Source organism: Hymenobacter mucosus (assembly GCF_900188255.1).
In the GTDB taxonomy this organism is placed as follows: domain Bacteria; phylum Bacteroidota; class Bacteroidia; order Cytophagales; family Hymenobacteraceae; genus Hymenobacter; species Hymenobacter mucosus.
In genome coordinates this window covers 1-115,343 of sequence record NZ_FZNS01000002.1, presented here as the reverse complement: position 1 = coordinate 115,343, position 115,343 = coordinate 1, and the positions used below count along the sequence as shown (strand labels likewise).

Genomic DNA, 115,343 nt, shown 5'->3' with positions numbered 1-115,343 from the left:
GGGCATGCGGAAGCATACTGCGCTAGTAACGGTCGGCGGTTCCTTCTACAGTGCCGCCAGCTGCAAAGGCCAGAATGTCGCGGTTGAGGCGCTCTTTTTCCGTTACGAACAACCCGTGGGGTGCACCGCTGTATTCTACAAACTGAGCGTGCGATACATATTGCGTCATCCGCTCGCCGCTCACTTTGGCGGGTACGGTATCGTCGCTGCTACCATGAATAACTAGCGTAGGTACTTTGAGGGTTGCTAGGTCCTGGCGGAAGTCGGTAGCGGCGAAGGCGTACACGCACTGTTCCGTGGCGCGGGGCGAGGCCAATTGGCAGATAGACTGCATCCAATCTAGCGTGGCCTGGCTGACAGGGTGGCTGATTACGCCCACCCCGAAGAACTTCTTGCCAAATGACTGGAGGAAGTCAAACCGGTCTTTCCGGATGCCATCTACCATATCATCGAACACTGATTTATCGGCACCGTCGGGGTTGTCGTCGGTTTTGAGCAGGAAAGGCGTCACGGCTGATACGAAAGCTACCTTGCTTACGCGGGCTCCGTTGTAGCGGCTCATATAACGTGCTACCTCGCCGCCACCCATAGAAAAGCCTACCAGCGTTACATCTTGCAGGTCTAGCGTTTCCAGCACCGCGTTTAAGTCGTCAGCAAGCGTGTCGTAATCGTTGCCCTCCCAAGTTTTGGACGAATTACCGAAGCCACGCCGAGTGTATGCAATAACCCGATGGCCATGTTTAGGGAGTTCAGCAAGTTGGTACTCCCACATTTCATAGGTAGCGGGCCAGCCGTGGATAAGAACGATGGGGCTACCTTGGCCTTGGTCAATATAGTGCAGCTTTACGTCGTTGCCGTTAACATCGGTACCTGCTTTGATATAGCTCATGATGAGGTTGTATGAGGAGGTGAGTAGGGAAATCCAGTAGTGCTTAAAAGCAGTGATATTCTACGCGGACAGGTGTGCACAGATGAGCTAATGCCAATATGTTGTACGTTGCCCAGCAGCGGTGAAGAAACCTCTTACTTTTGGCCTGATGAGTTACCTCCGCTCCACCCTTACATCCCTGCAAGGCCCTCTGCTGGGCAGCTTAATCCTGCTACTAGCCGCCTGCAACTCCGGTACCGACAAGCCAGCCGCTACTACATCTACGGTTGCTCCCAAAAAGGCTACTTCGGAAGCCTCTACCTCGAATGCTGGCGCGTGGTATCGCCAGTACCGCACGCTGTTGCCCGGCACTACCGATAGCGTAACCCTACACCTACAGCGCTTTCCCAACAAACCCGGCGAATACACCGCCCGATTAGCAGGCTTTTATGCCGGCGCAGATGGGCAGCCCTGGGAAGTGATGGGCAATCAAAGTGCTAGTACTCCCGATAGCCTTTTACTGCATCATACAAGTCCAGGTAAGGTAGGGGAGGGCTCTGTGGGTCCTCGGTGGCTTCTGCGTCGTCAAGGCAACAACTTGGTAGGCACCTTAGGCAATCAACCGTTGGTGTTGCGGCTTGTGCAGCCACCGGCCAGTGTTTCCCTGGTTGCTCATTCGTTTGTTGATTCAGTTGCTGCGCGGCCAGCCCATCCCCAGGATTCCCTTTTTGGTCGTATCCGGCTGCTGGCTCTGCTCCCAACGAGCGGCCCCGCTACACCACAGCTCACGGCTGCGGTAGTACGCGGACTGCGCGGCGACACTACCGACGAGAAGCCAGCGCCAGCCCTGGCGGCCCTATGGGAGCAACAACGATCCTCCTTTTTCAAAGACTACCAGGAGGACGTTACCCCCTTGCTGGCAGCAGCAGAAGCTGACACTGCCAGCTACCGGCCTGCTGCTACCCTCAACTATGAAGCAGAAACGAGCACCTACGTTCTGTGGAATGCCGATAATCTGTTAAGTGTAGGATTCTTCAACTATAGCTACTCGGGTGGTGCTCACGGCAATTACGCCACGTCGGTGTGTAGCTACGACACCCGCACCGGCCGTGCCCTGCGCTTTGTTGATATCTTCCGGCCAGATTCAGAGCTTCAACTCGAAAAGGTGCTTGGGAAATACGCTCGCCCAGCTCTAGGTCTTACTGCTGCCGAGCCGTTGTCTCAAGCGTTGTTTACCAACTCCTTACCTGTCACCCACAATGTGTACCTGACCAGTGGGGGTGCTGTGTTTGTGTATGGGCCCTATGAAATAGCTTCCTACGCCCAAGGCGAAATCCGAATATTCGTGCCTTTTACTGCGCTAAGGCCTCTGCTTCAGCCAAGTGTACCAGTAGGGGGAGGAGAGGTGGTGCGCAAATGAAACCTTTGCTGAACGGATTAGCTTGGTAGGGACACAGGGAAGCGTGCAAAATCCCGCTCTTTCAAGCCAAGAAAATGGGCCACGGCGCAAGAAGCGGTACCTTTACCGCGGTTTTTCCTATCACCACCCTTTATGCTAGCACCCAAATTCGCGGCTTCGCGCTCCTTTCATCAGGAGTTAAAGCGCCGCACCAACGCCTACTTTCAGGAAGCCGGCAAGTCGACAACTGGCGGCAAGAGCTTGCTCTTTAAAGCTTGTCTGCTCACCGCGGCTTTCGTGGCTGTGTACCTCCACCTTGTGTTCTGGACTCCCTCAGCCTGGCTGGGAGTAGCAGAGTGCGCCTTACTAGGCTTCATTGGCGCAGCTATTGGCTTCAACGTCATGCACGATGGTGCCCACGGATCCTTTAGTAAATCTAAGTGGATCAATCAGTTTGCGGCTTTCACGCTGAATGTGATGGGCGGCAACTCCTTTATGTGGAACATGAAGCATAACCTCATCCACCACATGTACACCAACGTGGAAGGTGTGGATGATGACTTGGACGCTCAGCCTTGGCTGCGTCTCAGCCCCGACCAGCCTCGGCGCAAGCTGCACCGCTTCCAGCACCTGTACTTCTGGTTCTTCTATGCGTTGCTCTTCATCGCCTGGATTTTCTACATGGACTACCAGAAGTACTTCCGCGGAAAGATTGGGGAGATGCCCATCAAGAAAATGACAGCGTCTGATCAAGGTGTATTCTGGGGTTTCAAGGCGCTCCACCTTGGTTTGTTTGTGGCACTACCAATTTACATAGTAGGCTTTGTCAGCTGGTTGGTTGGGTTCCTCGTGTTTATGGCAGTAGCTGGCTTCACGCTGAGCATCGTGTTCCAGCTAGCGCACACAGTAGAGCATACTAGCTTTGTAGTGCCTCACGAAACCACTCGCAAGATTGAAGATGAATGGGCTATCCACCAGATCAAGACGACTGCCAACTTTGCTACCGATAGTAAACTCATCAGTTGGTTGGTAGGTGGCCTCAATTTTCAAGTGGAGCACCACTTGTTCCCTAACATTTCTCACGTACACTACCCAGCCCTGAATAAAATCATCCGTCAGATGTGTGAGGAGTTCGGCGTGGAATACAACGAATACCCCAAGATGCGCTATGCCGTAGCTTCGCACGTAGCCCACCTACGCGAGCTGGGCCGGGCATAATCATCCTTATTAGCTAAATTAGAAAAGAAAGCCTTACAGAGATGTAAGGCTTTCTTTTTGCCAAAAATCAGTATGACCAATAGCGAATAGATTGGTCATAAATTATGAGTAAGTCAAAAAGCAGGAAAGGCTTAGATAAGAGTCTAGCTTGCTTAAATAAGCATAAGGGTGGAGTAGTAGTTACGACAGTGATTCTGTTTTTCGCAGGGTAAGAATTTTGCAAAGAGGTATAGCGTAGCCACACAATCAAAAGTGGTCGTCAAGTAACAGGCTATGTCACAGATAGCAATAGCAGTAATGCCCATGTAGTCTGTAGCCTTACAGGCCTGAATTACCGAGTTACGGTTCCAAATCCTCCTCTAGGATTTTCTAGAGGGGATAGTTGTACCCTTAAGTTCCACCCTGCTTATCCTAACGAAATAGTTCTGTTGCGGAGGAAGTCGTGACAATACTAGCTAGCTGAATGATATAGAGACAAACAGGAGTATTTACTCTGCTCCAAACTCCGTATCTTTGCCGCCCCGCCAGGGTGGTGGGCCAGAGGTTTCGCTCTGTGTATCAAGTAAAAACGCGTTCCGGAGGCGGGCCCTGCGCCGGACGTGTACACGAGGGCCATTGCTAATATCATGGCAGAAGTAGTAGACAACTTCGACTGGGACAACGTTTCAGCAAATGCTTTCGGTGGTAACTACACCGCTGAGCAGCGCGCTGAAATGGAGCAGATGTACAGCGACACGCTGACCACTGTTCAGGAGGAAGAAGTAATCAAAGGCACCGTTGTGGGCATCACTGACCGCGACGTAATCCTGAACATCGGCTTCAAGTCTGATGGTTTGGTGCCCCTCTCCGAATTCCGCGACCTACCCGAGCTGAAAGTTGGCGACGAGGTGGAGGTATTCATTGAGGACCAGGAAGACCAGAATGGTCAGCTGATCCTGTCGCGTAAGAAGGCGAAGATCAAGCAGGCTTGGAAAGCTATTTACGACGCTCTGGAGAACGACACCGTTCTGGAAGGCGTGGTAAAGCGCCGTACCAAAGGTGGTTTGATCATGGATCTGGACGGCGTAGAAGCCTTCCTGCCCGGCTCGCAAATTGACGTGAAGCCCATCCGTGACTTCGACATTTATGTTGGCCGTCGTATGGAAGTGAAAGTGGTGAAAATCAACGCCGCTTTCGACAACGTGGTAGTTTCGCACAAAGTGCTCATCGAGAAAGACCTCGAGAAGCAGCGCGAAGCCATCCTCAACAACCTGGAGAAAGGCCAGATCCTCGAGGGCGTTATCAAGAACATGACCAACTTCGGTGTGTTCATCGACCTCGGTGGCGTAGACGGTCTGCTGCACATCACCGACATCTCGTGGGGCCGCATCGCTCACCCGAGCGAAGTACTGCAGCTCGATCAGAAGCTGAACATCGTAGTTCTGGACTTCGACGAAGCCAAGAAGCGTATCAGCCTCGGCCTGAAGCAGCTGACTCCCCACCCATGGGATTCGCTGCCTGCCGACATGGGCGTAGGCTCGAAAGTGAAAGGTCGCATCGTAAACGTTGCCGATTACGGCGCGTTCATGGAAATCATCCCTGGTGTAGAAGGCCTGATCCACGTTTCAGAAATGTCGTGGAGCCAGCACCTGCGTAACCCACAGGACTTCATCAAGCAAGGTGACGTAGTAGAGGCTCAGATCCTGACCCTCGACCGCGAAGACCGTAAGATGAGCCTGGGTATTAAGCAGCTGACCGAAGACCCATGGACTCGCGGCGACTTCGCTACGAAGTACGCTGTAGGTACCAACCACAACGGTCTGGTGCGCAACCTAACCAACTTCGGCCTGTTCGTAGAACTGGAAGAAGGTGTAGATGGCCTCGTGCACGTATCGGACCTGTCGTGGACCAAGAAGATCAAGCATCCTTCGGAAGTAGTGAAGGTGGGCGACCGTCTGGACGTAGTAGTTCTGGAACTCGACGTTGCTAACCGTCGTCTGGCCCTGGGCCACAAGCAGCTGGAAGAAAACCCCTGGGATACGTTCCAGACGGTGTTCACTCCTGGCTCGGTGCACAAGGCTACCATCACGGAGAAAAACGACCGTGGCGCAGTTCTCGAACTGCCATACGGCATCGAAGGCTTCGCATATCCGAAGTCGCTGGTGAAGGAAGACGGCAGCAACGCTGAAAACGGCGAAACGCTCGACTTCCGCGTAGTAGAATTCTCGAAGGACGACCGTCGTATTGTACTGTCGCACACGGCTGCTTACAACCAGCAGGCGGAAGACGACAGCCGTACGTCGAAGTTCGCTAAGAAGAAGCCTACGACTGGTGCCGCTGCTCCTCAGGGCGAAGGCAAGCTGAGCGACTTGAAAAAGCCGCAAACTGCTGAGAAGTCGACCCTCGGTGACCTGGACGCTCTGTCGGCTCTGCGCGACAAGATGATGGGTAACGAGCGTCAGGCTGGCGAGCAGAAGCTAGCTGGCAAGGCCGCTCCTGCTGACGAAACTGCCGCTGAAGGTGGTATCCTGGCTGCCGTAACCGGCGCTGCCTCGGCCGCTTTCGACAAAGTTTCGGAAGTAGCTGGCGACGTAGTAGACACCGTGAAGCACGCTCTGTCTAACGACGACGCTGACCAGAAAGACGAAGAGAAAGCCTAAGCTTCCTAGTTCTTCTAACGAAGAAGGTCCTGGTGTAAACCAGGGCCTTTTTTGTTGGCAGGAAGCAAAATAAGTAACCGCGGAAGTGCTATAGTAACTCGGTGACACATATTTTCTTGCACTCTGCCAAGCACTTACCGCGAATGCAACGGAAAAAGTGCGTGGTGTCTTGGCATAAGATAGATTTCGGTGTAAGTTTGCATCCTCAAAGCCCGGTGACGTGACCGAGTGGCTAGGTAGAGGTCTGCAAAACCTCCTACAGCGGTTCGAATCCGCTCGTCACCTCTTGTAAACCTCCATTGAAAGTGCGTCTTTCGGTGGAGGTTTTGTTTTGCTAGGAGCCCACTGCCATCGGTGAATAAGCAGCAAGGCTACCGGATATTTGTTTACCTTTGAGTGATGGTTAAGGCAATGCCCATTGCCTTGTGTTCCTGTTTTCTGAGTACGCAATGTGCCCCGGTCGACTAGCCCCGACTGGGGTTTTTGCGTTTAGGAGCACGGTTCTTCAGCTAGCACAACAGCTCCTGATTTAATTGCTTCCCTGTAGGAACCGGTAGCAGTTTGGCGAGTATAAAAGTGCGCTATGGGTTTCCAATAGCATAATCCCTAGATTTCGATTCCGCGTACAAGCACTCACGTTTCTACTCTTTCCTCCCTGCGTTTATGAAGATTATTGACCTCCGCACCATGCGCGGCCCCAGCTACTGGTCTGTTCGGCATCACAAGTTGATTGTCCTGAAAGTAGACTTGCAAGACTTGGCCGACACATGGTCGAACGCAATGCCAAGCTTGGCCGCGCAATTACCGGAGCTACTCCCTGAACTAGAACAAACCCCACCGGCTGAAAACAGCAAGACAATTCACAAGCACCCGCCGCTTACGCGAGAACAGTTGGCCGACGGCGAACCACTAGGCCATGTAATTCAGCACGTAGCCTTAGCCTTGCAGCGTACGGCAGGAATGCCCGTGTATTGGGGCAAGTCATACCCTGCACATCAGGATGGGGTAGAGTTTGTGGTGTTTAGTTACCAGGAAGAGCGGGCCGGTCGAGCCGCTGCGGAGGCTGCCGTGCAATTGGTAGACGACTTGTGTCACGGGCGTGAGATTCAGCTCAAGCCCATTATCGACGAACTGCACGAGATTCGGGAGGAAGAGTTTTTCGGCCCGAGTACGTGGAGCATTGTATCGGAGGCGGCTTCGCGCAACATCCCGTACATCCAGCTGAAGAATAGCAGCATCATTCAACTGGGCTACGGAGTAAATCAGAAGCGCATTTGGGCTACCACAACTAGTTACACCTCGCATGCAGGAGTAGAGGTAGCTGGCAATAAGAACCGCACCAAGGCAATGCTCAAGGACGCGGGAGTTCCCGTGCCATATGGTACCACTGTTTATTCGGAGGCGGGCCTACGGGATGCGGTAGAAGACTTGGGCTTCCCTATCGTGACGAAGCCATTGGATGGCAACCACGGTAAAGGCGCTACCATCCGCATCATGAACTGGGAGGATGCCGTCGAGGGCCTCAAGGCCGCGCAGGTATACTCGCGCGCCGTGATTGTGGAGCAGTACATCCAGGGCGATGATTACCGACTGCTGGTGGTCAACGGTAAGCTGATTGCCGCCGCAAAACGGACCCCTGCTGCCGTGAAAGGTGATGGGAAGCGTACCATTCAGGAGTTGATAGACGAAGTGAATACCGACCCGCGCCGTGGGGTAGGGCACGAGAAAGTACTGACCAGCATTAAAGCCGATCAGCACACGCTTGATATTCTTCGTAACCAAGAACTGACGTTAGAGTCGGTGCTACCGGAAGGCCAGACGTTATACCTGAAGAGCACGGCCAATATCAGCACGGGCGGTACTGCCACCGACGTGACAGACCTAGTGCATCCCTACAATTTGCTGCTAGCCGAGCGTGTATCCGGCATTGTGGGACTGGACATTTGTGGCATCGACGTGCTAACCTCGGACATTGCCATCCCTCTGAATGAAACCCGCGGTGCCGTAATCGAGGTAAACGCAGCGCCCGGTTTCCGCATGCACATCTCGCCTACCGATGGTTTGCCTCGCAATGTAGCCGCGCCGGTAGTAGACATGCTGTTTCCTCAGGGCAGCACTGCCCGCATTCCCATCTTCGCCGTCACCGGCACCAACGGTAAAACGACGACCACGCAGTTGTTGTCGCATATCGTGGCATCGAAAGGCTACAAGGTAGGGCATACTACCACGAGTGGCATCTACATCCAAGGGGTACAGCTCCAAAGTGGAGACTGCACCGGCGGCCAGAGTGCCGAATTTGTGCTCAAAGATCCTACGGTGAACTTCGCAGTCCTTGAAACGGCTCGGGGAGGTATGTTGCGCTCCGGCCTAGGATTTCACACCTGCGATGTGGCCGTAGTAACCAACGTGGCGGCCGACCACCTCGGCATGCGCGACATCTATACGGTAGAGGAAATGGCCGCTGTAAAGGGCGTGTTGCCACGTACAGTGCGCAAGAATGGCTGGGCAGTTCTCAATGCCGATGACGACCTCGTGTACGCCATGCGAGAAAAGCTGGAGTGCCGAGTTGCGCTATTCAGCATGGACGAGCACAGCCCCCGGATTCGGGAACATGCCGAACAGGGTGGGCTAGCTGCCGTCTACGAAGAAGGGTACATCACTATCTACAAAAACAGCTATAAGCTTCGGATTGATCGGGCGTCGGAGTTTCCTATTACGTTTGGCGGCCGGGCTACTTTCAATATCGAAAACTCCTTGGCCGCAGCTCTGGCTTGCTACTGCTACGGGTTTGACAAAGACGACATTAAGCAAGCACTCCGGACTTTTGTGCCATCGGCTACCAAAACTCCGGGCCGAATGAACGTCTATAAGTTTCCGACGTTCGAGGTAATCGTGGATTATGCGCACAATACCCACGGCATCGAGAAGTTTGCGGAGTTCCTTAATGCTACTGAAGCTACGCACAAAGTCGGCGTAGTCTCGGGCCTGGGCGACCGGCGCGATGAGGATACATTAGGCTTCTCGCGGGTAGCAGGTCGCATCTTCGACGAGGTGGTATTACGTCAAGACCGGGACCTGCGCGGTAAAACCGCGGAAGAGTTAAAGGAAATCATGACCCATGGGTTGCGGCTTGATGCTCCGGAACTACCCATCACCTACATCGAAAACGAGATGGACGCCATTGACCACGTTCTGACGACAGCTAAGCCTGGTTCAGTGGTAGTTCTCTTCACCGAGAATATCAAAGACACCCTTAAAAAGCTAGACGAGTACGAATCGAAACTTTAAGAACCACGTTCAGCACCGCATACAACAACGGCTTGCCATCTGGCAAGCCGTTGTTGTATGCGGTGCTGAAAAAGCTGGGCTAAGTGCCTTACGCTTACTATTTCAGAGTAAAGGTGGTTTTGCCAATCATCACTCCGCCCGAGTACAGTTCTACGGTGTGCAGGCCCGTCTTGTAAGCAGCTCCTTTAGCGTACAGGAACTGTACTGGCTGGCGGGTGTTGTCGTACACGATGTCTTGCTTAGCCGTATAGAAGGCCTCTGCACCGTCGATGGTGAACGTGCCGCCGCCCGTGCTCAGGTTGTAGAGAGCTGCGCCGTCGGGCTCGATCAGGCGCATCATAATTTGCTTGGTTTCCTTCGGGGCTACGTCGTTGCGAGCTAGGTTGAAGGTAACCTTGATTTTCTCGACGCGCTTGGCTTTGAATTCGTTGTCGTCGTCGTCTTTCTCTTTGTTGCGGCTGTTCACTACGCCTACTCGAATATTTTCGGCTTGCAAACGAGAAGCAATGTTGACTTTCTCAGTCAACTCTTGGTTGGAGCGAACTACTGTCGAAATGGTGTCCGTCAGCTTGTTTTGACGCTCTTTCAGGGTAGTAGTCTCCGTGTAAAGGGCTTCGTTGTCGGCTTTTAGCTGCGCAATTTCTTCGTCCTTTTTCTTGAGCTGGTTCTCGAAGTTGGAAGCGCGCTGCTTAAAGCGGCGTTGCTCAGCAATGCTGAAGCTACCGGCCTTAAAAGAGCGTAGTTTTAGCAAGTCGGCATTGATCTGGGCAATGCGCGCTTCCAGTGAGTCGTTGGCCAGGCCCATGCCCTGAACTTCTTGGCTCTGGCGCTCAAAATCGGCCTTCAGGGCCTCGTATTGCTTAATCTGCTCTTCGAGCTTAGTGTCCTTAGTGAGCACGTCAGCCTGGAGCTCTTCATTCTGCTTCGACTTCTGCTGATTCATGTAAAACAACAGGCCATTGATGCCCAGCAGGACCAGAATCAGCGCTACAATCAGCAGGACGCGGTTGTTGTTCTTTGGTTCGGGGCTGTGGTCTTGTTCCATGTAAGGCGGGGTTTTAGTGGGGCCCAGGCAGTCCGGGCAGAGGTAGTACCTTTAGGGCAAAAATAATGGAGTTCTGTACCCAGGCAAGTCCGAAGGTACAATCCTGCTGTCATATGCTCCCGGATTCTTCCCTGAACGCTGCCTACTGGGAACAGCGCTACGCCGCCAGCCAGACCGCCTGGGATACTGGTGCGATAACGCCCCCACTGCTAGATTATTTCGTGCAACTAGGGCCGCCCGATGCTCGTCGGATTCTTATTCCAGGAGCCGGACGAGCGTATGAAGCTGAGTATCTGCATACTCAAGGCTGGCCTCATGTAGTTGTGGTCGATGTGGCAGCTGCTCCCTTGGCCGACCTACACCGACGAGCGCCTAGCTTCCCCGAAGAGCACTTGCTACAGCAGGACTTTTTCGCGCTAGCTCCAGATACGCCCTATGACCTATTGGTCGAACAAACTTTCTTTTGTGCTCTCAAGCCGAAGTTGCGGCCCGCCTACGCCCGCCAAGCTGCCCAATTGCTCCGACCGGGCGGTACACTTATGGGCGTGCTGTTTGATACCACATTCAGTCAGCCTGGCCCACCTTTTGGCGGCTCCCGGGAGGAATACCATGAGTACTTTGCTCCCTACTTCGACTTCGTTCATTTTGAAACGGCTACTAACTCACTTCCTCCCCGTAGTGGGCGGGAGTTATTTATTTGCCTGCGTAAGAAGTGAGCGAAACTCTAGATTTGCATACGGCGCTAGCCCCAAATGCTAGATACTGCTGTTCATTTTGCCTCACAAAGCACACTTACCCCATGTGCTGCATCTTTTTATACCATGATTGAAGCCCTCGCTAACGTTCTGCCCCACTTTCGCAATACCAACTCAGGTCAGTTTTTCCTGATGGCCGGTCCGTGTGTTATCGAAGGGGAAGACATGGCTTTGCGCATTGCTGAACAAGTGCGCCAACTCACCGACAAACTTCAAATTCCTTACATCTTTAAGGGTTCCTACCGCAAAGCCAACCGTTCCCGCCTCGATTCTTACACCGGCATTGGCGACGAGAAAGCACTGCGTATCCTGCAGAAAGTAGGCCGCGAGGTTGGTGTGCCCACTGTCACCGACATTCACGAGTCGGAGGAAGCAGCCCTAGCCGCCGAGTACGTGGACGTGCTTCAAATTCCGGCGTTTCTGTGCCGACAAACGGATTTGCTTATTGCCGCTGCCAAAACCGGCAAAGTAGTAAACGTGAAGAAAGGCCAATTCCTATCCGGGGAGTCGATGCAGTTTGCGGTAGACAAAGTGCGTCAGTCTGGCAACGAAAACGTTATCCTCACCGACCGAGGTAATTCTTTTGGCTATTCCGATTTGGTAGTGGATTTCCGCAACCTGCCCGTGATGCGCGAGTTTGGGGTACCCGTAGTAATGGACGTAACGCATTCCTTGCAGCAGCCTAACCAGAGCAGCGGCGTTACGGGAGGCAAGCCTCAACTCATTGAGACGATTGCGAAAGCTGCCATTGCTGTTGGTGCCGATGGGTTATTCATTGAAACGCACCCTACACCAGCTACAGCTAAATCAGACGGAGCCAATATGTTAGCGCTGGATCGGTTGGAGGAGCTACTGATTAAACTTACCCGCGTTCGGGAAGCGGTGCGGTAAGTAAAAATTAGTACTTTGTCTTTGCCGGCAGCCTCCATTCAGGGACAAGGGTTTGCCAAAACATCCACTATATTTGTCTCGTTGAAACGAAAGTAGCAGGACACATGTGCGCCCTGCTACCGTTACCGCTAGGGAGTGAATAGCAGGTATAAACCGCCTATTCCGCCTAAAGCGGCCACTAACCTCACAATGAAGGTAGTGGTCACCTGAATGGAACATTCGAATCGAAGTCCATCCAGATTTGTACGACCCTGTCTCATAACACTGGATTTGAGGGTGGCCTAAACACCCTTCTTATCCTGAAGCCCGTGCTCGTAACACGGGCTTCGCTGTTTTTAGGCAGCCGTGTTGGCGGGGTGACAACCGTACGTGTGCCAAATATACTAGTATCAGAGTAGTTTGTTTGCTACTTATATTAGTATAATTGTTTACGGATCAGCTTCTGGCTAGGCAGAAAGCCGCCGCGTACGTTCTAGCAGCTTATCAACTGCATGATCAAAACGCAGGGTGAAATGCTGTTTTGGTTGACTAGAGCGGAAAAACACTAGGCCAATATAGAACAGGTCAATAGTCAATACTACGTCAGGATGCTGCTTGACTGCTGCCCAGGCTTTTTCCATTTCTGCCGACCAGTGGATGTCATCCAGCACAAATACGGTGTGCTCCGTCCGATGCTGGTTAAGCAACTCGAAGTAGCGCATGGTCGGCTCATAACGGTGGTTGCCATCGAAGAAAGCAAAATCTACCGGCATTGAGAGGATAGCTAGGGTAGGAGCCAACGTATCATCTAGGTTGCCTTCTACCAGTTCCACGTTCGGTAAGTTCAGGCGAGTAAAGGTTTCTCTGGCCACTTCTGCTGTCTGCGGGCAGCCCTCAAACGTAATGACATGAGCGCGGGAAGAAGCCTTGGCTAAGTATGCAGTTGTAATCCCCAGCGAAGTGCCCAGTTCCACGACCGTCTGCGGCTGCAAATGATTCACCAACCGGAATAGTAGCTGCCCGAGTTTGGGAGGCTTAGCCGCCGTACGTACAATATCTTGGAGCCGGCGCGTACGGCCTGCGCCTGTGCGAGAGCCCGCACCGAAGTCGCGCACCGTTATGGCAGTAGGGTCAATGAGTAGCTCGCCTCGGCGTGTCTCTACGGCATCGTACGCCGCAAAGTGGCCTGTATGATTGATGAGGTGAGTGTAGAGCCCGAATACATAGGGAGAGTGTAGCCCATGGGCATTGCCGGAGCGAAGTAGGAAACGGAAATAGCTGAGGACCTGAAAGAGCAAAAGGAGGGGAGTTATGAATGAACAATGGATGCTCGCCAGCTAAAGGAAAGAAAAACGGCGGGCCGTTCAACCCGCTAGTTGAACAGCCCGCCGGTGTACCATTCAGCCTTGCGGCTGCGCAAATTAGTTTAAGCGGTAGGGCACCACAAGCGTAAACTCGGGAATCTCAACTGCAAATTCGCTACCGTCCATTAGGCGTTCCATTTGGTAGGTACCGCGCATTTTGCCTAGCCCCGACTTCAGGTTGCAGCCGGAAACGTACTGATGCGATTCACCAGGCTCTAAAATAGGTTGCTGGCCTACTACACCTTCGCCTTCCACTTCCCGTACCATGCCGTTGGCATCGTAGATGTACCAGTGGCGGCGGAGCAGCTTTACAGTGAACTCGCTGTCGTTGCGAATATCAATTTTGTAGGCAAACACGTAGTGTTCCTGACCTGGGCTCGAATAATCGGGCAGGTAATTGGTGGTCACGCTGACGGTTACACCCTGTGTTGTGGTCGTATTCATGGCTCCTGAAATCCGGGGTGGGAGAAAGCTAACAGCCCTTATGCGGAATTTGGTTTATCTACGCAGCCGGAGCACCCAAGGTCTCCCCAAACCAAAAAATAATACTCTCCCTATGTCTGTAAAGATAGAAGAAAGCTGGCGCAAGGTACTTCAAGATGAGTTTGAAAAACCGTATTTCCAACACCTGATAGCATTTGTTAAGGGAGAATATGCTACCACAACGGTGTATCCTCCTGGCCCACAAATTTTTCATGCTTTCGATGCCTGTACCTTCGACAACGTGAAGGTTGTCATCTTGGGGCAAGACCCTTACCATGGTAAGGGGCAAGCCCATGGCTTGAGCTTTTCCGTAGCCGAGGGGGTACGTACGCCTCCTTCCTTGCAAAACATCTTTAAGGAACTGCAAAGCGACTTGCCCAGCACCCCGCCTGCTCCCAATGGCAACCTTGATCGGTGGGCTCAGCAGGGGGTACTCCTACTCAATGCCACCCTTACGGTGCGAGCTAGTGACCCGGGTAGTCACCAGAAAAAAGGGTGGGAGCAGTTTACGGATGCTGTGATTCAGAAAATTTCCCAGGAAAAAGAGCACGTTGTGTTTATCCTGTGGGGTGCCTACGCCCAGAAAAAGGGGGAAATCATTGACGCAACAAAACACCTGGTGCTTAAAGCGGCCCATCCGTCTCCCTACGCTGCCGATAGGGGCTTCTTCGGCTCCCGCCCGTTTAGCCAGACGAACACCTATCTGGAAAAGCATGGTGTGGCGCCTATCCAATGGTAGAGGCAATACTCTGGTACTGGCACACCAAACCAAAAGAGCTTGCCCACGGGCAAGCTCTTTTGGTTTATCTATTAAGCGGAACAGTAGAAAATATAGAGTTTCTTCTGCTCGGAACTGACTCCCCAGGAGGTTAATCTACTAGGTTGAACAGGCGGTTCCAACGAATCTTATTGAGGAACGAAGCATGCGGATCTACGGACAGCCAAATCAGTACGGCCTTACCTACGATGTGGTCTTCCGGTACGAAGCCCCAGTAGCGCGAGTCCTCGGAATTGTGCCGATTGTCGCCCATCATGAAATAGTAGTTTTGTTTGAAGGTATAGCTAGTTAAAGGCTTGCCATTCTGCGAGATGGTGCCATCTTCCGCAACAGTAATGCCTTCATTGTGCTCGTATAGCTGAATGATCTTCTGGTAGGTGCGTACATTCTTGGCGTCCAACTGCACCATCTGGCCCTTTTGTGGGATCTGCAACGGACCGTAATTGTCCCGGTTCCAGCCTGGAAAGGGTGGGTCAGCTACTGCGGCGGTGGTAGTAGGCAGGTCGGGGTTATTGGGGAATACAGCATCCGTCAGGCCTGGCTTCATGCGCAGGTCTACAATTTCCTGCACGTAGGGCTGCTGCTTGAAGAAGTTGTAGGCCGCGCGGGTCATGTGCACACTATAGCCGCCGCCGTAGTAAAATGGCTGACCATTCTCCTGATCATCGTAGTTGACGACGCCAAACTTCTTGAAAGCATCCAGCAGATCATCATTCGGCTGGGCTACCCGAATGAAGTAGCTGCTTTGCATCTCTGGATAGTTCTTGGCCGGCTTATCGTTAATGTACACCTGCCCTTCTACAATCTTCAGTACATCGCCGGGAATGGCAATGCAGCGCTTGATGTAGTTCATGCGCAAGTCGGCAGGATGCTGCTTCTCAGTAGGCACATTGAACACAACTACATCGTTGTTTTTCACCAACGAGAAGCCAGGTAGCCGGTAGCTCGGTAGCTGAATAAGTTCGGAGTAGCTCTTGATATTAGTGCCCCAAATGGTTTGGTGCGTAAGCGGTACCTGAAGCGGAGTTTGTGGGGTGCGAGGACCGTAGTGCAGCTTGCTCACAAACAAATAGTCGCCTACCAATAGAGAGTGCTCCATCGAAGGCGTTGGAATGGTATACGCTTCGAAAGTAGCCCAGCGAATAAGGGTTGCAGCCACTACAGCGAACAGAATGGCGTCGCCCCACTCGCGGAAGGCACTCTTGCGCTTTTTCGGCACAGGGGAGTTCGAGTCGGGAGCCGGGGCCGGCTTATTCTTTTCGAGGTATTTCTCCCAGGATTGTGATTGTACAGCCATAACAGTCAGGGCCAGAAAAACAGACAGCCGGCACACGCCGGCCTCTTTCAGCTTCAACGCCGGAATATCCGAAATAATGCGATGGAAAGCAGCGAAGTATTTAGTTCATGATTTCCGGAATGCCTACAGTGGATACTGTGCCTATAAGGCAAGTGTGCTTTCACTGCGGGCATCACAGAAGGGGCTGTGCTACAGTCCCAACAGGTCTTTCATACCGAATACCCCCTGGCGGCCGGGGAGCCATTCGGCAGCAAGCAATGCGCCCTGCACAAATCCGTCGCGGGTGTGTGCTTCGTGCTTTAGCTCAATATCATCGGCCGCTGAGGAGTAGGTGACGATGTGCGTGCCAACCACAGCACCCTCGCGCTCAGAAAGAATAGCTAGTTCTTCGGGTGCTTGCGTGGCCTCGTTGCGCCAAGTGGTTTTATTAGGGAAGTAACGTAAAATTCCTTCGGCAGTGGTGATGGCGGTGCCGCTGGGCTGGTCTACCTTCTGGGTATGATGAATCTCCCGTACTCGTACATCGTAGCCGCCGAACTGATGCATTTTGGCGGCGATATATTCATTGAAGTGGAAAAACAGGTTCACTCCTACGCTATAATTAGAGGCGTAAAATAGCGGAGTGCCTGTCTGCTGGCTTAATGCCTGCGCCTCAGCAAAGTGGTGGAGCCAACCCGTGGAGCCACATACTACTGGCAAACCCTGGCGTAAGCAGGCTTGCACGTTTTGATAGGCCGCATCAGGGTGCGTAAACTCAATTGCAGCGTCGACGGTAGCAGGAGTAAAATTGGAGATGCGTACATCGGGCCGGGAGGGGTCCACGATGCCGGCAATCTGGTGACCACGCGCCACGGCCTGGGCCTCGATGGCCCGGCCCATTTTGCCGTAGCCAATCAGCAGCAGCTTCATTCAGGTAAGAGTAGGAGGTGTTGAAGAAAGAGCAGGTAGGAACTCGGAGTCTGCTACTCCGATGGGTTGTTGTTGGCAAGAGACGTCCTGCCTGCTACAAGAGACTCAGTGTGCCAAGTTATTTCCAGTAAAGGCTGACGGCAAGGCCTGCTCCGGGAACAGCAGTACGTGAGGGTAGCGCCGCCGGATCGAGGCGCAAACTCAAATCCTCACTGATATCAAAGTCGCGCAAGTGAGCATCTACGAGAGCATCCAGAATAGTTATACCGTAGGCTAAAGCAGTGTAGGCAATAAACGTATCCCGGTAACGCCGGTAGAACACGATACCCCGTTCAATATTTTCTGACCGAATCTCCTGAGAGACATTTGCGCCAGAAAGTTTACTTAGTGGGGTGCCCTCCACGTAGGGGTCTTGCCCGGGCCCGTAAACCGTGCGGTATTCCTGTTTGCCCTTCACGTATTCTTTGTACCGGCTCTGGTAGTGAAATAGCCCGTAGCCTACCCCACCCAAAGCGCCGTACACGAGTGGCAGTTTCCAGTAGCGGTGGTTATAGATTTGCCCCGCCCCCGGAATAGCCAGGGCTAAGAACGCTGCCTTTTGCGGACGGGTAACCCGAAAGCCAAGCAGCTTTTCTGTGCGTCGTGAGGAGTCGGCTACGGCGGTCTGACGCACTTGCGTGGAGTCGGGGCCAGCCGTTACAACAGTTTGCGCCTGGGCTAACTGGGCCAGTGGTAGTACCGCCAGCAAGCACAGAAGAACTAGTACGCGTTGGACCCCAGACATAAACGGGCGGTTAAGCAGGTTGTAGAATGTGCAGAATACGCTGCATGTCCTCTACCGAGTCAAAAGCAATTTTGATTTCTCCCCGGCCTTGGGGGCCTGGCTTCACTAGCACACGCGAGCCAAACCGTTCGGTCAAGTGGCGCTCAGTACGGCGAAGTTCAGCGGCAGGTACTACGGGCGTAGCTGGCTGTGAAGATTTCTTTTCAGTTTCAGTAGGGGCGGCAGCGCCGTTGCGCACCAGTTGCTCTACCCGGCGCACAGAGAGGTCCTCATCCACAATGCGGCGGAACAATCCAAGCTGCTGCTCAATGTCATCAATGTTGACAAGGGCACGGGCATGACCCATGCTGATTACATTGTCGCGCAGGCCAATCTGAATATCGGGCGGCAACTTGAGCAGGCGGAGGTAGTTCGTTACCGTCGAGCGGTTTTTGCCAACCCGGTCGCCTAGCTCTTCCTGCTTCAAGTTGCATTCGCTCACGAGGCGCTGATAGCTCAGTGCTATTTCAATGGCATTGAGGTTCTCACGCTGAATGTTCTCGATGAGTGCCATTTCCAGCATTTGCTGGTCATCGGCCTTGCGGATGTAAGCAGGAATGGAGTCGAGACCGGCCAGCTTGGAGGCTTGCAAACGCCGCTCGCCCGAAATCAACTGATAGGTGTTCGTGCCCGTTTGGCGCAACGTCACGGGCTGAATAATACCCTGCACCTTAATACTTTCCGCCAAGTCCTGTAGGGCTTGTTGGTCGAAGTGGGTGCGCGGCTGGTAAGGGTTGGCTTCGATCTGATTGACCGAAATCAACCCAACGGAGTTTACTGGATGCGGCACCAAGCCCACCCGTTCGCTCTTTTTCTCGTAGCTGCCTTCAATCAGGGCATTGAGGCCCCGGCCTAGACCGCCAATTTTGCGCTTGGCCGCCGCGGGAGCCGCTGCCGGCGTAGGTTTCTCTTCGTTCTTCTCTGACATACCTGCAATCAGCCCTCGCCCAATGGCAGACGAAAGCGGGATTCAAAAATACACAAACGGCGGGGAAGGCCGGGAAATTTTGTGGGAAGTTCAGTTTTCGCTGAAATTCAACCTGTCCCAATAAAAAACGGCTGGCGAATTACTCCACCAGCCGTTTTTAAGTTCTTTGTACTAAGCACTAGGCTGCGTCTTCTGCAGCCTCTGGCTCGCCAGCAGCTTCCACATTCTTCTCCACGATTTCGCGGGCCAAGTTCAGGTAGCTAATGCTGCCTTTGCTTTCGGCATCGTGCAAAATGACTGGAATGCCAAAGCTCGGCGACTCCGACAGCTTTACGTTACGCGGAATGATGGTATCGAAAACTAGCTGCTGGAAGTGCAGCTTCACTTCCTCAACTACTTGGTTGGAAAGGCGCAAGCGCACATCGTACATAGTCAGTAGGATGCCTTCAATCTCTAGTTCCTCGTTTAGGCGGCTCTGGATGATTTTGATGGTGTTCAGCAGCTTGCCTAAGCCTTCCAAGGCAAAGTACTCGCACTGCACCGGCACAATAACCGAGTGAGCAGCCGTGAGAGCATTAACCGTTATCAGACCTAGGGAAGGCGAACAGTCGATGATGATAAAGTCGTACTGATCGGCGAGGGGGCGCAGGGCCTCCTTCATCTTCTCCTCCCGGTTGGGCAAGTTGATCATTTCCACTTCGGCCCCAACGAGGTCGATGTGGGAGGGAATGAGGTCGAGGTGAGGAAGGATGTTGGTATTCAAGATAATATCCTGAATGTTGATGCCATCCACCATGCACTCATAAATGCTGGTTTGAATATCCTTCGGGTCGAAGCCCACGCCGGAGGTAGCGTTGGCCTGGGGGTCGGCATCCACGAGCAGGGTCCGATACTCCAGCGCGGCCAGGGAGGCCGCTAGGTTAATCGAGGAAGTGGTTTTGCCGACTCCGCCCTTCTGGTTGGCTACCGCAATGATTTTACCCATTTTCGTTCGTTGTGAGTTTTCAGTTGCCTGTTGTCAGTTGGCACCAATCAGCTTGTGCTGTAGTACCTGACAACTGGTAGCTCATATAGTAATGGTTTCGCCGATTTTCAGCAGTACCAGCTCTTTGCCAGCCGCTGCCGCTTTGCTGCGTGCTTCTTCCTGGTCGATGGCAATGGGCGGGAAGGTATCGTAATGCATGCCAATGATGCGGCTGGCCCCCGCCCAGTCGGCCGCTACAAGCGCGTCGTCGATACCCATGGTGAAATGGTCGCCAATGGGTAGGATAGCCGCGTCCAGCGTGTAACGCTCCGCCAGAATTTTCATGTCGTAGGTCAGGGCCGTGTCGCCAGCGAAGTAGATAGTTTTATCTTCTGCTTCGATAACGAAACCAGCGGCCAGACCGCCATAGGAACCATCGGGTAAGGAGCTAGAGTGCGCAGCTGCTACCATTTTTATGGTACCAAAGGGCAGTTTAACGGTGCCACCCAGATTCATGGCGTATGTGGTCTTAAGACCCTTTTGGCCAAACCAGCCCAGGACTTCTACCATGCCTACGAGCTCAGCGCCGGTACGCTTGCCAATTTCCTCCACGTCGGCTACGTGGTCGCCGTGGCCGTGGCTCAGCAGGATATAGTCGGCCTGAATGGCGTCTACATCAATATCTTTGGCCAGCGGGTTCGGACGAATAAATGGGTCGAAAAGAAGGGTGATGCCGCCGGTTTCGAGCAGAAAGGAGGCGTGACCGTAGTAGGTGAGGTTCATAGGAAGAAAGCAGTAGGACTGCGCCGGTGCAACAAACGCCGGATGTGGGATACCTTTGCAAATATACACTGTTTCGCCGTTCCCATGTTTCCGTTTTCGCGCTGTGCTGCCGGTTTCGCTTTCCTGTTGCTGCCCCTGCTCACGGCCTGTTCCGATGCCGGCCCAACCACTGATGCCCGGCGCGTGTTTCGCTACAATCAACCCGAGGCGCTGACTTCCCTGGACCCTGCCTTTACCAATAAGCAAGCAAATATTTGGGCGGCCACGCAGTTGTACAACGGCCTAGTGGAACTTGACGACAGCCTGAAGCCTGGCCCAGCCATTGCCCGGCGCTACACTATTTCTACCGATGGCAAAACCTACACCTTCACGCTACGCCCCGACGTGTACTTTCACGACTCGGAAGTGTTTGCGGGAGGGAAGGGGCGGCGCGTGGTAGCCCAGGACTTCGTTTACAGCTTTCGGCGCCTGCTAGATGGAGCTACGGCTAGCCCTGGCGGGTGGATTTTTCGGGGTAAGGTGTTGGAAAACAGCCAGGGCGAGCCACACGATACGTGCTTTGTAGCGCCGAACGACAGCACCGTGCGGGTATACCTTAAAGAGCCGTTTATCCCATTCTTGGGTATTCTAACAATGCCCTATGCGTACGTAGTGCCGCGCGAAGCTGTGCAGAAGTATGGCAAGGATTTTCGGGAGCATCCCGTTGGAACAGGACCTTTTCTTTTCAAAGAATGGGATGAGGGCAATGCCATTGTGTACCATCGCAACCCTGCGTACTGGAAGAAAGATGCCCAAGGCCAGCGCTTACCTTACGTGGACGCAGTGCAGATCAGTTTTATCCAGGACCGCAAGACGGAATTCCTGACGTTTATGCAGGGGAAGCTAGACTTCCTAAGTGGTATTCGGGCCGGCTCCCGCGACCTGATTATGTACCCTGATGGTACCGTACGAGAGGATTTTCGGGGGAAGTTTCGCCTGCAGAAAGTGCCCTACTTGAATACAGAATACCTCGGCCTGCAGCAAGACCCCGCCCATCTGCGCGGCGACAATGCCGCGGCGGGCCGGGCGTTGCAGGATAAGCGAGTACGCCAGGCCCTGAACTATGCTCTCAACAAGCCAGATTTGCTGGCATACTTCCTCAACAATGTGGGCGTGCCGGGCTTGTCAGGGTTTGTGCCGGCTTCCTTACCGTCTTTCAGCCAGCAATTGGTGCCGGGCTACAGCTACCAGCCGGAGAAAGCCCGTCGGCTATTGAAAGAAGCGGGGTACAGTGCCGCTAAGCCTTTGCGTTTGCGCTTGGCTACTGTAGCTGAGCGCAAGGAGGTATGCGAGTATTTGCAGAAGAACTGGGCCGATGTGGGCGTGCAGGTAGAAATTGATGTAAACCAAGCAGCCGCCCACCAGGAGATGGTAGATAATGGCAGCAGTGCTTTCTTCACCAAAAGCTGGCTCGGCGACTACCCCGACGCGGAAAACTACTTAGCCCTGTTCTACAGCAAAAACTTTGCTCCGGCGGGGCCCAACAAAACGCATTTCCAAAGTGCCGCCTACGACCGGCTCTACGAGCAAGCTAAGCTGGAGCAGGACGTAGCCAAGCGTTACGATCTGTATCAGCAGATGGACCGCATTATTGTGGAAGAAAGTCCCGTTATACCGCTCTATTACGACGAGGTAGTGCGCCTTACGCAGAATAACGTGCAAGGCCTCACACCAAACCCTATGAACCAGCTGGTGCTAGAGCGGGTACGGAAGAACTAACTTACCTATAGTGTACCCACGCAAAAGGGCCATTTCAACTACTGAAATGGCCCTTTTGCGTGGGGACGTAGGTGTATTACTTATCGTTCAGCCGTAACACCCAAAGCCTTTTCTATTTCGGTGGTAAGGGTCGCAAACAAGTTTCGTAGCTCAACAGGAGCCCCGCTTTCTGCCCGCACGGCCTTGGTCGTTCCATCAGGATAACGGATGGAAAGCGCCGTGGTTGGTAGGTCAGTAACGCCGCTAGAGTACGTATTGTCAAGTTTCTGGAACCCTAGGAGGTCGGCCTGCCGAAGCAAGTTTTGCACCACGCTGGGCGCAATTTGCGCGGTGCGCTTACCCTCAACGGGAGCATGGCGGAAACCTTCGTATTCTACCCGGCCATCGGCGTACAGGCGAGCCGTATAGTGTGGGCACATACCGTAGCAGGGCGTGCGCTCAAACACCATAACGGGGGGTACTTGCTCGGCCGATGCGTTTTTTTCGGTCTTCGGCTGCTCCAGCGTAGCTTGTTCTGGCTTGGTAGAAGATACGTGGTGGCTAGTAGTGCAAGCGGGTAAAATACCTAGGCTCACGAGCACAACAACGGCTGACAATAGGCGGCTCATATACTGGAAGGAGGTAGAGGAAGGGTGTGTCTGGTGAAGCCAAAATTGGTGCCAATGCAAACCGCCCCGCCGCTTACAAAGCGACGGGGCGGTTTAGCGTTACAGTAGCTTGTGACCTACTGCTTCTACGAACGACGCGTTTTGCGCGGGCGCTTCGGGGAAACATCCGAGGCTCCCGTGCCACTGTCATCCGACGAGTCATCGTCCGTAGCCGCCGTAGGACGACCACCCTGGCGGGACTGATTCTCCTTTTCTTGGGCAGCCTTCATGGCATCCTGCAGGCGAGCCGCAAAGCCTGAGGGCTTCTTATCCTTGTTCTTGATTTTGTTAGCTTCCAGCTTAGCCCGCAGCTTGGTGTCGTCTACGAAGCGGCGCGTAATTGCTTGCTGGGCCAAGGTTACCAGGTTCGAAATCAAGTAGTACCAAGTGAGGCCGGCCGAGAAGCTGTTCAAAACGAAGAAGAACACCAGCGGCATCAGGTAGCTGTAGAACTTCATAGGACCCTGCATGGCGGCGGGGTTGTTCTGGTTGCTCTGGTAAGTCATGGCTAGCGTCGAGAGGGTCATCAGCAGGGTGAAAAGGCTGATGTGGTTACCCAGGAACGGCACCGAGAAGGGGAGCTTAATCAGGTCGTCGTACGTGCTCAGGTCGTGGGCCCACAGGAAAGGCTGCTGGCGCAACTCAATCGCATTGGGAAAGAACTGGAACATGGCGAACAGAATCGGAATTGTGAGCAGCGTAGGTACGCACCCACTCAGCGCCGATACGCCCATGGTGCTGTGCAGCTTCATGGTCTCCTGCTGCTGCTTCAACTGGTCGTCGGGATACTTCTCCTTGATGGCATCAATTTCCGGCTTCAGTACTCTCATCTTGGCCTGCGACTCGTACGTTTTGTAGGTCAGGGGCCACGTCACCAGCTTAATCAGCACTACCAGCAGGGCAATGATGATACCGTAGGAACTAATGTATTGCTCCAGGAAGTGGAACACGGGCAGCACCACAAAGCGGTTTACCCAGCGGAACAAGCCCCAGCCTAGGTACACGTTCCGGTCGAAATCGGGTGCTACAGCCTTCAGCGTGTTGAAGGAGTTAGGACCAAAGTAAAAGCGGAAGTTGGCTTTTCCTTGCTGCACATCAGCAGCCGGAATAGCTAGCGTAGAGCTCAGCGTTTTGATGTAGGTAGTATCCTCCAGGTCTACCGTGGCGTTCAGCTGGCCCGACTGAAACTGGTTTTCAGCTACAATACCAGCCACGAAGAAGTCGTGCTTGTGAGCTATCCACTTCAAGGGCTCCGCTACCTTAACTTCTTCGGGCTTCTCCGAGGCTTCACCCAGGGCAGTGTGGTCGCCCGAAACCAGGTAGCGGTTAATGAGAGTATGATTGCGGTTCTGCTTGCGGTCCTGCTCCGTCTGGCGCACGTTGTCCACGAAGGAGAGCGTGAGTGGTTCTTGGGTCACCGAAGCCGAGAGGTTGTTAAAGCGCAGGTTGTATGCTAGCTCGTAGCTGCCTGCCGCCAGCGTGTACAGCTGCTCAATTTGCCCGCCAGCTACATCTGCTACGTAACGTAGCGTAGTGGTACCTTGGGGCTCGGCCCGGAAGTAGAGGTCCGACAACTTTACCTGGCGGCCGTCGTTCGTGCGGAAACGAGTATCGAGTTGGGCACTCTGAGCCGTAAAAAGGTCGAGTGGCTTCCCGGAGAACGTTTTGTAGTTGTTCAGACGAACAGCCTCCACGCGGCCACCCTTTGAGGAAAACGTGACGGTGATGTTCTCGTTTTTAAGCTGCGTGGTTTGGGCCGTACCCACCGCCGCTGACCCAAACGAGCCCAGAGCCTGAGTTGCTGCTGCTGAATCGAGCGGGGCGGAAGCAGTAGCAGCCGTGGTGGCAGTTGTCTTGGGCTTTTCAGCGGCCGGTTCCGGTTTGGGCTTGGGCGCGAAGAAAAGGTAGATGATGAGCAAGGCCGATATCAAAAACAGGCCGATTGCTGAATTTCTGTCCATTCAGGTAAGGATGAGGGGCAAAAGAGTACTACTAGGTGTGACCCCGCCAATCAAAAACCTGGCGACGCTACCGCAAAGGTCGGACTTGTCAGGCGAATATTTTGCAGGCGCGGCGTTTTGTCAGGCCGAAAGCTGTAATTCGCGTCGCTCAGGACGCTGAAAGCAGGACGTATGCAGCGGTAAAGGCACTATAAAAATCGTCATGCTGGTCTAGTCGAGCTTTGCATCCCGCGTGAAGGATGATGACCCAATGCTTAGCACGGGCAAGCTGCAACCAGTCCAGCATGACGATGTGGCGGTGCTGCCAATGCAGCTACCGCGTTTTTTCAAGCTTCTACGTTTAGCCTTTCCGGTTCTGGATGGCAGCACGCACGAAGCGGACAAACAGCGGGTGTGGGTTTTGCACCGTGCTTTTCAGCTCTGGGTGAAACTGCCCGGCCACAAACCAAGGGTGGTTGGCAATTTCAACCACTTCTACCAAGCCCGTTTCGGGGTTGAGGCCTGAGGCAATCATGCCGGCTTGCTCGTACTGCTTCAGGTAGTCGTTGTTGAACTCGTAGCGGTGGCGGTGCCGCTCGCTGATGTGGTTACGGCCGTACGCCTTAGCTGCTCTGGAGCCCTTGCGCAGCTCACAATCGTAGGCGCCCAGGCGCATGGTGCCCCCCTTTTGGGTAATATTTTTTTGCTCCTCCATCATGGCAATGACGGGGTAAGGCGTTTGGGCGTGCATCTCCGTAGAGGAAGCTTCCTTAAGGCCCAGTACGTTGCGAGCAAACTCAACCACAGCCACCTGCATGCCCAGGCAAATTCCAAAGAAAGGAATGCCGTTTTCACGCACGTGTTTCACTGCTAATATTTTGCCTTCGAAGCCACGCTCCCCAAACCCCGGCGCTACCAGCACTCCATCCACGCCGTGGAGCAGTTGCGCTACGTTGTCCTCGTTGATGTGGTCTGACTGAACGCTGCGCACAGTTACCTTGCACTCATTCTGAGCGCCGGCGTGTACAAATGCCTCGTTGATAGACTTGTAGGCATCAGGCAGCTCCACGTACTTCCCTACCAAGGCAATAGTTACCTCCTCGGTTGGGTTCTTCAGGCGGCCCAGGAAATCTTTCCACGACTCCAGGTCGGGTAGGGGAGCACCCCCGCCCAGCTTTAGCTTTTTAATAACGCGCTCATCCAAATGCTCTTTCAGCATGAGCAGCGGCACCGAGTAGATGCTGTCCGCGTCCAAGCTCTCAATAACGGAGTTGATGTTGACGTTGCAGAACAGCGCGATTTTGCGGCGCATATCGGCCGGAATGGGATGCTCGGAGCGGCATACCAGAATATCGGGCTGGAGGCCAGCGCTGCGCAAGTCACGCACCGAGTGCTGGGTGGGCTTGGTTTTCAGCTCGCCCGCCGCCTTCAAGTAGGGCAGCAGAGTAAGGTGAATAACCAAGGAGCTGTTTTCGGGCAATTCCCAGCGCAACTGACGCACCGACTCTACAAAGGGAAGGCTTTCAATGTCGCCAATTGAGCCCCCAATCTCCGTTATAACCACGTCGAAATCACCAGTTTGACCAAGTAACAGCATGCGCCGCTTAATCTCGTCGGTGATGTGGGGCACTACCTGCACGGTCTTGCCGAGGTAGGCGCCTTCGCGCTCCTTCGTAATCACGTGGTCGTAGATGCGGCCGGTGGTAACGTTGTTGGCCTGCGACGTTGGCACGTTCAGGAAACGCTCGTAGTGACCTAGGTCGAGGTCGGTTTCGGCCCCATCGTCGGTTACATAACATTCGCCGTGCTCATACGGGTTGAGCGTGCCGGGGTCAATGTTGATGTAGGGGTCGAACTTCTGGATGGTGACGCGGAAGCCGCGGGCTTGCAGTAGCTTGGCCAGGGAGGCCGAGATAATACCTTTGCCCAGCGAGGAGGTCACCCCTCCGGTTACGAAAATGTACTTGGCCGTTGCAGCCGTGGAAGTGGGGGTTCGGTCTGGCATAACGGGAAACAAAGTTAGCGGGAATAATCCACCGCCGCCCAGGAAAGTTTGTGCTACGCGCGCGGACTTTCAAAAACCGTCTCTAAACCAGAAGCACCCGGCAACTTCCGAAAAAGCGGCCGGGTGCTCCCAAAAAATACAATGGACGAGGTAGCTTATGCTTCCTTCGGTTCGGGTCCACGAAATACGTCGGTGCCTTGCACGGGCGCCAGCTTCACGGGGCGCCCTTCCCGAGCCGATTGGTAAATGGCTTCCATGATGCGTTGGTCCTGGAGGCCTTCTTCACCAGGCGTGTGAGGGTCCTTATTAGCTAGTACGCACTCCGAGAAATGGTCCATTTCGGCGGCAAACTGGTTTTTCGAGCTCAAGGTAATGTGATTCTCCATTTTGGCTGGCCCCTCGGCGTGGGAGGTTTGCAGCTGCTGGCCCTTGTAGGCGTAGGCATTGTTGAGGTGAATCCAGCCCCGTTCCGCATTCACGCGGTAAAAGCGCGAGTCGTGGGTGTTGTAATGGGTGATGTTATCCACGATGATGCCGTCCGGGAAGCGCATTTGCCAACTCATTACTTCCTCTATTTCCTTGAATAATGGGTTGCCCGGCGTGCTGTAGGAGTAGCCAAATACTTCGGTAGGTTCGGTACCTAAAAGGAAGCGGGCGGTGTTGAGGCAGTATAGGCCAATATCGGGCAGGGCGCCCCCGCCCGCCAAGGCCTTTTTGTGGCGCCAGTGGTCGGGGTTAGCCGAACTCTGGCTGTTTTGCGCCTGAATGTATTTGACCTTGCCATACTTGTTGTCCCGAATCATCTGCCGTACTTCCCGGTTGTAAGGCTCGTACTGTATGCGGTAGGCAATCATGAGCTTCACATTGGCCTTCTTGCAGGCGTCAATCATTTGCTCGCACTCCTTGGCCGAGTTTGCCATTGGCTTCTCGCATAAGATGTGCTTGCCCGCCTTGGCTCCCCGAATGGTGTATTCGGCGTGCATAGAGTTAGGCAACACAATGTAAATCACTTTGACTTCGGGGTTGTCCTTAAGCTTGTCGTAGTCAGCGTAGCTGTAGCAGCTTTCGGGCTTGATGTCGTACTGCTGGGCTACTTTCTTAAGCTTTTCGGGCGAGCCGCTTACCAGCGCCACTGGCTTTGACTTTTTACACTGGCCAAACGCGGGCAGTAGCTCCTCCAGTGTAAGGTGGCCCAAGCCTACCAGCGCATAGCCTACCCGTTGGTCTGGGGGGAGGGGAGTAGGCGTTAGGGCCGACTTGGGGTCTACGTCTGATTTCCACGCTTCCAGCTCAATGGGTTTGTTTACGTCGGCGGGCACTTTAGCGGGCGGCGACACCGCTTCCGACGAGGGTACTTTCTGCCCGTCGGCGGCCGTGTAGGTAGTAGAGGCATCTACCTGCGAAGCAGGAGTACCCGTGGTAGGTACGGCCGCCGCGGCCGTAGCGCCCGGTTTATCTTGACAGCTAGCCAGTGCACCAGCAGCCACGCCTACGGCTAGTCCGCGGCCGGCCATAGATAGAAATTCTTTGCGCGAAACCTCTTGGCCAGCATGGCGCAACACGGTGTTTAGTAGTTCGTTGGTGATGGACATAGAAAACAGCAAACAGATGAAGAAGACACTAGAACATACTCTCTGAGGCGGCTCAGGTTGCCTGTTTCTGTCATTCATAGCAGGATGCGGACCACGTAGGTAGCGTTAGTGGGGTAGGGTATACCAGTAGGCAGGGTTGAAAAGCCCCGCGCTTTTGGCCAAGTTGCGGGAGTATTTACCTGTTGCTTTCCCTGCATGCCCGTGTTCCTTACTATGTGCCGCTCCTTAGTGGTGGGCATCTTGTGTGTATTCGCCCTTTCATTATCGGCGCAGGTACCGGCTTCGCGGGCTACCGTTCTGCCCCCATTGCCTAATCCGGCGTGGTTGGCCCAACTGATTCAAAGCTCTCCGGTTCTGCGGCAGCACACGGTAGGCGTCTGCCTGGCCGATGCGGCTACCGGGCAGCAAGTATTTGGGCTGAATGAAGACCGGTACTTCACGCCGGCCAGCACCATGAAGTTGTTTAGTCTGTACGCCGGGCTACACCTGCTCCCTGATTCTTTGCCTAGCCTGCACTACATCGTCCGCCCCGATACGCTGCTGTTCTGGGGCACCGGCGACCCTACCTTGCTGCACGGCGACGTACCCTCGGCGCGGGCCTTCAACTTTCTGCTGCACCGCCCCGAAAAGCTAGTATACGCCCCCGTTCCCTGCGTAAACGCCTACGGACCCGGCTGGACGTGGGACGACTACAACTACTATTTTCAGCCGGAGCGCGGGCCGTTTCCTATCTATGGACACACAGTGCGCTTCTACGCCAGGGCGGGTCAGCCAACGCCGCGTGTAGTGCCCCAGTTTTTTAAACCGCTAACCCAACCTGCTCCTGCGGGGCTGCCAAACCCTGAGCACGACCACGTGCACCGGCAAGAGCTGGGAAACCGGTTCTTGGTATTTCCCTTCACCAACAACTGGGTAGATGAAACGCCTTTTCGGACTAGTTCGGCGCTGTTGCTGCAATTGTTGCAGGATACCTTGCGGCGCCCTATTGTGCCGGCCGTTCTTCGCTTGCGTCCCCAGGACTCGGTGCGTGTGCTGCGGGGCTTAGCCGTCGATTCGCTGTACCGGCGCATGCTGCGCGTGAGCGACAATTTTCTAGCCGAACAGCTTCTGCTGATGTGCTCGTCCGCGCTCCGTCCCGATTCTCTGAATACGGCCCGTGTAATCCAGGTAATGCGTCGTCGCTACCTTCAGGACTTGCCCGACGCCCCGCGCTGGGTGGATGGTTCCGGCCTTTCTCGTCTTAACCTAGTTACGCCCCGCACCCTAGTAGCCCTGCTCTTCAAGCTGCACCAGGAAGTGCCCGAGCCACGCCTTTTCGACCTATTGGCGGCGGGTGGGCGGCAGGGTACGCTCCGGCGCACTACCTATCGTGACGCCCGCGGTCCGTGGCTGTGGGGTAAAACGGGCACCCTAACCAACAACCACAACCTGTGCGGCTACGTGCGTACCAAATCAGGAAGAATAGTGGCTTTTAGCTTCATGAATAACAACCATGTGGCTGAAACTAGCACCATCAGGAAGGAAATGGAGCGGATTCTTATCCAAGTACACGAACGGCTTTAGAAAGGCTTGAAACTATGAATAAGCCTAGCCTACCGGAATAGTTCACCTAGAATCTGGCTCCTTTGACCTAGTAAAGGGTTCATTTTGGCTTGATATGGACCATAGTGGGAAAATCGGATAATAGTTTTGTCAAAAAGAGAACGGAACAACAAAGCTGCTCTCCTGAAGAGCGCGGTACAATTCCCTTCTCACGCGCAAAACGCCTTTCCACATCCTATGTCCCTGTCTCTACTCCACTCTGCTCGCACTACGGCACTGCTCAGCACGGTTCTGCTTTTTCCATTGGCTAGTCTGGCGCAAGTGATATCGCCAACGATTGTAAGCTTTACGCCTACCTCTGGCTCAAGTGGCCAGGCTCCTCAAGGAATTGCTGCTACCACCGTAACTATCACGGGTACTGCTCTAAGCAATACGCTGTCGGTTTTATTGAATGGTCAGCAGATGCGTATTCTGGCAAGCCCCGCTAACACGGCAACCTCTGTAAGTGTGCAGGTACCACGCGAGGCCATTACAGGGTATTTGCGCGTAACCACGGCTAATGGTACGGCCCTGAGTGCTTCCAAGTTTACAGTTACTCGCCCTGCTGGCACCGGCTTTCTACGCTTAGTAACGAACTCCTTTAATGCTTTCGACGCCGGTACGTATTCCACGGCCGCCAGTACGGACCTTGACCATGATGGCCTGATTGACTTGTTGGTAGGTGAGACGACTGGCACCATTTACCGCTTGGAGCAAGCTTCTGCAAACTCATCTACTTTCACTAACCTGGGCCAACTAAAGCTGGCGAGCGGTACTACTTTGGTTAACGACGTGGCAGGCGCTACGCGCGAGTATGCCAAGCCCGTTGTAACTGATATGGATGGCGACGGTTTGTTGGATTTGCTAGTGGGTGGCGAGGATGGTACCATTACTCGGTACGAGCAGTCGGCCATGAACGCGCTTACCTTCACTACCATTGGTACGTTGCCGGGCATTACTGCGGGTAGCACCGTAAAGCCATCCATAGTAGATCTGGATGGGGATGGCCTGCTCGACATGCTGGTGGGTGGCGCTGATGGTACCGTTCGACGGTATGAGCAAACTACGGCAAATGGTGCTTTTTCTACCACCTCCACAAACTTAACCACCGCTGGTACTACTGCTACCACTATCGACGTTGGTGGGTACTCTAAGCCTGTCTTCACCGACCTTGACGGTGATGGGCTGATTGATATGATTGTGGGGAGCCAGGATGGGTACATCTACCAAGCCGAGCAAACGGCCGCAAATGCTGCCACGTTTAGTACCCCAGTGCAAATGACAGACGTCAATAAAACGGCAGTAGACGTAGGCGGCTTTGCCGCTCCAGCTCTGGTTGACGTAGATGGCGACGGCTATCTGGATTTGCTCGTGGGCAACGATATAGGCACCATTTATCAGTACGAGCAGGTAGTAAGCGTTGCAAGCCCACTACCCGTACAGCTTACGTCCTTCACCGCCCAGGCAGCTACCACCGGCACCTTGCTCCGCTGGACTACGGCCCAGGAGCTAAACAGCGCAAAATTTGTGGTGGAGCGCTCTGAAAATGGTACTTCCTTCGTGGCAGTGACGGAAGTGGCTGCCGCTGGTACTAGCACTATCACCCGCGCCTATCAGTACCAAGATGGTACGACCCTGGGAGCAGCTGTGCGCTACTATCGTCTGCGGCAGGTAGACTTCGATGGTACGACTACCTATTCCAGCGTGGTTGCTGTTGCTGCTACAGTCTCTGCCGTTACTGCTACGGCCCCAGCAGCCTATCCCAACCCCTTCACCAACGAGCTTACCGTAGCCCTGCCTGCTGGTTCCGGCGTGCAAGCCACGGGTATCGCCCTACTAGACCTGAGAGGACAAGTTGTATACCGCGCCACGCTGCAACTTTCTGCTGCTGCCAAAGTGCTGCCAGCTCTTCCCCAATTGCCAGCCGGCCTATACGTGCTGCAAATGACTACTGCCGCGGGCACCACCAGCCAGCGCGTAAGCTGCCAATAGCACTAGCTAGTCAGGCGGCAATCTACCTAATCTTTCCAGCTAGGCCCCAACACCACGGCCCCCAACAGCCCCGCGAAGGGAATGTTGGGGGCCGTGGTGTTGGGGCCGTACACTAAAAGCGACTACCTGACAATAAACCTACGTTGAGCCCTGGGAGCTGTCTTGCTGCATAGGGGTGAAATGCTGAGTAGCCCCCGGTGTGAAGGGCAGATAGAGCCGTTCCCACGTGTCTCCTTCGATGAGGTCCCAGTAGTGGCCCGGTCCCTGCGTGTCTTCTGCCAGCAGAATGATACCCGGCTCCAGAATAAATGTGTCGCCGTTGCTGACCGTGAAGCGCAATTTGCCTCGCAACGTGACTACGTACTGCGTACGTGGCGCAGGATGCAGCTTCTTCTGGTAGTCGAATATGGCATTCTGACCTTCGAAATAGCTAACGTGCAAAGGCGTTCCGGTAGGCAGCGTGCCCACTTCAAACGTACAGCTTCCATCTGCCGTGTTGAACAGGCGAATGGCGGGAATGGTGTGTTGCGCTTGATTTTCTACGGTCATGGCAGTAACTGCGTACTAGTACAGTACCCGGAACTTGATGGTGTGCTCCACTTTGCGCAGCTCCCCAATTACTTCCTGCTCGTACTGCTTGTCGATGTCAGTAATCACGTAGCCGATGTGCTCGTTGGTTTTCAGGTACTGACCCAGGATGTTGACGTGGTGCTGAGCCAGGACGTTGTTGATGCGGGCCAGCACACCGGGTACATTGTGGTGAATGTGAATGAGGCGGTGGGCCTGCTGCTCCGGCAGCTGAATGTTGGGAAAATTGACGCTCTGCTGCGTGTTGCCGGTGTTCACGTACTGCATGATGCGCTCGGGTACAAACTCGGCAATGTTGCGCTGGGCTTCGGCCGTGCTACCCCCCACGTGAGGCGTAAGCAGCACGTTGGGCAGGCCCTGCAGTTCGCTCTCGAAGCTTTCCTGGTTGGTTTTGGGTTCGTACGGAAACACGTCAACGGCCGCGCCGCCCAGGTGACCCGAGCGGAGTACGGCTGCTAGGGCAGCTACATCTACTACGTGGCCGCGGGCATTGTTCAGGAACAGCGCGCCGGGCTTCATCAAAGCAAACTCCTCGGCTCCAATGAGGTTAGCGTTTTCCTTGCGCCCATCCACGTGCAGAGTTACAATGTCGGCCTGCTGTAGTAGCTCCTGGAGGGTACGCACTTTTACGGCGTTGCCTAGCTGTAGCTTTTCCGCCACGTCGTAATACAGCACTTGCATGCCTACGGCTTCGGCCACCACTGATAGCTGCGAGCCAATATTACCGTAGCCGATAATACCCAACTTTTTCCCCCGGATTTCAAATGACCCCTTTGCCGACTTATCCCACTCGCCCTGGTGCATCTTGGGATTTTTGTCGGGAATGCGGCGGGCGAGCATGATAATCTCACCCAACGCCAGCTCAACTACTGAGCGCGTGTTAGAAAAAGGCGCGTTAAATACTGCCACACCTTTCTTCATGCAGCCTGCCAAGTCAATTTGGTTAGTACCGATACAGAAGGCCCCAATGCTGATTAGGCGGTTGGCGGCATCCAGCACGCGCTGAGTTACCTGCGTTTTAGAGCGGATACCCAAAATGCTTACCCCTTCAATCTGCTGCACCAGTTCGTCCTCGTCGAGGCCACCGGGTACGGTGTCTACCTGGTAGCCTTCCTGGCGGAAAAGTTCGGCGGCGCGTGGGTCGGGGTTTTCGAGCAACAGCACGCGAATGCGGTTTTTGGGGTAGGAGAGGGTCATCGGGAGCTTGTTCTGGTAAAGAAATTCGTCGAAAGAAGGAAGCACCTCGTCGGCGCGGGCTACTACGGCGTCGCGGCGCACGTTTTCGGTGAAAGCGTAGAAACGGTTGGCTAGGCCCGCCTCCCGAATCTGATAGTCGGTGTAGCCATCGCCTAGCACGTACACATCCCCGTTCAGGTCGAGGCGGCGCAGCTGTTCAATCTTGCCCCCGTCCCGACTCAATACATTTTCGGGGTCGAAGCCAGTGATGTGGCCGTCGGCGTCGTAGGTAAACGTGTTAGCCAGCACATGGTCGGAAGCAATACCGTATTCGGCCACCACGGGCTCAATGAACTCCCGGAAGCCGCTACTAACAATATACACGCGCCCCGGAAACTGCTCGAAGAAGGCTCGGTTGCGCACAATACTTTCCGATACTTTCCCCTTGAGGCGCTCTACCAGGATGGCCAGGTGGCGCTGGTGGGCAGGTAGCAGCTCCAGCCGCTGCTTCAAAGACTCCGAAAAGTTGAGCTCCCCACTCATGCCCCGGTCGGTTAGGGCCCGAATGGCGCCTACTACGTAGTCCCGATCGGGGTGGCCAGTGAGGGCAATATCAGCTAGTTCATCAAGGCCTTCTACTTGCGTAAAGGTGCTGTCGAAGTCGATGATAAGGTAGGGGAGAGACGGCGGAAGTTGGGGCATAGTGAGGGCAAGGTAGCGCGGAATGCCGGTTCATACGGCAAAAAATGAGCAGTGACTGGTTCTGAAGCTCCGCCGTGTTCGTAGGCAGACGGTTATAACCTGACGTACATCGGGTTGGCCCCTCCCAATACATGCCTACCCAGGCTGCACCAGGCAACCGTACTTGGATGGGCACCAGCAAAAGTCAGCATGCACGGAAAGAACATTGGTGCCTAAGCTAGCAGACTATATCACTACCCTGTAGGTCCGGAATTACTGCTCGTAAAACTCAATCGGCAGACCATCAGGGTCTTGGATGAACGTAAAGCGGCGGCCCGTAAACTCATCAACTCGGAGCGGTTCTGACGCTACCCCATGGGCATCTAAACCGCGCACGGTAGCCTCTATGTCGGATACGGCAAAGGCCAGATGCCGTAAGCCCGTTGCCTCGGGCCGAGAAAGACGGGCGGGCGTTTCGGGAAAGGAAAACAGCTCAATAATGTACTGCCCATCCAAGGCCAGATCCAGCTTCCACGATTCGCGTTCCTGGCGGTGAACTTCCCGGATGATGCTCAGGCCCAGCACATCGGTATAAAATCGTTTGGAAACCGCGTAGTTGGAGCAGATGATTGCAATGTGGTGAACGTGGAGGAGAGGCAGCATGCGAAACGAGTTGGAATGGGCAGCAATATCGGAGGAAATGATTTTCCAAGGCTACCAAGTATGACGCCGATTTTCACCTTTTAATAAGTTGTGCTACTTACTCTATCTGTAGTAGATTTTTGGTTTAAGTAATTGATAAATAAGTATTTGTTATTCATGAGGTGCGGTTGCTATAAGGTACTTAGGTAAGAGCACCAACCAACCTCAGCCGCACCTATTTTAGGTGAGCGTTAGTACATGCATTGAAAAAGCCAACACCAATTAACCAAGCATGAAAAGGCTACGGCGGGCAAGCATAGTGCAGCTAGAATCCATAACGACAGCAAACCACGACGGAGATGCTGTAGCCCTGGTGCTGCACACTACCCAAGGTGAAATTGTGGCGCGGCTGCATCCTGCTGCCCCCGGCGCCGCTGCGGTAGTATGGGTGGGAGGTGCTGGCGGCGGGCTCGACGGGCCAGCCTGGGGCATGTATCCGCGCTTGGCCGCACAGTTGGCGTTGCAAGGTGTGGCTTCGTTGCGCTTACACTACCGCAAGCCCAACTACTTGGAAGACTGCGTGGCCGACACCTTATTAGGAGTTGATTATCTGCTAGAGCAAGGCTACCGCCATGTGGCCCTGGTAGGGCACTCCTTTGGTGGGGCCGTAGTAATTACGGCCGGAGCACTAAGTTCTCAGGTAGCAGCAGTAGTGGCCATGAGCAGCCAGACCTACGGCACCGAACTCGTCGCTCACATAAGTCCGCGCCCGTTGCTACTAATGCACGGCACCGCCGATGAGATTTTGCCGGCCGCCTGCTCCAAGCACATTTATAGCATCGCCCACCAGCCCAAGGAAATCTTGCTGTACCCGGGCTGCCAGCACGGCCTCGATGAGTGCCGGGACCAGGTTGATGAAGACCTCCTGAAGTGGTTGCACCACCATTTGCACCAGCAGGCTAGGAGTGATTCTTAACCCAGATACTTAAGTCAGCACGGGGCATCTGTTACTCGGCCAAACAATTCGAGTTAGACGGCACGCCTAGTTTCGCACGCTGGTATCCAATCTTCTTTGGTACACACAGGACAAGAAGCAGTGTTTCCGCGCGCAATTTCCTGCACGTGGCCGCAGCAAGTGCACGCGTGCAGCCCCGTTTCTTCTATCCGCCGCCGAGCAGAGGCTAAGAGTTCAGGCCAGATTGGCAAGCCAGGCCGGATGGGTTCTTGCTCCTCATAGTAGTACACACTCATGTTGCCCGTAGCCTCAATATAGGCCCGCCGTACCTGACCCAGATGTTCTACCTGAAACTGGCGTAACTCCCCGAACAGCTCTTTGGGCGTTAGGTTCTGCTTGTTGAAGTTTTCTAGCTGAATTTTGCCGTCTTCCACTAGCAGTACGGGTTTGCCCTCCAGCCAGTCGCTGAAGCCGGGAAACTTCTCCGTCAGCTTGTTGAATAGCAAGTACAGCACCGATACCACAGCAAACACGATGGCCGCGTAGAGCAGCGGTGTATCGTGGTATAACATGGCATCTCCCGCGGCAGATCCAAGGCCCAGAATGATGCTCAGTTCAAAAATAGAGAGCTGCCGCACCCCCCGGCGCCCAGTGATGCGCAGGGCCCCCAGCATAAGAAGGTAGGTGACAATGCACCGCAGCACTACCTCTAGCAGAAATAAGGGAGGCGCATCGGCCGAAAATAAAATTCGATTCCAGTCAAAGGGTTCTATATCGGCAGCTAACAGCATAGGAACGGCGAAATTCTCGAAGCCCAACAGAGCCACGTAGGTAGCCTAACGCAACAGTAGGAGCTGCGGTTAGCTTGCTGTTGGTTTTGTGGTTCGTATGCACCGCTGAACTCTACTCGGTTCCTGGGGTAGAGAGGGGCCGCATCAGGTGCACCGTGGTGGGGGTGAAGCCCAATGACTCCCAGAAATGCAGCGCCGCCGGGTTGGCCGCTGCCACCTGCAACTCTAGATGATCGGCGCCTTGGCTGCTGAGCCAAGCTAAGGCAGCCTGAAATAATGCGCGCCCCAGCCCGTGGCGGCGGTAGGCTTGCCGTACCACCGTTTCGGCGATGTAGCCCCGGCGGAAAAAGTGCATGCCTGGGTTGCCCATTTGATAGGAAGCCACCAGCAACCCTAGTATTCTGTAGCGGCCTTGTGCCACAAATACGCGGGTGTTTTTTTCGGCTACCCGGTGCCGCAGCATGCGCTTAAGCTGAAACTCAGCCGCAGGATGGTAGCCAAAAACTGGGTGGTACGCCTGGTGCTCGTCCATCAGCTCGCGCCAGAGACCGTAGAGTTCGTCAATATCCTGGTGAGAAGCTACGCGGATAGTCATGCGAGAAACAGGGTAAAAGCCAGGCAAGCTACAACCTGAACCCGACAGTACAAGGTAGTATACTTTGCTCGTATCTGCCTTTAAACCAAAGCGTCGTTGGGTGGATGCGCGCCTGGGGCTAGGTGCAGCCCTGCATGGCCGTGTGCTACTGAACCAGCCTCTACCAACAAGAAAGGGCCCCGAAGTATCTACTGCCGGGGCCCTTTCTTGTTGATAATAGTGGTGCAACTGCTAGCCTATGCGCCTGCTCTGCCTAGTTCGCTCAGGTCTTCAGAGCTAAGGTGTAACTCGGTAGCCGTGAGGAGTTCGGTTACTTGCTCAGGGGTAGTGCCACTGGCAATAGGAGCCGTGAGGCCGGGTTGGGCCATAATCCAAGCCAGGGCAACCTGGGCAGGCGTGGCCTGCAAGCGGGCCGAAACCGCATCAAGCGCGCTAAGAATTTGCAGCCCTTTTTCGTTCAGATATTTCTGCCCAACGCCGCCCCCGCGGGCACTCTTCTTAAGGTCGTCCTGGGTGCGGTACTTGCCCGTGAGGAAGCCGGATGCCAGGCCGTAGTAGGGAATCACGCCCACGCCATGCTCTTGCACCAAGGGCTGAAGCTGCTGCTCAAAGTCGGCGCGGTCGTAAAGGTTGTAGAGAGGCTGCAATGATTCGTAGCGCGGTAGGCCCTGCTGGCTGGCATCCAAGGCTTGCCGCAGGCGGTCGGCCGAAAAGTTGGACGCTCCGATGGCCCGTACTTTGCCTTCCTCAATTAGCTTGGCGTATTCTTCCAGCGGCTCGGTAACTGGCAGGGTCTCGTCGTCTTGGTGCGATTGATACAGGTCAATGTAGTCGGTTTGTAAGCGGCGCAGGGAGGCCTCTACCGAGCGGCGGATGTAGTCTTTGGCTAGGCCTTGGCTGCCGTCGCCCATTTGCATGCCCACTTTGGTGAAGATGAGTACGTCCTCGCGGCGGCCGCGCTGCTGCAGCCATTTGCCAATTACAGTTTCCGACTCGCCGCCCTGGTGGCCCGGCACCCAGGCCGAGTACACGTTGGCGGTATCAATAGCGTTGCCGCCGCCGGCTACAAAAGCATCCAGAATCTTAAACGAAGCGGCCTCATCGGCAGTCCAGCCGAAAACGTTGCCACCGAGCACTAGTGGCGCAATGCGCAGGCCGGAGCGGCCCAGTTCACGATGTTGCATACAGGAATATCAAATGAAAAAGAAGTGCCGGCTCGCAAGCCGCTAGGGTATAAACCGACGCGGCAGGCCAGAGGTTACTGAGCAGGTGGAGCACTGTAGTTACTTTCCGGCTATATTCTCCCTGTCGGTTGTGCGCGTTGCTTTTATGCTTCTAGTTTTGGTGGCCTTATTGCTTGGTGCTGCGCCCGCGCGACCCACTAGCAGAAGTGGCTAGCCAAGCTGGGCTGTGGGCGCATGGTCGTGACGGCCTCCACGCTCGATACCTGCTAGCTGGATGGCAGTTCTCGCATCATGCAATTTGCACTGGGAGCCTTTCTGCGGCGCCTACATGCCGAAACGCTAGCAATGCAAAAACGCCATCAACGAGCCGTAAAGCGGGTGCTGTTGTTGCAAAAGACCCCGTAGTACAGCCTTCACGGTAAAACTGGCTGGCGCTTTCACTCCCCTGTTGATGCTGATAATGGCTGGTGTGTGGGCTGGCTAGATCGGGCCGATGGACGCACCGTGTATTTGGCCATCCATGCAGATCCTGCCACTGGCCGCAGCGCCGACGAGCGATTGGCGGCCGGCGCCGCGCCCGCACCGAGACTGTTCTAAAAGAGTTGAAGTGGCTGTAAGCAGGGCCTCAACGAGAAACTACACGGCGAGAAGGCCAGAAGCCAACTCCCTTTACGGGCCCGGTAAGCCGTAGCGCGTACTTGAGAAGCCTACGGCTGTTTTTCCAATACTCGCCAGCCGTGAGCCGGTATTTCTATAGCATCGTCGGTGCGAAACATCAAGGGCACATCCTGGAAGACATCGTGGTAGGTGCCAGCCGCGGCTTCGGGCAGTAGTACAGGTTGCGGCTCAGTACTGATATTGATGGCTACGAGCACAGCGGCCGTGCCATGTTGGCGCACAAACGCGTACACGCTGGGGGAAGAGGGCAGGCGGTAAAATCGGCTTTCCAGTACGCCATTGTGCAAGGCAGAATGGCGCTTCTTGAGATGAAGCAGGCGGGTGTAAAAGCCTTGCAGGGGATAGTTCTGCCAGTCTATCGTATCCTTATCAAAAAATGCCAACCGCTTGTTGAGGGCAGCTTCCTGCCCGCTGTACAGGAGCGGCATGCCAGGCAGCAGGCAGGTGAGCACGGCAAACGGGAGGGCATTGGGACCCAGCCGCTCATACTCCGTGCCGTCCCAGCTATTTACGTCGTGGTTGCTGGTAAAGTGCATCAAGTACACAGAGGGCGGATACTTGGCCCGTTCGGCGGCGAGGTAGACATCGATGTCGTGCAGGGGCTGCTTGCCCTCCGCAACGTGGTCGAGCAGGTAGTGTAAGCGCAAGCCAAACGTCATGTCGAAGGCGCGTTCCAGCAGCTTGGTGTCGCCGTTAAATTCCTCCCAGGTGAGGCCGCCGGAAGGGTACAGCTCGTCCCATTCTGCCAGCATAAATACGGGCTTCACCTGGTCTAATTCCCGGCGGGCAGCATCCCAAAAGTCGGTGGGCACTAGTCCTGCCACATCGCAACGGTAGCCGTCGATGTCGGCCTCCCGCACCCAGTACAGCAAGGCGTCGGTCATGTAGCGACGCAGTTCATCGTTATCGTAGTTCAGATCGATAACGTCCTGCCAATCGGGCACGGGCGGCACAAAGTTGCCGGCAGCATCCTGGGTGTACCACTCGGGGTGCTGGGCTACCAGCGGGTTGTCCCAGCTGGTGTGGTTGGCTACCCAGTCTAGTAGCACATAAAGACCCAGGCTGTGGGCCGTTTGGACTAGGTGGCGCAGGTCGTCGAGGGTGCCAAACTCGGGGTTCACACCAAAGTAGTCTTGCACGGCATATTGGCTGCCCAAGCTTCCCTTGCGGTTGAGCTTACCAATGGGATGAATCGGCATCAGCCACACAATGGTAATGCCCATAGCCGCTAGTCGGGGCAGGTGCGCCTCAAAGGCCCGAAACGTGCCTTCAGGCGTGAATTGGCGCACATTCACTTCATAAATGCTGGCGTGAGCAGCCCAGGTAGGGTGCTGTACTTGAAACAGGTGGGCCTCGGGGTGCAAAACGAAATCAGACACGGTGGTTGCGCGTTAGCTGGACTACAAACTCGACTGCCTACGCAGAAAGCGCTGGTTTGGCTACCTGCACAGGCCGTTAAAACCGCCGCACGATAGAGCTACTAGGCCATCATATGCCAAGCTACTCTCCTGTGGGAGTGGTTGTCTATTAGGTTAAGAAGTAGGGAAGCCAGTGGTTGAGCCTGCACAAGTGAGCTACCCGCTGCGGCTTAAAACCAACTGGTATCGGGGTCAGGCAGGCGCTCATACACGCGGTAGCTGTGGGCAGGCAGTAGCACTTTAGATCCTGAGCCTAGCTTGAGTATTTGTTCGCTAAATAGCTCCCGGTAGGTGCCCGGCCCTAGCTGGGCTAGGGTAATTTCGTGGGGCTGTTTGCCTAGGTTGATGGCGGTGAGTACCACGGCATCCTCCTTGCGGCGCACAAAGGCGTACACCTCGGGGCTGCTAGAGGCGGGCAGCCGCCCAAAGTGGCTGCATGGGTCCCCATTGCGCAGGGCGGGGTGGCGCTTTTTCAGTTGCAGCAGCTTCGTGTAGAAGTCCTGCAATGGGTAGTCCTGCCAGGGGATGGTATCCTTGTCGAAAAAACGTAGGCGCTTTTTCAGGCCTGCTTCCTGCCCGCTGTACACCATGGGCATACCGGGCAGCGTGGCGGCCAGTACCGCCAGCGGCAATGCGTTGCGTCCTAGGCGTTCGTACTCCGTGCCATCCCAGCTATTCACATCGTGCGATGTAGTGAAATTCATGAGGTACACCTGGGCTGGGTAGCGGCGGCTTTCCGCCGCGCGGTAGGTGTCGAGGAGGGCTACCGAGGCTTTACCTTGGCCCAGGCTATCTAGCAGCCCATGCAGGCGCAGGGCGTACGTCATGTCGAAAGCCTTTTCCAGCAGGTGCGTCTGCGGATCAAACTCCCGCCGGCTGATGAAGGTAGGAGGGAAGAGTTCGTCCCACTCGGCTAGCATGAACACGGGCTTTACGCGCTCCAGCTCTTGCCGATTCTTGTTCCAGAAGTCAGTAGGCACCAAGCCCGCCACGTCGCAACGAAACCCATCCAAGTCGGCTTCACGGAGCCAGAACGCCATGGTTTCGGTCATGTAGCGGCGTAGCTCCGGCCGGGAGTAGTCCAGGTCAATGACGTCCTGCCAGTCGGCTACGGGGGGCTTGAAGCCGCCCGCGGCTGTTTTCGTAAACCACTCGGGGTGTTCTTGCCGGAGCTTGCTGTCCCAACTAGTGTGGTTGGCCACCCAGTCTAGTATCACGTGCATACCGCGCTTGTGGGCTTCCTGCACTAAGTGGCGCAAGTCTTCCATCGTACCAAACTCGGGGTTGATGGCCCGGTAGTCCTGAATGGAGTACTGGCTGCCCAGGCTACCCTTGCGGTTGAGCTTACCAATGGGTTGCACGGGCATCAGCCACAAAATGCCCACGCCCATTTTCTGAAGCCGAGGCAAGTGCGCCTCAAAGGCCCGGAACGTACCCTCGGGTGTGTATTGCCGAATGTTTACCTCGTAGATACTAGCCGAATCGGCCCAGGCTGGGTGCTTAATAGTATAGGCTGCGGGTGGAGCGGGGGCACACTCAGCGTCGGAGGCTATGGGGTTTTGGTTGCAAGCCGTAGCAGCTAGTAGCAAGCCGCCCAGCAGAGAAAAGGAGAATCGGGACATGCTTCCAACTTACTGCTTTTTGCTTATTGTGTGGCAGCGCTAGGGTTGCCTTCAGGGTGCCTTAAGCCGAAGGAGTGGGGCGGCGCGAAGAGGAGCCGCGGTTAGGATCATAATGTACTCCCCCAAATAAGTACAGCATGAGCGTACGCGAGTAGCGCAAGCTCAGAGGCGTGAGTAGAATCGACATAACAGCAACCCACGTTACGTACACCCACGTATCGGGGTCGTGCAGCAGGTGGTAGACCAAGAAGCCAACAACCAGCATAATACCCGTCGAAAACGCAAAGGTGATATACATAGCACCCCAGTAGAAACCTGGCTCAGGTTCGTAGCGCTGACCGCATACGGGGCAGGCTTCCGGCATGTCCGCAAACTTGCTGATGTTGAAAGCGCTATGGGTAAATAAGGGCCCTTGGTGGCAGCGCGGACATTTTTGCGCTAGCAGAGCCAAGGCCGTGGAGTCTGTCTTTTGCATGGGGTGGAGGGCGGCGTTGGTATAGTGGTACTACGGGTAGCGCTACGGATTGGCTACCCCAGCAGGCCATACTTTTTGCAAGTGCGTGGGGCATTGACATACCACGCAGCTTCGTTTTGGCGGCCCGACGCAGGGAGTAAGTTCGTGCGTCAGGGCTGATCAAAATTGCGCAAGCGGTGTTTGCTAAGCTCGTAGCTGATAATTGCAGGGATGTAGAACGTGATGTCGGCCACGAACTTGGCTAGCAAGATGCCGCCCGCAAAGTTGCCCAGCCACCGGGGGATATAATACATGAGGGCCGGCCGAATAAGAAAACTGTCGGCCACTTCCGCTAAGCCAAACTCTACTGCCAGGGCCCGCACGTTGCGGCCGAAGGTGCGCACCGTGTATTGCCGCTGTTGGGCACGAAGCTGGCGCCGAGCTAAGGCTGCATCTTGTCCTAAAAGCAACCCGAAGTACGCCACGTTACCTGCCCATGTGCCCGCTAGCGCAGCTCGCAGGTCATTGCCCGTAGCGTGTAGCGTCAGCCAAGCGCCCGCCAGCGTTGCCACCACCGATAGCAGCTCAGCAGGCAGGTAGCGCCGCAGCCATTCACGCAGTCTTGGGTTCATATAATGCTAAGGCCAAGTGAATAAGAAGCGGGCCACAGGCCTCAAAGATACTACACCATGGTGCCCTGTTCGTGGGAGCAAGGCTTCCGGCTAAAAGCCCCGAAGTGCTCGGTAAGCTGCCCGATAATACGGCCGTACTAGGTATGCTGGCTACCTCTTCTAAACCAAAAAAGGAAGGGTGCAGCGTAGGATACAGAAAAATAATATGAGAAAATTCACGCTGACAGAGTAAAAAAAATCAACCTCGACTGTACCGCCTGCCAGTTTCCCAACTTGGAATACAGTGAATCTAATGTCGAGCTAAGAGTGTAAGATAGTAGAGCGTACATGCGTTATTTTTAATATATAATTATTCTCTCAATTTAGGAATGATTTCCATTATTGGGAATGAAATTAAATCCAGGTTAAAACACTAGATATAGGCGTTAAAATAGGTATAGCTACCGTTGGGCGCCTTAGAATTGAATTGCATTTTGTTAGGAAAGTGCTTGCTAGATTTGGGATGACATTGGGGCATAGCACGAGGTAAATGCCCATTCGTATCTATCTAAATCTGCATGAAAACACCGTTACGTTCCTGGGCTCCCTTGGTGGGGCTTTGGCTATGGGCAGGAATAAGCAGTAAGGCTCAGGCGCAATGCACCGCGGCTGCAACTACCACATTTACCTTTAACACGACGGCTGCCAGCGGCAACTGGAAAAATCGTGCTCCGCAGGCTGCTCCTGCTGGCTCCACTATTACTACTATTGGTACCAGTGGCTACGCCTCTAGTGACCCAGCCTCTCTATTTACAACGGGAGGGATCAACGGCACCACAATGCTGGCGTGGCAGAATGACTATCCTGATAACCAACCAGTAGGAAGCACGGCACCTTCGTCTACCGTCATCTTTAACTTTAATCGGCCCGTATCGGGCCTAACTATCCGATTACAGGACGTTGACAACGGTATTCCGGGATACACGGATGAGGTAACCTTTGCTGGTAGCAATAACGGGGCGACAGTGACACCTACGCTGAGTCGTCCTACAGGAAGTACAGTACTTATTACCGGAGTGATGGCCACCGGAACTACTTCCGTTGGCGATAACACTGCTGGTACTGTAACGGCAACATATCCGGGCAGCGTTACTAGCATTACGCTCACGTATCGCAATACTACTGGGGGAACTACTCCCAGTGTCCAACTAGTCGGTATCGATCAGATAACTTGGTGCCGGGCGGCTCCCGTGGCCAACAACGTAACCAATGCGACAGCCCTAGCAAGTACAGCGGGTCAAACGGATATCGACTCACCTGTAGTTGCCGCCGACGGGGGGACTATTGCTTCGTACACCATTACGCAACTGCCACCCGGCAATGAGGGAACCCTGTACTATGATGCTGGCCTCCTAGGTGGTGGTTACAGAGCCGTAACTGCTGGTCAAACGATTACGACGGCCCAAATGGCCAGCATTCGTTTTGATCCGGCTGATACATATTCCGGTGGCAACTCAGTATTCAGCTACACGGCTACCGATGATGCTGGCTTGGTATCAAATGGAGCCACTTTCACCATTCCTATTCAAGCGGTGGCCGGACCCGTCGGCTGCGGGTCTTCCTACCTGGATGGCACGGCGCGTAGCGGCCTGACCGCAGAATACTACAACGGGTACTTCGCCGACAACTTCGCCTATTTCGAAAACCGTACTCCCAATTTGCGTCGCGCTGATGCGCAGCTGGAGTTTACCACCAACGCTAGTTTTGGTAACCTGGTAACTCCCGCAGGAGCAGGCACGGGTTCCAATGCCAATCCGGACGCCTTCAGCGCCCGTTACCGGGGTAGCATTTACATTCCTACTACGGGCTCATACACGTTCTTCCTGAACTCCGACGATGCTTCCTACCTCTGGCTGGATGCCGCCGCGCTGGCAAGTACGCCTACTGCAGCGTCTGCCGTGGTGAATAATGGCGGAGGACATAGCCTGCTGGAAAAAAGCGGCAGCGTTACCCTCACGGCTGGTTTGCACAACATCATGATCTTCTACGGGGATAACACTGCGGATAACGCACTTACGCTCTCGTACGCCGGGCCGGGTATTTCTAAGCAAGTAGTGCCTAACTCGGCCTTGTGCGCCGGCCGGGGCAACTTGCCGCCCGTAGCAACTGCCATCAACTACACACTACCAGCCATTGGCTACAACTTGGCGGCTCTAAGTGGCAGCGACCCTGACGGCAGCGTTGCCAACTTTACCATTGTTGCCTTGCCGGCCAACGGGACGCTGGCTCTCAACGGCACGGCCGTAATAGCTAATCAGGTGGTGCAGGCTAGTGACGCCAGCAATCTAACATTTACGCCCAACGCAGGCTATTCAGGTACCACCTCGTTTACCTACTTCGCTACCGATAACCAAGGGATGCGCTCAGTAACGGCGGCTACGTACACCATCAACGCCCCGAACCGTCCGCCCGTGGTAGCCAATGACTCGCGCGACGTGCCGCTCAATACAACCGTGAGTGGCAACGTGGTGCTCAACGACTATGATCAGGAACAGAATATCTTCACCGTTGCGCTGGGTACGGCCCCGGCCCACGGCACCGTTATCCTGAACTCTAACGGTACCTACTCCTACACCCCAACTACGGGCTATACCGGCCCCGACAGCTTCACGTACACAGCCTGCGACAATAGTACGCCCTCGATGTGCTCCGCGGCAGCTACGGTAAACCTGCGCGTGTTTAGTACTAGCACGGCATGTACATCGGCTACGGGCAACAACCTGCTTGTGAACCCTGCCTTTACCAATGGCAACACAGGCTTTACTACTACCTACCGGTACGTGGCGGCGGGCTATACTATTGGCAACAATGCTACGGGCATTTACCCGGAAGGAACCTACGCGGTAGGCACCAATGCCGCCACGTACCACCCCAATTTCGTGGGTACGGGCCACACCGGCGGCACCAACGACAACTTCCTGATGGTAAACGGCGCGGCCTCTATCCGGACGCTGTATGCCCAGACCGTAACGGTGCAGCCAGGGCGTTACTATACCTTTTCGGCCTTCTTCAACAACCTCTTGGCGCCCAGCAGCAATGGTGGGGTACCCGAGCTTGGGTTTGTTATCAACGGGGAATCTGTGTCGGGTACGATTACTCTGAACGAGTCGCCGGACCAGTGGGTGCAGTTCTCCGATGTGTGGTTTTCCGGCACCAACACCACCGCCACCTTTGAGATTCGGAACGTGAGCACGGCTGTGGGTGGCAACGACCTGGCCGTGGATGATGTGTACTTCGGTTCGTGTAACCTGGCTCCTACGGCCGTGGCCGACGCGGTGACTATCACTTCGGGCTCGAACGCTACCCTCAACATTCTAGCCAACGACATTGACCCTGAGAATTCCTTTAATGCGGCCACGGTTGACCTCAATCCTAATCAGGCCGGCATTCAACCATCCATTACAACGCCTAATGGTACCTTCTCGGTGAATACGAGCGGGGTGGTGACCTTCGTGCCAGTGGCTGGCTTCGTGGGGACGGCTGTTACGCCTTACCTCGTGCAGGACGCTGCTGGTGCGCCTACTAACCAGGCCAACATTGCCGTAACGGTGCAGCAGCCCACCGCCGATTTGGCCGTGGCAATTACTGCCCCTGCTAATGCTACCACTGCCACCGCAGGCCAGGCGTTGACCTTCACGGTGCAAACTACCAACAACGGGGCGGCGGCCGCTACCGGAGTAGTGCCCACGCTGCAGTTGCCAGCCGGCCTTACAGGTCCTGGCCCCAACGGGGCGCTAACCTTTGCCAACGGTGGCTCCTACAACAGCAGCACGGGCTTGGTTACCTTCCCCACCACTAGCGTGAACAGCGGAAGCAACGTGTCAAACAGTGTGAGCTTCTTAGTGCCAGCTACGGGCCCTTTCACTGGTGCTGCCAGCGTTACGGCCACTACCGCCGACGCCATCACAACCAACAACAACGCCACCGCCACGGTGAACGTGACGCCGAGCTTCGACCTGACGACGACCTTGAGCGGACCTGCTGCTGCCGGTACTGGCACGGGCATTACCTACACGGTGGTTACCAGAAACAGCGGGCCTTCGCCCGCCACCAACGTGGCCCAGGCAGTGACCCTACCTGGTAATCAAACGGGCTTATTCCTCTCAAATAACGGTACGTACGCCTATAACTCAACCAACAATACCACGGTAGTAACTTTCCCAAGCCTGGGGATGCTGGCGGCTGGTCAAACGGTGAGCAACACCATTAGTCTAACTGCTCCCACGGCCGCTGGCACGTTTACGCCCACTGCTAGCGTAAGCGCTACCGGCGAAGCCGTAACCAATAACAATACCTCGGCCGTAGCAACCACGATTAGCACAACGTCGGGCATGGCGGCCAACGTGTACTCGGCCGTTGGCGTCACCAGCGGCGGTACTGCTGTAACCAACGTGGCGCCGGGCACTGCTCTGCTCGTAACGGCCACAGCGACCAACGCTGGGGAGGGCGCCGCCACCGGGGTAGTGCAGCAACTCACGCTGCCCGCTGGCCTCAGCGCCGCCAGCCTCACCATCTCCGGCAACGGTTCGTATAACCCCACCACGGGCATTGTAACCTGGCCTTCTACTAGCCTAGTAGCCGGCGCCGCCCAAACCAACACTGTGCGGCTCGCAGCCCCGGCCGCCGGACCTCTCCTGTTCGATGCAAGTGCTAGCACCACCTCTGCTGACGTGGTGGTAGCCGACAACGTAGCTTCTGCCATCGTAACAGTTCGGCCGACTACGGATGTTGCCACCACAATTTCGGGCCCAACGACTGTGACGGCTGGCCAGCGCGTGACTTATACCGTCACGACAACCAACACCAGCACTGTACCAGCTAGCAACGTGCAGCAATTCGTGAGCTTGCCTCCGGGCGCTACCAACCTCACGTACACTAGCAACCTGGGCCCTAACACCACCGGCACCGTAGATGCCCAGCCCAACCAGGGGCTGCTGGCCTACCCCGCTATCAGCAGCCTGGCCCCTGGTCAATCGGTTACGAACGTAATTTCCTTTGATGCACCTGCTGGCTCTTATTCGGCCACGGCCTTTCTGACCACGACTACCCCCGACAACGTAGCTGCCAATAACACGAGCACTGTAGTGGCTACCTCTACGCGTGCTTCGGATGTAGCAGCCACCATTGCCGGCCCCGATGTAGTAATACAGGGCACCCCCGTAGTATACACGGTTCGTACGGTGAATAATGGCACTGCGCCCGCCGCCAGCCTCACTACTACCGTGCAACTGCCCACGGACCTGACCACCGTAGTGGTGCGTGATGCTGCCGGGGCAATTATAGCGGGGGCTTACAATGCTACCACTGGGGTAGTGACGTTCCCGACCCGGACGGAGGTACCCGTAGGGGATGCAGGCTCCATGTCGAACACCATCACCTTTTCGGCTCCCGACGTGTCGGCCATCAGTGTTACGGCCGTGGCTAATATGCCCACGAGCACCAATGACCTAGCCCGCACCAACAATACGGCAACGTATACCACCAGCGTGCTTCGGGCTACGAGCACAGCCGAGGATTTGTCGGTAGCCGTTCGTGCCAGCACTACGAGTGTAGCAGCAGGCCAGAGCGTCACATTCACTCTCACAACAACCAACAACAGCACCACTACCGCTCCGGCCGTTGTGCAGCGGATGGCATTGCCCATGGGGCTCAATCCCGCTACGCTCACTATTTCCAACGCCGGCACCTACGACCCTACTACTGGCATTGTGACGTTCCCCACGGTGACTTCACTAGCCAGCGGCGCAGCTGCGGCACTGACCAACACCATTGTCGTAACCGCACCTGGCACTGGCCCCCTCACGGCGGTAGCCAGCGTATCGGGTGGCAACAGCGACGGCGTAGCGACCAACAACACGGCGCTAGCCACCGTGGCTGTGACATCGGTAAGCAACGTGCGCGCGGAAGTGCGCAGCGCTAGCCTCCAAACCACTCCGCTGGAAAATACGGTGCTGCCTGGGCAGGCGGTGACCTACTTGGTGCGTGTCATCAACGATGGTCCTTCATTGGCGACGGGGGTAAGCGCCACGGCCCAGATTCCGACTAACCTCGACCCCGCTACGGTAATCATTTCGGGTGGCGGTAGCTATGACCCAGCTACGGGTCTGGTCACCTTCCCCGCGGTGGGTGCTCTGTCTCCTGGGCAAGCAGCTTCGGTTGGGTACACCATCACGTTCCGGGCCCCCACTACCGGGGCGTCGTACACAGTTGCCGCTACTGCCGCCACCAACACGACTCAGTCATCAACGGGCGATGATACCCAAACCTACCGGACAACGCTGAGCAACCAGGTGCCCGTGGCAAACACAGTAGTAAATAGCCTTACGGCACCCGATGGCAATACCTCGGCAACTGCCCTGCCTATTTCGGCACTAAGCGCTACCGACGTAGATGGCACCATCAGCATCTACGCCATCACCTCCCTGCCCAACGCCACAGCCCAAGGGGTACTATTCTACGCGGCCGATGGCGTTAACTACTCTCCCGTGGCGCTCACCAACGGCCGCTTTGTACTCACGGCTGCTACCGCTGGTAACCTGCGCTTCGACCCCGTGAGCAGCTTCGTGGGTAATGCCTTCTTCACCTTCACGGCCACCGACAATACGGGCGCCGCATCGGCACCGGCCCTCTACAGCATTCCAGTGGGCCTAGATAATGCGGCCACGTATGCATCGGGGGTGGTGAAAGGTGGCACGGGCAATGCATACCAAAATGGTGACCTCATTACGGCTGCTTTCGACGCTAATGGTGGAGAATACAGCTTCAGCAGCGCTACCAGCCAAACCACGATGACCGACACCGGCATCCGTTCGGCTACCACTGATGCCGCCGGTACCAACCTGCTCAGCGGCATGGGCTTAACCCTAAATGCCACTACGGGCCGCATCAGCGTTAGCAACCGCAGCCTGCTCCGTAGCGGCGACTACGTAGTCAATGTAACTACCATTGACGAGTTTGGGGGTACCACTACCCAGCCCGTGCGCTTCACCATTGGGGGGGCACCGCTTCCGGTGTCGTTGGTGCGTTTCGAAGCACGTAGTCAGGGTAAGAATGCGCTGCTGACTTGGGAAACTGCCCAGGAGCTCTACAACGACCACTTCGAGGTAGAACGCTCAGTAGACGGGGTGAACTTCGAGAAGGCAGGGCAGGTAGCCGGCCGCGGTACTACCACTGCTACCCAGCAGTACACCTACACCGATGCCGTAGCTAGCCGCCTCGCCAAAACGCTCTACTACCGCCTGCGCCAAGTAGATACGGACGGCAAAGCCAGTTCCTCACAAATTCGGGTGGTAACCTTTGGCCCGGCCGAGGAAGACCTAGTCATCTTCCCCAACCCGGCCAGCAGCGTGCTGCACGTACGCCTGACGGCAGAAGCACCGCAGGCTACCCTCGCGGTGTACACCACAACCGGCGTGCTGGTAATGCAGCAGACCCTGGACGCTTCCCTGAGCGCTACCCTTGATGTAAGCCAACTAGCAACGGGCGCTTACCTTGTGAAGGTGCAAACGGCAAGTGGCGCTACCCTGGTCCGCCGCTTCCTGAAGGAATAGTCTTTCTGAGCTAGAGAACAAAAGGCCGCTGCCGATAGGTAGCGGCCTTTTTTGTGCGTTTCCCAATCCGGTCGACTGCTGAAGAGTTGGGGAGAAGGCTGCTAGTTTTCGCTGGGCGACGCTCATAATACCGCCGCGCTGCTCCGGGAGCTATGCTGGTAGCAGGAGGAGGCTGGCAGAAGCTGCGAATGCGTGCAGTGCAACGTCCGTCCTGTCCCTGGCGTACAGCTTGCATAACACATCCACCTCCTTAACCCCTCCGCGCTATGAATCATGCCGATCGTATTGAAGCCACTATTCAGGGTATCTACCGCGCCTTCGAGCACCCCGGTGAGCATCCCGCTGACGCCGGTATCAGCGCTATTGATAACTGGATTCACGCCCTTGATGGTCTGGGTGGCTCGGCTCTAGCTGGCTTGCAGAATGAGTTGCGTGCCTTGCGTGGCTACGTAGAGCGCGACGACCGTCCGGCTATGGCTGGCTCCCTACAACAGTTGGGCATGGAAACCTCACGTATGGCCCACGACATGCACGACGGCACGGGTGACCACCTCCGTCATTTGGGGCAAGTGCTTATTACCGCCGCTGGCAACCTGAAGATGTCCTAGCCTTGCTAGGCAACTCCGCCAGTTGTAACCGAGCATGTTCGTAAACTAAGATGCTCTGATTCCTTTTGCTTTCCGACGCTCAAAGCCCTGTTTGTGGTTGCGTCTCGTTCCTTTTCTATATGCATTCCGATTCCACCTCAGGGCAGCATTCAGCTCCCGGCTCTATATTGGCAGGTAGCCAGCCTCACCTGGAGGCTACCCTGCATGCCCTGCAAGCCGACCAGTTGCCCAACCTATTGCCCGCCGCCGGCGACAACCTGTACCGCTGGATGAACCTGCTGCAAGCGGCCGAAGGCGACCGTTTTGCCGACCTGATTGCCGAGTTGCAGAACCTGTACAACGCCATCGACCATGGTACGCCCAATGGCCCCGAGGTAAAGCAGATATTGCAGCGCCTTTCCGGCCTAACTACCCAAGCGGCGGAATCTGCTGATACCACTTCCCAAGATAAGTTGCGCCAGTTGGGGCAAGCCCTAGGTAACGCTGCCGATACACTGTAATTTTTCCGATTAGCTAAGTATAGCAACGGCCTGTTCTGTCCCGTTTGGGGTGGGGCAGGCCGTTGCTATGTACGCGAAGTGGCTGCCTCGCAGGCCCTGGCTGCGGTGGAAAAAGCAAGAAACAGGTAGTAGGAACTAGCTGAACAGCAGGCAGAATCTTACTAAGCAAGTAGCCAACCCTAGGATTGGGGATAGAGTAAATAGGGAAATTCCTCTTGTTTCATCCAACTTCCTCCTCTATGTCAATCTCGCATTCTGCCAGTGCCGACCAATTGCAGGCTACCCTCCGCATTCTTCGCAGCGAAGACGTAACCCAAACCATTGCCAAAGCCACCGAAAACATTGACGGCTGGGTGCACATGCTCCGCGCCTCTGGCGAAACCGCGTATGGCACCATTGCCGCCGACCTAGTGAAGTTGAAGGGCTATTTAAACGGCACCGACCCCAACCCCATCAGCGACGTGCTGCAAACCCTAGCTGAGCATATCAACAGCTTTGTTGATGACTCCAACCCTCGTTTCATTGGTACGCTAGACGAGCTATCCAAAGCCCTCACCTCCGTTGCCCGCGACCTCCAGACCACCCGCGACAACCAGGAGCAGCAATAATAAATTGTTCCACAAAAAAAGGCCGTGCATGGTGCACGGCCTTTTTTTGTGGAGGGTCATGCTACTACAAGCAGCTAGTATCCTTGGCTAGAGTCGTCGCCGCGCGGGTCGGCGCCTCCTTCGAGCCTACCGCCCGGCAGCACACGAATTACCTCCACCCGCCCCCAGGGGGCCCGTGGGTTCAGCTTGTACCCGCGGGCGCGCAGCGTGTCCTGGGTTGCGGGAAGTAGGGCCCCTGCCTCCACATCAATCAAATCGGGGAGCCACTGGTGATGCAGGCGCGGCGCGGCCACGGCCTGCTGTGCGTTCATGCCATAGTCGAGGGTATTCAAAATGGCTTGCAGCACACTGGTAATAATGGTGCTACCACCGGGCGTACCCACTACCAGAGCCAGCTTCTTGTTCTTGGTAAGAATGGCCGGCGTCATGGAAGACAGCATGCGCTTGCCGGGCGCAATGGCATTGGCTGCTCCGCCTACCAGCCCGTAAGAGTTAGGAGTGCCTGGCTTGCTGCTGAAATCGTCCATTTCATTGTTGAGCAAGAAACCAGCGCCTGCCACCACTACTTTGCTGCCGTAGGCTCCGTTAAGGGTAGTCGTGCAGCTGACGGCGTTGCCCTGGGCGTCTACAATATTATAGTGTGTAGTTTGGTCCGATTCGTAGCTCGGAAAGTTAGGGCCAGCAGTTACCTGGGAACTGGGGGTTGCGCGGTAGGGCAGGGTAGTAGCCATTCGCTGCTTGTTGTAGGGCTTCTCCAGCAGTTGCTTCACGGGCACGTGCCCAAAATCCGGGTCGCCCAGGTACGTAGCCCGGTCGGCATATACGCGGCGCTGGGCCTCCGTAATCCAGTGGGTAGCTTGGGGCGAGTGCCAGCCGGCTCTGCCCAGGTCGTAGGGCTCTAGCATTTGCAGCATTTGCAGCAAGGCTACTCCACCCGAGCTGGGCGGCGGAAACGTCAATACATCGTAGCCCCGGTACTGGCCGTGCAGCGGAGTGCGCCACTTGGGCTGGTAGTTTTGCAGGTCCTGCTTGGTAATGATACCGTGCCCCCGCTGCATTTCTTGGGTGAGCAAGTCAGCTGTAGTGCCTGCATAGAAGCCCGTCCGGCCTTCGTCGCGGATGCGGCTGAGGGTACTAGCTAGGTAGCGGTGCCGAATGGTGTCGCCGGGCTGCCAGGGCCGCCCTTCCCGCACGTAGGAGTTTGGCAGGAATCCCATCTCATTAACTGCTGCTTCCATTCTGACACCAGGGGTCGCTTGCGAGTGCTCCATGTGCTGACCCGCAGTGACAGCCGTGGTGATAAACTTGGTGCGGTTCAGCCCGGCAGCTTCTTTCTCCGTCAGTACCACCCCCTTGGCTGCTAAATCAACGGCTGGCTGCACCACCTCTTTCCACGGCAGCTTACCCAGCTTTTTGTGCAGTTCCCACATACCCGCCACGGTACCGGGTACACCGGCCGCTAGGTGGCCTAGCGTGCTCAGGTCAGGAATTACGTTGCCCTGCTTGTCGAGGTACATGTCGCGGGTAGCGGCGGCGGGGGCCGTTTCCCGGAAGTCGAGAGCCCCTTCTTGGCCATCGGCGCCACGGTAGAGCAGAAAGCCGCCCCCGCCAATGTTGCCGGCTACGGGCAGCACTACGGCTAGGGCAAACTGGACGGCCACGGCCGCGTCGTAGGCATTGCCGCCCTTTTGTAGAATCTCTACCCCAATGCGCGAGGCCTCCGGGTGCGCCGATGTCACCAGCGCCTTAGCCGTAACGACGGGGGTAGCGGTGGGAATGGGCGTGGCCAGCGTGGCTACGGGTGCGGTGGCATGGGGAGTGCTAGTGCAGGAAAGCAGCGCCGCCAGGGCCAGGGGGTAGAGGTAGCGTTTCATATGAGCAAAGGTACGGTAGATCAGGGAAGGTGTCGGAAGGCAGATGCAATGAGAGAGTACCTTGCAGGGTACGGGCACTAGCAGAAGCTCAACACTAGACGGCGGCTGTAAGCACCCCGACAGGAGATACTACCGCCAGCAGCCAGGCTGGGTAAGCAGAGTTTCCCAACAGCCGTGTGCCCCTCAAATTATAGGAAGATGCTCACGGGGTAGTAAAATTGCCTTGCGACGCGAGGAAAAGGACATTCTTTTGGCCTAAAATCGGACTAAATCACGACTAGCCTTACTAAATTCGGTAATCCGCGTAGCTTTGACCGGAACTCCTGATCTGCCATCCTATGCCTACCGATATATCTACTCCTGCCGCTTCGGTTCCAACTACTGCGCTGCTACCCCTGGTACAGCAAGACTCTTGGCTGGCCCCGTACGAGCCCGAACTCCTGGCACGTCAGCAGCGGCTAGAGCAGCGACTAGCGGAGATTACGCAGCAGTGCGGCTCCTTGAGCAAGTACGCGCTCCTGCACCAGCGCCTGGGCCTCAACTACGACTCACGCCGCCGGGGCTACTGGTTTCGTGAGTGGGCCCCCGCCGCCGAGGCACTCTATCTCATCGGCGACTTCAATGGCTGGGACCGGCAGGCTACCCCCCTGCAACGAGGCAACGATGGGGTGTGGGAGGTGTTTTTGGCCGACAAAGACTACCAAGACCGTCTAACCCACCACTCCCTGTACAAGGTGCACGTAGTAACGGCCAAGGGCGCCAAGGACCGCCTACCTGCCACCCTGCGCCGCGCCGTGCAAGACGAGGCTACCAAGGACTTTGCCGGGCAAGTATGGCGCCCCGCCACCCCCTATACGTGGACGGACCAAAAATTCCGCATCTCCAATGTGGTGCGGGAGCCCTTCATTTATGAAGCGCACGTGGGCATGGCTCTGGAGGAAGGTCGCACGGGAAGCTACCTGGAATTCGCCGAGCAAATCTTGCCCCGCATTCAGGCCGACGGGTACAACTGCCTGCAACTGATGGCCGTGATGGAGCACCCTTACTACGGTTCCTTTGGCTACCACGTAGCCAACTTCTTTGCGGTATCGTCGCGCTTTGGTACTCCCGAGGAGCTCAAGCACCTAATTAACGAAGCCCACCGCCGGGGCATTGCCGTGCTACTGGATGTAGTACACTCCCATGCCGTGAAAAACGAGGCCGAAGGCCTGGCCGATTTCGACGGTTCAGGGGCTCAGTACTTCCACGCGGGGGCGCGCGGTAACCACCCAGGCTGGGATTCTAAGCTCTTTGACTACAGCAAACCAGAGGTTCAGCAGTTTCTGCTTTCCAACCTGCGCTACTGGCTGGAAGAGTTTCACTTTGATGGTTTCCGCTTCGATGGCATCACCAGTATGCTGTACCATCACCACGGCGAGGGAGTCTCGTTTGGCGGGTACGACCAGTACTTCGGACCCGAGGTAGACGATGACGCCATCTTGTACCTTCAGCTAGCGGCCACCCTCGTAAAGGAGGTGAAGCGCAGTGCCATCCTCATTGCCGAGGACATGAGCGGCATGCCGGGCTTGTGCCGGCCTATTGCGGAAGGGGGCATTGGCTTCGACTACCGCTTGGCCATGGGCATTCCAGACTACTGGATCAAACTGCTCAAGCACACCCGCGACGAAGACTGGAACCTCCACGATTTGTGGTACACCCTCACCAACCGGCGTGAAGGAGAGAAAACCGTGGCCTATGCTGAAAGCCACGACCAAGCCTTGGTGGGCGACAAAACCCTGGCTCACTGGCTGCTGGATAAGGCCATCTACGAGCACATGCGCAAGGACGACCACAACCCCGTGGCCGACCGGGGCATTGCCCTGCACAAGCTTATCCGGCTGGCTACGCTAAGCCTAGGCGGAGAAGCCTACCTCAACTTCATCGGCAACGAGTTCGGCCATCCGGAGTGGGTAGACTTCCCCCGCGAAGGCAACAATTGGAGCCACCATTTTGCGCGTCGCCAGTGGAGCCTGGCCGACAACCAGGATCTGAAGTATGGGTACTTGCTACGCTTCGACCAGGTAATGCTAGCCATTGCCAAAGGAAACCGGTTATTGGCGGCAGGCCCAGCCCGGCAGCTGAATGTAGACAGCGAAAACCAAGTGCTCATCTTTGAGCGCGACGGCCTCATCTTCGTGTTTAGCTTCCACGTGGACCGTAGCGTACCCAATTACCGCTTCACGGTGCCCACGCCGGGCCGCTACGGCATTGTGCTTAACTCCGATGATGCCGAGTTTGGTGGCTTCAACCGGGTTGATGCCAGCATCACCTACGAAACATTTGAGGAGGACGGAGTGCATAAGCTGAGCCTTTACGTGACCAACCGTACGGCCTTGGTGCTCACACGCACCTAGACCTCCGCCAACTAACAAAGCCAAGGGGCCAGGTTTTACAGCAACTGGTTGTTCCCACGAAACAACCAGTTGCTGTAAAACCTGGCCCCTTGGTGTTCTTCTGGAGCCTTACGAAAAGGGGAGTTAGTTGATTTTTTGGCCGCTGTTCAGGCGTTGTACCACGGATTGGGCGCGCTCATTGCGGGTGTCGCTTTTCTTGGCGCGGGCTATCCAGTTGGCAAATTCCTCCCGCCGCTTAAACGACAGCTCATTGAATTTCTCCTGTAGGCCGGCGTATTCCAGGGCATCGATGAGTTCGGCGGGAAGCTCAAGCTGACGCTCTTCGGTGTCGCGCTCTAAGGAGACGTGCACGGTGCTGCTCCAACTCTTGCCAATGGCATTGCGCACTTCCTTTTTCACGGGCAGGGCGTGTAAACCATCACCAATAGGAACGAGGTTCAGCCGGATAGGAAACCCATCAATGGTGCCTTGCACCGGCAGCGCGCCCGAGATGCCGTACGTTTCGGGTATGCTAAAAGGTACTACTAAGAATACGCCGCTATCGGCGCCATCCATTTCTAGCTCGGCGTCAAATTCGTGGCGAATGGGGGAGTCACTCATGTGGTGCAAAAGGTAAAATATCAGCCAGCCCCAACTCCGGTTAGCGGTTTTCGAGGCGGCGCAAAATGCTGTTGATGGTATCCGTATCGTTGGGGGCCACTACCTGCACCCGGTTGTTGGTGGCAGGGTAAGTAGCCCGGAGGCGTTCCGCCGTACCGTCCGAAGCAGCCAAAATCAGGTCGGCACGGCGTAATGCCAGGCGTTCCAGTTCCAGGGCCCAGCCCCGGTCGGCGGGGGTGTTGCGCTGCTCGGCCAGGCTGTGCACATGCAGCACCAGGGGGCGGCCCGTTTGCTGGCGGATTTCCATGGCCGCCAGCCACGTTGGCCAATCGGTGGCGTAAATTACACCAAAGTTATCGGAAAGGGCTTGGCGCGTGGCAAAGCGCGCGTACTGGATAACCTGATAGTTGAGGTCGGCCGAAGGAGGCAACTCAGCACTCAGGGCGGCCAATGCCTGAGGTAGCGTAGCTAACTCCGGAGAGAAAGAAGCTTCCTCGGGTTCTGCTGGGGCCGCCGGGGCTGGTAGTTCGGCCGCGAGCAGATCCAGGGCTTCTTCTACGCCCGTATCTAATGCGTCTGGAAAAAGAGCATGGGCATTGGCGCTTTTGTCGGTATCTGGGGTAGCTGCCGCCGGGCTGGTGCTAGCGGCTGGGGACGCTGCACGGGGCGCGGATAAGGCCAGGCTGGGGACCGGGGCTTCTTCGCTGCCAATGTAGGGGGCTGCCGGAACGGCAAAAGCAGGGGCTGGTTCGCCTGCCGGGGCGGTGCTGCCCACGTAGGGCGCCATTGGGTGCTGCCATTTGGCGGGGTAGCGGTCCGCTGGTAGGGTTGCAAGCTCATCTACTCGCAGTTGCGCCAAGGTAGTTACCTGGGCATTAGGAGTAAGCAGCGAGGAAGAATACGAGCGGGGCAGTACTACTGCAAGGGGAACTTGCGGAGCAAGCGCCTGCACCAAGGGCTGCAAAGAAGGAAGCGGCTGTTCGCCGGCGCGGGGCGCACCGTCCCAGCCAAGTAGCAGCACGGGAGAAGGGGCAGGAGTCATAGTAGAATAGAGCAAAAAAGGGGGCAGTAACCAGATATGGCAAGGTAGATAAAAAAGCTACCCGCCGTGTCCTGTAGTAGGCTTTTTACGAAAGCACATCGGTAGTCGCCATAAGTCGCAGGAATCATTTTTACCTTGCGCAGTAAAAACAAGCAGATCTGGCCCCACCGGAATTTTCTTGCTTTCCTCTCAACAACTCCCATTATGGCCGAAAATATTCAGGACAACAACTACATGGTCAATGACCTGGCCGCCCGGTCCAGGCAGGAACTATATCCGGGCCGGGTAGTGCACGGCGAGCAGCAGGGTACCGACTTTCTGTTTCGGTGCGAAAACGGCGTGCAATTACTGCTACAAGTCATTTCAGATAAGGTGCTGCGTTTTCGCTACGCCACGGAGGCCGGCTTCGGTCCCGATTTTAGCTATGCTTTCCCCTCGGGCACCCCGCCGCGTCAGCAGCCTGAGTTCCTGGAATTTCGGGAGAAGCCCGACCACTACCGCATCACCACCGACCGCCTTATTTGCGTGGTGGACAAAGATACGCTACGCAACCGCGTGCTGAACCGCTCGGGCCTGGTGCTGAGCGAAGACGAGAAGGGCTTCCACTGGGAATACGAGTACGAGTCGGGCAACGACATCGTGAAGATGAGCAAGCAGGTGCAAAGCGGGGCTCATTACTACGGCCTCGGTGACAAGCCCGACAACATGAACCTGCGCGGTAAGCAGTTCACCAACTGGGGCACCGACACCTACGGCTACCAGAAAGGCTCCGACCCGCTGTACAAAAACATTCCGTTTTTCTTGGGCTTACACCAGAAAACAGCCCACGGTATTTTCTTCGACAACACGTTCAAAGCCTTCTTCGACTTTGCCGCCGAGCGGGCCGACGTAGCTAGCTTCTGGGCGCTGGGCGGAGAAATGAACTACTACTTCATCTACGGCCCCAGCCTGCTGGAAGTAACCCAGGAGTACACCCGCCTGACGAGCCCGCCAGAACTGCCGCCGCTCTGGACGCTGGGCTACCACCAATGCAAGTGGAGCTACTTCCCCGAGAGCAACGTGAAGGCCATTGCCAAAGGCCTACGCGACCGGCAGATTCCCTGCGACGCCATCTACCTCGACATCGACTATATGGATGGGTACCGGTGCTTTACCTGGAGCCCTACCCACTTCCCCGAACCCAAGCGTATGGTGCGGGAACTGGCCGAGGATGGCTTTAAAACCATTGTCATCATCGACCCCGGCATCAAGATTGACCCTATCTACAGCGTATACAAGGAGGGGCTTGAAAACGACTACTTCTGTCGCCGCGCCGATGGTCCACTGATGAAAGGCTCCGTGTGGCCAGGCCTGTGCAACTTCCCCGACTATACCCGTCCCGAGGTGCGCGAGTGGTGGGCCGGCCTGTTTAAGGGCCTGATTCAGGAAGACGGTGTGAAGGGCGTGTGGAACGACATGAACGAGCCGGCCGTGTTTGAGAAAGGCACCTTCCCGGATGATGTGCGCTTCGGCTATGAAGGGTACTCTGCCTCTCACAAGAAGGCGCACAACATCTATGGTATGCAGATGGCCCGCGCCACCAATGAAGGGGTGAAGCGCTTCAGCCACCCCAATCGACCCTTTACCATCACGCGCAGCACCTACTCCGGGGGGCAGCGCTATTCCTCCGGCTGGACCGGCGACAACATTGCCTCCTGGGAGCACCTCTGGCTGGCGAACATTCAGTGCCAGCGCCTGAGCATTTCGGGCTTCTCCTTTGTGGGGTCTGACATTGGGGGCTTCATTGACAAGCCCGATGGGGAGCTGTACGTGCGCTGGGTTGCACTGGGCGCCTTCCATCCGTTCTTCCGTACCCACAGCTCCGGCGACCATGGCGACCAGGAGCCCTGGTCGTTTGGTGAGGACTTTGCGCAGTTGGCGCGGGGCTTCATTGAGTTGCGCTACCGCCTGCTGCCCTATATGTACACCACATTCTGGCAGTACGCACAAGCAGGCACGCCTATGCTGCGCCCGCTAGCCTTCCTCGACCAAACCGACACCGACACCTACCTGCGGATGGCCGAGTTTAGTCTCGGCGACCACCTGCTGGTGTGCCCCATTACCCAGCCCGGTGCCGATGGCCGCTGGATGTACCTACCCCGCGGCGACTGGTTCTACTACTGGACCGATGAACCCAAGACCGGCGGCGCCGAAGTGTGGGCCAGCGCCCCCCTCGACCGGATTCCCCTGTTTGTGCAAGCCGGAGCCGTAGTACCCATGTACCCCGTAATGCAGTACGTGGGCGAAAAGGCAGTAGAAGAACTTACCCTGCACGTGTACTACAAGCAGGGCGAGCAAGCCAGCGTGCTGTACGAGGATGGCGGGGAAGGCTACGGCTACCAGGAAGGGCAAAGTACTACCCGCCGCTTCAAGGTGCGGGGCACTGACACCGGCCTGGTGCTGCAGCAAGCTACGGAGGGTGCCTACCAACCCACCTGGGCCAGCTACCGCGTGGTACTACATGGATTGCCTTTTGGCGCTTCCGTATTCAGCACCGATGGTCAGCCCGCGGAGGGGGTGCAGGTAACCACCGAAACCGGACTCACCCTACCCGGCGTGACCGTAAGCGCCGATTTTACAGAGCTTGTAATTGGATAGCAAGTACAGGCGCATAGTAGCATAAAAACCGCCCCCTGAGTCCTGAGAGCAGGACACAGGGGGCGGTTTTTGCTTTTCGATAGTCGTCATACTGCTAGCTGCACGTCGCCGCCGGTGGGGTGGCCCACGCACGTAAGCGTAAGGCCTTGGGCTAGGTCCCGGTCGGTGAGTACTGCATTGTACGAAAGCCAGACGCGACCGGAAAGGCAACGCGCTACACAGTTGCCGCAGATGCCCGCCTCGCAACTATAGGGCAACGCGAGGCCCTGAGCGCGTGCCGCCTGCAAAATGGTAGCTGGGTAGGCCACTGGGAAGGAGTAATGCTGCCCGTGCAGAGCTACCGTAACAGTGTGCGTATCGGTGTCGGGAGGGAGGGCTGGGCTTGCCGAAGGAGGTAGTACAAAGTTTTCGCGCCGGATACGCTGGCGAGGAACTCCCGCCGCGTGCAGGCCGTAGCCACACATGCGCATGTACTCGCCAGGGCCGCACACAAAGGCCAGCATCTGATTGGGGGTAGTAGTGGCGTGCTGGGCCACCAAGCGCACCAGCAGATCTTTGTAGAGGCGGGCACGGGCTAAGTTGGGGTGGTTGCTGAACAGCAACTCAATGCGAAACCGCTGGGCAAAACGAGTCGCCAGTTCGGCTAGCTCCCGGTGGAAAATAGTGTCGGTGGGGGTGCGGTTGCTGTACACCAGCAGCACATGCACCTGCGGCTGGGTATGAAGTACCATTTTCAGCAAGGAGAAAATGGGCGCGATGCCACTACCGGCCGCAAAAAGCAATACCTGCGCGTAAGGCAACTCCCTGGGCTCGGGAAGAACAAACAGGCCCCCAGCCCCAGAAGTCAGCAACTCGTCGCCTTCCCGGGCCTCATCAACCAGCCACCGCGAGAAAACCCCATTGGCTACTCGCCGCACCGTGATGGTCAAGCCAGCATCTACTGCTGGCGCCGAGGAAATAGAGTAGGAGCGGCGCTGCCCAGGATGCCGCGGCAACAGCAGCGTAAGATACTGGCCCGCTTGGTACGGCACGGGCTGGTCGGGCGCTAGCCAAAAGGTTTTTACCTCCGGAGCTTCCTCTACTATGTTCTGAATGCGAAGCGAAATAAGCACGGCCGGTAAACAAGGTCCTGATGATCAACTACGTTTTCTGCGCCGGGGGGTGCAATGTTTCGTGCAGATACTGGTATACCTCCGGGTTGCTAAGCAGCGTACCGTGGCTTAGTTTCGGGTACAGGCGCGTAGTGATGAACACATCCGGTGGGGGGGCGGCATCCCGAAATACGCGGCCTACGGCGCTACCTGCTCCTACCAGCCCGTCGCCGAAATAATCGTGTAGCACCGAGGAGGCCGTTTTTAGCAAAGACCCCGCTAGCACATGGTAGTGCACACCTGGCAAAGGCGGTACTACCGTTCGCGGAGGCAGCAAGTCGTCGGCGTGCGGATTCTGCCAGTCTTCGTCTACCAAGCGGGCGTGGCGCAAATCCTTGATGCCATTACTACGCTTGTCAATCAGGCCGCTGATAAACCGAGTGGGCCAGAGGTTGATTTTGCGGAGCACCAAGGAAGTAAAGTGACTGTTCTGTTCCAGAAAGGAGCCGTCGTTGGGCACACCTAGTAGAAAAACGTCGCGCAGCAGGGCAAGCCAGTCAGCGGGCAAGCCAGTGGGTGCTGGCTCCGAGTGTAGATCAACCGATACAGGTGCGCCGGGCTTGGGCCCGGCTTCCGCGTTTGATAAAGCCAACGCGGCGTAATGGCCCGCGCTGCGAATAACGAGCCCACCCATGCTGTGCCCTACCAACGCCAGCTCGCCCACCGCCGACGGGAAGGTAGCCACCAACTCCGTGAGCAGTTGGTGTAGCAGGCGGCCATTCTCGGAAATGTGTAAGCCGCTATTGTAGCGCACGTAGAGGCACTGCACCCCCAGCTCCCGTTGCAGCCGGGGGCCGAACCGCAGGTCATCGGAGCCGCGGCCCGTTTGCCAGATAATTTCGTCGCCCATAAGCCCGTGCAGAAACACCACTGTTTTGCGCCCCTGCCCGTTGGGAAGAGGCATAAGGCGCAAATCAGCTACCGGCACATCGGCGTTGTAGCGGCGAAAGCTCATCTGAATTGCTCGCGAGTCGTTGCGGGCGGCCAGTTGGTCGCCGAATGCCCCATTGAGCATGGGTAGGGTGAAGTGGCTGTTTTCTTGGCCCGCCCGGTACAGAAAACCAGCACCTTGCAGCGGAGCCCGGGCTACCCGACCCATAGCCGCCGTTGCGCGTTGCCACCGCGAGGGTTCAGAATCAGGAGAAGACAAGGGTGGGTCGAGGGAATCGGGCACGGCAATGGAGGTAGCGCCAGCAGCGCTACAAGGTGGAGCACGGGGGTATACTGCAAATTTACGGGGTAGCCCTGTGCAAGTTGAGCAGCACACGGGCCGCCCAGAAACAAAAAGCCCCGGAGCTACCTAAGCAGCTCCGGGGCAGTACGCACTACCTAGCGCAACAGGTGACTATTGTACCACTAGCTTGCGCGTGAGGGGACCTTCGGGGGTGTCAAGACGCAGTACGTATACGCCGGCTTGTTGCCCGCGCAGATCCACGAGGCGTCCGCGCGAAGTACTACCAGGGGCCGCTGCTTGGCGCAGTACCACGCGGCCAGTGGCGTCTACTACCGTAAAGGGAGCAGTTGATAGGCCTGGTTGGCTAAGCGAGGCCAGCGAGAACTCTCCGCTGCTGCTAGGGTTGGGGTAGATCTGTAGGGCAGCTTCGTTTGCTTTATTGCGCGTGCCAGCAACGGTACCCGTCATGGTGACATCATCCACGAGTAGGGTGGTGCCTACCGTACGAACTTCGCCTGCTCCCGACAGAAAGCCGATGTGCACGGAGTCGGGCGCCAGCGACGACGTGTATTGCAGTGGCACCGAGCTTAGCGTGTAGGTAGCGGCCGGTAGTAGGCGCAAGCTCCCAGACGCAATAGTTTGTTTGGTGTTGCCCACCGTGCGCGTAAGCACCACAAAAGCATACGCCGAGTCGGCCAGGGCATTGTCACCCGTCAGCTTATAAAAGAACTGCATGTTGCTGGCGCGGGTAATGAAGGGCTTGCCACCCACGGCGCTCAGGTCTTCGTCCTGCACATTTTCAATGTCGTCTGCGGAAAGATTACCCAGCACAATGCCGCCTGGCAGCGGGCCTCCTAGTAAAGCACTAAGGATGAGGTCATTCTTGGTTTCCATTCTCGCGGCAAAGGAGCCTGCATGTACATCCGTGCTCTTTGAGGCCGTAACGCTCGTGTACAGTGGCCCAAAGGCTTTGAGGGCTTCATCAATGGTAGACCAATTTTCGGGGACTTCTAGGCCGTTGCGGGTTACCCAAGTATCGAGGTTGCCATTGGGTATGGTGCTGGCTGTTTGGGCCGAAGCAGAGGTAGCCCATAATAAACCGGCCGTAGCCAGCATACCGAGTACAAGTTGTTTCATGGGAAGTGAGTAAAAATGAGAATGGTAGTGAGAATATGAATACTTCTATTATACCTGTAAAGGAACGCATTAGCACGGACAGGTTGCGCAACTTCGGCCAAAAAATGCGGCTCTATCTAGGAACAGTGGTCCGTGGTAGCGCCGCCCCCAGTATCAGCCCCGTTAGCAGACCGCCCACGTGGGCCGCATTGTCGGTAGTGTGGGCTTCTAATCCGCCCGCTAAGCTAGAGGCCAGCAGGTACACCATAAATACCAGCACGGTGCGGCGCCCAGTCTGGCCGAAGGCGGTAGGCCGGACAAGCAGGGTGGCCAGAAGCAGCCCGTAGAGCCCAAAAATAGCCCCTGAAGCGCCCACCGAAAGCACTCCGCCCGTATGCCAGCCCAGGCTAGCCAAACTGCCGCCCACTCCGCTAAGCAGGTACACCAGTAGCAACCGCCGCCATCCGGTCAGGCCTTCCGTCAGCAGCCCCAGAAATACCAAGGAGGCCATGTTCATAAGCAGGTGGGCGGGGCCGCCATGCAGAAAACACGCCGTGAGAAGTCGCCAGGGTTGGCTAGGCAAGGTGAGGGGGGAGAAATTGGCGCCCCACCGTACCAGATCGGCGGGGGCGGGGTCCAGCGGGTTGGTGCCGGTAATTGCCAGCAGTCCATACACCAGCAGGTTTAGCCAGAGCAGCAGGGGGGTGGCGGCATAGTTTGGGCGCGGCCAAAAAACACCCCGGCCCACCTCCCGCAACAGGTCCCAGCCCTGCGGGTCGGGGCCGGGTGCTACGGGGCTAGGCGGGCGAGAGGAGGTAGGCAGCTCCTGGGGAATCAGCTCCCGGCGCTGTAACTCCTGCACGGCCGCTTGCACCACCGACGCGGGGTAGCGCCCCGGCTCCTGAATCAAGTACAGCAGCTCGGCGTCGGTTTTCTGGGCAAATAGCTCGGCAGGATCAGGCACGGCAGGTAAGGGCAGTCGCTCATCGGGCCAACCTCGGCCCCCTAGCTGCGCGTCATAAACCCTGCCAGCGCCTTCCTGCCTGACAGGATTGCGGATCCCGCTGGAAAGGTAGCACAGTAGGGGCGCTATAGCTCCGTAATATTGCCCTGAATAGGCGCGCGCTTGGTGGGTATCCCCAGCATCTCATTGCTGATATCGGAGGCCTCAAGCTCAGCCCGGTTCAAGTCGCGGTTGAACTCGAACTTACCCATCATCTCGTACTGGCTTTTCAGGTTTTCCAGCAGGGCCCGTCTAATCACCAAGCCTTGTTGCATGGTTGTCAGGCGAGCTTCCATGGTAGGGGTGAGGCTTTGGTTGTAAGCTTTGGCTTTCATAAACCAGCTGATGCGGTCCAACGCAATCGTTACCTGCCCCGCAAATACGGTCGATGCTTTGTTGTCTAGGGCTTGCTTCGTTAGGTGGGCACCAGCGTTTTCAGCCAGCCAGTAGCGCCGCGCCATGCGGGAGTAGCGGCCCGCCGCAGTAGTATCGGCCCGGTCGGCGGCGGGTAGCAACTGGCGCATCTTGCGAACCTGAACGGCTGCTTCGGCTTCGAAGGCAGGTAGGGGCGTGGCTTGCACACTTTCCAGCACAATAGGCTTGGGGGCCACTACTGCCTTTGTAGCGGTTGCGGCTGGTTTCTTCGGAGCCAACAACCAGTACCCAGCCCCGCTCAGGGCTAGCACAATAGCCGCCGCTGGCAGCCAGCGGCCCACCCCGGAGGGAGTTTCGTCGTCTTGGTCGTGGTGGGTATAGTGGGCGTGAGTGGGGGCCGGCGGAGTGGCGGGTGGAAGCGAAACGCCCCGGCGGCGCAGCTCCCCTAAGGCGGTTTCTACCAGGGATGAATGGTACAGCTCGGGGTGTTGCACCAAGTAGCGCAGCTCGTCATCGGTTTTTTGTAGCAGGACGTCGGTTCCGGGGGTAGCCATAGAGTATTGGCACGAAGCAGGATGGATAGAACAACAGGATGACCCCCCGCCATAAGCCAGAAGCACCGCTGTGCAAGATACTGGGGGAATCCGCAGGAATCCACATAAAAACGGGCCTCGCCCGCACTGTTCCCAACCACGACCGGCAGCGGGCGTATAGATGGGTACGGGTCGGCCTCGGCCGATTGCTTTTCTACCATGCTAACTAGCTTTTCCATGTCTACTCCCGCCCCTGACCCTAACGAGCAAAAGAAAAACCAGACCACCGAGTCAAACGAAGCCCCGCAGCCGGGCTCGCAAAACACCACCCAAAGCACCCTCACCGATGGCGACGGTATTCGGGGTGGCTACGGTGACAGTGACCAAACCAACGGCTTGGAGGGCGGCGAAGATGCCGGCCCCGATGGCAGCCCTACGCACGATAGCTAAGCTACCTTCCCGTAGCTGCCCTAAGCGGCGCCCTAGCCAATTCACTTGGCTGGGGCGCCGCTTTCCATTAGGCGTGTTGCCTCAACAATAAGGGCGCAGCCTGTACGTATGCTGTGCGCTGCCTACGTGGCTGATGCTCTGCAACGTGTAGAATTTTAGCTTAATGTCGGTGCGTAGGTGAGGCTTGATGGAGTTCTTACCAATTACCCGATAAGCTGGCCTGCACAACAAGAGGGCTTTTTGTGGCGTCTTACTAGCGCGGCATCTAGCCTAGCAGCGTCAACTTGCTTGGTGCCAGATAAAATAAAACGCTGTCTTTTACAGTTCAGGTAGTACCAAGCGCACCAGCAAGCGTACACCTACCCGGGCCGCATTGCTTCTGGCGTCTTCTTTTTGCTTATGTCAGCTTCCTCTTCCGGCCCCTACGTCCTTTCTTCGCCAGAGCAGTACTGGCAGTTGGTGCAGGCTCAAACCGAGCAAGAGTTGGTAGATTTAGCCAGCTACGTTCCTGGCCTTGTGTTAGACATTCGCTACGCTACCAGCCACAATGTGCTGGGTAAGCCCATGTATAGCAAACCCCTGGCATATGCGCGGCGCCCCGTGGCCGAAGCATTGGCCGAGGTGCAGCAGGAGTTACAGACGCGCGGCCTTGGCTTGTGCGTGTACGACGCCTATCGTCCCTACAGTGTCACGGTACGGCTGTTTGAGCACATCCAGGACGAAAACTTTGCAGCCCCACCCTCGCGCGGGTCTCATCACAACCGGGGGTGCTCCGTGGATGTAGGGTTGGTAGAGTTGGCCACTGGCTGCCATCTTCCCATGCCTACCGATTTCGACGAACTGGGCCCACCCGCCCATGCCCGCTACAGCCAGTTGCCCGGCCACATCATCCTCAACCGCTGTTTGCTGTTGGCTAGCATGTGTCGGCATGGTTTCGTGAACTACCCTGGTGAGTGGTGGCACTTCGACTACCACAGCTGGGACGCCTACGATTTGCTGGATCTTTCATTTGAAAACCTGACCAGCAAGTAAGAGCAACGGGGCTCATGGTAAGCTATTCTGGGTGGAAAGGGCCGGCCAAATGCCTAGCCAGACAAAGCGCCGCCTTTCAACTGGTTTGCTGCGTAGCCAGGCTTGAGCTTGGCTGAGGTGGGCATATGCTGCCGCATTCTGCCCGTTAGCGTTTATCTTCTGCCTACTTTTGCGGTAATGTTCCGATTCGTTGCCGCTTGCCGTTTTCTGGTGTTTCAGTGCTTGCTGTTCACCCTCTTCACTACCGCCCGCCCCACCTTTGCCCAGCCTACGCCTCCCAAGCGCGAATTGCGCGGCGTCTGGATTGCCACCGTGGAAAATATTGACTGGCCTAGCAGCCGCAGCCTGCCGCCGGAGCAGCAGCGCCGCGAGTACCGCCGCATGCTGGATATTCACCAGCGGAACGGTATCAACGCCGTGTTTGTGCAGGTGCGGCCCGCCTCCGACGCCTTCTACCAAAGCGAGCTGGAACCCTGGAGCAAGTGGCTGACGGGCACCCAGGGCAAGGCCCCAGTTCCCTACTACGATCCGTTACCTTTTCTTATTGAGGAGGCGCACAGCCGAGGTATGGAATTTCATGCCTGGTTTAACCCCTACCGGGCCACCATGGACACCGTGACGCGGCGCCTGGCCCCCAACCACCCGTACCGCCGCCACCCCGAGTGGTTTTTGCGCTACAGCGGCAAGCTCCTCTACAACCCCGGCCTGCCCGCCGTGCGCGAGTACATTGGGCAGGTAATTGTGGATGTAGTGCGCCGCTACGACATCGACGGCGTGCACTTCGACGACTACTTTTACCCCTACCCCGAGGCAAACCAGGTGATTCACGACGAGGCTGCCTACGCCCGCTTCAACCCCGACCACCTAGACCTAGCAGCGTGGCGGCGGCAAAACGTGAACGCGCTGATTCAGTCCCTTCATGATACCATTCGGCATACCAAGCGGTGGGTAAAGTTTGGTATTTCGCCTTTTGGCGTGTGGCGCAACCAAACCACCGACCCCAATGGCTCGGCCACCAAAGCCTTCCAAGGCTACGACGGCTTATATGCCGATGCGCTGGAATGGCTGCGTCAGGGCTGGGTTGACTACGTGCTGCCCCAGCTTTACTGGAGCTCCAACTTCCGGGTAGCTCAGTACCCCGTGCTGGTAGAGTGGTGGGCCCGCAATAGCAATGGCCGCCACCTCTACATTGGGCACGGCGCCTACCGCATGCTGGAAAACACCCGCGCCGATACCACCTGGCGCAACCCGCGCGAGCTACCCCGGCAGGTTCGCATCAACCGCACCTTCCCCACTGAGGTAAGCGGCAGCGTGTTTTTCAGCTCGAAGTCATTGATTTCTAACCCGCTGAACACCACCGATTCGTTGCGGCAGCACGAGTTTCGGTATCCGGCTTTGGTGCCCGCCATGCCTTGGCTGGATGCCGTGCCTCCCCGCCCCGCCCAAAATCTGACCGTGACCACTAAGGCCACCGCCAATACCCTGGCTTGGCAGCCCAGCCCAACTGCCTCCGATGGCGACGCGGCCACATATTACGCCCTCTACCGTTTCGCGGAGGAGCAGACGCCTACCCCCGACGACCCGCGCAACCTGCTGGCCATCGTGCGGCCCCAGGCCGGGCGCGGCCTTACCTACGTGGATACAACCGCCCTCCGGGGCCGCGGCTACGCCTATTTTCTCACTGCCTTCGACCGCCTGCACAATGAAAGCCGGCCGGTATCGGTTCGTACTACGGGGCGGACTGCTGAGGTAGTGGTTGCTCAAACCACGCCCGAGCCAGTTTCGGTTCCGGCTCCGGTGCCCGCGCCCAAGCCTGCTACTCCTCCCGCACCCGCTACCCCGCGCCCCCCTGCGCCACGCCCCACAGCCGGAACCGTGAGTACGCCCACCAAAATCAAAGTGAAAACTAAACCAAAGCGCCGCGGAGGCTTTTTTCGTCGGTTGTTTGGCGGACGATAAGACGCCAAACATCCTCTTCTCCGCTGGTAAAAAGGTGACCCCACATGGGTCACCTTTTCTGCTAATAACGGACCTGGCCGCCTCGCTGACTACAGTCGGCGAGCCACCCTGGCGTGGCTGAGCCTAGCGCACCACCTGCGTAAGTTCCTTTGCGCACGGCAGGTAGTTTTGAATGCTCAGAACAAAGCGGCAACTTCCGCATTCCCGCCGAGCTGCGCTCGTCGGCTGGCCATTGCCCACCCTTTGCCGTTGCCTTATGCAAACTGTTACTCAGGCCGCCGTGCACACTACCCATACTGTACCCTTGGTAGAGGCTTCCCAGCCGGGCCGCCTTGTGAGCCTCGATGTATTTCGGGGCATCACCGTCATGGCAATGATTTTGGTGAACAACCCCGGCGACTGGGGCCACATCTACGCACCGTTGGAGCACGCCCATTGGCACGGCTGCACCCCCACCGACCTCATCTTCCCGTTCTTTCTCTTTATTGTGGGCGTGAGCCTGGTGTACGCCCTAGACGGCGCCCGGCAGCAGCCCGCCACCCACGGCCGCACCATGCTGCGTATTCTGCGACGGGCGTCGGTGCTCTACGGCTTAGGGTTGTTTTCGGCGCTATTTCCCGCGTTTGATTTCAGCACCGTGCGCATTCCAGGTGTGCTGGCCCGCATTGCCGTTGTGTTTCTCGTGTGCGGGGTAGTATTTCTAAAAACCAACTGGCGCCAGCAAGCGGGACTTCTCGCTTTTATTCTGGTGCTCTACAACGTGCTGCTGCAAGTAGTGCCCGTGCCGGGCTACGGCCCTGCCAACCTGGAGGCCACCACCAACCTGGGTGCTTGGCTCGACCGCACGGTATTAGGGGAAAATCACTTGTGGAAGCAAAGCCGCACCTGGGACCCCGAAGGAATCCTGGGTACGTTGCCGGCCGTGGGTACGGGGTTGCTAGGTATGCTTACGGCCCGGTGGTTGCGGCAGCGCACAGTGGAGCCCGCCACCAAAGTAGCGTGGCTGTTTGTGGCGGGAGGGGCTGCCGTGCTGCTGGGCCTCATTTGGAACGGCTGGTTTCCCATCAACAAAAGCCTCTGGACCAGTTCCTACGTGCTGTACGCGGGAGGGCTGGCCGCCGCGGCCCTGGCCGCCCTGTACTGGCTCTGCGATGTGCAGGGTTTGCGCGGGTGGATTAAGGCGCCGCTGGTGTACGGAGTAAATGCCATTACCGTGTTCTTTCTTTCCAGCCTTATTCCGCGCGTGCTTAATATGATAAAAGTAGGCGGCGCCGATGGCCAGCCCCAAGGCCTGCGCGACTGGCTGTACCACACGTTCTTCGTACCCTACTTCAGCCCGATCAATGCTTCCTTGGCTGGGGCCATAGTATGCGTGCTGATTTGGTTAGGCGTGCTGTGGGTGATGTACAAAAAGCAGATTATCATCAAAGTGTGAGGGTATTGGCTACCGTGCTACTACCTCTTGCTCATCTGAAAGCTGTCCATTGAGTACCCTTTCTTCTGCCGCACCGCTCGGTGGTGCTACTTCTGTGTTGCCGGCCGGCCGGTTGGTGTCATTAGACGTGTTTCGGGGGCTCACGGTGCTGCTGATGCTCCTAGTAAACAACCCCGGCGACTACCACTTCTACTATACCCCGCTGGTGCATGCCCCGTGGCACGGCTGCCGCCCCGCCGACCTTGTATTCCCCTCCTTTGTGTTTATCATGGGGGTGGCCTTGGTGTACGGATTGGGCAGCGTGCAGCCAGTACGGGCCCTGCACCGCACCACTTTGTGGCGCGTTGGGCGCCGCGCGGGGGTACTACTCCTGCTGGGGTTACTTATCGGCCTCATTCCGTATTTCTACTTCACCTCCTTTCGTATTCCGGGCGTGTTGCAACGCATTGCGCTGGTATATGCGGCGTGTTGCGTACTATTCCTAAAAACCAACTGGCGCCAGCAAGCGGGGCTTCTCGCTTTTATCCTGGTGCTCTACAATGTGCTGCTGCAGGTAGTGCCCGTGCCGGGCTACGGGCCCGCCAACTTGGCGCCGGCTACCAACCTGGGCGCCTGGCTCGACCGGCTGCTATTTCACCAAGGCCATTTGTTTGTAGAGCAGGAAGGCTGGGACCCGGAAGGGCTGTTAGGCACGCTGCCAACCATTGCCACCGGTTTACTAGGTGTGCTTACGGGCCAGTGGCTGCGGCAGCCTGCCGTAGAGCCAACTACCAAAGTAGTGTGGCTGTTTGTGGCAGGTAGCGGGCTGGTAGTGGCTGGCTGCATTTGGAACGGCTGGTTTCCAATAAACAAACCACTCTGGACCAGTTCCTACGTGCTCTATGCCGGCGGCATTGATGTGCTACTAGTAGCCGCTCTGTACTTCCTCTGCGATGTGCAAGGGTGGCGCGGCGCCTGGACCCTGCCGCTACGCGTGTGCGGCAGCAATGCGCTGCTCGTCTTTTTTCTGCCCGAAGCCCTGGAGCGTGTGCTGACCAAGCTGAAGCTACACCACGCCGACGGAACTATGTTTTACCTTCGCAACTGGCTATATCAGAACCTGTTTACCCCGTACTTCCGCAGCCCTTACCATGCTTCCCTAGCCTATGCCCTTGCCTACACGGCGCTTTGGGTTGCGCTACTATGGGTGTTGTACCGGCGGCGTCTGTTCTTCACGGCGTAGGGCCATGACAACGCGACCCCCAGAAATTGCCGTACTTAGGGTATGAAAAAACTGTGGATTCTGGCCGCAGCCCTGTTGCTGGCTGCCCCAATGGCAAGTGCGCAATCAACCACTGCTGCCCCGGCTGCAACGGCAACGCCCGTTTCGGCAAGCCACCGCAAAGCGGCGGAAGAACTGCTGGTCTTGACTGGCAGCGAAAAGAACATGACCGAAATGACCACTCGCATGCTCGACATGCAGATGGAGCAACGCCCCGAAATGAAGGCCGTGGAGCCCGAAATGCGCTCCTTCATGACCAAGTACATGAGTTGGCAGTCCATCAAGGACGACCTCGTGCAACTCTACGCCCAGGAGTTTACCGAGAAGGAGCTAAAGGAGCTGAACAAGTTCTACCAGACGCCTACCGGCCGCAAAACCATCCAGAAAATGCCTCATTTGATGCAGGCAGGTATGGAAATCGGCCAGAAGCGTGTGCAGGAGCACTTGCCCGAGCTGCAAAAGGCCATTGCTGATAAGATGCAGTCGCAGCAGCCCGCCAAAACGGAGTAGCAGCAACTGTACCCTGGAAGATGATAAGAAAGGCCGGCCCACGGAAGCTCAGCTTCCGTGGGCCGGCCTTTCTCGTGGGGCAGAACTTACCACGTATACTCCGCAAAATCTTGGCGGAGCTTGGTTTTGAGAAGCTTGCCCGTAGCCGTGTGAGGTAGCTGATCTACGAACTCCACGGCTTCGGGTACCCACCAGCGGGCTACTTTGCCATCGTAGTAGGCCAGCAGTTCTTCCTTGCTGATGGTAGCATTGGGCTTGCGTACTACTACTAGCAGAGGCCGCTCGCTCCATTTGGGGTGGGGCACCCCAATAACGGCGGCCTCTGCAATGGCCGGGTGCCCAATGGCCAGATTTTCCAGTTCAATGCTCGAAATCCATTCCCCACCCGATTTAATAACGTCCTTGGAACGGTCGGTGATTTGCATGAAGCCGGCCGGGTCAATAGTAGCCACGTCGCCGGTGCGAAACCAGCCGCTGCTAGTAAGGCCGCCGGGCTGGTCGGCGCCAAAGTACTCCCGTACTACGAAGGGGCCGCGCACCAGGAGGTCGCCAAAAGCCACGCCATCGTGCGGTAGCGCGTTACCCGCATCGTCTACAATCTTCATGTCGATGCCGAAAATGCTGCGGCCTTGCTTGGTTTGGATGACAAACTGTTCGTCGGGGCTCAGGCTGAGCTGTTGGGACTTAAGGGTGCAGACAGTACCCAAGGGGGAGGTTTCCGACATTCCCCAGGCGTGCCGAATCACTACCCCTAGCTCATCGTGAAAGGCCTTCAGCAGGGCGGGCGGACAAGAAGCCCCACCCACAATCATCTGCCGCAGCGTGGAAAACTGCCGGTTTTTCTCCCGCATGAAGGTCAGCAGCCCAAACCAGATGGTAGGTACCCCGGCCGTGAAAGTCACGCCTTCCTGCTCGTACAGCTCGTAGAGGCTGGCCGCATCTAGGCCCGGCCCGGGCAGTACGAGCTTGCAGCCGTTGAGGGGCGCCATGTACGGAATACCCCAGGCATTGACGTGGAACATGGGCACTACCGGCAATACTACGTCGCGGGCCGAGCAGTTGAAGCAGTCAGGGAGGGAGGCCGCGTAGCTGTGCAGCAGGGTAGAGCGGTGGGAGTAGAGCACGCCCTTGGGCTGGTCGGTAGTGCCTGAGGTGTAGCACAGGGAGGAAGCGGTATTCTCGTCGAAAACGGGCCACTCATAGTCGGCAGGCTGCGCGGCCAGCAGCTCTTCATAGCAGCGCAGGTTGGGTAGGGGGGAAGCTTCCGGCAGGTGGGCGCGGCCGGTCATCAGCACCCAGCTTTCTACGGTGGGGCACTGAGGGGCCAGCTTCTCTACCAGCGGCAAAAAGGTGAGGTCGAAAAACAACAGCCGGTCTTGGGCGTGGTTGATGATGTAGACCAACTGCTCGAAGAACAACCGCGGGTTTATGGTGTGGCACACCGCGCCGAGGCCCGATATGCCATAATACAGCTCGAAGTGGCGGTGGGTGTTCCATGCTAGGGTGCCTACCCGGTCGCCCGTGCTAACACCCAGCGCGGTGAGGGCATTGGCCAGTTGCCGGCTCCGCTGGTGGGCCGCCGCGTAGGTGTAGCGGTGCAGCCCGCCCTCCGGCAGGCGCGACACAATTTCGGTATCGGAGTGCCACTTAGCGGCGTGCTCTAGCAGCCCCGCAATACGCAGGGGCTCGTTCATCATCAGGCCTAACATGATACTGGTGGGAATTGGGGGTGAACAGGACGTGCAACAAGCTACCAAAAAAGCAGTTGCCCCACGTATGCAATCAGCCTAAGATGCGCCTGCTACCCCCACTCGGTACCATGTCGCCCCCAAGCTAGCTTAACAGAGCAAGGGCTACTCTACTTGCTGCAAGAATAGCCAAACGCAAAGTTGTGCAGTAGGCAACCGATAAGCGAGTGGGCGCGTGCAGTACCAGCTACTGTAGCCGATACCACAGAGTGCTGCCTTCCACAAACCCAACTACTCCGTAGCCTTTCGCATAGTAGATGCGCCGGGTAGACTTCGTGCGAGGGCTGGTTGGTAGGATGTGCGGCCCGTCAGAAACTCGAAGAACAGAGTCGTAAGCAATAGTTCCCAAACGCATGGTTGGTAGCAGTTGTGCGGTAGTATCATAAAGCGCTTCACCCTTCAAAACATGGTTGAGTGGTAGAAGGTATCCAAATCCCCTGTCCCAGAATACATAGGTATGATTCCCGTACTCAGTACTGCTCATGCTTAGCAAGGTAGTAGGGGCGATGAGCACCGAATCGGGGTGGGCAGGCGTGCTAGTAGGCGTAGGTTGGTACTGGATGGTATCGGTACGGCGGGCAACTATATCAAGCTGTTGCGCCTTGATTTTCGTTGATGGGCCTAGGTATACCGGCGCCGTTCCGCCTGTCCGGTAGGTTATAAAATGGCTGTTGACCTCGGTAATGGTGAACGTGCGCACTTTGCTGCTGCGGTCTTGCCCGAAACGAAGCACGTCGCCGGTATGGTAGGGCTGCCAGGCCAGCAAGTTGCTGGGGAGTGTATATTCTTCTTCCCGGTTGGAAATGCAGCTCGTGCACAATAGTAGTCCGAAGGCAAGAGAAAAGTAGTTCTGTTTCATGCACAAACGTGGTAGGAGAAGTAGAGCTGCGAAGAAGAAAGAAGGTTGCATACACAAAAAAGCCCCGGCTTAGTACCGGGGCTTTTCTTTAGTTCTCCTTCGGAACGGTGCTTTCTACGGCTTGCTTCCTGGCTTGCTGAATGCTTTCCAGAGCTACCTGTAACACGCCGGAGCGGACGCTCAGCTCGGTAATCTTGTTGTTGCGGCGGGTAGGATTCACGCGGTTGGTGAGTACAATGCACATGAGCTCCTCCTTGGGGTCAACCCAGAAGTAAGTGCCCGTGTAGCCCGTGTGCCCGTAGCTCTGCTGCGACACGCTCTTGGCCGAGTTTACGGTAGGATCGGCAGCGGGCCTATCGAAACCCAGGGCGCGGCGATTATCGGGGCAGAACTGGCAGCGGGTGTACTCGGCTACGGTTTCGGGCTTGAGGAGCTGCTGCCCGCCGTACTTGCCATTCCAAGCGTAAAGCTGCACCAGCTTGGCCAGGTCGTTAGCGTTGCCGAACAGGCCCGCGTGGCCCGAGAGCCCCCCAAGTAGGGCCGCGCCCTCATCGTGCACGGTGCCGTGAAGCTGGCTGTGGCGGAACAAGGAGTCGTACTCGGTGGGAACGATGCGGCTGAGTGGGAAACGGCGGGTAGGGTTGTAGCCCAGCGTGGTGGCGCCCAGGGGCCGGTAAATTTCGTCCGTCACGTACCGGTCAATGGTTTTGCCCGACACGCGCTGCACGAAGCGCGGATACATGATAAACGACAAGTCAGAGTACACGTAGCCGGGCTTCTCATTAAGTGGAGAGGCTGCAATTTCCTTCGTGATGCGCTCCGGGAAGTCGTTGCGGGCCCACAAGTTGCCTGCCGCCCGTAGCGGGAAGCGGGCCGAAGAATCGGGGCGGAAATAGCGGCGGCTCATTTCCGAAGGCTGAGTAGCTGATACTTTCTGCGCATCGGGGCTTTTGCCGAATAGAGCATTGAAGAAGCCGCGGGGCTTGGTGTACTCTTTCCAGAACGGAATCCAGGCCTTCAGGCGAGCCTGGTGGGTAAGCACGTCGCGCAGCTTCAGGTCTTGCTTATTAGAGCCCACAAACTCAGGGAACAGCTGGCCCAAAGTCATGTCAGGGTTGAACTTGCCTTCGTCTTGTAGCTTCATGAGCGAGGGTAGCGCGGCCGATACCTTGGTCACGGAAGCTAAGTCGTAGAGGTCATCGTTGCGTACGGGCCGGCTTGGTTTGCCCGCCTGGGCGGGAGCATCGGCATAGGAATGCGTGCCGTAGCTTTTGCGCAGTACTACTACACCGCGGCGGGCAATGAGTACCTCGCCGCCGGGAAAGGCGCGGGCCGCCACGGCTCCGTTCATAATGGAGTCTACGCGGGCTTCCAGGGTGTTGTGCATGCCCACGGCCTCGGGAAAGCTATAACGCAGCCGAATACCGCCCTGCGTGGGTAGTCCAGTGCCATAGCTATAGCGGTCTGACACCGTAACGGGTAGCTGGCCGCTGGCCGACACGCCCCCGAAAATAATTTCGGCGGCTACATCCTGGGCGTTTTTGCTTTCCTGGTAGGCCAGCACCACGGCGTCGGCGCGGTCTAGGTCCCGAATTTTGGCTACGGCGTAGGCATTGCCGAACACGGTTACTATCATCTTCTGGCCTTTGCCGCCCAGTTCCCGCAGGAGCACATTGGTTTCGGGCGTCACGCCGAAGTTAGTAGCGGGCAGGCGGCCCAGGTTGTTCACTCCTACCAGAATGGTGCTGTAGCCTTTCAAGGTTTCCCGCATCCGGGTCAGCTCGTCCATACTGGCCGTGGCTGGTAGCCAGAAGTGACGCACCGCTGCGTAGTCGGCCACCATGCGCTGAAAATCCGTGGTGTCCTTGGTGCCGATGGTGAGCGTAGCCAGGCGGAGGGTATCGAGGCGCTGCAGGGGAAGCAGGTTTTTCTGGTTGCGCAACACCGTCACGCTCAGCTCGGTGAGGTGCTGGCTCAGGTACTGGGCGTGGGGCGTGTTCAGGTCGGCGGTGATGTTCTTGAGGTCAATAGGGCGGTAGCGGTTCAGGCCCGCCCATTCCTTCAGGGCTAGCACTTTGCGGCAGCGCGCATCCAGATCGGCTTGGCTAAGCTGGCCTTTGTTGATGGCCTCGCGCACCATTCGCAGGGCCAGCGGAATGTTCTTGCTAAACTCCAGTACGTCGTTGCCGGCAAGCAGGGCCCGCAAGTCGGCGTCGCCGGGCGGGTACTTGCTGATGACGCCCTTCATATTCATGGCGTCGGTAAAAATGATGCCTTCAAAGCCAAGCTTTTGCTTCAGCAGCCCCTGAATAATAGGCTTGGAGAGCGTGCTGGGCATGCCGGTTGTGTCTAGAGCCGGAATGTTGAGGTGGGCCACCATCATGCCCCCCACGCCCCGCTGAATCAGGCTCTTGAAGGGAAATAACTCCAGGGTGTCAATGCGCTTGCGGTCAATGCGGAGTAGAGGCAGGGCCAAGTGAGAATCGGTATCGGTGTCGCCGTGGCCGGGGAAGTGCTTCGCCACGGCCAGCACCCCCGCATCCTGCATACCTTTCATGTAGAGGTAGCTTTTCTCGGTTACATTTTCCCGGTTCTCGCCCCAGCTACGGAAGCCAATGACCGGGTTGGCGGCGTTATTGTTCACATCAATCACCGGCGCAAAGTTGACGTGTATCCCCAGGCGTTTGAACTGCGCGGCTACCTCCGTACCCATGTCATACAGCAGCTGGTTTTCTCGAATGCCGCCCATGCTCATCTGGTAAGGGAAGCGCTGCACGCTATCCAGGCGCATGCCCACGCCCCATTCGGCATCCATGGCAACTAGCAGCGGGACTTTGCTTTGGCCCTGGTAGCGGTTGAGCAGCTTGCTCTGCCGCACTGGTCCGCCCTGAAAGAAAATCAGCCCTCCAATACCATACTGCTGAATAAGAGCCGAAACTGAGTCTTCATCGATGCGCTTGCGGTTAGAATAGGCAGCTACCATGAACAGCTGGGCTACGCGCTGGTCGGGCGTCAGGGTCTTCATCACCGAATCAACCCACTTCGACTGCCCTAACTGACCGGCAAACGGCACCGGGAGGTTGCGGCTCTTGGCAGATTTGGTGGCTGGAATGCGGGCGGTACGAGTGCTGGACGATGATTTCTGGGAGCGACGCTGAGCTGAGCTGAACGCTGGACTGAGCAAGACCAGCAGCAGGAGCAGAAGCGAGAAGAAGCGGGGGAAGGACAAAACGGCAGAGCAAAAAGGTGAGGTTGCGAATTTAGGAGTTTGCCAACAGCAAATGCCATTACCACAAGAGCCACCCGCTGCAGGCAAGGGCACTGCTACTTCTTGGGCGTTGCTACCTACCCCCGCCCCGCTATTCAACCCAGTTAGAGCTACAACAGCACCGCACCCACCAAAGCCAGCGCCTACCCCCCTCTGGCAGCAGGACTCAGAACGGCTGCTACAGCCCCCGCCCAGCTTATTTTTTGCTGCCTAGGCCGTGCTAGGGGTTCACCACTATTTCCTCCGAGTAAAACACCTTGCCGTCGTCGCCGCGCAGGGAGGCTGTTACGAGCAGCTTGCGCCGCTTGGCCCGGAACTGAAACAGGGCGTAGTGCTTCTGATTCACGAGCGGCCCCACGCGATACTGGTTGGGCTCGCCCGTGTTTTGCGTGGCAGGGTGGGTAAGGCCGCTGGATGTAACCTCGTACAGAGGGTAGGAGAGGCCCGGCACCGGCGCCTTCGACATCTCCCCGATGTGCCGGTCGCCGCTGATGAGTAGTACGCCCTTGGCTTTGGTGGAAGCCAGAAGGCTCAGGAAGCGCTGACGGGCGGCGGGGAAGTTGGCCCACTTCTCGAAGCGGTGCTCTTGGGGCAGAAATTGAATGCCGGAGCCGATAATATGAGCATCGGCATCGGAGTTGGTGAGTTGTTCCTGTAGCCACTGCCACTGCGCCTCGCCCAGAATGTCGCCGGTGGGGTTAGGCTGATACACCAGGGCCGCATCCCGGTGAATAGGGTCCTGAAAGTAGCGGTCATCTAGCAGAATTACCTTCACCTTCTTGTGGCCTACTTGGTAGCTATAGGCCGCATAAATGCCTTCCTGCTTGCGGCGTGGGCTCTCGGCAGGCTCTTGCAGGAAGTCGAGGGCGAGCTGCTGGTTCTGGGCTTTGAAGGGGTAATGCTTGTCGCCGTCGTTGCGACCGTAGTCATGGTCGTCCCAAGTCCCGATGATGGTAGTACCTTGCTCACGCAGCTGGCGGTAGCCCGGCTGGTTGAACTCGGCCGTGTACTTGGCCCGCAGTACGGCTGGGTCATCGGAATCCCCATAAATATTGTCGCCGAGCCATATCCACACGTTGGGCTTGTCGCCGGCAATATCGTCCCATAGCGGCTGGGGCAAGTCGTGGCGGTTGCACGAACCAAAGGCAATGCGCAGTTCCGAATTGGCTTTTTGCGCCGTGGCGGCTGGGCTATTCCACAGGAGGGCAGTGGCAGCGAGTAAGCAAGGCAGCAGTAGTTTCATGCCCCAAAGATGCGCCACGGAACACGAAGGCTGCTACCCCCCGTGAAAAGCAGCAATACCATACTACTACCAGGAAATTGAGTTGCCACGCCGGGCCAACGAAAGTGCGGTCCTACTTTTGCAGAGCAAACGTACGAGTGCATCCTCCCCCGGCGTTATCGTGTCCGGTTGTAGTCTTTACCCTTAATCTTTGGTTGTGTTGTCATCCATCCTCTCCCTTCCCGCCCCTCTTCCGTCTCTGCGCTGGCTGTTGCCGGTGTGGCTCTTTTTGGCTGCGGTAGTACTAGCGCCGGCGGCTCAGGCGCAGGTGCAATTACGCGGTACCGTTATCGACAAGGAAACCAACGAGGTGCTGCCGTTTGCCAGCGTAGCGGTGGTAGGCACCGGCAACGGTACGGCCACTAACCTCGACGGCGAGTTCACCCTGACCGTAGCTAAGCTGCCCCTTACCCTGCTGGTGTCGGAGCTGGGCCACTTGCGCGATACGGTGCGCGTCACGAGTGCTACCCAAGCCCTACGCATTGGGCTGGCCTCGGCCACGGTAGTGCTGCCCGAAGTGAAAGTAGGAAGCTACCCCTTCCAGCTCGTAGACCGGGCGTACCGCCAGATGAGCCGCAACTACCGCCGCAAGTTCTACGGCAAAGCCTTCTACCGCCAAATCACGCGCCTCGATAATGCCCCTACCGAGTTGCAGGAAGTAGTGTGGAACGTGAAGACCAACAACGCCCGCATTGAGGGTACTACCATTGCGCAAGGTCGCTACGCCGCCGTGCCCGCCCTCACGGCCTTCAGCAACTTTTCGCTCTATACCAAGTCCTATGGCTTGTTTGACGCCTACGCCGACACCACTAAGTCCCTGGCCTTGCTCAGCCCCACGGTAGTTAAAAACTACGAGCTAGAGCTGAAAGGCATTGTGTCGGGCCCTGACAGCACCAAGGGTGGCGTAGCTGAAATTGCTTTCAATACCCGCCCGGAGCTTACCAAGTATCGCGCCGAGGGTACCATTTGGATTGACATTGATACTTACCGCGTGGTGCGCTACCACATGACTACGCCCAACTTCACGGTGTCGTCTAGCAACCCCAACCAGAAGTTCAGCAACCCCAAGATGGACATCGAAATGAGCTTCCAGCAAACGGAAGGCGAAACGGCCCCGCTGGAATACATGAAGGTGAACCTAACGGCCGAACTGGCTGCCAACAAGCAAATCACGCCCATCAGCGTGTCGTCGTTTACGTTCTTCTACGATACCAGCACCCAGCCTACCAACCTGCGCTACGCCAAAGTGAGCCTGCAGGACCGCGACTTGGACGCCATTCGTAGCATCAAATACGACCCCGAATTCTGGGTCAACAACTCGGTGGTGCGCCGTACGCCGGTGGAAGATGAGGTAGTAGCCTCGTTTGAAAAGAAAGGCGCTTTCGGAACCATGGTGAAAGGCGCCGCTCCCAAAGCCGACGTGCGCATTGAGAACGGACGCATTGTAAAATAAACCTTCGCCCACCTAATGAATACGGCAACAAAAAAGGCCGCCTCTGCTACAGAGGCGGCCTTTTTTTATTGTGGGCTTACGCTTTGGGCTAGCCTTTGCGGGCTTCCTCAAAGCGGCGCGTTACTTCACTCCAGTTCACTACGTTCCAGAAGGCTTTCACGTAGTCGGGGCGCTTGTTTTGGTACTTGAGGTAGTAGGCGTGCTCCCACACATCGAGGCCCAGCAGCGGGGTGCCGCGCTGAATGCCCGGTACGTCCATGAGGGGGTTATCCTGGTTGGGGGTAGACGTGATGGCCAGCTTGCCCGACTTCTTGTCGTGGATCAGCCAAGCCCAACCCGAGCCAAAGCGGCCCGTTGCTGCCTTCGTAAATTCCTCGGTGAACTTCTCGTAGGAGCCGAAGTCCTTGGTAATGGCCGCGGCCAAGGCACCAGTGGGTTGCCCACCGCCTTTGGGGTCGAGCAGCAGCCAGAAGAAAGAGTGGTTCCAGTGCCCGCCCGCGTTGTTGCGAATAGCGTCGGGCTGCTTACTAGCCGATGCCAGCAGCTGGGCCAGGCTTAGCTTTTCCTCGGGCTTACCGGCTACGGCCTCATTCAGCTTCGAAACGTAAGTTTTATGGTGGGCATCATGGTGGATTTCCATCGTCTTGGCGTCGATGTGGGGCTCCAACGCATTGAAGGCATAGGGTAGCGCCGGCAGCGTGAACGGGCCGTCGGCAATAGGCGTGGCGCGGGCTTCACGCAGCAATTTCTCTTCGTGGGCAGCTGCCAAGATGGCTGGGCTTACCAGAGCGCCTACCATAGTAAGCAGGCCGTTTTTCAAGAAATCTCGCTTCAGCATAACAGAACTAGGTGGAAAGTGAAAAGAAGCGAGCTGCTTCTGCAGCCCGCCCCAAGGTACTCACTACTTACCTACAAGTAGGGCATCCTGTTTCAGCACAGCCGTAATAAATGCCGAGCTTTTTCTATTCAGTGGCCGCGTAGGCTTCTTCTTCACCCGCTGAGTAAGCGGCGCTAGGCGCCACTTGTCAGCCACTAAGCGGGCATGAATCGGTAGCTGCTGCGCTGCGCCTGCCTTGGTGCCGGAGTCCGTCAGGGGCTGTGCTGCAAGCTAGATGTAGGGACTGCTAAGGGCGCAACTACGTGAGGGTTGACCTTGCCATTAAGAGCTACTCGATTTATAATAATAGATTTTAAATAAGAAAAAATATTCTGTTTGTGTTATTTGATAGGTTATACTGAATATTGATAAAGTTATTATAAATACCAGTACAGTTCAGAGCTAAAAGGGTGTTTTAGCAATTTAGTGAAAATAGAGGCTTAGTTGTGGTGCCAACATAGTACGTATTCATGTTTTGCACTACTTATATTTTGCTAATAAAAAATAGAATCATAAGATGTTGATACACGTACATTTGACAGAATTTATAGAGGCCTATTACTCCCACCCTGAGTACCCATGAAAACAACTACTCTTACTATTGTTCTATTTTCAATGATGTGTCTGAGTTTCGTGCAAGAAACCGCCGCTCAGGTCATTTACACATCAAATCCGAAGGGAGGGCGCTGGAGCGACCCAAGCACTTGGACTGTCACAGGACAGAAAACGGGAAGCAAAGTGCCCACCAATGAAGTGAGCCGCAGAGGCGACAACAACAGCAATATTATCGTCATCAACTCACCGGTTATTCTGGACCGTGACTACACCGTAGATGGCAAAGATGGACACATGACCATTACATCTGCTGGCTCCCTGGTGGAAGATGGCACCGACCGTCGTCTTGACTTTGCCGAAAAAATGGGGTCAGACGAAAACCGCCTATTGCTGAATGGCCGGTTGGCGGTCAGTTCCATTAGTTTTATGAAGGCCGATGCCACCATCAATGCCCCCATGGAGGCTGATTGCAGCATTGCCGTTGGTAACAACGCTACGCTCACTATTGGTAGCACCGTGGCCATTGACGGCAACTTGGTAGTGCGCCAGGGCAACCCCAGCCTGGTAGGTGCCGGTCAACTAGCCATCGGAGGCTGCGTCATGACGATTGACCAGGGAGTACAGCGCGGCCTGTTTGGCTCTGATCTGCGCGTGTGCCTAGGTGGTAAATCCACAAACTGCGGCACTGAGAATTTGAAAGGCATGAGCTGCAACGACCGAGTACGCGAGGCTATTGCGGTGAACGACTGCTCGCCGCTGCCCGTGCAACTGGTGAGCTTTGCGGCCCGTAGCACGGGTGGTCAGGTGTACTTGCAATGGGCCACGGCCTCTGAAATCAACTCGGCTAGCTTTGCCGTGGAGCGCTCTGTTGATGGTCACTCCTTTGAGCAAGTCGCCCTGGTAGCAGCGGCCGGAACCTCTTCTGCGCGCCGCAACTACACCACAACAGATGCCCAGCCCCAGCCCGGCATGAACTACTACCGTCTGCGCCAAGTAGATCTGGATGGTAAAACTGCCTACTCCCAGGTATTACCCGTAGACGTTAGCAGCGGAGAGGCCCGCCAGCAAATGGATGTGTACGGTAGCCTTGCCGGCCAGCCTAGCCTCAATGTAACCATGCGCGTCAATGGGCAATGCCAAGCCATTCGGGTGCTGGATAGCATGGGCCGCCTTCTCTACACCGATCAGCTCCCTGCCAATGCGACGGGTAGCGTGAGCCGCCAGTTGCCTCTTACTGCTAGCAAGCCCGGTATCTACATTGTGCAAGCTCTTACCTCGGAAGGAGTAGTAAGCCGCCGGGTGCTTGTGCACGAGTAGGCTGCTCACTGCTACCACACTGGCACACAAAAAGCCCCGCAAGCACTGCTTGCGGGGCTTTTTGTGTGCCAGTGTGGTAGCAGGTTAGGGGTTGGTGCTCCACATGCCGGCTTCCTTGATGAAAATACGACGGTTGAGCTTCAGCTGAGAAATGATGAACTCTGCCAAGTCCTCGGGTTGCATTACCTTCTCGGGGTTGCCGTCGGTGAGCTTGTTGTTGATGGCTAGCTCGGTGGCTACCGTGCTGGGCGTTAGGGCCGTCACGCGGATGTTATGTTTGCGCACCTCCTGCATCAACGACTCTGTGAGGCCCATGATAGCAAACTTGGAAGCACTGTAGGCGCTGGTGGTTGCGGCACCCCGCTGGCCAGCAGTAGAGGCAATATTGATGATGTCGCCGGTTTCGCGGGCAATCATTTGAGGTAGCACGGCCCGCGTGGCGTAGTAGGTACCCATCAGGTTTACCTGAATGATCTTCTCCCATTCGGCGGGGTCCATATCAACCAGCTTGGCGAAGGTGCCAATGCCCGCATTATTGATGAGAATATCAATGCTACCTAGTGTGGTAGCGGCTTGCGCTACGGCGGCCTCCACGGCGGTGCGGTCAGCTATATCGGCCGTTACTACCACGGCTTTGCCGCCCAGTTGTTCTATTTCCTGCGCCACGTCGCGCAGTTGGCTTTCGGTACGGGCTAGCAAGGCTACGTTGGCACCTTCCTGCGCCAGGGCTACTGCAATGGCGCGGCCAATTCCTTTGCCTGCACCCGTTACCAGGGCGTTCTTACCGGCTAGTGATTCCATGTGTGTAGAGAGAGTAGAAAGTAAGTTGATAACAGCCTAGCGGAGCCAGAAACGTTCCGTAGGCTGAGGTGAGCATGACTACAACCCATGCGGCTGCCCGATGTTAACGGCTGCCGCAATAAAATGGTAGCCCTCCGCGTGAACTACTGGCTTGTTGCGCTCAGCAGCTGTAGGATGTGAGCCGGCTAAAAGCCAACGCTACGGCCGAATCCGCTGGGCTCCCCGCAGAATATGCGGTTGGGAAGGAGGGGAGCTATAGTTACCGCTGCCCAAATCCGTGTACCTTCCCGTTCTGAACACAACCTCCCGTTATCCATGAAAAAACTCGCTCTGGGTGGCCTGCTTGCTTGCACGTTGCTGGCAGCCTGCAACCAGCAAAAATCCTCGGACCACAGCGGCGCTGCCAGTGCCGAAACCAGTCTTGCCGACGTGAAAGACATCAACCAGCTGTTTGAGATGTACTGGGAAGACAACGCTAAGTTGTTTCCCCTCGATGCGACTACCCAAGGCGACAACCGCTACAACGACCAACTGCCCAACGATGGCACCAAGGCCTTCCGGGAGCAATTGCGTGCCTTTTACCAAAAGTACTTGGATGGGTTGCAGAAATTCGACCGCGCCAGCCTCTCAGAAAACGACCGTATCAGCTACGACATCTTCCAGTACGACTTGCAAACCAAGCTGGAAGGCTTGAAGCTGAATACGTGGATGATGCCTTTCCAGCAGTTTTGGGGCTTACCCATTACGCTAGGGCAATTTGGCTCGGGCGAGGGGGTGCAGCCATTTAAAACGGCGAAGGACTACGACAACTGGCTGGGCCGCGTGCACGGCTTCACGGCCTGGGCCGACACGGCCATCGGCAACTTCCGGCAGGGTATAAAAGCTGGGGTAGTGTTGCCCCGCGCCCTTGTAACGAAGATGGTGCCGCAGATGCGCGACCTGGAAGTGACGGACCCCACCAAGAGCCTGTTCTACGGCCCCATCAATAAGCTGCCCGCCGATATGCCCGCCGCCGATAAGGAGCGCCTCACGGCGGCGTATAAAAAAGCCATTCTGGAAGAGCTGGTGCCTACCTATAAAAAGCTGGGCGACTTCCTGGAGAAAGAGTACCTGCCTAAGTCGCGCCCCAGCACGGGTATTGCAGCCGTTCCGGGCGGACCGGAGATGTACCGCTACTACGTAAAGAGCTGGACGACTACCGACAAAACGCCGGAGGAAATCTACCAGACCGGCCAGAAAGAAGTGGCTCGTATTCGGGGGGAGATGGAAAAGGTGAAGGCGCAGGTGGGCTTTCAGGGCGACCTGCCCGCCTTCTTTCAGCATCTCAAAACCGACCCCAAGCTGATGCCTTATAAAACGGCAGAAGACGTGCTGAACGCCTTCCGGGGCATTCAGGCCAAAATCACTCCCAACCTACCCAAGATGTTCGGGCGCACGCCCAAAACCCCTTTCGAGATTCGGGAAACAGAGAAATTCCGTGAGGCGTCGGCGTCGGCAGAATATAACCAGGGTTCCCCCGATGGCTCCCGCCCCGGCATCTTCTATATTCCCATCGTAGACGCTGCCAAGTTCAACGTCACTTCGGGCATGGAGTCCTTATTTCTGCACGAAGCTATTCCGGGCCACCACTATCAGATTTCGTTGCAGCAGGAAAATACCCAGCTCCCCAAGTTTCGCCGTTTCGCGTGGTACGGAGCTATGGGCGAAGGCTGGGCCTTATATACTGAGAGCCTGGGTAAGGAGTTAGGGCTTTATACCGACCCCTACCAGTATATGGGCGCCCTAGGCGACGAGATGCACCGGGCCGTACGCTTGGTAGTAGATGTGGGCATGCACACCAAAAACATGACTCGTGAGGAAGCCATTAAGTACATGCTCAGCAACGAGGCTATCAGTGAGGAAGGCGCTACCGCCGAAATTGAACGTTACATGGCTATTCCGGGCCAGGCCTTATCTTATAAGATAGGTGCTCTGAAAATTCGGGAGCTGCGCCAGAAATACTCCCAGCAGCTAGGACTGCACCGCGACAAGCTGCGCGAAAAGTACGCGGGTCAGAATCGGGAGCATTTCAGCCTCTCGGCCTTCCACGACGAGTTGCTGAAGGATGGCGTGATGCCCCTGGCCGTTTTGGAGCGCAAGATGGATAACTGGGCTGCCGGACAGAAATAGTCAGAGTGGCACGCAGGAGAAAGGGGGAGTACCAGGAAATACTTCCTGGTACTCCCCCTTTCTCCTGCGTGCCACTCTGGTGCAGTTAGGCGCGAAACCTAATGGGCCGCTGGGGCTGGGCTCAAGGATTCCAACTCGGCGAGGTCTTCCGCCGACAGGGCAATGGACGCTGCCTGCACGTTTTCTTCTAGATGCTTCACTTTGGAAGTGCCCGGAATCAGCAGGATGTTGGGTGAGCGGTGCAGCAGCCAGCTCAGGGCTATTTGCTGTTTGGTGGCGCCGTACTTTTGGCCAATCTGGTCGAGCTTACTCAACGCCTCTTGGTTGCCGCCACTGAGTGGATACCACGGAATAAAGGCCATGCCGTTTTGCGCGGTGTAGTTTAGCTCGGCTTCCCACTTGCGGTTGTCTACGCTGTACATGTTCTGTACCGATGCCACCTTCACGTACTGCTGGGCTTTCTGAATCTGCTCGACGGTGACTTCCGAAAGGCCGATGTGCTTTACAAGCCCCTGCTCCTGCACTTCCTGCAAGAATTCCAGGGTTTTCTCAAATGGCACCTCAGGGTCTACCCGGTGCAGTTGGTACAAGTCAATCTGATCGAGCTTGAGGCGGGTGAGGCTACCCTCCAACGCTTCGCGCAAGTGGTTGGGGCTGGCGTCAATGGGCCATTGGTTGGGGCCAGTGCGGAGCAAGCCGCCCTTGGTCCCAATCACCAAGCCGGCGCGGTAGGGATGGAGCGCCTCCGCAATCAACTCTTCCGACACGTTGGGGCCGTAGCTGTCGGCGGTGTCAATGAAGTTGATCCCCAATTCTACGCTGCGCTTAAGCACCCGGATGCTTTCGTCGTGGTCCTGAGGTGGGCCCCAAATGCCCTCACCTGTGATGCGCATGGCGCCGTAGCCCATGCGGTTAATCGTTAAGTCGCCCCCTAGAGTATAAGTTGGCGAGAAGGTTGGCTTGGTTGTATCTGACATAGGAAAGAAAGTAGGGTTGATAGAATGGAGAATCCGTACGCGAATACGAAAGACGAGTGACGCTAGAAGTAACAGACGAAATGAGAAATCGGCTTAGCCATTTGCGCACCCCGACATGCGCGGTGTTTCAGCTGCTACAGGCGGAACTGTGATTACGGGGCGCCCATGAGGCAGAACTCAGTAGGATGTACTTGCCTTATGAAGCTTTCAAATTCTGAATTAGCCTTAGCCTTCGTGCTGGGGTGTTTATGACACGGCGTTAGTTTCTTGGTACATGGGTAGTACGTTTGCCCAAGCTGGCCGGGTTTCGGGCAGGGCTAGTGAAGCAGTTCGCCGCTCCCCACTACCCGTACCGATAGAGGAAGCCTTTGCAGCAGCGCTGCCCTTTGCAGAGGGCGGTATCGGGTTGCTGTTGGTGCTGGGGTTGTGTACGCGGCCTACCCTCACAGCAGCTATGCTAGTTATCCTCAGCCTCGTGTTTGGCAGTGCTTTGCTAGAGCAGTAGAATAGGGTAGGCACCCAGATGGTGTACAGCCTTTTCTTGTTTGCTCTGATCCTGCACTGCCGTCACAACTGCTTCCGCCTCGACCCCACACCCGCTGAGCAGTAACCTAGGATTGTGGGTGCGTAAAACCCATGCCCAAGAAGATGAATAAAATAGCTTGGTGGTCTATGGGTGAGTGGTATTGTGTTGGATATGAATGTGCTATGGTAGGTGCCTTCTGTTGGTGTAACTAAGCCCGTACAAGAGCTTTGGCTGCCTAAATTCCGCAACTGCTCTGGGGCCTTGCTTCTACTCAGTAGAAATATCCGACCCTGCCGGGCTGCTACCCGTTTAAGCCAACAACGCCTTTCTACTAGTTCATCCAACTTACTTCCTGACATATGAGCAAACACCTGTGGCAAACCGTGGGGTTGGGCACCTTGGCCGGTTTTCGGAGCATGACGGCGCCTGCCTTGTTGAGTAGCAACCTGCTCCAATACCGTCCGAACACATTGGCAGGCTCGCCGCTGCGCTACTTGCAGAAACCCCTAGTCGCCCATGGCCTCAAACTGCTGGCCGCCGGCGAAATGACGGCTGATAAACTACCCCAGATGCCCGACCGCATTACGCCTACTGCTTTGCTGGGCCGTGCGGCAGCTGGTGCGCTGGTAGGTGCTACCCTGTACAAAATCAACCGGGGCAAACAGCTCAACGGCGCTTTGCTGGGCGGTCTGTCGGCCATTGCGGGCTCCTACATCAGCTATTTCCTGCGCAAGCGGGCCACTGAAACGTCTGGCTTGCCGAGTGGCTTGGTAGGCGGTTTCGAGGATCTGCTGACCTTAGGCACTGGCTTAGCCTTGGCCAAGGGCAGCAACGCTGGGGAGGCAGAGTCGCGCCGCTGGACGCTGTAGTACTACCGCAAAACTAGAAAAGCCCATTGGTGTAGCACCAATGGGCTTTTCTAGTTTTGCGGAGGGCTTTAGGCTATTGCTCGCGTGAGGTGCCCCGGGCTTCCTGGTTCTGCTCGGGTAGGGTGTTGTTGGGCGAATTTGGGCTGCCGGGCGAACCATCCAAACCAGCCTGATTCGATGTTTTCTGGTCGGCGGCAGAGCCTTTGCCAATAGGCGTATAGGCTTCATCGCCCCCACTAATGCTGTCAAGATTCGTTTCGGTAGAGCGGGCTTTGGGAGCCTCCGTGAAGTCTTGGCTTGCTTGGGGGTCTTTGCCAGGGGTATTGTTATAGTCGCAGGCGGGCAGGGTAGCGAAGAGGCCAGCGGCCACAAAAAAAGAAAAGGCGCGTTTCATACAGGAAAGAATAGAAAGTCGGGAGAACAAGTAGAATAGTAGGTAGACGGTAGGCAGGCGCTTTCAGTTACACGTACTGCCCATTGCCGTTGTAGTATTGTGCATGAATGCAGCTCAACCCGCCCCGGCAATCTTTAATTGGAGTGGAGGCAAAGACTCTGCCCTGGCCCTTTACCACACGCTACGCACGACCCAACTGCGCATTGAAACCCTATTTACGAGCGTTAATAGCCAGTATCAGCGGGTGTCTATGCATGGCGTGCGCCGGGAGCTACTAGAAGCGCAAACCCAACGCATTGGTTTGCCGCTTACCACGCTGGAACTTCCCGAAACACCCAGTATGACCGAGTACGACGACCTGATGCGGGCGGCGCTGGCTCCCTGGCAGGCTCGCGGCGTATCGCACGCAGTCTTCGGCGACATTTACTTGGAAGATTTACGCCGGTACCGCGAGGAGCAGCTTGCCAAAGTGGGTATGCAGGCCGTGTTTCCGTTGTGGCAGCGCCCAACGGCCGATATCTTGCGCGAGTATCTAGACCTCGGTTTTCGGGCGGTAGTTGTGTGCGTCAACGAGAAGTACTTGGATGCTAGTTTTTGCGGGCGTTTGCTGGACGAGGATTTCCTGCGCGACCTCCCAGCGGGCGTGGACGCCTGCGGAGAAAACGGCGAATACCACAGCTTCGTGTTTGATACGCCATACTTTAGCAGCCCCATTTCCTTCCAGCGCGGCGACATTGTACGGCGTACCTATCAGCCCGCCGCCAGTACCAGCCCTGACTCCGACGAAGCCGCACCTAGCGCCCCTTCTCCCTTCGATACCGGCTTCTGGTACTGCGACTTGCTACCGCAGTGAAATCAATAAAGCATTGGTGCCACTGCCCAACAAAAAGCCCTTCCTCAAGTGCCTACACTAGGACCGGAGGAAGGGATTTTGTAGCACAGTTGGTTCTGGTTTATCTGTGCCAACGTCCCTGTTCAAAGTGGCAGTCGGTGGCGGTGGCACCTTCACGCAGCACCCAGTTGCCGGGCTGCCTCAGCCACTGCAAGCGCCCGTCGGGTTCGGTATGGCGGGCAAAGTCGAGGGAGCACACGTCGATGGTTTCGGTTCCGATGCCGTTCACACGCAGGTATTCCACGTAGTGCAAGGCCAGTTTTTCCTCATCAAGGCAGGAGCGGTGCAAGGCTAAGTTGTGCGCCGGGCTGGGCATAGCCGCCGATGGGTAGAGTAGCCCATCAAAGGCAGTACCTAGCTGGCAGGCCTCCGCAATGGCAATAGACATGCGGTAGTGGTGGGCCGAGTCATCATCGACAGTGCGGGTGAAAGCACGGGTGAGAAATCCGGCCAGAGCCCGGGTGTCGTCGGGTAGCTGGCGCAGGGCACGCCGTAGGGCGTGTTCACGGTCGGTGTGGGGGTCATCGGTACACACGTTAGCGTAGCCAAAGCTGACAATGCGCAGGGGTTTTTGGGTTTGCCAGCGTGCAATAACGATGTGGTCGTCGGGCTGCACGTGGGCTTCGAAGAAAGGTGGGTGCCAAGTGGCGCTACAATAGAAGACGGGCTCGCCAGCACGGTTGGCCCGCTGGTCGTGCTGAACGCGGTGCGCGGGTGGGTAGGATACTTCAGACAGGTAGGAGGGCCGCTGACCAGTAATGCCCCGGTACAACAACAAACCAGGAGCAAATTCTAAGCACCGCAGCGTTTGCCCTTCCAATAGCTCTTGTATACGCTCCACTAGCTCGTCAATAGAGTGCTTCCGCAAATCAAGCCGACTAAGGGAGGAGAGCTGCCGTCGAAAAGAAGGATTCTCATCAGATTGGGTGGGCATAAAAGACACAGTTTTCTGCAACGTGCCTTGCACCATACCGGCCATTGGCCAGCGGGGCGCAAGGCACGCTGTTAGAAATGGGTGGATATGAACGACAACAGAAACAGCCGAAAACAGCGCCCTGCTACTCCTTCGAGCCTAGTGCTTGTCTTGCTTCTTTAGCCAGAGGAGGCCTCCAAGTAATGCCAAGCTGGCTCCGGCAATCCAAACGGAGGCGGGTAGGCTTGCTGGCGGAGGCACTGATAGCACGCCCGTAGCATCGGCCTCGGCGGGCTGGCCTACGTAACGGCCATGTGAGGGCACCGCCTTATGGTCGAAGTTTTCAACCAAATCGGAGAGTTGGTGCTGTAACTCTTGGCCTCGCATTGGAATGCCATGTCCGGTAGCGGCAATCTGTGGGTTGAGTTCCGCGAGTAAGGCTACCGAGGTGCGGGCCTGCTGCCAATTGGGCGTGAAGTAAGCGGGCGGGCCGTGTACTTCCTGAGTTTGCAGCCACACGGCCGTTCCCGACTCTTGCTTTGTAGTTACGAAGGCATCACCGGCCAGCAGCAGCTTGTCTTCTTCGCGGAAGAAAGAAACGTGACCGGGTGTATGGCCAGGTGTGAACACCCAGCGCCAACCGGGTAGAAAGGGTACTGAACCATCCTCGGGCAGGGCCTGCACCCGGTCGCCCAAATCTAGTGGCTTCTTCGGATATAGAAACGACATAGCGGCCATGGCTCCGCCGCCTACTGTTGGGTCTGGGGGCGGGTAGCTAGAGCGGCCAGTGAGGTAGGGCAGCTCCAACGTGTGGGCATACACGGGCACATTGGGCCAGGTCTCCAGCAAGTGAGGAAGGCCGCCCACGTGGTCGAAGTGGCCGTGGGTAAGCAGGATAGCCGCCGGTGGGTTGTCGGGGCCAAAAAGGGCGTCGGCGGTGTGCGCGAGCTTGGTGCCCGAACCTGGTAAGCCGGCGTCAACCAGTACCCAGGGATCGGCAGGTTCGTTGGGGTTGCGCACGTAGTACACGTTCACGAATACATTGCGCAAGCCCCAAAGGCCCGGGGCCACGTAGGCCAAGGATGGGGTAGTAGCGCGGTTGGCAGTTGTTGACATAGCTTCAGAAAGACACAGAATGAGAGAACAGCAAAAGTGGAAAGGAAGACCCGGAGAGGCTTATGGTGCACAGCTACAAAGTACCTCGCGCACGGGTTGCACGGGTTGGTAGTTAGGCCGCGACACTTCCTTCATGTAGATGACATCGAGCTGACGAAGAGGGGCGTGCCCCGGTGTTTCGTGCCAGATGCGAAGCAAATAATTGCAGTAGTAAGGCCGCATGTACGCATTATCAACAAAGAGGTAGTTCTCCGAATACTTACGCCACCGGTCATTTTTGAACAGGGATACGACTGAAGCGGGCTTCTCGTACGTAACCACGGCCCCGTCTCGGTTCAGGTCGAGGTGTTGGCCAGAGGTAGTAGTGCCATCCAGAATGTACCAGCCATCGTCTTTGAAGACTGAGGGCGCGAACATGCCCCAGTGTTGGTCGATGCGCACGAGGTGACCCAGCCACCGCAAGGGCTCCCGCATGGTCCAGCGTGGCTCGGCAATGGTATCGAGATTCCACCAGCACACATAAGCTAGTAAGCCTACTACCAGCCCATCACGCATGCTGCGCAACAAGCCTTGAATGCCGGTAGGCGGCTTCCAGGAAGCTTCCACTCGCAAGCCTACAGCTTGTTGCCAGGCGGTCAGCCGAGGCCGCCAGGGCTGAAGTCGGCCCTCTACCTGAGAGCCTAACCGCTGAGCGCGGGGCACTATATGGCGCTCTAGCCACGCCATAGTAGTAGGCGGTAGTAGCCCCATAATAGAGGCAATATTGATGATGAAGAACAGACCCACAAATAGTGTGAGGCTAATGCCCAAGTGAAAGCCTAGCATCACAATCACAAACAGCAGCCGCCAGAACGTCACCCGGAATGGAATGAAGAGCACGAAAGGCAGCAGCATTTCCATATAGTACGTGGCAAACGTAAGCCAACGCATCAAATCGGGGTGGGGGTACAGCAGCCGGCCGCCGGGCATGAGCACTTGGTCGAGGCTCAAAGCGTAGTACAAAGCGGTGCCCTCCTGGCTCCATTCGGGACTGCTTTTCAGCAAGGCCGTGCACCAGTACACCAGCGCCAACTGCACAATGTAGGCAATGGTAGCCGCGCTGAAGTACGTGAGCTGCTCCGGTTTGGGCTGCTTCTTACTATCAACAGAGTATACCCTACCCCATGGCAGGAAAAACCCCCAAAACAGCAGCATCCGCAGTAAATCGTCGCCGCCTTGCGAAATAAGAGGGTTACGGTTTTGTACGGATACCAGCAGAATCCACGACAGTGCCGTTACCAATCGGGTATGATACCCCACAAGCAAGGCTACGGCTAAGCCCGCTGCTATCAGAAAAAGAATGGCTTGCACCTGCCACAGCCCGCTGCTATTGTGCAGGGAAAAGCTGTATTGGTTCCAGCCATGCTCATACAAAGCCCCTAGCGGTAGTACGCCTAAGTTGGAGTAGTGTGCTTCCAGGTCAGTAGCCCGGATGCCTATATCCAAGAGCAGCACAGCAGCTACGGCCGCACGCAATAGGGCTAGGGCGCGTAAATCAAGAACAAACGGACGACGAAGGAGGGAGAGAATCCGAAGCATGCCGTACCAGGGAAGACCAGAGTAGGAAATAGAAAAAAAGGCGAAAAGACGCAACCACTAGTAGTAGCCGGCCTTTTCGCCTTTTGAGGCTAACGCGAACGTAGACCTGAATTAGCGCGTGGTGCTGCCGCTGGTAGTACCGGAAGTGGTAGAGCCAGAGGTGCTAGTGCCAGAGGTAGAAGAACCGGAAGTAGTGCGGCCCGACGTGGTACGGCCAGAAGCAGTAGTGCGGCCCGATGTGGTACGACCAGAGGTCATGCTGCCACTGGTAGTACGACCGGAAGTAGTACGGCCAGAGGCAGTAGTGCGGCCTGAGGTAGTACGGCCGGAAGTCATGCTGCCGCTAGTAGTGCCGCTGGTGGTAGTGCCGCTCGTCATGCTGCCCGCAGTAGAAGAACCACTAGTTACGCTACCGCTAGTAGTGCCAGACGTAGTGCCCATGGTAGTAGAACCGCTCGTAGACATAGAGCCGGCGGTAGTGCCCGAGGTGGTACCGCCCGCGGTTGTTCCACCGGCAGTGGTACCGGAGGTGCTACCAGTTGTAGTACCTGAAGTAGTAGTGCCTTGCGTGCCTTGGTCGTTGCGCTGGGCGCTAGGAGCGGCATTCGTATCCTGAAGGCTACCTACGGCAATACCAGCTGCGCAAACAAACGTGGTGAGGCCAAAAGCCCAAGCGGAGAAAGGTGACTTTTTCATTGGATGGAAAGAAGATGGTGGATGGTGTCGTATCGGAATAGGAAAGTATTCTTAGGGCGTGACGCCTGCCGAGTCGGTGCCGGCCGTAGAGGAGCCAGCAGCGTTGGTGCCATTGTTAGCTCCGGTAGTAGGGCCGTTGCCGCCCATAGCGCCGTCGCCGGCCATGCTTTGCCCTTCGTTGGTGTTGTTGGCACTACCGGCTGTTGAGGTACCCGAGGAGGCGTCAGCGTTTTCGCTCTGGCTGCTTCCGCAAGCGCCTAAGGACAGGAGGCTCACAAAGCATGCGGCCAGCAGTATTCTGGGTTGTACAGACATACGTAGGAAATGAGGTGAAAAGAATGACCCCCCGGCATGGGTATCCAACTGCTCCATTTTCATCAAATTACTGCCGGGCTCCAGAAAACTCTATCCTCCTATACGGTCAGATGCGAACAGCAAATGACAATTAGCGGGAAGAATTTATACGTATTTTAAGATTGGAGATAAAAGTATAAATACGTAAGAGGGCTTTACGGGCCTCTTTAAAAGTAGGTTAGGATGGGCAGAGCTACTCGCAAGTGGCATACAAGCTAAACAGGCTGTAAGCGCCGTGTTTGCCCAAACAGAGAGCCAAATTTTGTTGTTACTTTCAGTGGACTGCTACCTTATAGTCTGGCGTACCCTAGTACACGTACTACTCTAGGAACAGCGTTTTTCCCACCTCTTTTACATATCTGCGGCTATGGCATCCTCCTCTGCTACTATTCTATTTGATGGCGTTTGTAACCTGTGCAACGGGTTTGTGCAGTTTGTGATTGAGCACGATGCAGCCGGGCGTTTCCGCTTTGCAGCCCTCCAGTCTGAGAAGGGGAAAGCTCTGCTGCAAGCTCACGGCATTCAGCCCGTGGCTGAGCCCGGTACGGTAGTATTGGTACAAGATGGTAAGGCCTATACCCACTCGGCGGCGGCGCTAGGCGTGCTGCGTGGGTTAGGTGGCTATTGGGCGGCGGCAGCTACGGTACTGCTGTTGTTGCCAAGGCCCATTCGCGACGCGGCGTACCGCCTAGTAGCCCGTAACCGCTACCGTTGGTTTGGGCGGCAGGAGTCGTGCTGGCTGCCTACCCCCGAGCTGGCCGCTCGGTTTCTATAAGTTTCCTAGCCACTCAGCAGCAATAAATAGCCACGGGCCTCTCGGGCCGAAAGGTGGCAGCGTTGTGTTCCTACCCGGTAGTGCTACCAAGTAACCACCGGTCAATTCTCTCCCTATGCAAGCTCTTGTTCTGGATGGTATCAACCAGCCTCTCCAACTCCGCGACGTTCCTACTCCCCAACCCGGCCCCGGTGAGGTACTTGTGCAGCTTCATGCTGCAGCTCTTAACCACCGCGACGTTTGGATTCAGAAGGGGCAGTACGCGGGCCTAAAGTTTCCGATTGTTCTGGGCGCCGATGGGGCGGGCATCGTTGCCGCCCTTGGCGAAGGCGTAGAGCAGGTCCTGCTTCACCAGCCTGTACTCATCAACCCCGGTCAAAATTGGGGCGACAACCCCGCGGCCCAGGGCCGCGACTTCCAGATTCTGGGCTTGCCGCAAGATGGCACCTTTGCCGAGTTTGTATGCGTACCGGCCCGGTATGTCCGGTCCAAACCCGCGTACCTGAGCTTTGAACAAGCAGCCGCTCTCCCCTTGGGCGGTGTTACGGCCTACCGCGCCACGTTCACGCGGGCCCAGGTGCGTCCTGGCGAGCGGGTACTCGTGAGTGGGGTAGGTGGGGGCGTAGCTCTACTTGCCTTGCAGATGGCCGTAGCCATTGGTGCTGAGGTGTGGGTTACTTCTGGTTCAGATGAGAAGATTGCCAAAGCTGTGGCGTTAGGAGCCAAAGGAGGAGCCAACTATAAAACCGAAAACTGGCCCGCTACGCTAACTAAAGAAGCGGGAGGCGGCTTCGACGTGGTTATCGACAGTGCCGCCGGCTCCGGCTTCAATAACTTAGTAGATGCCGCTGCTCCTGGTGGGCGGATTGTGTTCTATGGCGCTACCCAAGGTGATATTCCAAACGTAGCGGCGCGCAAAATATTCTGGAAACAGCTGTCCGTGCTAGGCTCTACCATGGGCACCGAACAAGATTTTGCCGCTATGATAAACCTATTCGAGCAACACCGCATTGAGCCAGCAGTAGACCAAATCTTTTCGTTAGCTGAAGGCGAAAAGGCGTTGCGTCATATGGATGAAAGCCTACAGTTTGGGAAAATTATTCTGCAAATAAAGTCTTGATTCGCAGCTAGTTGTACAGGCTGTCTTTTGCGGAAAAATGCAAGAAAAAGTCCTCGTTCTGGGAATGATACTGGCCCCAAATCGGTTCTATAGCTGACTGAAATTATAAGCTGACTTTCTCTTGCCATCTGGATATGAAAACGCCTGCTGAATACTTGAATTGCCCCGTTTTTGAGCTCACGTACCCCACCGGCGAGGCGGCCGAATCGGTGCCCGTTGTAGCGTACAACGATGCAATCCAGGCTGTGGAAGCAGCTCTGGCTGATGCGGAGAAGTACAAATACCTGCTAATGCGCGCCTTGCGTCGTCATGCTGCCGAAACTAAGCAGTATCCGGCCCCAGTAGCCCTGCCATCAGCCGAAACAGAAACACGAGTGTTGCCTCTTTACTCGCCCGATGAGTTGGCGGCTTAACGGCACACTATCCTACATAAAAGCGCCCCACTAGCTTGGCTAGTGGGGCGCTTTTATGTACCAGCATATTCTTCTCGCCACTATATGGCCAGCTTTTGTACCCGTAAGGTCTGGCTACCCGCTGGTGAGGTTAGGCGTAAGAAATATAGCCCCGCCGGCAAATCAGCTACGTTAGAAATAGTGCTAGTTTGGCTTCCAGCGGCTTGGTTGGTCAACTGCTGACGGCTCACTACACGCCCAAGAGTTGATAACAGTTCCAGTGATACTGCCCCCGCCACACGTTGCTCATATCGGATGGTTAAGTTGTCGCTGAACGGTGATGGGAAAGCCACTAGTTCCAGTTCGGTGGTACGTTGCGCCTGGGTGCTAGTAATGCTGCCATTCGGGCGGCCCGGTAGGTTATTGTCCATCCACAGAAGGCGGTCGTGTACCCACTGCTTGATGTTGCTGATTTCACCAGCGTAGGAAGTAGCAATGGGTTCTGGGTTGGGCCATACATACTGCCCCATGATCGGCCAGGCCTGGAAATTGCGTTCCTGGCTTTCGTTGAGTTGTGTAGCCGAGGAATCAATCATGTGGTACAAGTGCTCCTCGCTTAGCTGCGCACTGCGCAAAACCGTCCAGCGGCTGTAAAGTGCCTCCGTGAAAGCAGGGTCTTGCAGCAAGCGCCGACGCCAGAAAGGTCCCGTTTGTGTGTACTGCCAGCCCTCGGTTAAATGGCTGTCATTGTAGTTGGCGTTGTGCCAGGCCAGATCAAAATCCCATACGGGTCCCATTACCAGCTTGCCACCTTTGCTACTGCGGTCCTTATAGAAGAAAGTGCTGGAGTAGAAAGAATCGACGTTACGGCTGAGCTCAGTAAGCAAGAAATAGTCTATGAAAGAAGGTACGTCCAGATAGCGACGGTAGCCCACGGCCGGGTCGGTAAAGTTGGGACCGGCCAAGGCGACTTCAAAGCTGTCTATGTAAGCCGCAATGTAGTTGAGCTGGGCTGGCACTAAGTCCTTCAACTTGGGGTATTCTACCTGAATGTAAGGAGCCGCGTTGGTAGGAAAATCGGGGTCTGCTTGCCGAGAGTAGAAACCGCCGGCTGGGGTGCCAGTTAGTTTATCTAATTTCAACAGGTAACCGCCCGTTACGGCATCACCACGTACATCGGTGCTTTTTAGCTTGCTGATGTTTACGCGGTTGCTACCCCGCTTGATCTTCTCTCCAAGAACATATACGCCCTTATACTCACCATTCAAAAATAGCTCGCAGTAGCGGCTACGGCTGGCGTATTGTCCTAGCTGAGACGCCAGCTCATAAGTGAGGGAGTTGCGTAGGAGCGTTTTGTCGGCGTAGTTGGCTGTGAGCACCCAGTCGTGTTCAGCGGGCATTCCGAGCAAGGTGGTATCTAGCTCTTCTCCATCACGGTCAAGCGTCTCCAGGCCGTAGCTTTTCTTGGGCATTGACTGCGACGATGAACCGCGTAGCTCAATACCAATACGCCCTTTGTATTGGTTGGGGACATCCGTAAGCGCATTGCGCTGGCCCGGACCACGGTCAATAATGCGCATCTGTGCGGCCACTTTCGGATCGTCTACAATCGTGCTGCCTTGCGTATCAATAACGACTAAGGGAAGATTAGAATCCGTAAATGGTGGGGCCACCTGGCCGAGTGTGGGCAGGGCAGGGCCTGCAAAAAGTAGAAGCGGTAACAGTAGCTTCATAGAGTATAATAAGGGAAGATGTAACCAGGACGAATAGATCCGCTTGCGCTAACAAGCAACCTCTGATGAAAGAGGGTCTTCTATAATGGGAGCGCGAAGGAATGGTAAAATAGTTGTACTATAGCAAGTGTGTTACCTTTTTATTATTTATTTAATATCTTTAATTTAAATATAACAAACCACACTATGCAGGTTCTTCGGGGGGCAAGAGTAGCGCGCCAAATTGTATTTATTCTACTGTTGAGTTTATCGAGCCTTGCATCCTTACAGGCGCAGCGCTTCGCTGTTGTTGGCGACTTCGGCTCGGGCCGCTCTACAGAAGGAGATGTAGCCAAATTGATAAATAGCTGGCAGCCGGAGTTTATCATTACCATGGGCGACAACAATTATGAGAGAGGAAGTGCCGCTACTATTGATGCCAACATTGGGCAGTTCTACCACAGCTACATCAATAACTACAAGGGTAGCTATGGGGCGGGCTCTAGTACTCCTCGGTTTTTCCCCAGCTTAGGCAATCATGATTTATATACGTCGCTTGGGCAACCCTACTTCGACTACTTCACGCTGCCTGGTAACGAGCGGTATTATGATTTTGTGCGTGGCAACGTGCACTTCTTTGTATTGAATAGCGACGAAACCGAACCCGACGGCAACACCAGCGAATCGGTGCAGGCGCGTTGGTTGCGAGCGGGACTAGCAGCGGCCACCGAGCCGTGGAAGGTTGTGTACATGCATCATGCGCCCTACTCTTCAGGCCCGCACGGTAGCACAGTTGCGTTGCAGTGGCCTTACCGGGCCTGGGGAGCCTCCGTGGTGCTAGCTGGCCACGACCACCAGTATGAGCGCCTACAGGTAGATAGCCTCACCTACATAGTGAACGGGCTGGGCGGTCACAGTCGCTACTCCACGTTGGCGCCGGTGCCAGGCAGTCGGTTCCGATACACGGGTAATTATGGAGCTATGCGTGTGCAAGCCAGCCCCGATAGTCTACACTTTGCCTTTATAACGCGTAGTGGGCAGCTTATCGAGCAGTTTACCCTGCGGCAACCCGTTAGCACAGAAATTCTTAGCGTACTTCCCAACCCATTTACGACTAGTGCCAAGGTTACGGTGCAGTTGCCAACAGCGGGACCAGTAGTAGTGCGGGTCGTTAGCGCATCGGGGCAGGAGGTTGCGCGCTTGTACGAGGGTGCACTAGCGGCCGGTTCTCACGTGCTACGCTGGAACCGGCAGGCGCTTCCGCAAGGTGTGTACTACGTACAACTCCTGACGGAAGGGCGACGCTATGCCCTAGCTGTGCAGGTGCAGTAAGTTTGGTAGAGGTAGCACAAACACTAAACAGTGGGCCCTAAATAATGCAGGCCGCCCCCTCCAACGTGAGGAAGAGGCGGCCTGATCGGGTTTCAAAAAGTAGGCTTACAAATACTGGCCCGGCACTAAGTAATTGCGCACGTAGTCCGAAATGCCGTCCTCCAGGCGGGTAAAGGGCTGGGTGTAGCCAATGCTGCGCAGCTTGCTCATATCGGCTTGGGTAAAGTATTGGTAGGTGTCGCGAATATCTTCGGGCGTATCCCGGAATCGGATGTCGGCCGTGCGGTCGAGGGCTGCGAAGGTGTTCAGGGTAAGATCGAGGAAAGTGCGTGCCTCGCCAGTGCCTAAGTTATAAATGCCGGAGTGCTGCCGGTTGTGCATCAGGAAGTAGCACACGTCTACCACGTCTTTCACATATACAAAGTCGCGCTGCTGCTCTCCGTCGGCATACTCTGGGTTGTGCGAACGGAACAAGGTCATCGAGCCGGTGTCTAAGATTTGACGGTAGGCGTGCAGAATGACGGAAGCCATGCGTCCCTTATGGTATTCGTTGGGACCATATACATTGAAGAACTTCAACCCGGCCCAGAAAAAAGGCTTTTCGGGCTGGCTTACGGCCCAGTTGTCAAAATCATTCTTCGAGTCGCCGTAGGGGTTTAGGGGGCGAAGTAGAGGTAGGAGGGCATCCTCATCAGAGTAGCCCAGAGTGCCCGACCCGTAGGTAGCGGCAGATGATGCGTACACCAGCGGCAACTGGTAGCGTACGCAGGCCTGCCACATTTTCTTGGAGTAGTCTAGGTTGAGGACGTTGAGCACGTCGCGGTTCTGTTCGGTCGTGTCCGTGCGAGCTCCTAGGTGGAAAATGAACTCCACTTGCTCGTGGTTGGCATCCAGCCACTCAAAAAATCCTTCACGGTCTACATACTCACGCAGGTGCTTTCCTTTCAGGTTGGCAAGCTTGCGCTCCTCATTGAAGTTGTCCACCACCACGATATCGTTGAAGTTGGCGGCATTGAGGCGGGTGACAAGACAGCTGGCAATAAAGCCGGCGGCTCCGGTAACGACTATCATAGGGCAGAAATTTGGGCAAAAGTAGGCAGACACCGCGTAAGCTTGGCAGTGGTAGCTTGCAAAAGAGAGTACAACAATCAGATTGGAGTCTGGTTGACCTTGCGCGGCTATACGAGCTGCAGCCCACTGCGGCTACGAATCGGCTAATACCTCGCCGCCCTTACCTTTGCTTGCATGCCTCCACGCCGCCGTTTCGCCCGCCTGCTACCGCTCTTGCTGGTACTATTTGCCTGTAATCCCGACAAACCAGCTTCCAAGACGCCCGCCGCGGCCGCGCCGCAGCACCTCACCGATGACTTGGGCCGCTCCCTAACGGTACCTGCCAACCCGCGCCGTATTATGGGGCTAGCTCCCTCGGCCACCGAAATGCTCTTCGCCGTGGCCGATACCGCTACCATCGTGGCGCGCACCCAAGTATGCGACTATCCTGCCGCGGCCTTACGCAAGCCTGTGATTAGCAGCTACCCCCTCGACATGGAGCGCCTGGTAGCCCTGCACCCGGATATCATCTTTACCGTGGAGGGTATAACCTCACCCGACGATGCGGCGCGGCTAGAGAAATTTGGCATACCCGTCTATTATCAACGCTTCGAGAAGGTAGAAGATGTGTTCACAGGTTTGCTGACCATTGGCCAGATCTTACACCGTGAGCCACAAGCCCGCCGCCTCACAGACTCCCTGCGTGCTGAGCTGCGCGCTGTGACAGCACCAGCTTCGGCCGCGGTGGCGCCACGCGTACTAGCCATCACCTGGCAGGATCCCATCTACGTGTATGGCCAAAACACGCTATTTACTGACAAAATCAGGCTGGCAGGCGGGCAAAACGCCGTGACGGAAAAGTTTGCCCAGCCCTACCCAGCCCTCACCCGCGAGTATATCCTGAAGCTGAATCCCGACATGCTTATTGGCGGAAGCTTTGAAAAGCTAGACAGCTCCTTTTTTCGGAAGTATCCTGAGCTTCGGCGCATCGGGGCGTATCAGTCGCGGCACGTATTCGGAATCACCGGCAACCTGATGGAACGCCCGGGGCCGCGGGTAGTGGAGTCGGTGCGGGAGTTACGCCGGTTGGTGCAAGCTTCCGCGGCATCAGTGGTAGCACCACGTTAGCCACTTTTACTGCTACACCTGTATGAATCGACCCGCTCTGCCCTGGATTTTGGCTAGTTTGCTCCTAACGGTAGTGCTGTTGGCTGTGGGCCTGCGGGTGGGTAGCTACGAAACAAGTTACGCGCTCATCAGGCAAGCCCTGCTGCACTATGATCCGCAGAACCCAGCCCAGTTAGTACTAATAGAGTTGCGCCTGCCTCGCCTACTGCTAGCCTTGCTAGCAGGCGGCGGCTTAGCCTTTAGCGGATACCTCATGCAGGCCATGGTGAACAACCCCATGGCCGACCCCTATTTATTGGGCACTGCTTCGGGTGGAGCACTGGGGGCTATTCTCACGTTTGCGTTGCTCCCTAATCTGGTTGTTGGCGGTATTTACCTGCCTCCGGTGGCCGCTCTGCTGGGGGCACTGTGTACTACGCTGGTGGTCGTTGTGCTAGGCTCCCGGCGGGGGCAGCTTATACCTACCCAAATGCTGTTGGTGGGAGTAGCAGTTGGCTCGCTTACTACTGCCTTGGGAGGCCTGCTCACGTTTCTGGCTAGCAGTCAGGAAAAGCTGCGCACCATCACGTTTTGGTCTATGGGCGGTTTTGAGAAAGCCAGTTGGGACGTGCTACCCTATCCTGCTGGGGCGCTCCTGGTAGCGCTGGGCGTATTTGTGGTAGTACAGCAGGACCTCAATATCTTACTGCTAGGGGAGGAGAGGGCCCAGGCCTTGGGGGTGCACGTAGCCCGCACCCGCTGGATTCTACTTATCACGGCGTCTTTGCTGACGGGATGTGCCGTTGCGCTGTGTGGACCAGTGGGCTTCGTAGGACTCATGGTTCCTCACCTCACCCGCTGGATTCTTGGTGTCACGGGCCGAGCCAACCTCCTGTTCTGTGCGCTGCTAGGCGGCAACTTTCTGCTGCTCTGCGACCTGCTGGCCCGCCTGCTCTACCCACCAGCCGGACTACCAGTAGGACTGGTCACTGCCCTGTTCGGCGTACCGTTCTTCGTATATTTGCTGCGAAAACAAGGGTCTAGCGCGTAGGACGCCACGGCTTGTGGTACGTGGGCAGGTAGTTCATTCGTCACCCCAGCCAAGGCCCCAACGTGTAAGACATCAACACCCTACTATGGTATACATCAGCCGACAGGAGCACTTCAATGCGGCCCACAAGCTCTACAACCCTGCTTGGAGTGAGGAGCGCAACCGCGAAGTCTTCGGCCCCTGTGCCAACGCCAACTGGCATGGCCACAATTACGACCTCATTGTCACCGTCAAAGGCAAGCCCGATCCCGAAACGGGGTTTGTTATTGACCTTAAGCAGCTTAGTACGGTTATTCGTACCCACGTGGTAGATCAGGTAGATCATAAGAACCTGAACATTGACGTGCCTTTCATGCAAGGCCAACTGGCCAGCACCGAAAACCTAGTAATTGCGTTCTGGAACATTCTCCAACCTGAGATTGAACGTATCTCGCCAGCCCGGTTGCACAGCATCAAACTCTACGAAACACCTCGCAACTTTGTGGAATACTTCGGCGAGGACAATTAAAAAATGAGAATCAGAAGGGGGTAAGTGCTACGCTGTAGAGCGCCAGCTGCCCCCTCCGTTTCTACTTTTTGGTCCTCAGTTTTTACTTGCAATGAAATATTACCTGATAGCTGGCGAACGTTCCGGCGACTTTCACGCTGCTAACCTTATGCGCGAGTTGCGTCAGCAGGACCCCCAAGCCGAGTTTCGTTGCTGGGGCGGCGATATGATGCAAGCCGCAGGTGGCGAACTGGTTCATCACTACCAGGAGATGGCCATCATGGGGTTTTGGGAGGCTGCTACTAGCATCCTAAAATTCCGGGGCTACCTGAAAGAATGTCAGCAAGACCTGTTGACTTACAAACCCGACGTAGTGATTCTGGTAGATTACGCCGGGTTCAACATGCGGGTAGCCAAGTTTGCCAAGGCTAATGGGGTAAAGGTATTCTACTACATCTCACCTAAAATATGGGCCTGGAACCAAGGACGGGTACATAAGGTGAAGGCATTAGTAGACAAGATGTTTGTCATACTGCCCTTCGAGGAAGAGTTCTACCAACGCTTCGATTACAAAGTTGACTACATCGGGAACCCTACCGCCGATGCGGTAGGTGAACACCGCAAGACTGACGATTTTCACGAACGGAACGGGCTAGATCCTATGCGCCCCATTATTGCGGTGCTGCCAGGCTCGCGTAAGCAGGAAATTGAAGAGATGCTCTATGAGATGGTAGCCATCCTGCCACCCTTCCTCGATTATCAGTTCATCGTGGCAGGCGTCGACAACCTCGACCGGAACTACTACGCCAATTTCGAGCGTAACAATGTTCGGATTCTCTTTGATCAAACCTATGACCTGCTGGCTCATGCTACGGCCGCTTTAGTAACCAGCGGTACCGCCACCCTCGAAACAGCTTTATTTGACGTTCCTCAGGTAGTATGCTACCGCACGAGTGCGGTATCGTACACCATCAGCAAAGCCGTTATCAAGGTGCCGTACATTTCGCTGGTAAATCTCATTGCGGGTAAGGAGGTAGTCAAAGAACTTATCCAAAGTGAGTTCAACTCCCGCAACCTCGTTACGGAACTCAAGAAAATTACGGCTGATGAAGGGTTCATTGCCGAGCAGAAAGCCGGCTACGCTGAAATTCGTGAGAAGCTAGGCCAGCAACGTGCAGCAGCAAAAGCTGCGAAGCTAATGGTAGGGTATTTAGGCAAAACCTAGGCGGTCCACGCCGTTTCTGTTTCAGCCATTACAAATACCAAAAAGGCGGCACGTGCTTAGCACGTGCCGCCTTTTTGGTATTTGTAATGGCTTTCTACGCTGCCCGCAGTTGCTTTAAAGGCGACTGCTCGAATTTCTCCCGGGCGTACTCCAGGTCAATAACTAATTCCTTGGTGTCTGTCTCCGAAGGCATGTCGAACATGGCGTCTGTCATAATGCTTTCGCAGATGCTGCGCAGACCACGGGCGCCGAGCCGGTATTCATCGGCTTTCACCACAATATATTCCAGAGCGCCCTCGGAAAAGCTGAGTTGCACACCTTCCATGTCAAAGAGGCGCTGGTACTGCTTCACGATAGAGTTCTTCGGCTCTGTCAGGATTTTACGCAGGGTAGCGTGGTCGAGCGGGTTCAAATGGGTTAGCACAGGTAAACGTCCAATTAGCTCGGGAATAAGGCCGAACTGCTTCAAGTCTTGGGCCGTCACGTAGCGGAGGAAGTTCTGCGTGTCGATCTTCTCGTCTAACTGGGTTTTGGCAAAGCCAATGGGCTTGGTGTTAAGACGAGTTTTGATGATGCGGTCAATACCCACGAAAGCGCCGCCGCAGATGAAGAGGATGTTCTCGGTGTTCACCGTAATCATCTTCTGCTCGGGATGCTTGCGGCCACCATGCGGCGGAACATTTACGGTAGTGCCTTCCAGCAGCTTTAGCATGGCCTGCTGCACGCCCTCACCGCTCACGTCGCGCGTGATGCTGGGGTTATCACTCTTACGCGCAATCTTGTCAATCTCGTCGATGTATACAATGCCGCGCTCAGCCGCTTCCACATTGTAGTCGGCGGCTTGCAGCAGACGAGTCAAGATGCTCTCCACATCTTCGCCTACATAGCCGGCTTCTGTCAGCACAGTGGCATCGGCAATGCAAAAGGGTACTTGCAGAATATTAGCCAGCATACGGGTCAGGAAAGTTTTGCCCGTACCCGTTTCGCCTACCATAATGATGTTCGATTTCTCAATTACTACATCATCTTTCTGCGGCTTTTGCATCAGGCGCTTGTAGTGGTTGTACACCGCTACCGACATCACCTTCTTCGCCTCATCCTGACCTACCACGTACTGGTCGAGGTACTCCTTCATTTCGCGCGGCTTCACGAGGTTGAACTTCGGCGCTTTTGAATTTGCCCGAATCTTATTTTCCTCGTTCAAGATTTGTTGGGCCTGTCCCACACACCGCTCGCAGATGTGTGCGTTAATACCCGAAATCATCACGGAAACATCTTTTTTGCTCTTACCGCAGAAGGAGCACGTTATATCTGCCATTGCCAAAGGAACTCACAGGGTAGGGGATAGGTAACTTTCGCTAACCTACCTCAAAGGTACGAAAAGGCCAACGCCCCGCAGCCTTAAAAAAGTGCCAGCGGATTTGGCCTCTACTAAAAAGAAAAAGCCCGCCAAAGCGGGCTTTTTCCGTAACGTCGTCATGCTGAGTGGGTCGAAGAATGGTAAGTATTGCCGAGTAGCACGTAATTAAATGCGCACCTCGGCAGTTTACCCATCCTAGCTCGGCATGTTAGCTAGAGAGGTACTAGGCTTTCTTTTTCTCTAGTACCTCGTCAATCAGGCCGTACTCCTTGGCCTCATCAGCACGCATCCAGTAGTCACGGTCAGAATTATCGTGAATTTCCTGGTAGGTTTTGCCAGTGTGCTCAGCTAAGATGTCGTACAGTTCTTTCTTGAGCTTCAAAATCTCGCGGGCCGTAATCTCGATATCTGACGACTGACCTTGGGCACCGCCCGAAGGCTGGTGAATCATGACGCGGGCGTGAGGCAGGGCCGAACGTTTGTCTTTCGCACCACCAGCCAGCAGTACAGCACCCATAGAAGCTGCTAAGCCAGTGCAGATGGTAGCCACGTCGGGGTTTACATACTGCATGGTATCATAAATCCCCAGGCCAGCATATACCGAGCCGCCGGGGGAGTTGATATAGAGCAGAATGTCTTTCTTGGCGTCTACTGACTCCAAAAATAGCATCTGCGCAGTCAGGATGTTAGCAATGTAGTCGTCTACAGCCGTGCCCAGGAACACAATACGGTCCATGATCAGGCGCGAGAATACGTCAATCTCGGCGAAGCGGGTCGGACGCTCTTCGATTACCGAACGGGTCATGTTCGAAGGAAGCATCATACCAGAGCGCACTTGGCCCTCTACGTGTTGCAGGTACTGATCTACGCCCAGACCACTGAGGCCTTGACCTTTAACAGCAAACTTGCGGAATTCTTCTTTATTCAGCATGTCAGAAAATTAGGAGAAGTGAGGTGGCACAATGGATACCGCAAAGGCAACAAAAAAGCCCTCACGGCAAGTAAGGGCTTTTTTGTTGGTTCGAAAACCGAAAATGTTAGCGCTTAGCCAGCATTCTGATTGCGGAAGTCCTCGGCCGAAATCGGGTTGTCATTAACAACAACTTTGCCGCGCAGGTTTTCAAGTACTTTCTCTGCCAGAATGGCCTCATACTCGTTCACGTAGTTTTTGCCGTTCTCCTGACGCAGGAAGTTGTCAGCAAAGCCACGCACTGATTCTTCCAGCTCTGGGGTCATTTCCATGTTGAACTGGCCCAGAATCTTCTGCATCGTGCGGTCTACGATTTCCTCGTTCGATACTTTCAGCTCACTCGCCTCTACTACCTTGTTGCGGATCAAGGACCACTTCAGCTCCTTCTCGTAATCCTCATAGTGCTCTTCTACTTGCTCCGGGGTCAGTTTGCCCTCGTTTGCACGTACCAACCACTTCTTGAAGAACTCCTTAGGAATTTCGATAGTGGTGTTTTCCAGCATCTTGTCGATGATCTGGCGGTTTACCAAGTTATCCGACTCCCGGTCGTAGTTCTCTTGTACCGTCGAGCGAACTTTCTCATCGAAGTCTTCTTTCGAGGTTACAATGTCCTTACCGAATACTTTGTCGAACAGCTCCTGATTGAATTCAGCAGGTACTGAGCGCTGTACTTTCTCTACGTTCAATACATATTCTCCTTCTACCGTGCCAGCTTCTTCCTTGCTCATACCGGAGAAGTTAGCAATGGCAGCAGCATCACCGTCGAAAGCATTTTTCAAGTCGAAGGTGATAGTGTCGCCAGCTTTTACGCCTACAAACTTGTCAGCATCGTTCTTCAGCTTGTTGGTAGGTAGCAGCACTACGCGGCCTTCACCTTCGTCATCAGCCTTCTTCAGCTTGCCGTAGATGTAGTCGTTTGCTTCCGACGTTTCGGGCTCCGACGTCTCACCGAACTGGCGCTCCAACTGCTCGTACGTTTCTTTTAGCGTGTTTTCGTCGAGGTCAACTTTGTGACGGTCAACGGAAACAGCCTGATCAGCAGGTAGTTCAAACTCGGGCAGCAAGCCTAACTCAAACTGGAAGGAATAGTCCTTCTGGTTGTCGAAGTCTACGTCGGTAGGAACCGGTAGGGGCTCACCCAGAATTTTGAGGTTGTTTTCTTTGATGTAGTCATCAACTGACTTGCTCAGCAAGCCGTTGATTTCTTCCACCAGAATACCTTTTCCGTACATTTTGCGCACCAGCGTCACCGGTACTTTACCCGGGCGAAAACCTTTGATCTGCGCCTTTTTGCTATAGTCTTTCAGCTTGCTTTCTACGGCGGGAGCGTAGTCAGCCTCCGTGAGGTTTACTGTCAGGATGGCATTCAGCTGGTCGTCTTTCTTGTCGAGGGTAATGTCCAAAACGGGTGTCGGTTAAGGGTACTACGGTGTAAATAGCGGGCCAATGAAACCCGGTAAAAAAAAGAAACCCCCAACGGGTGGGTTGAGGGTTTAAAAAGCGGTTTCACAAACTCGGAAACCAAATAAAGTGCGGATGGAGGGACTCGAACCCACACGCCTTGCGGCACCAGATCCTAAGTCTGGCACGTCTACCAATTTCGCCACATCCGCGTCTGAGGCCGTCTGCCTCGGGGCCGCAAAACTACACAAGGTGTTTTGAAAAACAAGCACTGATTTCTAAAAATTCTTGTGAAGCCGACTTATTCACCTCATTGCACCAACCAAACAGGGTACGTGTTACCGTAGTACTAGTAGGTTTCTCCGTTTCGGCCTTAGCGAAACCTTAGGCCACTTCTCGTACCTTAGCAAGTAGTATCCTGCGGCGCCTATTGCGTCGCCCCGCGTACCATGTCTACCGTTATCGACCCTGAAGTAGAGCGTCAAGAAATTTTGCGCCACTACCGCCGCTTGTTGCGTACCGCTAAGCCTTACTTGAAGGAAGGCGACGCAAAGCTCATTAAGAAGGCCTTTAATACTTCCCTGGAAGCGCATAAAGAAATGCGTCGCAAGTCCGGGGAGCCTTACATTCTGCACCCACTAGCTGTAGCGCAGATTGTTGTAGAAGAAATTGGCCTGGGCACTACCAGCATTATCGCGGCCCTGTTGCACGATGTGGTAGAAGATACGCCCTGGGAAATTGCCGACGTAGAGCGGGAGTTTGGCGCTAAGGTAGCCCGCATTGTAGACGGCCTCACCAAGATTTCTGGGGTCTTTGATTACGGTACATCTGAGCAGGCTGAGAACTTCCGAAAAATGCTGCTGACTCTCTCAGATGATGTGCGAGTCATTCTGATTAAGCTAGCCGACCGGTTGCACAATATGCGGACGCTGGGCTCTATGCCCCGGCACAAGCAGCTCAAAATAGCTTCCGAAACCATCTACCTCTACGCCCCGCTCGCGCATCGCCTCGGCCTGTACGCCATAAAAACAGAGCTAGAGGACCTATATCTGAAGTATACAGATACGGAGGTGTACAATGAGCTTGTGAATCGGGTGCGGCAGAGTAGGGCCGCTCGCAACCGCTTCATTAAAGAGTTTGTGCTGCCTATTGATGATGAGCTCAAGGCACAGGGGTTCGGCTATGAAATAAAAGGCCGGCCGAAAAGCATCTATTCCATCCTTAAGAAAATGCGCAAGCAGAACATCACCTTCGACGAGGTGTATGACTTATTTGCCATTCGGGTAATTTTAGATGTGCCACCAGAGCAGGAAAAAGCCGCTTGTTGGCAGGTATATTCAATTGTAACGGACTTTTACCAGCCCAATCCTGACCGTTTGCGCGATTGGGTGAGCACGCCTAAGGCCAACGGATATGAGAGCTTACACACTACCGTCATGTCGCGCACTGGGCAGTGGGTAGAAGTGCAAATCCGGAGTCGCCGCATGGACGATATTGCCGAGAAAGGCTACGCAGCCCACTGGAAATATAAAGATAGCGGCACGCCCCAGCCAGAGTCAACTTTGGAAGCTTGGATCAATAAGGTGCGGGAGATGCTCGAAACCAATAACTCTAGCGCCTTAGAGTTTATGGACGAGTTTCGGCAGAACCTCTTCGTGAAGGAGGTGTACGCCTTTACTCCCAAGGGCAAGCTCGTCATCTTACCGGACAAAGCTACCGCCCTCGACTTCGCCTTTGAGATTCACACCCACATTGGTCTACAGTGTCTAGGAGCCAAAGTCAATCAAAAGCTTCAGCCGCTGAGCTACCAGCTGCGCAATGGCGACCAGGTAGAGATTCTAACGTCGCACAAGCAGAAGCCCACGGAAGAGTGGTTGCAGTACGTTACTACCTCTAAAGCACGTACGCGCATTAAGGATTGGCTACGTGACGACCGTAAAGCTAAATCTGAGGATGGACGGTTTCTCGTGGAAAAGCGCCTGGAACTATTGGGTATTGAATATTCACAGGACAATCTGAATCGGTTGCTGGCTCGCTTCAATACTTCCAGCGCCCCAGAGTTCTTCTACCGGCTGGCCATCGGGCAAATCGACGGTCGAGAAATCAAAACAGATCTGTTTGACCCCAGCATAGAGGCCCCCCGTCTGCCATCCAAATTGCAGCCTAAAGCGTTCGACCACGAAGTACAGAAAGTGCGTGGCGTGAATGCCAACATGCTGGTAATTGGGGAGCGAACCGACAAATTCGACTATAACATTGCGCCCTGTTGTAATCCTATCCCCGGCGACGATGTGTTTGGCTTCGAAACAGAGCAAGGCATTGTCATTCACCGAACATCTTGTCCTAAAGCTGTACAGATGATGTCTAACTTTGGCAACCGCATCGTCCGGGCTAAGTGGACAGAACAACTCGAACTAGCTTTTTTGGCGGGTATCCGCATCAAGGGCTCGGATAGGGTAGGGCTAGTAAATGATGTCACGCGCATCATCAGCAACAGCCTGAAAGTGAACATGCGCTCCATCACCATTGACTCCGACGATGGCATGTTTGAAGGGCAGATTATGGTATTTGTAAATGATACCGCCCACCTTACAAAACTGATTCAGCGCCTGTCGAAAGTGAGCGGAGTGTTGCAAGTGGAGCGCTTTGACTCCTGATTCAGTTCTTAAAAGTCTTTAAGAAAAGCAGTGAGTACAAAACAGTACAAGTAACAGCGGCAAGGATAGGCGCAGGTACTTTATGTAGCGCGTTGTGGCTCAAACTTCTACTTAGCTCGTTGGTTTTCACCTTCTATAATAAGGCCCCATACAATGCCTGTCATCGAAAAGCATCTGGACAAAGAAAAGTACGAGGAGGTGAAGAAGATATTCACTGCTTACCTCGAAAATAAGGGTCTCCGCAAGACGTCTGAGCGATACGCCATTCTCGAAGAGATTTACTCCCGCACGGGTCACTTCGACGTTGAAGAACTGTATGCTGGAATGAAGGAACAGGGCTTACAAGTAAGTCGTGCTACAGTATATAATACCCTCGACCTGCTGGTAGAACATGGCCTAGTGAGCAAGCACCAGTTTGGTCGTAACCTTGCTCAGTATGAGAAGAGTTACGGGTACCGTCAGCATGATCACGTCATCTGCACGGAGTGCCATAAAGTAGTGGAGTTCTGTGATCCGCGCATCCATGGCATCCAAACCATGGTCGGGGAGTTGCTCAACTTCCATATCTTGCACCACTCTTTGAACCTTTACGGTGTGTGCGGCGACTGCCGTGCCAAAGCCGCTGCTCGCTCTTTAGCCGAATGAAAACTGATACTGCTGTCCGAGACGGCATCCTCTTCGTGCGCCTTTCTGGCGACCTGATCGGTAGTCCCGATACGCAACAATTGCTGCAAAGCGTTGACCAGCACCTTGGTGATGAACTGCGCCATTGTACTGTCGATCTGTCGAGCATCCGCTACATTAACAGCACCGGCATTGGCGTGCTCGTTTCATTGCTGACAAAATTCCGCAGCCGGGGTGGTGAAATGGTGTTGATCAACCCTGCTGACCATCCGCGCAAAATGCTGGCTTTAACTAAACTGAACGCTATTTTTTCCATTGCGGACGATGAGGAATCGGCCGCCCAACAACTGAAAGCCGCGAACTAATGCCCGTTGACGTACTAGTAGGATTGCAGTGGGGGGATGAAGGTAAAGGCAAAATTGTCGATGTACTAGCCCCCACCTACGATGTAGTAGCCCGCTTCCAGGGCGGCCCCAATGCGGGGCATACTCTCACTTTCGATGGGGTGAAGCATGTCTTGCACCAAGTACCATCTGGAATTTTTCATCCCCACATTATTAATGTGGTAGGTAATGGAGTAGTACTTGATCCGGTAGTATTCCGTCAGGAACTCCAGAAGCTTACAGATCGAGGCGTCAACTGGAGCCAAAACCTATACATTTCGCGGAAAGCACAACTGATTTTGCCTTCGCACCGTGCTCTTGACCGCATCAACGAAGAAGCACGAGGTGGCAGCAAAATAGGCTCTACTCTAAAGGGCATTGGCCCTACCTATCAGGACAAGATCGGCCGGACTGGTCTCCGTGTAGGTGATATTCTCTTGCCCGATTTCCAGGAACGTTACCAAGAGGCAGTATCGCGTCATGCTACCCTTGCTGAATTCCATGGCCGCGGCCTCGAAATAGAAGAGTTCGAGGCCGATTTCTTTTCAGCCATTGAATTCCTGCGCACCCTACAACTCTCCGATACAGAGTACCTACTCAACGACTTGTTGAAAGAAGGCAAAAGCATCTTGGCCGAAGGTGCCCAAGGATCTATGCTGGATGTTGACTTTGGTACCTACCCCTTTGTCACTTCGTCTAGTACCATTGTTGCTGGTGCCTGCACCGGCCTTGGCATCGCCCCGCGCCATATAGATAAAGTATACGGTATTAGTAAGGCATATTGCACGCGTGTAGGTAGCGGACCCTTTCCAACGGAGCTACATGACGAAGTAGGAGAGCAAATTCGGGCTGCTGGACGTGAGTTTGGTGCTACTACTGGTCGCCCTCGCCGCTGTGGTTGGATTGACTTACCCGCCCTGCGCTATAGCATCATGCTCAACGGGGTGACCGAAATTCATCTAATGAAGGCTGATGTGTTAGACGAATTCGACGAGATTCGGGTCTGCACTCATTACATACTGCCCAATGGAGAGCAGACAGATCACCTACCCGACCACGGAGACTTACAGAATGTAACCCCCGTGTATATTGATCTGCCTGGATGGCGTACCGAATTGACATCAATTTCTGACCCAGCAGCACTACCATCCCCACTTACTGACTACATCAAGTTTCTTGAGCAGCGGCTTGACGTGCCTGTTCGCATTGTGAGCGTAGGTCCAGACCGTGTCAGCACTCTGCACCTGCAATAGACACGTTCTAGATAATAAAGAAAGGCGGCTAGGAATACTAGCCGCCTTTCTTTATTATCTAGAACGTGTCTATTGCAGGTTAGTATACACTATATATACAATGTCCCTTCAATATTGAGGTAAGAGCCATATAAAGGATAACTCATAAATCTTCCATCAGGCCATTGATTTTCAGCAGGTTGCCATACAATGTATATTTGCCATCAAAGAAAAGGATGATACTACTTGTTTTCTCTACAAGATCTACTACTTTTGCACTCCCGAATCGGACGGAGGCGGGCAACGAGAAGTAACAAAAAAAGTTGCGCTCGAAAGTTGGAAATGCAAAACAGTAGGTGTTACCTTTGCAGCTCGCTTCAGTAGGAAGGGGAACAGCAGCCAAGAGAACAGAAAATATTTTCTGCTGCTAGTTGCACGAACGAAAACGCTTCGTACCTTTGCAGCCCGCTTCAATCGGAAGAGGGTAAGCAGAAAAGAAAGAGAAAATTTTTCCTTCTTTTTCTTGCGAACAGCAAAATGCTTCGTACCTTTGCAGCCCGCTACGGCTCGAAGGAGTTGCAGCCGCCACGCTCAGCGCGGCACAGGGCTAGTTTCAACTGGAAACTAGC

At 55.8% G+C, this 115,343-nt stretch carries 91 protein-coding genes, 2 tRNA genes and 1 pseudogene; 42 read left to right on the top strand and 52 right to left on the bottom strand.

Annotation, left to right across the window (positions count from 1 at the left end):
* Window positions 1–22: 22 nt before the first annotated feature.
* The gene (locus CHB83_RS04475) at window positions 23–889 is read right to left on the bottom strand and encodes an alpha/beta fold hydrolase (protein WP_045688517.1); all 867 of its coding nucleotides are present in this window, start codon (window positions 887–889) and stop codon (window positions 23–25) included.
* 148 nt (window positions 890–1,037) lie between these two features.
* Here CHB83_RS04475 and CHB83_RS04470 point away from each other — a divergent pair, with 148 nt between their 5' ends.
* The 5 genes from CHB83_RS04470 to cphA all read left to right on the top strand — a co-directional run bounded on the left by CHB83_RS04470 (window position 1,038) and on the right by cphA (window position 9,412).
* Window positions 1,038–2,288 carry a DUF3298 and DUF4163 domain-containing protein gene (locus tag CHB83_RS04470; RefSeq protein ID WP_089331822.1) on the top strand — a complete coding sequence of 417 codons (1,251 nt, stop codon included), beginning with the start codon at window positions 1,038–1,040 and terminating at the stop codon, window positions 2,286–2,288.
* Between the two features lie 132 nt (window positions 2,289–2,420).
* Window positions 2,421–3,485: a fatty acid desaturase family protein gene (locus tag CHB83_RS04465; RefSeq protein ID WP_089331821.1), complete on the top strand. Its 1,065-nt coding sequence runs from the start codon at window positions 2,421–2,423 to the stop codon at window positions 3,483–3,485.
* Window positions 3,486–4,111: 626 nt separating this feature from the next.
* Window positions 4,112–6,124: a 30S ribosomal protein S1 gene (gene rpsA / locus CHB83_RS04460; RefSeq protein ID WP_236704939.1), complete on the top strand. Its 2,013-nt coding sequence runs from the start codon at window positions 4,112–4,114 to the stop codon at window positions 6,122–6,124.
* A gap of 214 nt (window positions 6,125–6,338) precedes the next feature.
* A tRNA-Cys gene (locus tag CHB83_RS04455) sits at window positions 6,339–6,409 on the top strand.
* A gap of 378 nt (window positions 6,410–6,787) precedes the next feature.
* The gene (cphA, locus tag CHB83_RS04450; RefSeq protein WP_089331820.1) at window positions 6,788–9,412 is read left to right on the top strand and encodes a cyanophycin synthetase; all 2,625 of its coding nucleotides are present in this window, start codon (window positions 6,788–6,790) and stop codon (window positions 9,410–9,412) included.
* A gap of 97 nt (window positions 9,413–9,509) precedes the next feature.
* On the opposite strand, the gene CHB83_RS04445 is transcribed toward cphA, so the two are convergent.
* A complete protein-coding gene (locus tag CHB83_RS04445) occupies window positions 9,510–10,457 on the bottom strand; it encodes a hypothetical protein (RefSeq protein WP_045690376.1) in 948 nt (315 codons plus the stop codon).
* Between the two features lie 113 nt (window positions 10,458–10,570).
* On the opposite strand from CHB83_RS04445, the gene CHB83_RS04440 reads away from it, so the two are divergent.
* Entirely contained in the window at window positions 10,571–11,173 is a 603-nt protein-coding gene (locus tag CHB83_RS04440) for a methyltransferase domain-containing protein (protein WP_089331819.1), read from the top strand.
* A gap of 105 nt (window positions 11,174–11,278) precedes the next feature.
* The gene (gene kdsA / locus CHB83_RS04435) at window positions 11,279–12,103 is read left to right on the top strand and encodes a 3-deoxy-8-phosphooctulonate synthase (RefSeq protein ID WP_045690377.1); all 825 of its coding nucleotides are present in this window, start codon (window positions 11,279–11,281) and stop codon (window positions 12,101–12,103) included.
* Between the two features lie 446 nt (window positions 12,104–12,549).
* Here kdsA and CHB83_RS04430 read toward each other — a convergent pair whose 3' ends face one another.
* Window positions 12,550–13,380 carry an O-methyltransferase gene (locus tag CHB83_RS04430; RefSeq protein ID WP_089331818.1) on the bottom strand — a complete coding sequence of 277 codons (831 nt, stop codon included), beginning with the start codon at window positions 13,378–13,380 and terminating at the stop codon, window positions 12,550–12,552.
* A gap of 123 nt (window positions 13,381–13,503) precedes the next feature.
* Window positions 13,504–13,890: a Co2+/Mg2+ efflux protein ApaG gene (apaG, locus tag CHB83_RS04425; RefSeq protein WP_045690378.1), complete on the bottom strand. Its 387-nt coding sequence runs from the start codon at window positions 13,888–13,890 to the stop codon at window positions 13,504–13,506.
* Between the two features lie 112 nt (window positions 13,891–14,002).
* Between apaG and CHB83_RS04420 the strand changes: the two genes are divergently transcribed.
* Window positions 14,003–14,668, top strand: coding sequence for a uracil-DNA glycosylase (locus tag CHB83_RS04420; RefSeq protein ID WP_045690379.1), 666 nt, complete (start codon window positions 14,003–14,005; stop codon window positions 14,666–14,668).
* A gap of 130 nt (window positions 14,669–14,798) precedes the next feature.
* On the opposite strand, the gene lepB is transcribed toward CHB83_RS04420, so the two are convergent.
* From lepB to CHB83_RS04390, 6 genes are all read right to left on the bottom strand, one after another.
* Window positions 14,799–16,004, bottom strand: a complete 1,206-nt coding sequence (gene lepB, locus CHB83_RS04415) for a signal peptidase I (protein ID WP_089332129.1) — start codon at window positions 16,002–16,004, stop codon at window positions 14,799–14,801.
* Window positions 16,005–16,193: 189 nt separating this feature from the next.
* Entirely contained in the window at window positions 16,194–16,913 is a 720-nt protein-coding gene (gene dapB, locus CHB83_RS04410) for a 4-hydroxy-tetrahydrodipicolinate reductase (protein ID WP_089331817.1), read from the bottom strand.
* A 118-nt stretch (window positions 16,914–17,031) separates the two neighbouring features.
* A complete protein-coding gene (locus CHB83_RS04405; protein WP_089331816.1) occupies window positions 17,032–17,697 on the bottom strand; it encodes a DUF5683 domain-containing protein in 666 nt (221 codons plus the stop codon).
* Window positions 17,698–17,707: 10 nt separating this feature from the next.
* Window positions 17,708–18,664, bottom strand: coding sequence for a ParB/RepB/Spo0J family partition protein (locus tag CHB83_RS04400; RefSeq protein ID WP_089331815.1), 957 nt, complete (start codon window positions 18,662–18,664; stop codon window positions 17,708–17,710).
* 178 nt (window positions 18,665–18,842) lie between these two features.
* Window positions 18,843–19,649, bottom strand: a complete 807-nt coding sequence (locus CHB83_RS04395; protein ID WP_045690381.1) for a ParA family protein — start codon at window positions 19,647–19,649, stop codon at window positions 18,843–18,845.
* A gap of 81 nt (window positions 19,650–19,730) precedes the next feature.
* A complete protein-coding gene (locus CHB83_RS04390; protein ID WP_089331814.1) occupies window positions 19,731–20,411 on the bottom strand; it encodes a metal-dependent hydrolase in 681 nt (226 codons plus the stop codon).
* 84 nt (window positions 20,412–20,495) lie between these two features.
* Between CHB83_RS04390 and CHB83_RS04385 the strand changes: the two genes are divergently transcribed.
* Complete coding sequence (locus CHB83_RS04385; RefSeq protein ID WP_245855281.1) at window positions 20,496–22,169, top strand: ABC transporter substrate-binding protein; 1,674 nt, start codon at window positions 20,496–20,498, stop codon at window positions 22,167–22,169.
* Window positions 22,170–22,249: 80 nt separating this feature from the next.
* Here CHB83_RS04385 and CHB83_RS04380 read toward each other — a convergent pair whose 3' ends face one another.
* From CHB83_RS04380 to CHB83_RS04365, 4 genes are all read right to left on the bottom strand, one after another.
* Window positions 22,250–22,777: a DUF6438 domain-containing protein gene (locus CHB83_RS04380; RefSeq protein WP_089331812.1), complete on the bottom strand. Its 528-nt coding sequence runs from the start codon at window positions 22,775–22,777 to the stop codon at window positions 22,250–22,252.
* 125 nt (window positions 22,778–22,902) lie between these two features.
* Window positions 22,903–24,777 carry a membrane protein insertase YidC gene (gene yidC / locus CHB83_RS04375; protein WP_089331811.1) on the bottom strand — a complete coding sequence of 625 codons (1,875 nt, stop codon included), beginning with the start codon at window positions 24,775–24,777 and terminating at the stop codon, window positions 22,903–22,905.
* Window positions 24,778–25,117: 340 nt separating this feature from the next.
* Complete coding sequence (locus CHB83_RS04370) at window positions 25,118–26,761, bottom strand: CTP synthase (RefSeq protein ID WP_045690012.1); 1,644 nt, start codon at window positions 26,759–26,761, stop codon at window positions 25,118–25,120.
* Between the two features lie 155 nt (window positions 26,762–26,916).
* On the bottom strand, window positions 26,917–28,353 hold the full coding sequence (locus CHB83_RS04365; protein WP_089331810.1) for a Gfo/Idh/MocA family protein: 1,437 nt from the start codon (window positions 28,351–28,353) through the stop codon (window positions 26,917–26,919).
* Window positions 28,354–28,548: 195 nt separating this feature from the next.
* On the opposite strand from CHB83_RS04365, the gene CHB83_RS04360 reads away from it, so the two are divergent.
* Complete coding sequence (locus CHB83_RS04360) at window positions 28,549–29,916, top strand: D-alanyl-D-alanine carboxypeptidase/D-alanyl-D-alanine-endopeptidase (protein WP_089331809.1); 1,368 nt, start codon at window positions 28,549–28,551, stop codon at window positions 29,914–29,916.
* 216 nt (window positions 29,917–30,132) lie between these two features.
* On the top strand, window positions 30,133–31,926 hold the full coding sequence (locus CHB83_RS04355) for an FG-GAP-like repeat-containing protein (protein WP_089331808.1): 1,794 nt from the start codon (window positions 30,133–30,135) through the stop codon (window positions 31,924–31,926).
* Between the two features lie 138 nt (window positions 31,927–32,064).
* Here the strand turns inward: CHB83_RS04355 and CHB83_RS04350 are convergent, their stop codons facing one another.
* The 3 genes from CHB83_RS04350 to gloA2 all read right to left on the bottom strand — a co-directional run bounded on the left by CHB83_RS04350 (window position 32,065) and on the right by gloA2 (window position 35,034).
* Complete coding sequence (locus CHB83_RS04350) at window positions 32,065–32,475, bottom strand: cupin domain-containing protein (protein ID WP_179225453.1); 411 nt, start codon at window positions 32,473–32,475, stop codon at window positions 32,065–32,067.
* A 15-nt stretch (window positions 32,476–32,490) separates the two neighbouring features.
* Entirely contained in the window at window positions 32,491–34,392 is a 1,902-nt protein-coding gene (gene serA / locus CHB83_RS04345) for a phosphoglycerate dehydrogenase (protein WP_089331807.1), read from the bottom strand.
* Between the two features lie 252 nt (window positions 34,393–34,644).
* Window positions 34,645–35,034: an SMU1112c/YaeR family gloxylase I-like metalloprotein gene (gene gloA2 / locus CHB83_RS04340; protein WP_045690016.1), complete on the bottom strand. Its 390-nt coding sequence runs from the start codon at window positions 35,032–35,034 to the stop codon at window positions 34,645–34,647.
* A 271-nt stretch (window positions 35,035–35,305) separates the two neighbouring features.
* Here gloA2 and CHB83_RS04335 point away from each other — a divergent pair, with 271 nt between their 5' ends.
* Window positions 35,306–35,989, top strand: a complete 684-nt coding sequence (locus CHB83_RS04335) for an alpha/beta hydrolase family protein (RefSeq protein WP_089331806.1) — start codon at window positions 35,306–35,308, stop codon at window positions 35,987–35,989.
* 53 nt (window positions 35,990–36,042) lie between these two features.
* Here CHB83_RS04335 and CHB83_RS04330 read toward each other — a convergent pair whose 3' ends face one another.
* The 7 genes from CHB83_RS04330 to CHB83_RS04300 form a co-directional block, all read right to left on the bottom strand.
* The gene (locus tag CHB83_RS04330; protein WP_143436991.1) at window positions 36,043–36,759 is read right to left on the bottom strand and encodes a DUF421 domain-containing protein; all 717 of its coding nucleotides are present in this window, start codon (window positions 36,757–36,759) and stop codon (window positions 36,043–36,045) included.
* Between the two features lie 112 nt (window positions 36,760–36,871).
* A complete protein-coding gene (locus CHB83_RS04325; RefSeq protein WP_045690017.1) occupies window positions 36,872–37,354 on the bottom strand; it encodes a GNAT family N-acetyltransferase in 483 nt (160 codons plus the stop codon).
* Between the two features lie 236 nt (window positions 37,355–37,590).
* Window positions 37,591–38,538, bottom strand: a complete 948-nt coding sequence (locus CHB83_RS04320; protein ID WP_089331805.1) for an aldo/keto reductase — start codon at window positions 38,536–38,538, stop codon at window positions 37,591–37,593.
* Window positions 38,539–39,245: 707 nt separating this feature from the next.
* On the bottom strand, window positions 39,246–40,595 hold the full coding sequence (locus CHB83_RS04315; RefSeq protein WP_143436990.1) for an alpha-amylase family glycosyl hydrolase: 1,350 nt from the start codon (window positions 40,593–40,595) through the stop codon (window positions 39,246–39,248).
* Window positions 40,596–40,804: 209 nt separating this feature from the next.
* On the bottom strand, window positions 40,805–42,256 hold the full coding sequence (locus CHB83_RS04310) for an alpha-amylase family glycosyl hydrolase (RefSeq protein WP_089331804.1): 1,452 nt from the start codon (window positions 42,254–42,256) through the stop codon (window positions 40,805–40,807).
* A gap of 61 nt (window positions 42,257–42,317) precedes the next feature.
* Entirely contained in the window at window positions 42,318–42,731 is a 414-nt protein-coding gene (locus tag CHB83_RS04305; RefSeq protein ID WP_072144767.1) for a DUF983 domain-containing protein, read from the bottom strand.
* 149 nt (window positions 42,732–42,880) lie between these two features.
* Window positions 42,881–43,342, bottom strand: coding sequence for a hypothetical protein (locus tag CHB83_RS04300; protein WP_089331803.1), 462 nt, complete (start codon window positions 43,340–43,342; stop codon window positions 42,881–42,883).
* Window positions 43,343–43,899: 557 nt separating this feature from the next.
* On the opposite strand from CHB83_RS04300, the gene CHB83_RS04295 reads away from it, so the two are divergent.
* The 4 genes from CHB83_RS04295 to CHB83_RS04280 all read left to right on the top strand — a co-directional run bounded on the left by CHB83_RS04295 (window position 43,900) and on the right by CHB83_RS04280 (window position 52,647).
* Window positions 43,900–50,931 carry an Ig-like domain-containing protein gene (locus CHB83_RS04295; RefSeq protein ID WP_089331802.1) on the top strand — a complete coding sequence of 2,344 codons (7,032 nt, stop codon included), beginning with the start codon at window positions 43,900–43,902 and terminating at the stop codon, window positions 50,929–50,931.
* Window positions 50,932–51,197: 266 nt separating this feature from the next.
* Window positions 51,198–51,539 carry a hypothetical protein gene (locus tag CHB83_RS04290; protein ID WP_045686942.1) on the top strand — a complete coding sequence of 114 codons (342 nt, stop codon included), beginning with the start codon at window positions 51,198–51,200 and terminating at the stop codon, window positions 51,537–51,539.
* A gap of 119 nt (window positions 51,540–51,658) precedes the next feature.
* A complete protein-coding gene (locus CHB83_RS04285) occupies window positions 51,659–52,039 on the top strand; it encodes a hypothetical protein (protein ID WP_045686941.1) in 381 nt (126 codons plus the stop codon).
* A gap of 239 nt (window positions 52,040–52,278) precedes the next feature.
* A complete protein-coding gene (locus CHB83_RS04280) occupies window positions 52,279–52,647 on the top strand; it encodes a hypothetical protein (RefSeq protein WP_045686940.1) in 369 nt (122 codons plus the stop codon).
* Between the two features lie 74 nt (window positions 52,648–52,721).
* Here the strand turns inward: CHB83_RS04280 and ggt are convergent, their stop codons facing one another.
* A complete protein-coding gene (gene ggt / locus CHB83_RS04275) occupies window positions 52,722–54,521 on the bottom strand; it encodes a gamma-glutamyltransferase (RefSeq protein WP_089331801.1) in 1,800 nt (599 codons plus the stop codon).
* A 338-nt stretch (window positions 54,522–54,859) separates the two neighbouring features.
* Between ggt and CHB83_RS04270 the strand changes: the two genes are divergently transcribed.
* Entirely contained in the window at window positions 54,860–56,914 is a 2,055-nt protein-coding gene (locus CHB83_RS04270; RefSeq protein WP_179225452.1) for an alpha-amylase family glycosyl hydrolase, read from the top strand.
* 123 nt (window positions 56,915–57,037) lie between these two features.
* On the opposite strand, the gene CHB83_RS23750 is transcribed toward CHB83_RS04270, so the two are convergent.
* Window positions 57,038–57,514, bottom strand: a complete 477-nt coding sequence (locus tag CHB83_RS23750; protein ID WP_052694881.1) for a DUF1905 domain-containing protein — start codon at window positions 57,512–57,514, stop codon at window positions 57,038–57,040.
* A 40-nt stretch (window positions 57,515–57,554) separates the two neighbouring features.
* On the bottom strand, window positions 57,555–58,556 hold the full coding sequence (locus CHB83_RS04260) for a glycosyltransferase family 4 protein (RefSeq protein WP_089331800.1): 1,002 nt from the start codon (window positions 58,554–58,556) through the stop codon (window positions 57,555–57,557).
* A gap of 204 nt (window positions 58,557–58,760) precedes the next feature.
* On the opposite strand from CHB83_RS04260, the gene CHB83_RS04250 reads away from it, so the two are divergent.
* Window positions 58,761–61,193 carry a glycoside hydrolase family 31 protein gene (locus tag CHB83_RS04250; protein WP_245855280.1) on the top strand — a complete coding sequence of 811 codons (2,433 nt, stop codon included), beginning with the start codon at window positions 58,761–58,763 and terminating at the stop codon, window positions 61,191–61,193.
* A gap of 86 nt (window positions 61,194–61,279) precedes the next feature.
* Here CHB83_RS04250 and CHB83_RS04245 read toward each other — a convergent pair whose 3' ends face one another.
* From CHB83_RS04245 to CHB83_RS04225, 5 genes are all read right to left on the bottom strand, one after another.
* Window positions 61,280–62,305 carry a ferredoxin--NADP reductase gene (locus CHB83_RS04245; RefSeq protein ID WP_089331799.1) on the bottom strand — a complete coding sequence of 342 codons (1,026 nt, stop codon included), beginning with the start codon at window positions 62,303–62,305 and terminating at the stop codon, window positions 61,280–61,282.
* A gap of 28 nt (window positions 62,306–62,333) precedes the next feature.
* Window positions 62,334–63,518 (bottom strand): esterase/lipase family protein, encoded by a 1,185-nt coding sequence (locus CHB83_RS04240; RefSeq protein WP_143436989.1) that lies wholly within the window; start codon window positions 63,516–63,518, stop codon window positions 62,334–62,336.
* Between the two features lie 171 nt (window positions 63,519–63,689).
* Window positions 63,690–64,655 carry a T9SS type A sorting domain-containing protein gene (locus CHB83_RS04235; RefSeq protein WP_089331797.1) on the bottom strand — a complete coding sequence of 322 codons (966 nt, stop codon included), beginning with the start codon at window positions 64,653–64,655 and terminating at the stop codon, window positions 63,690–63,692.
* Between the two features lie 112 nt (window positions 64,656–64,767).
* On the bottom strand, window positions 64,768–65,598 hold the full coding sequence (locus tag CHB83_RS04230; RefSeq protein ID WP_179225451.1) for a rhomboid family intramembrane serine protease: 831 nt from the start codon (window positions 65,596–65,598) through the stop codon (window positions 64,768–64,770).
* Between the two features lie 125 nt (window positions 65,599–65,723).
* Complete coding sequence (locus tag CHB83_RS04225) at window positions 65,724–66,566, bottom strand: hypothetical protein (protein ID WP_089331795.1); 843 nt, start codon at window positions 66,564–66,566, stop codon at window positions 65,724–65,726.
* A gap of 216 nt (window positions 66,567–66,782) precedes the next feature.
* Here CHB83_RS04225 and CHB83_RS04220 point away from each other — a divergent pair, with 216 nt between their 5' ends.
* The 6 genes from CHB83_RS04220 to CHB83_RS04195 all read left to right on the top strand — a co-directional run bounded on the left by CHB83_RS04220 (window position 66,783) and on the right by CHB83_RS04195 (window position 73,192).
* A complete protein-coding gene (locus CHB83_RS04220; RefSeq protein WP_143436988.1) occupies window positions 66,783–66,995 on the top strand; it encodes a hypothetical protein in 213 nt (70 codons plus the stop codon).
* Window positions 66,996–67,394: 399 nt separating this feature from the next.
* Window positions 67,395–68,027 (top strand): M15 family metallopeptidase, encoded by a 633-nt coding sequence (locus CHB83_RS04215; protein ID WP_089331794.1) that lies wholly within the window; start codon window positions 67,395–67,397, stop codon window positions 68,025–68,027.
* Window positions 68,028–68,204: 177 nt separating this feature from the next.
* Window positions 68,205–69,986, top strand: a complete 1,782-nt coding sequence (locus CHB83_RS04210) for a glycoside hydrolase family 10 protein (protein WP_089331793.1) — start codon at window positions 68,205–68,207, stop codon at window positions 69,984–69,986.
* 256 nt (window positions 69,987–70,242) lie between these two features.
* Window positions 70,243–71,421 (top strand): acyltransferase family protein, encoded by a 1,179-nt coding sequence (locus tag CHB83_RS04205; protein WP_089331792.1) that lies wholly within the window; start codon window positions 70,243–70,245, stop codon window positions 71,419–71,421.
* A 49-nt stretch (window positions 71,422–71,470) separates the two neighbouring features.
* The gene (locus CHB83_RS04200; RefSeq protein ID WP_245855279.1) at window positions 71,471–72,643 is read left to right on the top strand and encodes an acyltransferase family protein; all 1,173 of its coding nucleotides are present in this window, start codon (window positions 71,471–71,473) and stop codon (window positions 72,641–72,643) included.
* Window positions 72,644–72,685: 42 nt separating this feature from the next.
* Complete coding sequence (locus tag CHB83_RS04195; RefSeq protein WP_052694874.1) at window positions 72,686–73,192, top strand: DUF2059 domain-containing protein; 507 nt, start codon at window positions 72,686–72,688, stop codon at window positions 73,190–73,192.
* 86 nt (window positions 73,193–73,278) lie between these two features.
* Here the strand turns inward: CHB83_RS04195 and CHB83_RS04190 are convergent, their stop codons facing one another.
* The 4 genes from CHB83_RS04190 to CHB83_RS04175 all read right to left on the bottom strand — a co-directional run bounded on the left by CHB83_RS04190 (window position 73,279) and on the right by CHB83_RS04175 (window position 80,310).
* Window positions 73,279–74,901, bottom strand: coding sequence for a 3-(methylthio)propionyl-CoA ligase (locus tag CHB83_RS04190; RefSeq protein WP_089331791.1), 1,623 nt, complete (start codon window positions 74,899–74,901; stop codon window positions 73,279–73,281).
* Between the two features lie 226 nt (window positions 74,902–75,127).
* On the bottom strand, window positions 75,128–75,799 hold the full coding sequence (locus CHB83_RS04185) for a hypothetical protein (protein WP_089331790.1): 672 nt from the start codon (window positions 75,797–75,799) through the stop codon (window positions 75,128–75,130).
* Window positions 75,800–75,887: 88 nt separating this feature from the next.
* On the bottom strand, window positions 75,888–79,028 hold the full coding sequence (locus tag CHB83_RS04180; protein WP_089331789.1) for a glycoside hydrolase family 3 N-terminal domain-containing protein: 3,141 nt from the start codon (window positions 79,026–79,028) through the stop codon (window positions 75,888–75,890).
* A 259-nt stretch (window positions 79,029–79,287) separates the two neighbouring features.
* Window positions 79,288–80,310 carry an alkaline phosphatase D family protein gene (locus CHB83_RS04175; protein WP_089331788.1) on the bottom strand — a complete coding sequence of 341 codons (1,023 nt, stop codon included), beginning with the start codon at window positions 80,308–80,310 and terminating at the stop codon, window positions 79,288–79,290.
* Window positions 80,311–80,509: 199 nt separating this feature from the next.
* Between CHB83_RS04175 and CHB83_RS04170 the strand changes: the two genes are divergently transcribed.
* Window positions 80,510–81,802 (top strand): carboxypeptidase-like regulatory domain-containing protein, encoded by a 1,293-nt coding sequence (locus CHB83_RS04170; RefSeq protein WP_161806983.1) that lies wholly within the window; start codon window positions 80,510–80,512, stop codon window positions 81,800–81,802.
* Between the two features lie 88 nt (window positions 81,803–81,890).
* Here CHB83_RS04170 and CHB83_RS04165 read toward each other — a convergent pair whose 3' ends face one another.
* Window positions 81,891–82,640, bottom strand: coding sequence for a superoxide dismutase (locus CHB83_RS04165; protein ID WP_089331787.1), 750 nt, complete (start codon window positions 82,638–82,640; stop codon window positions 81,891–81,893).
* Window positions 82,641–83,258: 618 nt separating this feature from the next.
* Between CHB83_RS04165 and CHB83_RS04160 the strand changes: the two genes are divergently transcribed.
* Window positions 83,259–84,551 (top strand): T9SS type A sorting domain-containing protein, encoded by a 1,293-nt coding sequence (locus CHB83_RS04160; RefSeq protein WP_143436987.1) that lies wholly within the window; start codon window positions 83,259–83,261, stop codon window positions 84,549–84,551.
* A gap of 84 nt (window positions 84,552–84,635) precedes the next feature.
* Here the strand turns inward: CHB83_RS04160 and CHB83_RS04155 are convergent, their stop codons facing one another.
* Window positions 84,636–85,352, bottom strand: coding sequence for a 3-ketoacyl-ACP reductase (locus CHB83_RS04155; protein WP_089331785.1), 717 nt, complete (start codon window positions 85,350–85,352; stop codon window positions 84,636–84,638).
* 315 nt (window positions 85,353–85,667) lie between these two features.
* On the opposite strand from CHB83_RS04155, the gene CHB83_RS04150 reads away from it, so the two are divergent.
* On the top strand, window positions 85,668–87,521 hold the full coding sequence (locus tag CHB83_RS04150) for a DUF885 domain-containing protein (RefSeq protein ID WP_045690323.1): 1,854 nt from the start codon (window positions 85,668–85,670) through the stop codon (window positions 87,519–87,521).
* Between the two features lie 98 nt (window positions 87,522–87,619).
* Here the strand turns inward: CHB83_RS04150 and CHB83_RS04145 are convergent, their stop codons facing one another.
* The gene (locus CHB83_RS04145) at window positions 87,620–88,498 is read right to left on the bottom strand and encodes an aldo/keto reductase (protein ID WP_089331784.1); all 879 of its coding nucleotides are present in this window, start codon (window positions 88,496–88,498) and stop codon (window positions 87,620–87,622) included.
* 271 nt (window positions 88,499–88,769) lie between these two features.
* On the opposite strand from CHB83_RS04145, the pseudogene CHB83_RS04140 reads away from it, so the two are divergent.
* Both CHB83_RS04140 and CHB83_RS04135 read left to right on the top strand, forming a co-directional pair.
* Window positions 88,770–89,003: pseudogene (locus tag CHB83_RS04140) on the top strand (hypothetical protein); the annotation flags it as partial.
* Between the two features lie 380 nt (window positions 89,004–89,383).
* A complete protein-coding gene (locus tag CHB83_RS04135; protein ID WP_045690294.1) occupies window positions 89,384–89,893 on the top strand; it encodes a DUF4126 family protein in 510 nt (169 codons plus the stop codon).
* A gap of 73 nt (window positions 89,894–89,966) precedes the next feature.
* On the opposite strand, the gene CHB83_RS04130 is transcribed toward CHB83_RS04135, so the two are convergent.
* On the bottom strand, window positions 89,967–90,287 hold the full coding sequence (locus CHB83_RS04130; RefSeq protein WP_089331782.1) for a hypothetical protein: 321 nt from the start codon (window positions 90,285–90,287) through the stop codon (window positions 89,967–89,969).
* Between the two features lie 103 nt (window positions 90,288–90,390).
* On the opposite strand from CHB83_RS04130, the gene CHB83_RS04125 reads away from it, so the two are divergent.
* Window positions 90,391–91,140 carry a Dph6-related ATP pyrophosphatase gene (locus tag CHB83_RS04125; protein WP_089331781.1) on the top strand — a complete coding sequence of 250 codons (750 nt, stop codon included), beginning with the start codon at window positions 90,391–90,393 and terminating at the stop codon, window positions 91,138–91,140.
* Window positions 91,141–91,240: 100 nt separating this feature from the next.
* On the opposite strand, the gene CHB83_RS04120 is transcribed toward CHB83_RS04125, so the two are convergent.
* From CHB83_RS04120 to CHB83_RS04100, 5 genes are all read right to left on the bottom strand, one after another.
* Window positions 91,241–92,113, bottom strand: a complete 873-nt coding sequence (locus CHB83_RS04120; RefSeq protein ID WP_179225450.1) for an RES family NAD+ phosphorylase — start codon at window positions 92,111–92,113, stop codon at window positions 91,241–91,243.
* A 138-nt stretch (window positions 92,114–92,251) separates the two neighbouring features.
* Window positions 92,252–93,208, bottom strand: coding sequence for an MBL fold metallo-hydrolase (locus CHB83_RS04115; RefSeq protein WP_045687210.1), 957 nt, complete (start codon window positions 93,206–93,208; stop codon window positions 92,252–92,254).
* A gap of 60 nt (window positions 93,209–93,268) precedes the next feature.
* On the bottom strand, window positions 93,269–94,786 hold the full coding sequence (locus CHB83_RS04110; RefSeq protein WP_089331779.1) for an HTTM domain-containing protein: 1,518 nt from the start codon (window positions 94,784–94,786) through the stop codon (window positions 93,269–93,271).
* 111 nt (window positions 94,787–94,897) lie between these two features.
* Window positions 94,898–95,482 (bottom strand): hypothetical protein, encoded by a 585-nt coding sequence (locus CHB83_RS23480; protein WP_143436986.1) that lies wholly within the window; start codon window positions 95,480–95,482, stop codon window positions 94,898–94,900.
* A gap of 51 nt (window positions 95,483–95,533) precedes the next feature.
* Window positions 95,534–95,797: a hypothetical protein gene (locus tag CHB83_RS04100; protein WP_089331777.1), complete on the bottom strand. Its 264-nt coding sequence runs from the start codon at window positions 95,795–95,797 to the stop codon at window positions 95,534–95,536.
* 406 nt (window positions 95,798–96,203) lie between these two features.
* Here CHB83_RS04100 and CHB83_RS04095 point away from each other — a divergent pair, with 406 nt between their 5' ends.
* The 3 genes from CHB83_RS04095 to CHB83_RS04085 all read left to right on the top strand — a co-directional run bounded on the left by CHB83_RS04095 (window position 96,204) and on the right by CHB83_RS04085 (window position 98,144).
* A complete protein-coding gene (locus tag CHB83_RS04095; protein ID WP_045687208.1) occupies window positions 96,204–96,611 on the top strand; it encodes a thiol-disulfide oxidoreductase DCC family protein in 408 nt (135 codons plus the stop codon).
* A gap of 115 nt (window positions 96,612–96,726) precedes the next feature.
* Window positions 96,727–97,731: a zinc-binding dehydrogenase gene (locus CHB83_RS04090; protein WP_089331776.1), complete on the top strand. Its 1,005-nt coding sequence runs from the start codon at window positions 96,727–96,729 to the stop codon at window positions 97,729–97,731.
* A gap of 134 nt (window positions 97,732–97,865) precedes the next feature.
* Window positions 97,866–98,144: a hypothetical protein gene (locus tag CHB83_RS04085; protein WP_089331775.1), complete on the top strand. Its 279-nt coding sequence runs from the start codon at window positions 97,866–97,868 to the stop codon at window positions 98,142–98,144.
* Window positions 98,145–98,224: 80 nt separating this feature from the next.
* Here CHB83_RS04085 and CHB83_RS04080 read toward each other — a convergent pair whose 3' ends face one another.
* Window positions 98,225–99,856, bottom strand: a complete 1,632-nt coding sequence (locus CHB83_RS04080) for a CotH kinase family protein (protein ID WP_089331774.1) — start codon at window positions 99,854–99,856, stop codon at window positions 98,225–98,227.
* Between the two features lie 186 nt (window positions 99,857–100,042).
* Between CHB83_RS04080 and CHB83_RS04075 the strand changes: the two genes are divergently transcribed.
* Window positions 100,043–101,167: a metallophosphoesterase gene (locus CHB83_RS04075; RefSeq protein WP_089331773.1), complete on the top strand. Its 1,125-nt coding sequence runs from the start codon at window positions 100,043–100,045 to the stop codon at window positions 101,165–101,167.
* A 105-nt stretch (window positions 101,168–101,272) separates the two neighbouring features.
* Here the strand turns inward: CHB83_RS04075 and rfaD are convergent, their stop codons facing one another.
* Entirely contained in the window at window positions 101,273–102,238 is a 966-nt protein-coding gene (gene rfaD, locus CHB83_RS04070) for an ADP-glyceromanno-heptose 6-epimerase (protein ID WP_089331772.1), read from the bottom strand.
* A 174-nt stretch (window positions 102,239–102,412) separates the two neighbouring features.
* On the opposite strand from rfaD, the gene CHB83_RS04065 reads away from it, so the two are divergent.
* From CHB83_RS04065 to lpxB, 4 genes are all read left to right on the top strand, one after another.
* Window positions 102,413–103,345 (top strand): ABC transporter substrate-binding protein, encoded by a 933-nt coding sequence (locus CHB83_RS04065; protein WP_089331771.1) that lies wholly within the window; start codon window positions 102,413–102,415, stop codon window positions 103,343–103,345.
* A gap of 22 nt (window positions 103,346–103,367) precedes the next feature.
* A complete protein-coding gene (locus CHB83_RS04060; RefSeq protein WP_045687202.1) occupies window positions 103,368–104,375 on the top strand; it encodes a FecCD family ABC transporter permease in 1,008 nt (335 codons plus the stop codon).
* A gap of 85 nt (window positions 104,376–104,460) precedes the next feature.
* Window positions 104,461–104,883, top strand: a complete 423-nt coding sequence (locus CHB83_RS04055; protein WP_045687201.1) for a 6-pyruvoyl trahydropterin synthase family protein — start codon at window positions 104,461–104,463, stop codon at window positions 104,881–104,883.
* 91 nt (window positions 104,884–104,974) lie between these two features.
* Window positions 104,975–106,087, top strand: a complete 1,113-nt coding sequence (lpxB, locus tag CHB83_RS04050; RefSeq protein WP_089331770.1) for a lipid-A-disaccharide synthase — start codon at window positions 104,975–104,977, stop codon at window positions 106,085–106,087.
* 94 nt (window positions 106,088–106,181) lie between these two features.
* Here lpxB and clpX read toward each other — a convergent pair whose 3' ends face one another.
* The 4 genes from clpX to CHB83_RS04030 form a co-directional block, all read right to left on the bottom strand.
* Complete coding sequence (gene clpX, locus CHB83_RS04045; protein ID WP_045689952.1) at window positions 106,182–107,405, bottom strand: ATP-dependent Clp protease ATP-binding subunit ClpX; 1,224 nt, start codon at window positions 107,403–107,405, stop codon at window positions 106,182–106,184.
* A 265-nt stretch (window positions 107,406–107,670) separates the two neighbouring features.
* Entirely contained in the window at window positions 107,671–108,378 is a 708-nt protein-coding gene (locus tag CHB83_RS04040) for a ClpP family protease (protein ID WP_045689953.1), read from the bottom strand.
* Window positions 108,379–108,491: 113 nt separating this feature from the next.
* Window positions 108,492–109,820, bottom strand: a complete 1,329-nt coding sequence (tig, locus tag CHB83_RS04035) for a trigger factor (RefSeq protein WP_045689954.1) — start codon at window positions 109,818–109,820, stop codon at window positions 108,492–108,494.
* Window positions 109,821–109,948: 128 nt separating this feature from the next.
* A tRNA-Leu gene (locus tag CHB83_RS04030) sits at window positions 109,949–110,030 on the bottom strand.
* Between the two features lie 237 nt (window positions 110,031–110,267).
* Between CHB83_RS04030 and CHB83_RS04025 the strand changes: the two genes are divergently transcribed.
* The 4 genes from CHB83_RS04025 to CHB83_RS04010 all read left to right on the top strand — a co-directional run bounded on the left by CHB83_RS04025 (window position 110,268) and on the right by CHB83_RS04010 (window position 114,735).
* The gene (locus CHB83_RS04025) at window positions 110,268–112,475 is read left to right on the top strand and encodes a RelA/SpoT family protein (protein ID WP_045689955.1); all 2,208 of its coding nucleotides are present in this window, start codon (window positions 110,268–110,270) and stop codon (window positions 112,473–112,475) included.
* Between the two features lie 153 nt (window positions 112,476–112,628).
* Window positions 112,629–113,120, top strand: coding sequence for a Fur family transcriptional regulator (locus tag CHB83_RS04020; RefSeq protein WP_045689956.1), 492 nt, complete (start codon window positions 112,629–112,631; stop codon window positions 113,118–113,120).
* Entirely contained in the window at window positions 113,117–113,464 is a 348-nt protein-coding gene (locus tag CHB83_RS04015; protein WP_045689957.1) for an STAS domain-containing protein, read from the top strand. Before CHB83_RS04020 ends, CHB83_RS04015 begins: the two co-directional genes overlap by 4 nt.
* Window positions 113,464–114,735 (top strand): adenylosuccinate synthase, encoded by a 1,272-nt coding sequence (locus CHB83_RS04010; RefSeq protein ID WP_045689958.1) that lies wholly within the window; start codon window positions 113,464–113,466, stop codon window positions 114,733–114,735. The genes CHB83_RS04015 and CHB83_RS04010 overlap by 1 nt, the downstream gene beginning before the upstream one ends.
* A gap of 142 nt (window positions 114,736–114,877) precedes the next feature.
* Here the strand turns inward: CHB83_RS04010 and CHB83_RS04005 are convergent, their stop codons facing one another.
* A complete protein-coding gene (locus CHB83_RS04005) occupies window positions 114,878–115,117 on the bottom strand; it encodes a hypothetical protein (RefSeq protein WP_089331769.1) in 240 nt (79 codons plus the stop codon).
* Between the last annotated feature and the right edge of the window lie 226 nt (window positions 115,118–115,343).

Coding starts and splice junctions, on each gene's coding strand:
- CHB83_RS04475 (WP_045688517.1), bottom strand. CDS start 889: ATGAGCTATATCAAAGCAGGTACCGATGTTAACGGCAACGACGTAAAG.
- CHB83_RS04470 (WP_089331822.1), top strand. CDS start 1,038: ATGAGTTACCTCCGCTCCACCCTTACATCCCTGCAAGGCCCTCTGCTG.
- CHB83_RS04465 (WP_089331821.1), top strand. CDS start 2,421: ATGCTAGCACCCAAATTCGCGGCTTCGCGCTCCTTTCATCAGGAGTTA.
- rpsA (WP_236704939.1), top strand. CDS start 4,112: ATGGCAGAAGTAGTAGACAACTTCGACTGGGACAACGTTTCAGCAAAT.
- cphA (WP_089331820.1), top strand. CDS start 6,788: ATGAAGATTATTGACCTCCGCACCATGCGCGGCCCCAGCTACTGGTCT.
- CHB83_RS04445 (WP_045690376.1), bottom strand. CDS start 10,457: ATGGAACAAGACCACAGCCCCGAACCAAAGAACAACAACCGCGTCCTG.
- CHB83_RS04440 (WP_089331819.1), top strand. CDS start 10,571: ATGCTCCCGGATTCTTCCCTGAACGCTGCCTACTGGGAACAGCGCTAC.
- kdsA (WP_045690377.1), top strand. CDS start 11,279: ATGATTGAAGCCCTCGCTAACGTTCTGCCCCACTTTCGCAATACCAAC.
- apaG (WP_045690378.1), bottom strand. CDS start 13,890: ATGAATACGACCACAACACAGGGTGTAACCGTCAGCGTGACCACCAAT.
- CHB83_RS04420 (WP_045690379.1), top strand. CDS start 14,003: ATGTCTGTAAAGATAGAAGAAAGCTGGCGCAAGGTACTTCAAGATGAG.
- lepB (WP_089332129.1), bottom strand. CDS start 16,004: ATGGCTGTACAATCACAATCCTGGGAGAAATACCTCGAAAAGAATAAG.
- dapB (WP_089331817.1), bottom strand. CDS start 16,913: ATGAAGCTGCTGCTGATTGGCTACGGCAAAATGGGCCGGGCCATCGAG.
- CHB83_RS04405 (WP_089331816.1), bottom strand. CDS start 17,697: ATGTCTGGGGTCCAACGCGTACTAGTTCTTCTGTGCTTGCTGGCGGTA.
- CHB83_RS04400 (WP_089331815.1), bottom strand. CDS start 18,664: ATGTCAGAGAAGAACGAAGAGAAACCTACGCCGGCAGCGGCTCCCGCG.
- CHB83_RS04395 (WP_045690381.1), bottom strand. CDS start 19,649: ATGGGTAAAATCATTGCGGTAGCCAACCAGAAGGGCGGAGTCGGCAAA.
- CHB83_RS04390 (WP_089331814.1), bottom strand. CDS start 20,411: ATGAACCTCACCTACTACGGTCACGCCTCCTTTCTGCTCGAAACCGGC.
- CHB83_RS04385 (WP_245855281.1), top strand. CDS start 20,496: ATGTTTCCGTTTTCGCGCTGTGCTGCCGGTTTCGCTTTCCTGTTGCTG.
- CHB83_RS04380 (WP_089331812.1), bottom strand. CDS start 22,777: ATGAGCCGCCTATTGTCAGCCGTTGTTGTGCTCGTGAGCCTAGGTATT.
- yidC (WP_089331811.1), bottom strand. CDS start 24,777: ATGGACAGAAATTCAGCAATCGGCCTGTTTTTGATATCGGCCTTGCTC.
- CHB83_RS04370 (WP_045690012.1), bottom strand. CDS start 26,761: ATGCCAGACCGAACCCCCACTTCCACGGCTGCAACGGCCAAGTACATT.
- CHB83_RS04365 (WP_089331810.1), bottom strand. CDS start 28,353: ATGTCCATCACCAACGAACTACTAAACACCGTGTTGCGCCATGCTGGC.
- CHB83_RS04360 (WP_089331809.1), top strand. CDS start 28,549: ATGCCCGTGTTCCTTACTATGTGCCGCTCCTTAGTGGTGGGCATCTTG.
- CHB83_RS04355 (WP_089331808.1), top strand. CDS start 30,133: ATGTCCCTGTCTCTACTCCACTCTGCTCGCACTACGGCACTGCTCAGC.
- CHB83_RS04350 (WP_179225453.1), bottom strand. CDS start 32,475: ATGACCGTAGAAAATCAAGCGCAACACACCATTCCCGCCATTCGCCTG.
- serA (WP_089331807.1), bottom strand. CDS start 34,392: ATGCCCCAACTTCCGCCGTCTCTCCCCTACCTTATCATCGACTTCGAC.
- gloA2 (WP_045690016.1), bottom strand. CDS start 35,034: ATGCTGCCTCTCCTCCACGTTCACCACATTGCAATCATCTGCTCCAAC.
- CHB83_RS04335 (WP_089331806.1), top strand. CDS start 35,306: ATGAAAAGGCTACGGCGGGCAAGCATAGTGCAGCTAGAATCCATAACG.
- CHB83_RS04330 (WP_143436991.1), bottom strand. CDS start 36,759: ATGCTGTTAGCTGCCGATATAGAACCCTTTGACTGGAATCGAATTTTA.
- CHB83_RS04325 (WP_045690017.1), bottom strand. CDS start 37,354: ATGACTATCCGCGTAGCTTCTCACCAGGATATTGACGAACTCTACGGT.
- CHB83_RS04320 (WP_089331805.1), bottom strand. CDS start 38,538: ATGCAACATCGTGAACTGGGCCGCTCCGGCCTGCGCATTGCGCCACTA.
- CHB83_RS04310 (WP_089331804.1), bottom strand. CDS start 42,256: ATGTCCCGATTCTCCTTTTCTCTGCTGGGCGGCTTGCTACTAGCTGCT.
- CHB83_RS04305 (WP_072144767.1), bottom strand. CDS start 42,731: ATGCAAAAGACAGACTCCACGGCCTTGGCTCTGCTAGCGCAAAAATGT.
- CHB83_RS04300 (WP_089331803.1), bottom strand. CDS start 43,342: ATGAACCCAAGACTGCGTGAATGGCTGCGGCGCTACCTGCCTGCTGAG.
- CHB83_RS04295 (WP_089331802.1), top strand. CDS start 43,900: ATGAAAACACCGTTACGTTCCTGGGCTCCCTTGGTGGGGCTTTGGCTA.
- CHB83_RS04290 (WP_045686942.1), top strand. CDS start 51,198: ATGAATCATGCCGATCGTATTGAAGCCACTATTCAGGGTATCTACCGC.
- CHB83_RS04285 (WP_045686941.1), top strand. CDS start 51,659: ATGCATTCCGATTCCACCTCAGGGCAGCATTCAGCTCCCGGCTCTATA.
- CHB83_RS04280 (WP_045686940.1), top strand. CDS start 52,279: ATGTCAATCTCGCATTCTGCCAGTGCCGACCAATTGCAGGCTACCCTC.
- ggt (WP_089331801.1), bottom strand. CDS start 54,521: ATGAAACGCTACCTCTACCCCCTGGCCCTGGCGGCGCTGCTTTCCTGC.
- CHB83_RS04270 (WP_179225452.1), top strand. CDS start 54,860: ATGCCTACCGATATATCTACTCCTGCCGCTTCGGTTCCAACTACTGCG.
- CHB83_RS23750 (WP_052694881.1), bottom strand. CDS start 57,514: ATGAGTGACTCCCCCATTCGCCACGAATTTGACGCCGAGCTAGAAATG.
- CHB83_RS04260 (WP_089331800.1), bottom strand. CDS start 58,556: ATGACTCCTGCCCCTTCTCCCGTGCTGCTACTTGGCTGGGACGGTGCG.
- CHB83_RS04250 (WP_245855280.1), top strand. CDS start 58,761: ATGGCCGAAAATATTCAGGACAACAACTACATGGTCAATGACCTGGCC.
- CHB83_RS04235 (WP_089331797.1), bottom strand. CDS start 64,655: ATGAAACAACTTGTACTCGGTATGCTGGCTACGGCCGGTTTATTATGG.
- CHB83_RS04225 (WP_089331795.1), bottom strand. CDS start 66,566: ATGGCTACCCCCGGAACCGACGTCCTGCTACAAAAAACCGATGACGAG.
- CHB83_RS04220 (WP_143436988.1), top strand. CDS start 66,783: ATGTCTACTCCCGCCCCTGACCCTAACGAGCAAAAGAAAAACCAGACC.
- CHB83_RS04215 (WP_089331794.1), top strand. CDS start 67,395: ATGTCAGCTTCCTCTTCCGGCCCCTACGTCCTTTCTTCGCCAGAGCAG.
- CHB83_RS04210 (WP_089331793.1), top strand. CDS start 68,205: ATGTTCCGATTCGTTGCCGCTTGCCGTTTTCTGGTGTTTCAGTGCTTG.
- CHB83_RS04205 (WP_089331792.1), top strand. CDS start 70,243: ATGCAAACTGTTACTCAGGCCGCCGTGCACACTACCCATACTGTACCC.
- CHB83_RS04195 (WP_052694874.1), top strand. CDS start 72,686: ATGAAAAAACTGTGGATTCTGGCCGCAGCCCTGTTGCTGGCTGCCCCA.
- CHB83_RS04190 (WP_089331791.1), bottom strand. CDS start 74,901: ATGTTAGGCCTGATGATGAACGAGCCCCTGCGTATTGCGGGGCTGCTA.
- CHB83_RS04185 (WP_089331790.1), bottom strand. CDS start 75,799: ATGAAACAGAACTACTTTTCTCTTGCCTTCGGACTACTATTGTGCACG.
- CHB83_RS04175 (WP_089331788.1), bottom strand. CDS start 80,310: ATGAAACTACTGCTGCCTTGCTTACTCGCTGCCACTGCCCTCCTGTGG.
- CHB83_RS04165 (WP_089331787.1), bottom strand. CDS start 82,640: ATGCTGAAGCGAGATTTCTTGAAAAACGGCCTGCTTACTATGGTAGGC.
- CHB83_RS04160 (WP_143436987.1), top strand. CDS start 83,259: ATGAAAACAACTACTCTTACTATTGTTCTATTTTCAATGATGTGTCTG.
- CHB83_RS04155 (WP_089331785.1), bottom strand. CDS start 85,352: ATGGAATCACTAGCCGGTAAGAACGCCCTGGTAACGGGTGCAGGCAAA.
- CHB83_RS04150 (WP_045690323.1), top strand. CDS start 85,668: ATGAAAAAACTCGCTCTGGGTGGCCTGCTTGCTTGCACGTTGCTGGCA.
- CHB83_RS04145 (WP_089331784.1), bottom strand. CDS start 88,498: ATGTCAGATACAACCAAGCCAACCTTCTCGCCAACTTATACTCTAGGG.
- CHB83_RS04135 (WP_045690294.1), top strand. CDS start 89,384: ATGAGCAAACACCTGTGGCAAACCGTGGGGTTGGGCACCTTGGCCGGT.
- CHB83_RS04130 (WP_089331782.1), bottom strand. CDS start 90,287: ATGAAACGCGCCTTTTCTTTTTTTGTGGCCGCTGGCCTCTTCGCTACC.
- CHB83_RS04125 (WP_089331781.1), top strand. CDS start 90,391: ATGAATGCAGCTCAACCCGCCCCGGCAATCTTTAATTGGAGTGGAGGC.
- CHB83_RS04120 (WP_179225450.1), bottom strand. CDS start 92,113: ATGCCCACCCAATCTGATGAGAATCCTTCTTTTCGACGGCAGCTCTCC.
- CHB83_RS04115 (WP_045687210.1), bottom strand. CDS start 93,208: ATGTCAACAACTGCCAACCGCGCTACTACCCCATCCTTGGCCTACGTG.
- CHB83_RS04110 (WP_089331779.1), bottom strand. CDS start 94,786: ATGCTTCGGATTCTCTCCCTCCTTCGTCGTCCGTTTGTTCTTGATTTA.
- CHB83_RS23480 (WP_143436986.1), bottom strand. CDS start 95,482: ATGAAAAAGTCACCTTTCTCCGCTTGGGCTTTTGGCCTCACCACGTTT.
- CHB83_RS04100 (WP_089331777.1), bottom strand. CDS start 95,797: ATGTCTGTACAACCCAGAATACTGCTGGCCGCATGCTTTGTGAGCCTC.
- CHB83_RS04095 (WP_045687208.1), top strand. CDS start 96,204: ATGGCATCCTCCTCTGCTACTATTCTATTTGATGGCGTTTGTAACCTG.
- CHB83_RS04090 (WP_089331776.1), top strand. CDS start 96,727: ATGCAAGCTCTTGTTCTGGATGGTATCAACCAGCCTCTCCAACTCCGC.
- CHB83_RS04085 (WP_089331775.1), top strand. CDS start 97,866: ATGAAAACGCCTGCTGAATACTTGAATTGCCCCGTTTTTGAGCTCACG.
- CHB83_RS04080 (WP_089331774.1), bottom strand. CDS start 99,856: ATGAAGCTACTGTTACCGCTTCTACTTTTTGCAGGCCCTGCCCTGCCC.
- CHB83_RS04075 (WP_089331773.1), top strand. CDS start 100,043: ATGCAGGTTCTTCGGGGGGCAAGAGTAGCGCGCCAAATTGTATTTATT.
- rfaD (WP_089331772.1), bottom strand. CDS start 102,238: ATGATAGTCGTTACCGGAGCCGCCGGCTTTATTGCCAGCTGTCTTGTC.
- CHB83_RS04065 (WP_089331771.1), top strand. CDS start 102,413: ATGCCTCCACGCCGCCGTTTCGCCCGCCTGCTACCGCTCTTGCTGGTA.
- CHB83_RS04060 (WP_045687202.1), top strand. CDS start 103,368: ATGAATCGACCCGCTCTGCCCTGGATTTTGGCTAGTTTGCTCCTAACG.
- CHB83_RS04055 (WP_045687201.1), top strand. CDS start 104,461: ATGGTATACATCAGCCGACAGGAGCACTTCAATGCGGCCCACAAGCTC.
- lpxB (WP_089331770.1), top strand. CDS start 104,975: ATGAAATATTACCTGATAGCTGGCGAACGTTCCGGCGACTTTCACGCT.
- clpX (WP_045689952.1), bottom strand. CDS start 107,405: ATGGCAGATATAACGTGCTCCTTCTGCGGTAAGAGCAAAAAAGATGTT.
- CHB83_RS04040 (WP_045689953.1), bottom strand. CDS start 108,378: ATGCTGAATAAAGAAGAATTCCGCAAGTTTGCTGTTAAAGGTCAAGGC.
- CHB83_RS04025 (WP_045689955.1), top strand. CDS start 110,268: ATGTCTACCGTTATCGACCCTGAAGTAGAGCGTCAAGAAATTTTGCGC.
- CHB83_RS04020 (WP_045689956.1), top strand. CDS start 112,629: ATGCCTGTCATCGAAAAGCATCTGGACAAAGAAAAGTACGAGGAGGTG.
- CHB83_RS04015 (WP_045689957.1), top strand. CDS start 113,117: ATGAAAACTGATACTGCTGTCCGAGACGGCATCCTCTTCGTGCGCCTT.
- CHB83_RS04010 (WP_045689958.1), top strand. CDS start 113,464: ATGCCCGTTGACGTACTAGTAGGATTGCAGTGGGGGGATGAAGGTAAA.